At 33.1% G+C, this 115,343-nt stretch carries 122 protein-coding genes (2 of these 122 cut by a window edge); 92 read left to right on the forward strand and 30 right to left on the reverse strand.

Translation table 11 applies throughout. The annotated features are described in order from the left end of the window. Both LQ679_RS02905 and LQ679_RS02910 read left to right on the forward strand, forming a co-directional pair. Positions 1-472 carry the 3' portion of an ROK family protein gene (locus LQ679_RS02905; protein ID WP_196308353.1) on the forward strand. The gene continues 398 nt to the left of window position 1, outside the view, so the window shows 472 of its 870 coding nt (coding positions 399-870); the start codon falls outside the window, past its left edge; its stop codon occupies positions 470-472. Between the two features lie 13 nt (positions 473-485). Continuing rightward, entirely contained in the window at positions 486-1,052 is a 567-nt protein-coding gene (locus LQ679_RS02910) for a GNAT family N-acetyltransferase (RefSeq protein ID WP_239762057.1), read from the forward strand. Between the two features lie 574 nt (positions 1,053-1,626). Here LQ679_RS02910 and LQ679_RS02915 read toward each other — a convergent pair. After that, on the reverse strand, positions 1,627-1,809 hold the full coding sequence (locus LQ679_RS02915; RefSeq protein ID WP_025906889.1) for a hypothetical protein: 183 nt from the start codon (positions 1,807-1,809) through the stop codon (positions 1,627-1,629). A gap of 84 nt (positions 1,810-1,893) precedes the next feature. Further along, positions 1,894-2,496 carry a nitroreductase family protein gene (locus LQ679_RS02920; protein WP_037589109.1) on the reverse strand — a complete coding sequence of 201 codons (603 nt, stop codon included), beginning with the start codon at positions 2,494-2,496 and terminating at the stop codon, positions 1,894-1,896. 186 nt (positions 2,497-2,682) lie between these two features. Here LQ679_RS02920 and LQ679_RS02925 point away from each other — a divergent pair, with 186 nt between their 5' ends. Then, positions 2,683-3,399 (forward strand): tyrosine-protein phosphatase, encoded by a 717-nt coding sequence (locus tag LQ679_RS02925; protein ID WP_204258910.1) that lies wholly within the window; start codon positions 2,683-2,685, stop codon positions 3,397-3,399. 71 nt (positions 3,400-3,470) lie between these two features. On the opposite strand, the gene LQ679_RS02930 is transcribed toward LQ679_RS02925, so the two are convergent. Further along, entirely contained in the window at positions 3,471-4,661 is a 1,191-nt protein-coding gene (locus tag LQ679_RS02930) for an MFS transporter (protein ID WP_239762058.1), read from the reverse strand. A gap of 119 nt (positions 4,662-4,780) precedes the next feature. On the opposite strand from LQ679_RS02930, the gene LQ679_RS02935 reads away from it, so the two are divergent. Beyond that, positions 4,781-5,152, forward strand: a complete 372-nt coding sequence (locus LQ679_RS02935) for a winged helix-turn-helix transcriptional regulator (protein ID WP_025906885.1) — start codon at positions 4,781-4,783, stop codon at positions 5,150-5,152. Positions 5,153-5,205: 53 nt separating this feature from the next. Here LQ679_RS02935 and iadA read toward each other — a convergent pair whose 3' ends face one another. Next, the gene (gene iadA, locus LQ679_RS02940) at positions 5,206-6,351 is read right to left on the reverse strand and encodes a beta-aspartyl-peptidase (RefSeq protein ID WP_239762059.1); all 1,146 of its coding nucleotides are present in this window, start codon (positions 6,349-6,351) and stop codon (positions 5,206-5,208) included. Positions 6,352-6,557: 206 nt separating this feature from the next. Between iadA and LQ679_RS02945 the strand changes: the two genes are divergently transcribed. Genes LQ679_RS02945 through LQ679_RS02955 form a run of 3 tightly spaced genes read left to right on the forward strand, consistent with a single transcriptional unit; the run spans position 6,558 to position 9,160 of the window. Continuing rightward, on the forward strand, positions 6,558-8,105 hold the full coding sequence (locus LQ679_RS02945; protein ID WP_481817223.1) for a M4 family metallopeptidase: 1,548 nt from the start codon (positions 6,558-6,560) through the stop codon (positions 8,103-8,105). 52 nt (positions 8,106-8,157) lie between these two features. Beyond that, positions 8,158-8,298 carry a hypothetical protein gene (locus LQ679_RS02950; protein WP_159315477.1) on the forward strand — a complete coding sequence of 47 codons (141 nt, stop codon included), beginning with the start codon at positions 8,158-8,160 and terminating at the stop codon, positions 8,296-8,298. Positions 8,299-8,320: 22 nt separating this feature from the next. Further along, entirely contained in the window at positions 8,321-9,160 is an 840-nt protein-coding gene (locus LQ679_RS02955) for a helix-turn-helix domain-containing protein (RefSeq protein WP_037589104.1), read from the forward strand. Between the two features lie 55 nt (positions 9,161-9,215). Here LQ679_RS02955 and LQ679_RS02960 read toward each other — a convergent pair whose 3' ends face one another. Next, positions 9,216-9,851, reverse strand: coding sequence for a hypothetical protein (locus LQ679_RS02960; RefSeq protein ID WP_239762060.1), 636 nt, complete (start codon positions 9,849-9,851; stop codon positions 9,216-9,218). Between the two features lie 159 nt (positions 9,852-10,010). Here LQ679_RS02960 and LQ679_RS02965 point away from each other — a divergent pair, with 159 nt between their 5' ends. The 3 genes from LQ679_RS02965 to LQ679_RS02975 all read left to right on the forward strand — a co-directional run bounded on the left by LQ679_RS02965 (position 10,011) and on the right by LQ679_RS02975 (position 12,657). Beyond that, on the forward strand, positions 10,011-11,312 hold the full coding sequence (locus tag LQ679_RS02965) for a Na+/H+ antiporter NhaC family protein (protein ID WP_239762061.1): 1,302 nt from the start codon (positions 10,011-10,013) through the stop codon (positions 11,310-11,312). Positions 11,313-11,448: 136 nt separating this feature from the next. Then, positions 11,449-12,042 (forward strand): hypothetical protein, encoded by a 594-nt coding sequence (locus tag LQ679_RS02970; RefSeq protein ID WP_196308140.1) that lies wholly within the window; start codon positions 11,449-11,451, stop codon positions 12,040-12,042. An 18-nt stretch (positions 12,043-12,060) separates the two neighbouring features. Then, positions 12,061-12,657, forward strand: coding sequence for a hypothetical protein (locus LQ679_RS02975; protein WP_204255529.1), 597 nt, complete (start codon positions 12,061-12,063; stop codon positions 12,655-12,657). Positions 12,658-12,761: 104 nt separating this feature from the next. On the opposite strand, the gene LQ679_RS02980 is transcribed toward LQ679_RS02975, so the two are convergent. Continuing rightward, positions 12,762-13,997: an ammonium transporter gene (locus tag LQ679_RS02980; protein ID WP_078354974.1), complete on the reverse strand. Its 1,236-nt coding sequence runs from the start codon at positions 13,995-13,997 to the stop codon at positions 12,762-12,764. Positions 13,998-14,114: 117 nt separating this feature from the next. Then, positions 14,115-15,305, reverse strand: a complete 1,191-nt coding sequence (locus LQ679_RS02985; RefSeq protein ID WP_239762062.1) for a M20 family metallopeptidase — start codon at positions 15,303-15,305, stop codon at positions 14,115-14,117. Between the two features lie 164 nt (positions 15,306-15,469). Between LQ679_RS02985 and LQ679_RS02990 the strand changes: the two genes are divergently transcribed. Both LQ679_RS02990 and LQ679_RS02995 read left to right on the forward strand, forming a co-directional pair. After that, complete coding sequence (locus LQ679_RS02990) at positions 15,470-15,901, forward strand: MarR family winged helix-turn-helix transcriptional regulator (protein WP_239762063.1); 432 nt, start codon at positions 15,470-15,472, stop codon at positions 15,899-15,901. Next, positions 15,901-17,091, forward strand: a complete 1,191-nt coding sequence (locus tag LQ679_RS02995) for an MFS transporter (protein ID WP_037589097.1) — start codon at positions 15,901-15,903, stop codon at positions 17,089-17,091. Before LQ679_RS02990 ends, LQ679_RS02995 begins: the two co-directional genes overlap by 1 nt. A gap of 726 nt (positions 17,092-17,817) precedes the next feature. Here LQ679_RS02995 and LQ679_RS03000 read toward each other — a convergent pair. From LQ679_RS03000 to LQ679_RS03020, 5 genes are all read right to left on the reverse strand, one after another. Next, complete coding sequence (locus LQ679_RS03000) at positions 17,818-19,290, reverse strand: catalase (RefSeq protein WP_037589095.1); 1,473 nt, start codon at positions 19,288-19,290, stop codon at positions 17,818-17,820. A gap of 325 nt (positions 19,291-19,615) precedes the next feature. Further along, the gene (locus LQ679_RS03005; RefSeq protein WP_037589094.1) at positions 19,616-20,077 is read right to left on the reverse strand and encodes an NUDIX domain-containing protein; all 462 of its coding nucleotides are present in this window, start codon (positions 20,075-20,077) and stop codon (positions 19,616-19,618) included. Between the two features lie 24 nt (positions 20,078-20,101). Continuing rightward, positions 20,102-21,034 carry a DMT family transporter gene (locus LQ679_RS03010; protein WP_239762064.1) on the reverse strand — a complete coding sequence of 311 codons (933 nt, stop codon included), beginning with the start codon at positions 21,032-21,034 and terminating at the stop codon, positions 20,102-20,104. Further along, positions 21,031-22,329, reverse strand: a complete 1,299-nt coding sequence (locus LQ679_RS03015) for a D-serine ammonia-lyase (protein WP_239762065.1) — start codon at positions 22,327-22,329, stop codon at positions 21,031-21,033. The genes LQ679_RS03010 and LQ679_RS03015 overlap by 4 nt, the downstream gene beginning before the upstream one ends. A 406-nt stretch (positions 22,330-22,735) precedes the next feature. Further along, positions 22,736-24,181, reverse strand: coding sequence for a carbon starvation CstA family protein (locus LQ679_RS03020; protein WP_037589091.1), 1,446 nt, complete (start codon positions 24,179-24,181; stop codon positions 22,736-22,738). Between the two features lie 220 nt (positions 24,182-24,401). Here LQ679_RS03020 and fdhF point away from each other — a divergent pair, with 220 nt between their 5' ends. The 4 genes from fdhF to LQ679_RS03040 all read left to right on the forward strand — a co-directional run bounded on the left by fdhF (position 24,402) and on the right by LQ679_RS03040 (position 29,937). Then, complete coding sequence (fdhF, locus tag LQ679_RS03025) at positions 24,402-27,341, forward strand: formate dehydrogenase subunit alpha (protein WP_191836517.1); 2,940 nt, start codon at positions 24,402-24,404, stop codon at positions 27,339-27,341. Next, a complete protein-coding gene (locus LQ679_RS03030; RefSeq protein WP_037589089.1) occupies positions 27,341-27,811 on the forward strand; it encodes a helical membrane plugin domain-containing protein in 471 nt (156 codons plus the stop codon). Before fdhF ends, LQ679_RS03030 begins: the two co-directional genes overlap by 1 nt. A 123-nt stretch (positions 27,812-27,934) precedes the next feature. Continuing rightward, the gene (locus tag LQ679_RS03035) at positions 27,935-28,702 is read left to right on the forward strand and encodes an N-acetylglucosaminidase (RefSeq protein ID WP_159315495.1); all 768 of its coding nucleotides are present in this window, start codon (positions 27,935-27,937) and stop codon (positions 28,700-28,702) included. 107 nt (positions 28,703-28,809) lie between these two features. Continuing rightward, positions 28,810-29,937 carry an FAD-dependent monooxygenase gene (locus LQ679_RS03040; protein WP_204258917.1) on the forward strand — a complete coding sequence of 376 codons (1,128 nt, stop codon included), beginning with the start codon at positions 28,810-28,812 and terminating at the stop codon, positions 29,935-29,937. A gap of 366 nt (positions 29,938-30,303) precedes the next feature. Here the strand turns inward: LQ679_RS03040 and LQ679_RS03045 are convergent, their stop codons facing one another. After that, positions 30,304-31,851 (reverse strand): solute symporter family protein, encoded by a 1,548-nt coding sequence (locus LQ679_RS03045; RefSeq protein WP_239762066.1) that lies wholly within the window; start codon positions 31,849-31,851, stop codon positions 30,304-30,306. Continuing rightward, positions 31,848-32,159 (reverse strand): DUF485 domain-containing protein, encoded by a 312-nt coding sequence (locus tag LQ679_RS03050; protein ID WP_037589086.1) that lies wholly within the window; start codon positions 32,157-32,159, stop codon positions 31,848-31,850. The genes LQ679_RS03045 and LQ679_RS03050 overlap by 4 nt, the downstream gene beginning before the upstream one ends. 261 nt (positions 32,160-32,420) lie before the next feature. Between LQ679_RS03050 and LQ679_RS03055 the strand changes: the two genes are divergently transcribed. The 3 genes from LQ679_RS03055 to gmpC are packed head-to-tail and all read left to right on the forward strand — an operon-like array spanning position 32,421 to position 34,969. After that, positions 32,421-33,440 (forward strand): methionine ABC transporter ATP-binding protein, encoded by a 1,020-nt coding sequence (locus LQ679_RS03055; protein WP_196307883.1) that lies wholly within the window; start codon positions 32,421-32,423, stop codon positions 33,438-33,440. Beyond that, complete coding sequence (locus LQ679_RS03060; protein WP_025906863.1) at positions 33,440-34,099, forward strand: methionine ABC transporter permease; 660 nt, start codon at positions 33,440-33,442, stop codon at positions 34,097-34,099. The genes LQ679_RS03055 and LQ679_RS03060 overlap by 1 nt, the downstream gene beginning before the upstream one ends. Before the next feature lie 27 nt (positions 34,100-34,126). Continuing rightward, positions 34,127-34,969, forward strand: a complete 843-nt coding sequence (gmpC, locus tag LQ679_RS03065; RefSeq protein ID WP_126477737.1) for a dipeptide ABC transporter glycylmethionine-binding lipoprotein — start codon at positions 34,127-34,129, stop codon at positions 34,967-34,969. Positions 34,970-35,015: 46 nt separating this feature from the next. Here gmpC and LQ679_RS03070 read toward each other — a convergent pair whose 3' ends face one another. The 3 genes from LQ679_RS03070 to LQ679_RS03080 form a co-directional block, all read right to left on the reverse strand. After that, the gene (locus tag LQ679_RS03070; RefSeq protein WP_037589120.1) at positions 35,016-36,305 is read right to left on the reverse strand and encodes a cation:dicarboxylate symporter family transporter; all 1,290 of its coding nucleotides are present in this window, start codon (positions 36,303-36,305) and stop codon (positions 35,016-35,018) included. 232 nt (positions 36,306-36,537) lie between these two features. Then, positions 36,538-36,936 carry a DUF4870 domain-containing protein gene (locus LQ679_RS03075; protein ID WP_204255776.1) on the reverse strand — a complete coding sequence of 133 codons (399 nt, stop codon included), beginning with the start codon at positions 36,934-36,936 and terminating at the stop codon, positions 36,538-36,540. A gap of 144 nt (positions 36,937-37,080) precedes the next feature. Then, positions 37,081-37,641 (reverse strand): CHAP domain-containing protein, encoded by a 561-nt coding sequence (locus LQ679_RS03080; protein ID WP_025906859.1) that lies wholly within the window; start codon positions 37,639-37,641, stop codon positions 37,081-37,083. Positions 37,642-38,020: 379 nt separating this feature from the next. Between LQ679_RS03080 and nhaC the strand changes: the two genes are divergently transcribed. Then, the gene (gene nhaC / locus LQ679_RS03085) at positions 38,021-39,421 is read left to right on the forward strand and encodes a Na+/H+ antiporter NhaC (RefSeq protein ID WP_239762067.1); all 1,401 of its coding nucleotides are present in this window, start codon (positions 38,021-38,023) and stop codon (positions 39,419-39,421) included. A 45-nt stretch (positions 39,422-39,466) separates the two neighbouring features. Here the strand turns inward: nhaC and LQ679_RS03090 are convergent, their stop codons facing one another. Next, entirely contained in the window at positions 39,467-40,246 is a 780-nt protein-coding gene (locus LQ679_RS03090) for a CHAP domain-containing protein (protein ID WP_037589080.1), read from the reverse strand. Positions 40,247-40,734: 488 nt separating this feature from the next. On the opposite strand from LQ679_RS03090, the gene LQ679_RS03095 reads away from it, so the two are divergent. The 14 genes from LQ679_RS03095 (at position 40,735) to LQ679_RS03160 (ending at position 55,124) form a co-directional block, all read left to right on the forward strand. Next, positions 40,735-42,747: a helix-turn-helix domain-containing protein gene (locus tag LQ679_RS03095; protein WP_239740452.1), complete on the forward strand. Its 2,013-nt coding sequence runs from the start codon at positions 40,735-40,737 to the stop codon at positions 42,745-42,747. Positions 42,748-42,761: 14 nt separating this feature from the next. Then, positions 42,762-43,508 (forward strand): transcriptional regulator, SarA/Rot family, encoded by a 747-nt coding sequence (locus tag LQ679_RS03100; RefSeq protein ID WP_239762068.1) that lies wholly within the window; start codon positions 42,762-42,764, stop codon positions 43,506-43,508. Positions 43,509-43,538: 30 nt separating this feature from the next. Continuing rightward, complete coding sequence (locus tag LQ679_RS03105) at positions 43,539-44,087, forward strand: tubby C-terminal domain-like protein (RefSeq protein WP_239762069.1); 549 nt, start codon at positions 43,539-43,541, stop codon at positions 44,085-44,087. Positions 44,088-44,113: 26 nt separating this feature from the next. Next, positions 44,114-44,476 carry a hypothetical protein gene (locus LQ679_RS03110; protein WP_239740453.1) on the forward strand — a complete coding sequence of 121 codons (363 nt, stop codon included), beginning with the start codon at positions 44,114-44,116 and terminating at the stop codon, positions 44,474-44,476. A 130-nt stretch (positions 44,477-44,606) separates the two neighbouring features. Next, positions 44,607-45,659, forward strand: a complete 1,053-nt coding sequence (locus LQ679_RS03115) for an LLM class flavin-dependent oxidoreductase (protein WP_239762070.1) — start codon at positions 44,607-44,609, stop codon at positions 45,657-45,659. Next, positions 45,659-46,012: a DoxX family protein gene (locus LQ679_RS03120; protein WP_025906850.1), complete on the forward strand. Its 354-nt coding sequence runs from the start codon at positions 45,659-45,661 to the stop codon at positions 46,010-46,012. Before LQ679_RS03115 ends, LQ679_RS03120 begins: the two co-directional genes overlap by 1 nt. Positions 46,013-46,430: 418 nt before the next feature. After that, positions 46,431-46,787 (forward strand): transcriptional regulator, SarA/Rot family, encoded by a 357-nt coding sequence (locus LQ679_RS03125; RefSeq protein WP_037589073.1) that lies wholly within the window; start codon positions 46,431-46,433, stop codon positions 46,785-46,787. A 147-nt stretch (positions 46,788-46,934) separates the two neighbouring features. Continuing rightward, positions 46,935-47,543, forward strand: coding sequence for a C39 family peptidase (locus LQ679_RS03130; protein ID WP_037589072.1), 609 nt, complete (start codon positions 46,935-46,937; stop codon positions 47,541-47,543). Positions 47,544-47,821: 278 nt separating this feature from the next. Continuing rightward, entirely contained in the window at positions 47,822-49,120 is a 1,299-nt protein-coding gene (locus tag LQ679_RS03135; protein WP_239762071.1) for a DUF6583 family protein, read from the forward strand. A gap of 18 nt (positions 49,121-49,138) precedes the next feature. Next, positions 49,139-50,305, forward strand: coding sequence for an ABC transporter permease (locus LQ679_RS03140; RefSeq protein ID WP_204175177.1), 1,167 nt, complete (start codon positions 49,139-49,141; stop codon positions 50,303-50,305). Next, entirely contained in the window at positions 50,302-51,222 is a 921-nt protein-coding gene (locus LQ679_RS03145) for an ABC transporter permease (RefSeq protein WP_126477744.1), read from the forward strand. The genes LQ679_RS03140 and LQ679_RS03145 overlap by 4 nt, the downstream gene beginning before the upstream one ends. 11 nt (positions 51,223-51,233) lie before the next feature. Next, complete coding sequence (locus LQ679_RS03150) at positions 51,234-51,902, forward strand: ABC transporter ATP-binding protein (RefSeq protein ID WP_037589065.1); 669 nt, start codon at positions 51,234-51,236, stop codon at positions 51,900-51,902. Positions 51,903-52,418: 516 nt separating this feature from the next. After that, positions 52,419-53,810 carry an L-cystine transporter gene (locus LQ679_RS03155; RefSeq protein ID WP_239762072.1) on the forward strand — a complete coding sequence of 464 codons (1,392 nt, stop codon included), beginning with the start codon at positions 52,419-52,421 and terminating at the stop codon, positions 53,808-53,810. A gap of 144 nt (positions 53,811-53,954) precedes the next feature. Continuing rightward, entirely contained in the window at positions 53,955-55,124 is a 1,170-nt protein-coding gene (locus LQ679_RS03160) for an acyl-CoA dehydrogenase family protein (RefSeq protein WP_037589062.1), read from the forward strand. Between the two features lie 46 nt (positions 55,125-55,170). Here LQ679_RS03160 and LQ679_RS03165 read toward each other — a convergent pair whose 3' ends face one another. After that, complete coding sequence (locus LQ679_RS03165) at positions 55,171-56,109, reverse strand: DMT family transporter (protein WP_239762073.1); 939 nt, start codon at positions 56,107-56,109, stop codon at positions 55,171-55,173. Positions 56,110-56,263: 154 nt separating this feature from the next. Here LQ679_RS03165 and LQ679_RS03170 point away from each other — a divergent pair, with 154 nt between their 5' ends. Both LQ679_RS03170 and LQ679_RS03175 read left to right on the forward strand, forming a co-directional pair. Next, entirely contained in the window at positions 56,264-56,638 is a 375-nt protein-coding gene (locus LQ679_RS03170) for a YbaN family protein (protein WP_025906841.1), read from the forward strand. Between the two features lie 191 nt (positions 56,639-56,829). Beyond that, on the forward strand, positions 56,830-57,762 hold the full coding sequence (locus LQ679_RS03175; RefSeq protein ID WP_037589060.1) for an ABC transporter substrate-binding protein: 933 nt from the start codon (positions 56,830-56,832) through the stop codon (positions 57,760-57,762). Between the two features lie 423 nt (positions 57,763-58,185). On the opposite strand, the gene LQ679_RS03180 is transcribed toward LQ679_RS03175, so the two are convergent. Both LQ679_RS03180 and LQ679_RS03185 read right to left on the reverse strand, forming a co-directional pair. Further along, positions 58,186-59,694, reverse strand: a complete 1,509-nt coding sequence (locus tag LQ679_RS03180) for a sodium:solute symporter family protein (RefSeq protein WP_037589058.1) — start codon at positions 59,692-59,694, stop codon at positions 58,186-58,188. Positions 59,695-59,724: 30 nt separating this feature from the next. Continuing rightward, positions 59,725-60,594 carry an N-acetylneuraminate lyase gene (locus LQ679_RS03185; protein WP_025906837.1) on the reverse strand — a complete coding sequence of 290 codons (870 nt, stop codon included), beginning with the start codon at positions 60,592-60,594 and terminating at the stop codon, positions 59,725-59,727. A 150-nt stretch (positions 60,595-60,744) separates the two neighbouring features. Between LQ679_RS03185 and LQ679_RS03190 the strand changes: the two genes are divergently transcribed. The 5 genes from LQ679_RS03190 to LQ679_RS03210 all read left to right on the forward strand — a co-directional run bounded on the left by LQ679_RS03190 (position 60,745) and on the right by LQ679_RS03210 (position 64,319). Then, positions 60,745-61,428 (forward strand): FadR/GntR family transcriptional regulator, encoded by a 684-nt coding sequence (locus LQ679_RS03190; protein WP_239762074.1) that lies wholly within the window; start codon positions 60,745-60,747, stop codon positions 61,426-61,428. Continuing rightward, complete coding sequence (locus LQ679_RS03195; RefSeq protein ID WP_049320000.1) at positions 61,428-62,066, forward strand: FadR/GntR family transcriptional regulator; 639 nt, start codon at positions 61,428-61,430, stop codon at positions 62,064-62,066. The genes LQ679_RS03190 and LQ679_RS03195 overlap by 1 nt, the downstream gene beginning before the upstream one ends. Before the next feature lie 6 nt (positions 62,067-62,072). Then, on the forward strand, positions 62,073-62,930 hold the full coding sequence (locus LQ679_RS03200) for an ROK family protein (RefSeq protein WP_239762122.1): 858 nt from the start codon (positions 62,073-62,075) through the stop codon (positions 62,928-62,930). Between the two features lie 76 nt (positions 62,931-63,006). Beyond that, a complete protein-coding gene (locus tag LQ679_RS03205) occupies positions 63,007-63,558 on the forward strand; it encodes a biotin transporter BioY (protein WP_239762075.1) in 552 nt (183 codons plus the stop codon). 14 nt (positions 63,559-63,572) lie between these two features. After that, positions 63,573-64,319 carry a GNAT family N-acetyltransferase gene (locus tag LQ679_RS03210; protein ID WP_239762076.1) on the forward strand — a complete coding sequence of 249 codons (747 nt, stop codon included), beginning with the start codon at positions 63,573-63,575 and terminating at the stop codon, positions 64,317-64,319. A 45-nt stretch (positions 64,320-64,364) separates the two neighbouring features. Here the strand turns inward: LQ679_RS03210 and fdhD are convergent, their stop codons facing one another. Further along, a complete protein-coding gene (gene fdhD / locus LQ679_RS03215; RefSeq protein ID WP_239762077.1) occupies positions 64,365-65,159 on the reverse strand; it encodes a formate dehydrogenase accessory sulfurtransferase FdhD in 795 nt (264 codons plus the stop codon). Between the two features lie 134 nt (positions 65,160-65,293). Here fdhD and LQ679_RS03220 point away from each other — a divergent pair, with 134 nt between their 5' ends. The 14 genes from LQ679_RS03220 to LQ679_RS03285 all read left to right on the forward strand — a co-directional run bounded on the left by LQ679_RS03220 (position 65,294) and on the right by LQ679_RS03285 (position 81,705). Next, positions 65,294-67,654 (forward strand): FdhF/YdeP family oxidoreductase, encoded by a 2,361-nt coding sequence (locus tag LQ679_RS03220; protein WP_204168967.1) that lies wholly within the window; start codon positions 65,294-65,296, stop codon positions 67,652-67,654. A 161-nt stretch (positions 67,655-67,815) separates the two neighbouring features. Continuing rightward, the gene (gene modA, locus LQ679_RS03225) at positions 67,816-68,583 is read left to right on the forward strand and encodes a molybdate ABC transporter substrate-binding protein (protein WP_037589049.1); all 768 of its coding nucleotides are present in this window, start codon (positions 67,816-67,818) and stop codon (positions 68,581-68,583) included. 11 nt (positions 68,584-68,594) lie between these two features. Beyond that, positions 68,595-69,263 carry a molybdate ABC transporter permease subunit gene (gene modB, locus LQ679_RS03230; RefSeq protein ID WP_239762078.1) on the forward strand — a complete coding sequence of 223 codons (669 nt, stop codon included), beginning with the start codon at positions 68,595-68,597 and terminating at the stop codon, positions 69,261-69,263. Positions 69,264-69,269: 6 nt separating this feature from the next. Beyond that, positions 69,270-69,869 carry an ATP-binding cassette domain-containing protein gene (locus tag LQ679_RS03235; RefSeq protein ID WP_037589046.1) on the forward strand — a complete coding sequence of 200 codons (600 nt, stop codon included), beginning with the start codon at positions 69,270-69,272 and terminating at the stop codon, positions 69,867-69,869. Positions 69,870-70,070: 201 nt separating this feature from the next. Further along, on the forward strand, positions 70,071-73,742 hold the full coding sequence (locus LQ679_RS03240) for a nitrate reductase subunit alpha (RefSeq protein WP_239762079.1): 3,672 nt from the start codon (positions 70,071-70,073) through the stop codon (positions 73,740-73,742). Next, positions 73,732-75,288: a nitrate reductase subunit beta gene (gene narH, locus LQ679_RS03245; protein WP_239762080.1), complete on the forward strand. Its 1,557-nt coding sequence runs from the start codon at positions 73,732-73,734 to the stop codon at positions 75,286-75,288. The genes LQ679_RS03240 and narH overlap by 11 nt, the downstream gene beginning before the upstream one ends. Further along, positions 75,281-75,856 (forward strand): nitrate reductase molybdenum cofactor assembly chaperone, encoded by a 576-nt coding sequence (narJ, locus tag LQ679_RS03250; protein WP_025906824.1) that lies wholly within the window; start codon positions 75,281-75,283, stop codon positions 75,854-75,856. Before narH ends, narJ begins: the two co-directional genes overlap by 8 nt. Further along, positions 75,849-76,529, forward strand: a complete 681-nt coding sequence (gene narI / locus LQ679_RS03255) for a respiratory nitrate reductase subunit gamma (protein ID WP_025906823.1) — start codon at positions 75,849-75,851, stop codon at positions 76,527-76,529. The genes narJ and narI overlap by 8 nt, the downstream gene beginning before the upstream one ends. A 29-nt stretch (positions 76,530-76,558) precedes the next feature. Further along, positions 76,559-77,002: a nitrate respiration regulation accessory nitrate sensor NreA gene (gene nreA, locus LQ679_RS03260; RefSeq protein ID WP_025906822.1), complete on the forward strand. Its 444-nt coding sequence runs from the start codon at positions 76,559-76,561 to the stop codon at positions 77,000-77,002. Beyond that, positions 76,999-78,033: a sensor histidine kinase gene (locus LQ679_RS03265; protein ID WP_025906821.1), complete on the forward strand. Its 1,035-nt coding sequence runs from the start codon at positions 76,999-77,001 to the stop codon at positions 78,031-78,033. The genes nreA and LQ679_RS03265 overlap by 4 nt, the downstream gene beginning before the upstream one ends. A 16-nt stretch (positions 78,034-78,049) precedes the next feature. Further along, positions 78,050-78,703: a nitrate respiration regulation response regulator NreC gene (gene nreC, locus LQ679_RS03270; protein ID WP_025906820.1), complete on the forward strand. Its 654-nt coding sequence runs from the start codon at positions 78,050-78,052 to the stop codon at positions 78,701-78,703. 205 nt (positions 78,704-78,908) lie between these two features. Then, positions 78,909-80,069: a nitrate/nitrite transporter gene (locus LQ679_RS03275; RefSeq protein WP_239762081.1), complete on the forward strand. Its 1,161-nt coding sequence runs from the start codon at positions 78,909-78,911 to the stop codon at positions 80,067-80,069. Between the two features lie 122 nt (positions 80,070-80,191). Next, positions 80,192-81,193 carry a ThiF family adenylyltransferase gene (locus LQ679_RS03280; RefSeq protein ID WP_239762082.1) on the forward strand — a complete coding sequence of 334 codons (1,002 nt, stop codon included), beginning with the start codon at positions 80,192-80,194 and terminating at the stop codon, positions 81,191-81,193. A gap of 11 nt (positions 81,194-81,204) precedes the next feature. Then, a complete protein-coding gene (locus LQ679_RS03285; RefSeq protein WP_275589880.1) occupies positions 81,205-81,705 on the forward strand; it encodes a MogA/MoaB family molybdenum cofactor biosynthesis protein in 501 nt (166 codons plus the stop codon). Here the strand turns inward: LQ679_RS03285 and moaC are convergent, their stop codons facing one another. After that, the gene (gene moaC, locus LQ679_RS03290) at positions 81,706-82,185 is read right to left on the reverse strand and encodes a cyclic pyranopterin monophosphate synthase MoaC (RefSeq protein WP_239762083.1); all 480 of its coding nucleotides are present in this window, start codon (positions 82,183-82,185) and stop codon (positions 81,706-81,708) included. 67 nt (positions 82,186-82,252) lie between these two features. On the opposite strand from moaC, the gene LQ679_RS03295 reads away from it, so the two are divergent. The 6 genes from LQ679_RS03295 to moaA are packed head-to-tail and all read left to right on the forward strand — an operon-like array spanning position 82,253 to position 86,307. Continuing rightward, complete coding sequence (locus LQ679_RS03295) at positions 82,253-83,512, forward strand: molybdopterin molybdotransferase MoeA (RefSeq protein ID WP_239762084.1); 1,260 nt, start codon at positions 82,253-82,255, stop codon at positions 83,510-83,512. Further along, on the forward strand, positions 83,509-83,967 hold the full coding sequence (gene mobB, locus LQ679_RS03300; RefSeq protein WP_126477758.1) for a molybdopterin-guanine dinucleotide biosynthesis protein B: 459 nt from the start codon (positions 83,509-83,511) through the stop codon (positions 83,965-83,967). Before LQ679_RS03295 ends, mobB begins: the two co-directional genes overlap by 4 nt. A gap of 8 nt (positions 83,968-83,975) precedes the next feature. Beyond that, positions 83,976-84,425: a molybdenum cofactor biosynthesis protein MoaE gene (locus LQ679_RS03305; RefSeq protein ID WP_239762127.1), complete on the forward strand. Its 450-nt coding sequence runs from the start codon at positions 83,976-83,978 to the stop codon at positions 84,423-84,425. Next, positions 84,425-84,658 carry a molybdopterin converting factor subunit 1 gene (moaD, locus tag LQ679_RS03310; protein ID WP_239762085.1) on the forward strand — a complete coding sequence of 78 codons (234 nt, stop codon included), beginning with the start codon at positions 84,425-84,427 and terminating at the stop codon, positions 84,656-84,658. Before LQ679_RS03305 ends, moaD begins: the two co-directional genes overlap by 1 nt. A 7-nt stretch (positions 84,659-84,665) precedes the next feature. Continuing rightward, on the forward strand, positions 84,666-85,256 hold the full coding sequence (gene mobA / locus LQ679_RS03315; protein ID WP_049320020.1) for a molybdenum cofactor guanylyltransferase MobA: 591 nt from the start codon (positions 84,666-84,668) through the stop codon (positions 85,254-85,256). A gap of 28 nt (positions 85,257-85,284) precedes the next feature. Beyond that, complete coding sequence (moaA, locus tag LQ679_RS03320) at positions 85,285-86,307, forward strand: GTP 3',8-cyclase MoaA (protein ID WP_037589029.1); 1,023 nt, start codon at positions 85,285-85,287, stop codon at positions 86,305-86,307. Between the two features lie 181 nt (positions 86,308-86,488). Here the strand turns inward: moaA and LQ679_RS03325 are convergent, their stop codons facing one another. Then, positions 86,489-87,529 carry an SDR family oxidoreductase gene (locus tag LQ679_RS03325; RefSeq protein ID WP_239762086.1) on the reverse strand — a complete coding sequence of 347 codons (1,041 nt, stop codon included), beginning with the start codon at positions 87,527-87,529 and terminating at the stop codon, positions 86,489-86,491. Positions 87,530-87,678: 149 nt separating this feature from the next. On the opposite strand from LQ679_RS03325, the gene LQ679_RS03330 reads away from it, so the two are divergent. From LQ679_RS03330 to LQ679_RS03350, 5 genes are all read left to right on the forward strand, one after another. Next, a complete protein-coding gene (locus LQ679_RS03330) occupies positions 87,679-88,881 on the forward strand; it encodes a putative multidrug effflux MFS transporter TcaB (protein ID WP_049320023.1) in 1,203 nt (400 codons plus the stop codon). Between the two features lie 18 nt (positions 88,882-88,899). After that, positions 88,900-89,655, forward strand: coding sequence for a VOC family protein (locus tag LQ679_RS03335; RefSeq protein ID WP_239762087.1), 756 nt, complete (start codon positions 88,900-88,902; stop codon positions 89,653-89,655). 378 nt (positions 89,656-90,033) lie between these two features. Beyond that, complete coding sequence (locus LQ679_RS03340; protein WP_048541317.1) at positions 90,034-91,284, forward strand: lipid II:glycine glycyltransferase FemX; 1,251 nt, start codon at positions 90,034-90,036, stop codon at positions 91,282-91,284. 125 nt (positions 91,285-91,409) lie between these two features. Then, entirely contained in the window at positions 91,410-94,574 is a 3,165-nt protein-coding gene (locus tag LQ679_RS03345; RefSeq protein ID WP_341715389.1) for an efflux RND transporter permease subunit, read from the forward strand. A gap of 267 nt (positions 94,575-94,841) precedes the next feature. Further along, positions 94,842-96,002 carry an aminotransferase class I/II-fold pyridoxal phosphate-dependent enzyme gene (locus LQ679_RS03350; protein ID WP_239762088.1) on the forward strand — a complete coding sequence of 387 codons (1,161 nt, stop codon included), beginning with the start codon at positions 94,842-94,844 and terminating at the stop codon, positions 96,000-96,002. A gap of 69 nt (positions 96,003-96,071) precedes the next feature. Here the strand turns inward: LQ679_RS03350 and mspA are convergent, their stop codons facing one another. After that, a complete protein-coding gene (mspA, locus tag LQ679_RS03355) occupies positions 96,072-96,392 on the reverse strand; it encodes a membrane stabilizing protein MspA (protein ID WP_025906805.1) in 321 nt (106 codons plus the stop codon). Positions 96,393-96,407: 15 nt separating this feature from the next. Then, positions 96,408-96,575 (reverse strand): SE1832 family protein, encoded by a 168-nt coding sequence (locus LQ679_RS03360; RefSeq protein WP_159315445.1) that lies wholly within the window; start codon positions 96,573-96,575, stop codon positions 96,408-96,410. 45 nt (positions 96,576-96,620) lie between these two features. Here LQ679_RS03360 and ybaK point away from each other — a divergent pair, with 45 nt between their 5' ends. After that, complete coding sequence (gene ybaK, locus LQ679_RS03365) at positions 96,621-97,103, forward strand: Cys-tRNA(Pro) deacylase (RefSeq protein ID WP_239762089.1); 483 nt, start codon at positions 96,621-96,623, stop codon at positions 97,101-97,103. A 104-nt stretch (positions 97,104-97,207) separates the two neighbouring features. Beyond that, the gene (locus LQ679_RS03370) at positions 97,208-98,119 is read left to right on the forward strand and encodes an AEC family transporter (protein ID WP_239762090.1); all 912 of its coding nucleotides are present in this window, start codon (positions 97,208-97,210) and stop codon (positions 98,117-98,119) included. A 51-nt stretch (positions 98,120-98,170) separates the two neighbouring features. On the opposite strand, the gene LQ679_RS03375 is transcribed toward LQ679_RS03370, so the two are convergent. From LQ679_RS03375 to LQ679_RS03385, 3 genes are all read right to left on the reverse strand, one after another. Further along, on the reverse strand, positions 98,171-98,956 hold the full coding sequence (locus LQ679_RS03375; protein WP_037589022.1) for a glucose 1-dehydrogenase: 786 nt from the start codon (positions 98,954-98,956) through the stop codon (positions 98,171-98,173). A gap of 30 nt (positions 98,957-98,986) precedes the next feature. Next, positions 98,987-99,844 carry a GRP family sugar transporter gene (locus LQ679_RS03380; RefSeq protein ID WP_037589021.1) on the reverse strand — a complete coding sequence of 286 codons (858 nt, stop codon included), beginning with the start codon at positions 99,842-99,844 and terminating at the stop codon, positions 98,987-98,989. Positions 99,845-100,005: 161 nt separating this feature from the next. Then, positions 100,006-100,878: a GNAT family N-acetyltransferase gene (locus tag LQ679_RS03385; RefSeq protein ID WP_191836488.1), complete on the reverse strand. Its 873-nt coding sequence runs from the start codon at positions 100,876-100,878 to the stop codon at positions 100,006-100,008. Between the two features lie 142 nt (positions 100,879-101,020). Here LQ679_RS03385 and LQ679_RS03390 point away from each other — a divergent pair, with 142 nt between their 5' ends. Together LQ679_RS03390 and LQ679_RS03395 are read left to right on the forward strand one after the other, a co-directional pair. Beyond that, positions 101,021-103,156 (forward strand): DNA topoisomerase III, encoded by a 2,136-nt coding sequence (locus LQ679_RS03390; protein ID WP_239762091.1) that lies wholly within the window; start codon positions 101,021-101,023, stop codon positions 103,154-103,156. A 228-nt stretch (positions 103,157-103,384) separates the two neighbouring features. Further along, the gene (locus LQ679_RS03395) at positions 103,385-104,719 is read left to right on the forward strand and encodes an NCS2 family permease (RefSeq protein WP_025906798.1); all 1,335 of its coding nucleotides are present in this window, start codon (positions 103,385-103,387) and stop codon (positions 104,717-104,719) included. A 55-nt stretch (positions 104,720-104,774) separates the two neighbouring features. Here the strand turns inward: LQ679_RS03395 and LQ679_RS03400 are convergent, their stop codons facing one another. Continuing rightward, positions 104,775-105,143 (reverse strand): hypothetical protein, encoded by a 369-nt coding sequence (locus LQ679_RS03400; protein WP_025906797.1) that lies wholly within the window; start codon positions 105,141-105,143, stop codon positions 104,775-104,777. A gap of 316 nt (positions 105,144-105,459) precedes the next feature. On the opposite strand from LQ679_RS03400, the gene rpsJ reads away from it, so the two are divergent. The 22 genes from rpsJ to secY all read left to right on the forward strand — a co-directional run. Continuing rightward, positions 105,460-105,768, forward strand: a complete 309-nt coding sequence (rpsJ, locus tag LQ679_RS03405) for a 30S ribosomal protein S10 (RefSeq protein WP_016998799.1) — start codon at positions 105,460-105,462, stop codon at positions 105,766-105,768. A 31-nt stretch (positions 105,769-105,799) separates the two neighbouring features. Further along, positions 105,800-106,462 (forward strand): 50S ribosomal protein L3, encoded by a 663-nt coding sequence (gene rplC / locus LQ679_RS03410; RefSeq protein ID WP_025906796.1) that lies wholly within the window; start codon positions 105,800-105,802, stop codon positions 106,460-106,462. 29 nt (positions 106,463-106,491) lie between these two features. Next, a complete protein-coding gene (gene rplD / locus LQ679_RS03415; protein WP_025906795.1) occupies positions 106,492-107,115 on the forward strand; it encodes a 50S ribosomal protein L4 in 624 nt (207 codons plus the stop codon). Then, a complete protein-coding gene (gene rplW / locus LQ679_RS03420) occupies positions 107,115-107,393 on the forward strand; it encodes a 50S ribosomal protein L23 (RefSeq protein ID WP_025906794.1) in 279 nt (92 codons plus the stop codon). The genes rplD and rplW overlap by 1 nt, the downstream gene beginning before the upstream one ends. A gap of 31 nt (positions 107,394-107,424) precedes the next feature. Next, positions 107,425-108,258 carry a 50S ribosomal protein L2 gene (rplB, locus tag LQ679_RS03425; RefSeq protein ID WP_025906793.1) on the forward strand — a complete coding sequence of 278 codons (834 nt, stop codon included), beginning with the start codon at positions 107,425-107,427 and terminating at the stop codon, positions 108,256-108,258. 64 nt (positions 108,259-108,322) lie between these two features. Continuing rightward, positions 108,323-108,601, forward strand: a complete 279-nt coding sequence (gene rpsS, locus LQ679_RS03430; protein ID WP_025906792.1) for a 30S ribosomal protein S19 — start codon at positions 108,323-108,325, stop codon at positions 108,599-108,601. A 25-nt stretch (positions 108,602-108,626) separates the two neighbouring features. After that, entirely contained in the window at positions 108,627-108,983 is a 357-nt protein-coding gene (gene rplV, locus LQ679_RS03435) for a 50S ribosomal protein L22 (RefSeq protein WP_025906791.1), read from the forward strand. 28 nt (positions 108,984-109,011) lie between these two features. Beyond that, the gene (rpsC, locus tag LQ679_RS03440) at positions 109,012-109,665 is read left to right on the forward strand and encodes a 30S ribosomal protein S3 (RefSeq protein WP_025906790.1); all 654 of its coding nucleotides are present in this window, start codon (positions 109,012-109,014) and stop codon (positions 109,663-109,665) included. A gap of 2 nt (positions 109,666-109,667) precedes the next feature. Beyond that, entirely contained in the window at positions 109,668-110,102 is a 435-nt protein-coding gene (rplP, locus tag LQ679_RS03445) for a 50S ribosomal protein L16 (RefSeq protein WP_016998807.1), read from the forward strand. Further along, positions 110,092-110,307 (forward strand): 50S ribosomal protein L29, encoded by a 216-nt coding sequence (rpmC, locus tag LQ679_RS03450; protein ID WP_016998808.1) that lies wholly within the window; start codon positions 110,092-110,094, stop codon positions 110,305-110,307. The genes rplP and rpmC overlap by 11 nt, the downstream gene beginning before the upstream one ends. Positions 110,308-110,330: 23 nt before the next feature. Then, positions 110,331-110,594, forward strand: a complete 264-nt coding sequence (gene rpsQ / locus LQ679_RS03455; RefSeq protein ID WP_016911101.1) for a 30S ribosomal protein S17 — start codon at positions 110,331-110,333, stop codon at positions 110,592-110,594. 33 nt (positions 110,595-110,627) lie between these two features. Then, positions 110,628-110,996 carry a 50S ribosomal protein L14 gene (rplN, locus tag LQ679_RS03460; protein ID WP_016911102.1) on the forward strand — a complete coding sequence of 123 codons (369 nt, stop codon included), beginning with the start codon at positions 110,628-110,630 and terminating at the stop codon, positions 110,994-110,996. 43 nt (positions 110,997-111,039) lie between these two features. After that, positions 111,040-111,360 carry a 50S ribosomal protein L24 gene (gene rplX, locus LQ679_RS03465; RefSeq protein WP_239762092.1) on the forward strand — a complete coding sequence of 107 codons (321 nt, stop codon included), beginning with the start codon at positions 111,040-111,042 and terminating at the stop codon, positions 111,358-111,360. A 25-nt stretch (positions 111,361-111,385) separates the two neighbouring features. Further along, positions 111,386-111,925: a 50S ribosomal protein L5 gene (gene rplE, locus LQ679_RS03470; protein ID WP_025906788.1), complete on the forward strand. Its 540-nt coding sequence runs from the start codon at positions 111,386-111,388 to the stop codon at positions 111,923-111,925. 27 nt (positions 111,926-111,952) lie between these two features. Then, the gene (locus tag LQ679_RS03475) at positions 111,953-112,138 is read left to right on the forward strand and encodes a type Z 30S ribosomal protein S14 (RefSeq protein WP_016998812.1); all 186 of its coding nucleotides are present in this window, start codon (positions 111,953-111,955) and stop codon (positions 112,136-112,138) included. Between the two features lie 29 nt (positions 112,139-112,167). Next, positions 112,168-112,566 carry a 30S ribosomal protein S8 gene (gene rpsH / locus LQ679_RS03480; RefSeq protein ID WP_025906787.1) on the forward strand — a complete coding sequence of 133 codons (399 nt, stop codon included), beginning with the start codon at positions 112,168-112,170 and terminating at the stop codon, positions 112,564-112,566. 29 nt (positions 112,567-112,595) lie between these two features. Further along, positions 112,596-113,132 (forward strand): 50S ribosomal protein L6, encoded by a 537-nt coding sequence (rplF, locus tag LQ679_RS03485; RefSeq protein ID WP_025906786.1) that lies wholly within the window; start codon positions 112,596-112,598, stop codon positions 113,130-113,132. A 27-nt stretch (positions 113,133-113,159) separates the two neighbouring features. Continuing rightward, positions 113,160-113,522, forward strand: coding sequence for a 50S ribosomal protein L18 (gene rplR / locus LQ679_RS03490; RefSeq protein ID WP_037589017.1), 363 nt, complete (start codon positions 113,160-113,162; stop codon positions 113,520-113,522). 18 nt (positions 113,523-113,540) lie between these two features. Next, entirely contained in the window at positions 113,541-114,041 is a 501-nt protein-coding gene (gene rpsE, locus LQ679_RS03495; protein ID WP_037589016.1) for a 30S ribosomal protein S5, read from the forward strand. 16 nt (positions 114,042-114,057) lie between these two features. Beyond that, positions 114,058-114,237: a 50S ribosomal protein L30 gene (gene rpmD, locus LQ679_RS03500; protein ID WP_037589015.1), complete on the forward strand. Its 180-nt coding sequence runs from the start codon at positions 114,058-114,060 to the stop codon at positions 114,235-114,237. A gap of 30 nt (positions 114,238-114,267) precedes the next feature. Then, positions 114,268-114,708 (forward strand): 50S ribosomal protein L15, encoded by a 441-nt coding sequence (gene rplO, locus LQ679_RS03505; protein ID WP_025906782.1) that lies wholly within the window; start codon positions 114,268-114,270, stop codon positions 114,706-114,708. Next, positions 114,708-115,343, forward strand: partial view of a preprotein translocase subunit SecY gene (secY, locus tag LQ679_RS03510; protein ID WP_239740465.1) — the start only. 666 nt of this gene lie beyond the right edge of the window; the window shows 636 of its 1,302 coding nt (coding positions 1-636); it begins with the start codon at positions 114,708-114,710; its stop codon lies beyond the right edge, outside the window. Before rplO ends, secY begins: the two co-directional genes overlap by 1 nt.

Below are 115,343 nucleotides of genomic sequence, written 5' to 3' on the forward strand. Positions count from 1 at the left end.
TATCGGTGGCGGTGCGATCGTTAAAGGGAAAATTGTACAAGGATTAAGTCATCCTGAAATGGGACATATGTCTATTAAAATTCATAAAGATGATCAAGACTTTGAAGGTAATTGTCCGTACCACGGTAATTGCTTAGAAGGTTTAGCTTCAGGTCCAGCAATCGAAAAAAGAGCAGGTATTTCTGCAAAAGAAATTCATGAAAATGCTCAAGACTGGGATATCGTTGCTTATTATATTGCACAAGCAGCACTTAATACAGCACTTATGTTGTCTCCTGAAAAAATCATTTTTGGCGGTGGTGTGATGCATCAAACACATTTATTAAAAAAAGTGCATGAGCAATTTGAACGATTAAATAACAACTATATTGCAGTTCCACCAGTAGAAGAATATATTGTTACACCAAGTTTAAATGATGACCAAGGTATAATCGGTTGTCTAGCATTAGCGTTGAACGAATATCAATCATAAGTAGGTGTTAAGTATGGATGTATTAGTAGAATTAGCAAAAAATCAAATATTGGAAACAGAAAGACTTATTTTAAGACCTATTAATTTAAATGATGTTGAATCATTATTCGAATATGCATCTGATGTTGAAAATACAACACATGTGTTTCCAACACACTTATCTAAAGAAGAAACTAAAAGTACAATTGCAGGATATTATATGAGAGCGCCATTAGGAAAGTATGGAATCGAATTAAAATCCGAAGATAAATTAATAGGTACAATTGATTTAAGAGTTGAGCAAGAACATAAACGCGGAGAACTCGGTTATGCCCTTAACTTAAAATATACAGGTAATGGCTATATGACAGAAGCGGGATTAGCATTGCTATCACTTTCATTTGAAACATTAGGGCTTAATCAAGTAAAAGCAATGCACAGTACAATTAATCCGAAATCAGGCGAAGTGATGAAAAGACTTGGTATGAAGAAAATAGGGGTCATGCCTAAAAACAGAATCCATAAAGAAAAAGTAGTAGACGATGTCATTTATGCCATAACCGACACAGAATATGCAGAAATGGTAAAAAGTGAGAAGTAGTAGTGTGTAATGGTGTGGGTGGTGTAAGTTTGAGTATTGGGTCTTGGCTTAAGTGATGAATAAAGCCAAGAGATCGAGTAAGTCTTGGCTTAAGTACTGAATAAAGCCAAGAGATCGACCAAGTCATGGCTTAAGTGATGAGTAAAGCCAAGAAATCGTGTAAGTCATGGCTTAAGTGTTGAATAAAGCCAAGAGATCGACCAAGTCATGGCTTAAGTGATGAATAAAGCCAAGAGATCGCCCAAGTCATGGCTTAAGTACAGAGTAAAGCCAAGAGATCGTCCAAGTCATGGCTTAAGTACTGAATAAAGCCAAGAGATCGTCCAAGTCATGGCTTAAGTACAGAATAAAGCCAAGAGATCGCCCAAGTCATGGCTTAAGTACCGAGTAAAGCCAAGAGATCGCCCAAGTCATGGCTTAAGTCCCGAATAAAGCCAAGAGATCGTCTAAGTCATGGCTTAAGTACCGAATAAAGCCAAGACTTTCCCACCATCCACCCCCCAAACAAAAAACAAACTGAACTTACATAAGTTCAGTTTGCTCATATTGCTCCTAATCGGAAAGCAGCTTATGGTTAAGCTGCTTTTTTCATTTTTGTTAAAACTTTGAGTCCATATGCAAAGATACCGTATCCTACTAATGAACTTGGTAACCAAGTTTTAGTTAATGTGCTATCATTTTTTCTACTGAATAATGCATATGGCACGAACGTTGAAATTAAGTAAAGTACTAGAACCTTTTGATAACGTTTGTTCATCTTAAACACCTCACTTTGTTACTTTCATTATAATACTTTTTTATGCATGAATGAGGTGAGTTTTTTACAAATTTAGAACATTCTTTATTCGAATTTCGCAAATGCTGATGCTGGTATGCGTGAGGCTCTATCATTATTCATTTCACCTTTACCAATTGAGATAAGCATTGCTGGTACTAAGTTATCTTCAATATTAAATGCATCAATTACTGCTTGTTTGTCAAAGCCTATCATTGGGCAAGTTGCGAGACCTGCGTCTTCACTGACTAACATTAAACTCATCGCAAATAATGAAGCGCCACGTATTGCTTCGTCTCTTCTGTTTGTATCACTTTCAAAGAATTGGTGGACACTTTGTATTAATCCTGATTTTTTATCAGCTGGTATATGTTTATGGTCTATCCAATCATCTGCGATATCACCAATTGTTTCATGTGCATTTAAGTCACCTAAAATGATAAATGTCGCGCTAGATTCTTTTATTTTAATTTGTTTATTAGCTGCGTTATATAATTTTTCTTTTGCTTCATCTGTATCAACAACAATTACTTTCCATTGTTGTAAGTTCCAAGCTGAAGGTGATAATGCAGCTTGATCTAATAAATTATAAATTGTTTCTCTATCTAAATCGTATGGCTCATAAGATTTAACAGAGCGTCTTTTTTCTAATGCTTTTGCTAATTCCATGTTTTTCCCACTCCTTATATGTCGATATTTTTATGTTCATATAAAATAGTTTTAAAAACAACTTTTCTGCTTATTTGCAAAAATCAGTCATTTTAATACTGGTTACAAACAGTTATTTGTTACAATATAAGTAATAAGGGAATAAAGTTGTATGATTATAGTTGCGTAATAAAAGGAGAGGTGCACATGATAGATATTCATAATCATTTATTATATGGATTAGATGATGGTCCATTAGATGAGGAAAGTATGCTTGAACTTGCAAGAGAAGCTGAGAAAATTGGTATAACAGATATAGTTGCAACACCTCATTATATAAAACATCGGTTTAGAAATAATGCCGATATCGTTAAAAGTAGAACTGAAGAAGTACAATCTCTATTAAATGATCATCATATTGATATTAAAGTTTATCCTAGCCAAGAAATTCATATGTTTGGTGAGGAACTTGAAGGATTAGAATCCGGTGAATTGTTACCTATTACTGAAGGTTCAAGATATGTGTTAATTGAGTTTCCATTTTTCTCGATACCAGAATTTGCTGAACAAACATTTGAAAAGTTATTTAATGCTGGATACCGTCCAATATTAGCTCATCCAGAACGTATCATTCCGATTCAAGATGATCCACAAATTTTATTTAATTTAATTGATAGAGGCGCATTATGTCAAGTTACAGCAGGCTCTTTAGTGAATAAATATGGCGAAGATGCTAAAAGAGTAGCTGATTATTTATTAGAACAAGATGCTATTCATATTCTTGGAAGTGATGCTCATAATACATCCAATAGAAACTTTCATATTAAAGAAGCATATGAATTTTTAGAACGTACGAAAGGTATTGAGACTGTCACACGATTGAAAGAGAACGCACGAAAAATATTAAAAAATGAAGAAATTTGAAGTATTTAAAAAGCGAGAAACGCATGAGGTACCCGTTGATATCTCATACATTTCTCGCTTTTTTATTATTATTAAGTTGTTTGTAAAGGTTCAGCTGTTTCATGCTTGTTAACGACAAACATTAAAATACTTGCTACAAGCACCATGATAAATGCGAAATAAGGCGTGCTAGATAGTGTTAAGTGGTTTAATATAAATCCACCGATAACAGAACCAAGTGTAATACCTATGTTAAATGCAGAGATGTTTAAACTTGAAGCGAAATTGACAGTTTCTTTACTATTACGTCCAGCAAAAAGTACGACAATAAGTTGTAACCCGGGAACATTCATAAATGCGAATAGTCCCATTAATAATATACTGATAAGGCCAACTACATGAAAATGTATCGTAAATCCAACAAGTAATAACGTTAATGCTTGTAAAAGAAAAATAATCGTTAATGATTTCGTTGGCGCATGGTTCGTTAATTTTCCACCTAATGTATTACCAATCGCAACCATCACACCATACAATATTAAAATAATGACAATACTATTTGAGTCATAACCTAATATATTCGTTAAAATTTCAGTCATATAAGTGTAAACAACAAATGTACCACCATAGCCAAGCGCTGTAATTAAATAAATAGACATAAGCGGTTTGTTTTTAAAGATAGCAAGTTGTTTAATAATAGGTGCTTGCTCATATTCTGTTAAATTTTTTGGAACGAATGATATATTTGCGATTAAACTAATGAGTCCTATCAAAGCAATCGTATAGAATGACATTTCGTAACCGAAGTTTTGACCGACCCAAGTACCAAATGGGACACCTGTAATCGTTGCAACTGTTAAACCTGTAAACATCATGGCGATGGCACTTGAGCGTTTATGCGCAGGGACTAAGTCAGCTGCAATGGTTGTTGCAATAGACATGAATACACCATGTGAGAAAGCACTAAGCACTCTCATAGCGAGTAATAAACTAAATGATGTTGCAAGTCCTGCAAATACATTAGCAATAATAAACACAACCATAATGAGTATTAAAACATTCTTTCTTTTCATATTGTTTGTTAAAGGCGTTAAGATAGGTGCGCCAACTGTAACACCAATAGCATATAAAGATACAGTAAGTCCTGCTAATGGGATTGTCACATCAAAGGCATCTTTAATTAATGGGAGTAATCCTACGCTAATAAATTCAGTAGAACCAATAGCAAAAGCTGAGATAGCAAGTGATATAAGTGCGAGTTGATTCGAAAATTTGTTTTTCAATTTTTATATTCCTTCCTTTGTTATAAGATATGTGATATTTTAAAACGTAATAAGACAAATAGGAAGTACGCACTTTAAAGTCATATAGGTACTAAAAAGTGCCTTAGGGAGGAATCATGATGGAAGTTACGGAATATAATATTGGTGTAGAAGCAACAATAGATGTCATTGGCGGTAAATGGAAGCCAGTGATACTGTGTCATTTAAAGCATGGAACAATGCGAACATCTGAACTTAAAAAAGCTATTCCGCATATTACACAAAAAATGTTAACGCAACAATTAAGAGAATTAGAAAAAGATGGCATTATTAATCGAATTGTATATCAACAAGTACCACCAAAAGTTGAATACGAGATATCAGAATATGGTAGTACACTAAATGAATTACTAGAGCACTTATGTAAATGGGGAGAATTCCATATTAAAAAACGTAAAGAAGATGGGGAGCAAATAGAGCTTGATTCCGTAGAATTTATAGATGGAATTTAAATAGGAAGTGTAAATAAGCAGGGACAAATTTTTGTCCCTGCTTGTTTTGTATTTTATTCAAACATACCTTTTCTAATCATTTGATAATCTGAAAGCATATGTTGTCCTTTTGCAAATACATCTTTTATTTGTTTCTTTTTCGGATTAATTATTAATATATCTGCATCATAGTGTTCTTCGATATGACCTTTATGATGTAGTGTTAATACGTTTGCGACATTAGAAGTAAATAAAGCAATTACTTCTTCCCAGTTCGAGTCTTGTACCAATAAATTAAATAATTGGTCTGTTAGCGTGCTGCATTTTGCAACATCATAACCTACAAGTTGATTGTGTTTATCGAATTTAGGTAAACTGCCATGTCCATCTGAAGAAACCGTCAACTTCGAGATGTCTCCTCCATGTGCTCGGTAATAATTGACGTATTCTACAGTATTTGAACTTGCTGTTAAGTCAACATACACACCTTTATGACTTAATGAAATACCTTCTTCTAACAAATCTATCCCTTTATCAAAATGTGTCACATATAGTTTGTTCGGTTTAACATCAAAATGATCGATTAGGTCATGAATTTGTTTCAGTTTATGTTTGCCTGTACCTATATGAAAATGTGTTACACCAGCTTTTCCACTTAGCATTCCGCCTACTGTTGTGTCAGCCACAATTCTTGCAAGTTCTTCAATTGTTGGAATAGATGATCTGAAATCATTTATAGCAATCTCACCAGTGCCAATCACTTTATCAATTAAAAACAAATCTTCTTTGATGGAGTTTGTAATTGTAGTAACGGGCAAGTGATAATTACCTGTGTACATATATGTAGAGACACCTTCAGCTTCTAATGCTTGAGCCTTTGCATATAAACTCGTTAGTGTTCTAGAAATACCATCTGTACCTATTAAGCCAACTACGCTTGTAATACCATTTGATATTAAATTTGTTAATTGAACTTCTGGCGTTCGCGTCACATAACTCGCTTCTCCGCCACCTCCAAGCAAATGAATATGTGGGTCTATAATCCCAGGCATAACCGTATATCCTGTAGCATCGATGATCTTTAAGTTTGGATCCAGTTGCTTTATTAATTCAATATCTATATCTCCGATTTTAATAATAGATCGCCCTTGAATAAGTATCGATTGCTGACCCTTATAGTTCGGTGAATATACATCACCATTTTTAATAATTGTAAACATCAGCATCCTCCTTTAAAGCTTTCATTATATATATTTTAGTGTAAGTATGTCGTTAAATCAAAATGTAGCAAATCAAATTAATATATGTGGATATTCTATATGTAATATAAATGTAATATAAAATTACACTTTTTATAATGACTTTATACTTCATGTTATATATAATTAAATTGTACTTATTCTAAAAATATATAGGGGTGGATTAAATGTATCGATCGAAAAAAATTTTATCAGTAGGTTTTACTTCAGTTATGGCTTTGACTTTAGGATTATCAAATGTGGCTAGTGCGAAAGAAAGTAGTCCTTTAGATCAAAAGGAATTAAAATCAATTCCTAAACAAGAAATAAACACAAAAGCTGAAGCGCAAGAGATTTTGAGTCAGTTACCAAGCAATCCAAATATTAAGAAAAGTTACAAACAATTTGAAGTAGCAAATGAATTTAAAGATAACTTAGGATATACGCATTATACTTTAAAACCTAAAGTAGATAACTACGTTGTCGAAGATAAAGAAGTCAAGATACATACCAATGATAATCAAGAATTAGAGCTCGTCAATGGGGATGTCAATACAGAAAAAGTTACATATACAAATAAACAAAGTTTATCTAAAGATGAAGCGGTTAATAAAGCTTTTGAAAGTATCGGCGTAAGTCAAAATGAAGTGAAAAATATTAAAGGACAAAAAGTCGTTAACAAAGATGAACTAGTGATCAATGCTGAAAAGAAAAAATTAGTCTATAATGTTGAAATTATTTATTTAGATCCTAAACCAGCACGTTGGGAAATTAAAATTGATGCTGAGACTGGTGAAGTTGTAAGTAAGAAAAATAAAATTGAACATATTGCCGGAAGTGGTGTAGGTGTTAATGGGGATACTAAAAAGCCACTCAATTTAACAAAAATAAGCAATGGTTATGGTTTACAAGATGAAACACATTCTGGAACAATCCATACTTATGATGCAAAGAATGGTACGTCTAGCTTTTCACTTATGACAGATACGGATACAAACTTTAATAGTAAAAATCAAGCTGCAGGAGTGGATGCCCATTTTAATGCTGCTAAAACATATGATTACTATTTAAACACACACAATAGAGATAGTTATGATGGAAACGGTGCAGAAATTAATTCTATTGTTCATTTTGATAGAAATTATAATAATGCCTTTTGGAATGGCCAATACATGGTGTATGGAGATGGAGATGGTAGAACATTTACATCATTATCAGCTGCAGATGATGTTGTTGCACATGAATTAACACATGCTGTTACAGAACATAGTGCAAATCTTGTATATGAGAATCAACCAGGTGCTTTAAATGAATCAATGTCAGATGTGTTTGGTTACTTCGTTGACCCTGAAGACTGGTTAATGGGAGAAGATGCATACACACCAGGTAAACCAGGTGATGGATTAAGAAGTCTTTCTAATCCAGAACAATATAATCAACCTGCACATATGAATAATTATCAGAACTTGCCAAATACTGAACAAGGTGACTATGGTGGCGTGCATATTAATAGTGGTATACCGAATAAAGCAGCTTATTTAACAATTACTAAAATTGGAAAAGAAAAATCAGAAGACATCTATTATAGAGCTTTAACACAATACTTAAGTTCAAACTCTTCATTCTTAGATGCTAAATTTGCGTTAAAACAAGCAGCATCTGATTTATATGGTGCAAACTCAACAGAAGTACAACAAGTGGTCAATGCTTGGAATTCAGTAGGCGTAACTGGATAAAATAATTGTATTTTCACACATTGAGACTTAAAATAAAGAGGAGGACATTAACATGCAGAATCCGAAACATATGATACATCGTAAAATGCTTATGAATCAAGGTCGTGTATATTTGACGGGACAAATATGCACAGCAACACCGATACCAGATGATATGCATAGCGTGGGTTATTCAAACATGTTAATTCGATAACTGAATACGGGGAGCGTTATATATGAAATTAGGAGAACGTGTCAAACAAAGGAGAATAGATTTAAAGCTATCTCAACAGAATTTAGCGCAAGGTATTGCGACTCAAAGTCAAATTTCAAAAATAGAAAAGAATGAATTACAACCGGGATCTCAACTACTATTTAACATTTCAAGAAGATTAAATTGTAGTATGGACTATTTATACATTGGCGATGAGTTAGATACACAATTAGAACAGAAGTTAAAAGTAATAGAAAGATTGTTAGAAGAGCGTGATTATGATGCTCTAATACCTATTATAGATGGCAATTATTTATCTAATAGTTCAACAGATGAAATTGCTGCTTCGAAGTGGGTAAGATCGATTATTACTTTTTATAAGCATGATGATGTTGAACAATCTCTACAACTAATAGAAGAAGCTTATCGTTTAATGGATCATAATATGTATGAGAAATTACAAGTTTCTATCTGTAATACGCGCGCAATTTACTACTATAGACAGAATGAAAATGAAAAAGCAAAGTCATCACTAGAACAAGGTTTAGAAATTGCTAAACGCTATAATGTAGACGATAATTATCAAATCAAATTGTTATATACATTATCTAATATCTACTCGAATGAAAAAGCTTATGACAGATGTTTAGCTTATGCACAATCTGCATTAGATATTACGATTAAATCGAATAGATATATGTTATATAGCGAATTAGTTTATAATATTGTGCAATCACGATTAGAGATGGGTATTCTAAATGATACAGATAAGAAACAATTAGACATTGCACTTTTCTTAAGTGAACAATCTAAAAAACATAACATCACAATATTAATTAGAGATTTAATGAAAACTTTATAAACAAAAATACTTTCATAACCAATTCTTTTAAACGAATGGGATATGAAAGTATTTTTTATTTTTGAATGACTTGAAGTATGGTCTCTGTCGTTAATTCAGATTCAAGTTTAGAAGCTAATTGTTGAATGTCTTTAAAGTCATGTCTGTCTTTATAAGGATATGTATAATTGATCGTCTTTAATATATGTAAGACAATCGCTTCTTCTAATATGACATGTTTATTGTTCAAAATAGTCGTCGTAACCTTTTCGGGGTAGTATTCTTTAATGATTTCATATATGTATAACTTCGCAAAATAATACGCTATCACATCGTATAATAAATCATATTTATGACATAGAGATTCTATAAATAAATATAAATGTGCGTTATCTTCTAATTGAATTGAAGCATCTTCTTTATATGTCCCAACAAGAAAATAAATATCTGGCCTTAAATATGTTTGATATTGCTTTAGAAATTTCAGCCTTACTTCAAAGATAATATGAACCAATGTTGAATTTATTTTTAAAATTAAGGGAAGGTCTTGTTCTAATTTTAGAAGCGTTGGATGGATATTTTGACATTGTACATGTTCATCATAACCTGCATGCTGAAACTCTGTATGATACTTTGTAAAATATGAAAGCCTCGACTGTTCATTTAAATGAAAGTTATTAAAAAAATCATTAATTGTATTACTAATAATCATAATTGAACCCCTTAACATTTGCTTTAATCTTATGATAGTTATATTACCTGATTTTGATGATTTAATCATCAAATGGTAAAATTAAAAATTAATATTTGACGAGAAACAATATGTACTGTACCCTTTTAAAGTATTCAAGATATATAAGAGGAGAAAATAATGAATCAAATTAATCATAAAGGATCATTTATAGCTTTATTACCGTTAATCGTATTTGTAACGCTGTTTATAGGTACTGGATTAATCATGAAAGATTTTAATTACTTACCTTTAAATGTAGCGATTCTGATTGCAGCAGTCTTTGCATGTGCCATGTATCCAAAGACGCCTTTAGCTAAAAAATTAGATATATTTACAAAAGGCGCAGCTCATCCTAACATTTTATTAATGGTATTTGTCTTTTTAATGGCAGGTGCATTTAGTCAAACAGCTAAAAGTATGGGGGCTGTAAGTTCAACTGTTAATTTAGGATTATCTTTAATTCCCGGACAGTTTTTATTAGCAGGTTTATTCATAGTTGGTGCATTTATTTCAGTAGCTATGGGTACATCAATGGGAACAGTAGCAGCATTAGCACCAGTAGGCGTAGGTATCTCAGAAGCAACAGATATCTCACTTGCTTTAACAACAGCAACTGTCGTAGGCGGTGCAATGTTCGGCGATAATTTATCAATGATTTCAGATACAACCATCGCAGCAGTTAGAACACAACAAACGAAAATGAGCGATAAATTTAAGATGAATTTCTTAATTGTATTACCAGGTGCTATCTTAACAGTGCTTATTCTATGGTTTGTTACAAAAGATGCAGGTATGACAGATGCTAGCCAAGGTGGCTATAGTATCATTAAAGTCATTCCATACTTATTTGTATTAATTAGTGCATTGTGTGGAATGAACGTTTTGATGGTATTAGTACTTGGTGTCATCGTAGCAAGTTTAATAGGATTATTAGACGGCTCATTTACACTATCAGAAAACTTAAAAGCAATCTCAGACGGACTTATCGGCATGCAAGATATTTCTATGATCGCATTATTAATCGGTGGTATGATTGGTCTCATAGAATACCATGGCGGAATCAAATGGTTGCTCAATACCGTAACGAAACGCTTGAAATCTAAACGAGGTGCAGAATTTGGAATTGCCAGTTTAGTAAGCGTGACAAATTTAGCAACAGCTAACAACACAATTTCAATCATTACAGCAGGACCACTCGCAAAAGAAATAGCAGATGATTATCAAATTGATCGCAGAAAATCAGCAAGTATATTAGATATATTTGCAAGTACAGTACAAGGAATTATTCCATATGGCGCACAAGTATTAGCAGCAACAAGCGTCGCAGGAATATCAACAGTATCACTATTACCTTATTCATTTTATCCATATTTATTAGGCATATGCGGTATCGTGTCTATTATAATAGGCTATCCACGTAAGAAGAAAGAAGCGGAGTAATAGCCATTAAACCCTATCCATCAACGCGATGGATAGGGTTTTTATATATTTGCTTGAAAATAGAAAATGGATTATATAATATAAAAATAATATATAAAGAGAGATGTGAAAACTATGTAAGTTAGGTGAGCAATTCATGTGGAATAGTATAAAAAAGTACAAAGTCTGGATATTATTTGCGTTTTATCTAAACCTGTTTAGGTTGACGTTAGTTGTATTAATACTCTCATTATATCTATATTTAAACTTCTCAAAGTATTCCGTTTATTATGCTAAACATATACCTCATGACAAAGGAAGAGACCCAGAAGTTGAAATGTTAATCAAAAATATAGCTAGAGCAGAAACTCCAAAGATAGAGGGTGTAACTTATTCTCCGACGTGTATATATGGAATCGGTAATTGTTTAAAATATTCAGTAGATGGAATTAATAGTGAAGATACAAAAAATCCTGATCATCATCGTTCTGTAATTATGGGAGATTCCAAAAATGAAATTGAATATATAGAAAATTATGATATATATTTATTTAATGATAAATATAAATTAATTTCATTTATTGAAAAAAGAGGACTAGAAAAGCCTGTTTCAAATATTAATGAAATTGAAGTAAAAAAACAAATACGTTCAATTGTTCAACCTGTAATAAATGTTCAACCTAAGCCAAAGGTTAATTTACAATGGGTATTTAATTGGTGGTATAAAGACTATTTTAGGAATGAATATTAATGTTGGAAGTGAATATTTATGATAATATTTAAATTTATTAGACGTGCGATTTATAAAACGTTTGAGGTAACGGTTTTGTATCTTATACCTCTAATTGTAATATTACTAATTTCTAGACACCTTTTAATTAGCCATATGGAACACTATTCTGTATATTATTCTAAACATATTGATCATAGCCCTAATATAGATCCAGAAGTTATTATGGTTATGAAAAATTTAAATTCTATTGAAAAACCCAAAGATGATTCATTTGTATACCAATATAAAGATTCCTATTTAAATGATTACAGATATTATACTGTAAAAAAATTAAATAAAAAGAATCATTATGGAGAATTAGAGTCTTATATTGAATTTAATACTAAAAATGATAAATTTGAATATATAGACTTTGTAGATCATGCTAGAACTCAATATAGTTTTAATAATTCTTATAAAATAGAATATGTGTTGGAGAAGGATTTTAGTGATGTTAGTTTAAGAAAAGTGAATGAGAAGCGGGTTAAACAGGAGATGAGGGATATTCTTCAGCCTATTATAGATGTTCAACCTAAGCCAAAGGTTAATTTACAATGGGTATTTAATTGGATGTATGGTGATTATTTTAAATAATGTGGTTTGAGATGATATAAATATTATAAACAAAAACAAGCATATCACGTTATGACTGAATGGTTCAGTTAAGTGATATGCTTGTTTTTTATAGCTATATATTTTTATGCTTTTTCTTGTTTGAGTTCGTATCCATATGCGGTTTCGCCATGGAAGACGGTATCTAAGCCTTCTAGTTCCGCCTTTTCGTCTGTTCTTAATGTTGTAAAGATACTGATGATTTTAGCGATGATGTATGTCATGATGCCACTAAATGCGATTGTTACGACGACGGCAACGATTTGTACGACAACTGGCATGATGCCACCACCAAAGAATACACCGTCTGCTATTGTTGAGTTGACGCTAGAATTTTGGAAAAGACCTGTTCCTATTGCACCAACGACGCCTCCAAATCCGTGTAAACCGAATGCATCTAATGCATCGTCATAGTTAAGTAATACTTTAAGGTGCGTGATAACATAGTAACAAACGAATCCACCTAATATTCCTAGAATCATCGCACTTCCGTAACCGACAAAACCTGCTGCTGGTGTAATCGTTACAAGTCCTGCTAACATTCCTGATAATGTTCCGATTAACGTAACTTTTTTCTTTTGAATATATTCAAAGATAGACCAACCGGCAATACCTGCACATGATGCTAATATTGTATTAACAAATGCGAGCATGGCAACTGAATCGAAAGTGAGTGCTGATCCTGTATTAAAGCCAAACCAACCGAACCATACGAGAATACCACCGATTAAAGTAATGACTAAATTATGTGGTGGTTTTTTATTGCTAGGTTTTCTAGAACCGAGTAGTAGGGCAAGTACGAGTCCAGAAACACCAGATGAAATATGGACTACTGTACCACCAGCAAAATCTATTGCACCAAGTTTGTGAATCCAGCCGCCACCCCAAACCCAATGTGCTACTGGGCTATAAACTAGAATGACCCATAAACTCATAAAGATTAAAAATGGTCCGAATTTCATTCTTTCAGCTACTGAACCAGTAAGAATTGAAACGGCAATGGTACAAAATGTTAATTGGAAAAGCATAAATAATGCGAATGGAATGGTTTCACTAAAATTACCATTAGGTGTGAATCCAACACCGTTTAATAATGCGTGTGAGAAATCACCTATCCATAAATTGTTACCGCCAAAACTAATAGAAAATCCTATTAATACCCATGTGAATGTTACAACAACAATTGCTGAAATACTGTGCATGGAAGTATTTAAAACATTTTTAGATTGAACTAATCCTCCGTAAAATAATGCTAATCCAGGTGTCATTAACCAAACTAACAACGTACAACCGAATAATAAAAGTGTATCTGTCTGACTCATCTTCCCTCAACTCCTTATTTTTTTAAAAGTATAAAATATAAAATAAGAAAAAAGAAATATGAGTCAGGTAAATTTACACTTGGTGTGATAATACTTAACATCTGTTAAATAAATGGATTATTGAACACCTAAATAATCGAACGTAACAGCAGCGACTGATTTAGCTGCAATAAGTAAAGAACCTTCATCAATATCAAATTTAGGATGATGATGAGGGAATGTTTCTTTATCTTTAGGACTTGCGCCTACATAGAAGAAGGTACAAGGTAATTCTTTTGCATAGTAAGCGAAATCTTCTGATGGTGGTTGTGGTTCACAACGTTCAACACTTTTAACTTCAGGAATATTAGCCGCTTCAATTGCTTTCGCAACTTGTTTCGTTAATTCAGGATCATTATATAGAACCGGATAATCTCTCGTGTATTCGAGTTCACATTGAACACCATACATAGATTCTAAACCTTTAGAAAGTCGTTTAACTTCTGATTCAATTAGTTGTAGAGTTTCTTCGTTCATACCTCGAACGTCACCTTCAAGCGTAACTTCATTTTTTATGATATTAAACTGTCCTTTACCATCAAATGAACCGATAGAAATAACGCCCATATCAAATGGATTCAATCTTCTTGAAACGATTGTTTGTACAGACATAACAAAGCTACTTGCTGCAACAATTGGGTCATTTGCTAAATGTGGTGAAGAACCATGACCACCACGCCCTGTTATTTTTAATTTAAAGATATTTCGACCTGATTGAACATTGCCTTCTCTATAATAAACGTGATCACTTTCAAGTGCGCTCATAACATGGACGCCGATAACATTATCAACGCCATCAAGAATGCCATCTTTAATTAAGTATTGTGAACCACCAGGTGGCTTTTCTTCTGCAGGTTGGTGAATGATGACAATCTTACCTTTAAGTTGATCTTTCACTTCAATTAAAGTTTCAGCAAGCACCATCATATATGCAGTATGCGCGTCATGACCACAAGCATGCATGACACCTTCATTTTTAGAACTGAAAGGTAGGCCAGTATCTTCTTTTATAGGTAAAGCATCGAAATCAGCGCGTAACGCTAACGTCTTACCTGGTTTACCAGAATCAATGGTTACTTTAATACCGTAAATGCCTTCTCCTCCGATATGCGTTTGTAATGTGACATCCTTATCTTTATAAAAGTCAGCAATATACTGGGCTGTCTCTTTTTCTTCAAAAGATAACTCAGGATACTCATGTAAGTATCTTCTGATTTCAATCATTTTGTTTTCTTTCTTAGATAATCTTTCATAGAAATCATTTAACATATCATGTTCCTCCTTATATTTGTTTAATTTTATTATAATAGAAATTTTTGAAAAATTGTTGTTAGAAGCGTAAATGGGTGTTGACATAACATGACAATGGGCGTAGAATGATTGAGTATTAGTTAGCAAAGCTAACTATATTTTTATGAGAAAAGGTGAAAACAATGAAGAACTTTTTATATTCCTACACAAATTTGTATCGACCATATATTCATCATATTAATGAAATATTGGCACCTTTTGATTTATATACTGCGCAATACAAAGTGTTACATGATATCGCATATAATCAACCAACCACACTTGTTCAAGTTTCTAAGCGTTCTTTTATTGAGAAACCTACAGCTCGTAAAATTATAAAAAAATTAATCGAACGGGAATTGATTCAAGCAGTTAATAGTAAAGAAGATAAAAGAGAAAAATTCCTTACATTAACTGAGCAAGGTCAAAATCAATTCGATGAAATTCATCATAGAATTGGTGTATTTCAAGAAAAATGTCTGCAAGCAGTTGGTGTCGATGAAGCAGAACTTAATAAGGCACAAGAGATTTTAGAGAATTTGAGAAGTTATTTAATAGAGGAGGAAACAGAGTAATGGACGACCAAATTAAGAAACCGATTTGGACAAAAGATTTTATATTTAATTTTGTTATTAGCTTTTTTATATTTTTATCAATGTACTTACTATTAGTAACAGTAGGTGGTTATAGTAAAGAAACATTTGGTGTTTCAGACAGTATGGCTGGTCTAGCATCAGGATTATTCATAGTTGGATCATTAGTTGGTAGATTTTTAACAGGTAAATATATCAATATAGTAGGTAGTAAGAAAGTGTTAGTCATCGGTGGGATTCTACTAGTTATCACAAACGGTTTATATCTCGTGACTGCATCATCATTCGCATTGTTATTAATCGTACGTATTCTAAATGGTATTGCAAGTGGGGTAGCAAGTACAGCTACAGGAACAATTGCAGCATTTATCACACCAGCGCAACGTCGTAGTGAAGGTATCAGTATGTATAGTTTAAGTATGGTACTCGGTACAGCAATCGGACCATTTATAGGCTTATTACTATATCAACACATTCCAATGTCTGGACTATTTACAATTTGTACGATACTTATTGTTGTAGCATTTGTTATGTCACTATTCATGAAAGTTGAAACACCTGTTATGGCGAGTGTCAAAACAGAAGAGAAAAAAGGATTTAAAATTACTGATTTCTTCTCAGTACATGCCTTACCAATTGCAATCGTAGTTGTGATTGTTAGTATTGCATACTCATCAGTATTGTCATTTATTCAATTCTTCGCACAAGAAAATCATTTAGTAGATGCAGCAAGTTTCTTCTTTGTTGTATATGCAGTAGCAGTCTTAATTACAAGACCATTTACAGGAAGAATTATGGACCAACGCGGTGAGAATATCGTTACAATACCAGCATTTATATGTTTAATTCTTGGTTTATTCCTAATTAGTATTGCAAGCAATGGTGCGGTCTTATTAATCGCAGGTGCATTTATAGGATTAGGATTTGGTAACTTACAATCTATATTCCAAGCATTAGTCGTTAAAGTATCACCAGTAGAAGCGATGGGATTAGCAACATCAACATATTTCATCGGCTTAGACTTCGGATTAGGATTCGGACCATATGTATTAGGTAACTTCACACATTCAATCGGATATTCAGGATTATATTTAGCTATGTCTATCGTAGCCTTATTAGGATTAGTCGCATTCTATTTCTTACACATGATTAAAGCTAAAAAAGTAAGTTAATTATAATTAGTTGATGATATGAAAGGACAGAATTCTGAGAAATGTCCGTAAGAGGTGCTGTTAGGGACAGAATTCTGAGAAATGTCCGTAAGAGAGGGTGTTAGGGACAGAATTCTGAGAAATGTCCGTAAGAGAGGGTGTTAGGGACAGAATTCCGAGAAATGTCTCTAAGAGGTGCTGTTAGGGACAGAATTCTTAGAAATGTCCGTAAGAAGTGTCGTTAGGGACAGAATTCCGAGAAATGTCCGTAAGAGGTGCTGTTAGGGACAGAATTCCGAGAAATGTCCGTAAGAGGTGCTGTTAAGGACATAATTCTGAGAAATGTCCGTAAGAGGCGTCGTTAGGGACAGAATTCTGAGAAATGTCCGTAAGAGGTGCTGTTAAGGACAGAATTCCGAGAAGTGTCCGTAAGAAGTGTCGTTAGGGACAGAATTCCGAGAAATGTCCCTGACTGAGTACATTCTAATTACCAGAATTCGAAATAATGGAAGTTAGCGAATTCTAATTACCACAATTCAGAATAATGGAAGTTAGCGGGTTCTAACTACCACAATTCAGAATAATGGAAGTTACAGCGTTCTAACTACCAGAATTCGAAATAATGGAAGTTAGTGATACTCAATTACTAAACTTCATAATAATGTAGTCTGAGACACTGAGATGTCTCAGACACTATATAAAAAAATAGCGTATAGGACAGTCATTGTCCTATACGCTATTTATATATTATCCTTCTAAATCAACTGAGTTGATATCAATGCCTAATGCGTCTGCTACACCTTTACCGTAGTCTGGATCTGCTTTGTAACAGTTACGGATGTGACGGTGTTTTACTTCGTCAGTAGTGCCTTGCATTTCGTTTGCTGTATTTTGGAAAATACGTTGTTGTTGTTCTGGTGATTGTAGACGGAATAATTTACCTGGTTGTTCATAGTAATTATCGTCATCTTCACGGAAGTCGTGTTCGTATAATTCACCTTCAAGTTCTAAACCTGGTTTTTTGTATTCTGGTTGTGATTGATGTGCTTCATAACTATTTGGATAGTAGTTAATGCCGCCACCTTGGTTACCATCTACTCTCATTTGTCCATCTCTTGAGAATGGGCAAACATTTGTTGCAGCTTTTGGTGAGTTTACTGGGATTTGCCAGTGGTTAACACCTAAGCGGTAACGTTGTGCATCTCCGTATGAGAATAAACGACCTTGTAACATTTTATCTGGAGAGAAGTCTATACCAGGGATGATGTTTGTTGGTGCAAATGCAGCTTGTTCAACATCTTGGAAATAGTTCTCTGGGTTACGGTTTAATTCGAATTCACCAACTGGAATTAATGGGTATTCGTCTTTGAACCAAACTTTAGTTAAGTCGAATGGGTTATCTTTATGATTTCTAGCTTGTTCTTCAGTCATAACTTGAATGTACATTTTCCATTTAGGGAAATTGCCTTCTTCAATCGCGTTGAATAAGTCTCTTTGACTTGATTCGCGGTCTTTAGCAATTACTTGTTCAGCTTCTTCTGCTGTGTAATTTTCGATACCTTGTTGTGTTCTGAAGTGGAATTTAACCCATACACGTTCACCTGCATCGTTGTACATTGAGTAAGTGTGTGAACCGAAACCGTGCATGTTACGGAATCCTTTTGGAATACCTCTGTCTGTCATTAAAATTGTAACTTGGTGTAAAGCTTCAGGTAATAATGTCCAGAAGTCCCAGTTTGATTGTGGGTTATGCATGTTTGTTTTAGGGTCACGTTTAACAACATGGTTTAAACTTGCAAATAATTTAGGATCGCGGAAGAAGAATACAGGTGTGTTGTTACCAACTAAGTCCCAGTTACCTTCTTCAGTATAGAATTTAAGTGCGAAACCACGGATGTCACGTTCAGCATCTGCAGCACCACGTTCACCAGCAACTGTAGAGAAACGTGCAAACATTTCAGTTTGTTTACCAATTTCAGAGAATATTTTAGCATTTGTATATTGTGTTATATCATGTGTAACAGTAAAAGTACCGAACGCACCAGAACCTTTAGCATGCATACGACGCTCTGGAATCACTTCTCTGTCGAAATGTGCCATTTGTTCTAAGAAATAAATATCTTGCATAGCAAGTGGTCCGCGTTTACCAGCAGTTAATGAATTTTCACGATCTGATACTGGCGCACCAAAAAGTCCTGTAAGTTTTGATTTATTACTCATATCATAATCCTCCTCAAGAATTCTTAATTATAATAATTCTAATTTCATATTAATTATAATTTAAAGTAAGCAAAGTGACAAGTAAAAGAATAAATAATACAGAAAGAATTACGGTGCTACTTTGTTATATATTTAGATATAATAACCTAAAAGTGTAAAAACTAAACATTATATAGGGCTTTTTGACTAAATTTTACGGTTTGTACACAAATTGTTAATAGAATATATTTTGTTTAAAATGAGAATTGGACAGATTAATTGATTATAAGAACTATAAATAATAAAAAAAGAACGCGTTTTTTCGCGTTCTTAATAGAAATAAATATTATTTAGGTAAATCCCTGTCTATAAATAGTGGCTCGACATCTACTCTTTTCAAAATGATTTCTTTAGCTTTTTGAGGTAGTAGTTTAATTTCTGGAATTTCTGAGACTCTTAATGATACATATTTAACTTTTTGATCGAATGGAATGGTCAGGTCTTCTATAGATTCATTAATTGTAGCATGGTAAATAAATAATATTTCGTGATAAGACGTACTTTCATATTCAAAGAAATTTTGAACTGTTGTTAAAAAGTAAATATCATCACATTCAATATTGAGTTCTTCTTTGATTTCACGTTTAATAGCTGAGTCTGAGCTTTCGAAATATTTAACTCTGCCACCAATTAATGCATAATAATCATGTTTTTTATCATAGTGAAAACAATAACCATGCTTATCTTTGATGATTGCGCCAACTCTAATGTTCAACATACCATCGCCTGATTTAAGAGAAAGATCCATCACAATGACCTCCTTAGTATTAAATTAAAATAATTTAAGAATGACAATGCCGACAAAGACTAATATCGCACCAATTAATCGTCTCGTTGTAATTTTAAATTTTGGTGTATTAAATAAACCGAAGTGATCAATTAAAAGTCCCATTAACATTTGTCCAAATATAACGACCATTAATGTCAGTGCTGCACCGAGTTCAGGCATAAGTAATATGTTCGTCGTAACAAATACAACACCTAATGCACCACCAATAAAGTAAATCGGTTTAATCGTACCTTGTTCAGGTTGATGGAAGCTAAATCGAATTCTACGAACAAGAATAAGTGAAAGAATGAATAAAGCGATTGTCCCAACAGCGAATGATATAAGTGCTGAAAAATAAAATGAATCTACTTCATATCTAAGTGCACTATTAATAGCTGTTTGAATAGGGGGAAGACAACCCGTCATAATACCGAGTATCATCCAATAGTTTGTATGATTAGATTGCGTTGTAATAACACGTGATGATTTCTTTTTATAATTCATTAATAATATACCCAGTAACATCAGAATTACGCCAGAAATTCTGCTGATATTGATTGTATGAATATCAGCATCAAATAATCCGAATTGGTCGATGATCAGTCCCATTATAATTTGACCAGAAACTGTCATCACGACTGTTAATGCAGCGCCAATTCTTGGAAGTAATAATAAATTACCTGTTAAAAAGACGACGCCTAATAGACCACCTGTAAACCAAACGTATGAAAAGTCTTGATTCATTATAAATGAAGGTGTTAATTTTTGTGGATTCATAATAGTATTCACAATGATTAACACAATCGTTCCAATTAAGAATGAATAAAATGATGCGAGTATAGGTGATTTTGTGTAACTACCAAGTTTCGTATTAATAGATGTTTGTAGTGGTACACATAACCCTGCTAAAATGCCTAGAATAATTAATAAAATCAATCTTCATAACCCCTTTTTTCTATATCTACAGCTTCTTGATAATAAATCTTTTGTTCATTTTCTGGCACCATGTTACCGCCTGTTGACCAAACGAGGTGCGTGGCATTTTCAGAATCGTAATTTAAGTCATGAACATATTTCAAACCTTGGAAACCTGAAGTAGCAGAAGGTTCTATAAAGATATTTTCATGATCTTTTAATGTTTTTAAATAAAGATAAAGTTGATGGTCATTTACTGTACAGGCACCAAACAATAGTGAAGTCATAATGTTTCCGACTAATTTCGATGGACGACTAACTGCTAAACCATCTGCAATTGTTTTTCCAGATAAACCTATATCTTGAACGGAAATTTGATCATGTAGCTGTGAAATCATGCCTAAAGTCATACAAGGTGCTTCAGTAGGTTCGATAAAGATAGGATGTACATGATCGCCATAAATGAGTTTTAATCCAAATGCGACACCACCAGGACCACCGCCAACGCCACATGGTAAATAGACGTATAACGGATGTGCTTTATCTACATGAATATTTAAGTCTTTCAATTGATGCTTAAGTCTTAGTGCGCTAACGGCATATCCTAAAAATAAATCTTTAGATGCTTCATCATCAACAAAGTGACAATAAGGATCATCTGCTGCAGCTTTACGACCTTCTTTTACAGCATAACCGTAATCTTGAACATGTTCTACGACTTCGACTCCTTTAGAACGGAGAAGGTCTTTTTTCCATGCCTTAGCATCTTGAGACATATGAACCGTTACTTTGAATCCTAATTTGGCACTCATAATACCGATGCTTAATCCTAAATTACCAGTAGAACCAACAGCAATTCTGTATTTAGAGAAAATAGATTGATATTGTTCAGTAGCAAGTAGACGGTAATCACTATTAATCGTAAAATCAGTTTCTTTCATTGCTGTTTCTTCAGCAAACTTTAGCACTTCATAAATGCCACCACGTGCTTTAATAGAACCAGAAATAGGTAAAGCATGGTCACCTTTAAGTAATAAGCGTCCCTTTAAATGACTGAATCGTGCATTTTTAAAATGATCTAATGAAAAAATTTGAGATTCAATTTTTCCATTGTTTTGTTTCGTTTCAGGAAAGACTTCTTCAATATAGGGTGCAAAACGAGCTAATCGTTGTTCAGCATCTAATACATCATCCATTGAAAATGGTAAATCAGTAGTCGCTAAATAGTCAGGATTTTTCCAAAATACTTCTTCTCCATTTTTAATATTAGAAATAATAGGATACTTATCTTCTAATGATTTTATGTCTATAGACATGAATAATCTCTCCTTTTTAAAATATGATGTAATACAATAGTACAACTGTTTGGATATTATAGATAGATTGTGAGAATAAAAAATATATGATTATTTGTAATCTTTAACAATAATAGAAGGTTTAGAAAGTATAGAAGTAATGAGTATTTCGAGATTGATATGTATGTAGTGGTCTGTTAATTACAAAAGTGGTCGGAAGTGTAACTAAGGGGTCTATAATAACAAAAGTCGGTGGAATTGTAACTAAGGAGGTCTATAGTAACAAAAGTCGGTCGAATTGTAACTACAGACGTCTATAATTACAAAAGTCGTGAGAACTGTAACTAAGAACCTCGCTATCATCACACACAACATACTCATAAAAAAGACTTCCGACGTATTATCGGAAGTCTGCATATTCTACATTTTAAGATGTATATAAATCTCTTGTAGGTGTTGGGATTCTGCTTGGGTCTGCATGTTTAATAATTGCACGTACATATAATGAAGCGACAATTAGAAATACGATTGAACCGCCAATTACAGATGTTTGATATGGTAATGATAATCCTTCGGGTGCATATAATACATATACACTAATTGCAGCAGTCATGAATAATGCTGGTATTCCGGCTACTAGATGTTTCTTGCCATATCTTAATAAGTAACTTACACTTACCCACAACATAACGGTTGCAACGATTTGATTTGAGAACCCTACATATCTCCATAAGAATGAATAATCAATTGTTGATAGTAAGAAAGCTGGTAACCCTACCGCAAAGCTTGCTGCGATCATTAATACTTTTGGCTTAATTTTTACTTTATCTCTCATGAAATCTTCTATAATCATTCTTGAACTTCTAAGTGCAGTATCACCTGTTGTAATAGGTAGAATGATGACACCAAGTAGTGCAAGGATACTACCGAATGGTCCTAATAGTTCCATTGAGATTTGGTCAACGACACCAGCTGGACCGATTGATTGTAATTTTGCTGCTAATCCTTCAGTACCACCGAAGAATGTCATACCAGCTGCTGCCCAAATTAATGCAATAATACCTTCTGAAATCATTGCGCCATAAAAGACTTTTCTACCTTCTGATTCATTTTTAACTGTTCTTGAAATGATTGGACTTTGCGTACAATGGAAACCTGAAATTGCACCACAAGATATTGTCACCATAAGTAATGGCCAAACAGGTAGTTCTTTAGGATGCATATTATGAATTGTAATTTCAGGAATATGTTTACCACTAAATATTAAAGCAACGGCTACACTAACGGCCATAACGATTAAGATAACACCGAATATTGGATAAATACGTCCAATAATTTTATTGATAGGAAGTATAGCTGCTAGTATAAAGTATGTAAAAATGATAACTAATGCTACGAAGAACGATATAGGTGTCTTGCTTGATAATAATTGAGCTGGCCCAGCAACAAATGCAGCTGCAACGAGCACCATCAAGACGACAGACACAACGTCTGTGAACACTCTAATAACCTTACCTAAATAATGTTGTACAAGCATAGGGAACTGTGCACCGCCATGTCTCAAACTTAACATGCCTGAGAAATAGTCATGTACACCGCCAGCAACGATACATCCTACAACAATCCAGATAAATGCTACTGGTCCATATAAAGCACCAGCTACTGCACCAAAAATCGGCCCCAATCCAGCTATGTTGAGCAGCTGAATCATCCATCCTTTCCAAGCAGGCATAGGTACAAAATCCATATTATCTTGTTTACTATACGCAGGTGTTTGTTTATCCGGATGTATCTCGAATACGCGTTCAACATATTTACCGTAAAAGATATACCCCAAAATTAAAATAATAATACTAGAAATAAATGTAACCATTGTAAAACCTTCTTTCAAACTAAGAATATTCATAGATTAGCAAATATTTAACAGTGTATCAATAATATTTTTGAAATTTCTGAAAATTTATCAATATAGTAAGCATAACAATTATTTGCAATTGTAAAATTACAAAATTATAATCAAAAGTAAGCCGTTTCATTTAATAATGAATTTGTTTGGCTTTTTTGGGCATAATTTCATAGAGGGGGTAATCATTATGCAAGAACATCAGGTTATAACAATTGATGGTAAAGATTTTCTTGTAGAAGAGGGCATGAGGCTATTAGATTTTATTAAAGCTGAAAAGTTATCCTTTGTTCCGTCTATATGCTACAACGAATCTTTAGGACCAATTGAAACGTGTGACTCATGTGTCGTCGAAGTTAATGGGCAACTTCAACGTGCATGTAGTACGATGATTGAGAATGGCATGGTTGTAAATACACAACTTGAATCCGTGAAATCAGCTCAGAAACAAGCATTGGACAGAGTGCTTGAACACCATGAATTATATTGTACAGTTTGTGATTATAATAATGGCAATTGCGAAATTCATAATACAATGGGTGAATTTGGTTTGGAACATCAATCTAATCCATTTCAATCTAAAGGTTATGAAAAAGATTTTGGGGCATTTTATAGATATGATCCTGATCAATGTATTCTATGCGGTAGATGTGTAGAAGTATGTCAAGATGTACAAGTGAACGAAACATTGACAATTGATTGGGAAAGAAAACAACCTAGAGTAATTTGGGACAATGATCGCGCGATTGATGAATCAAGTTGTGTGAACTGTGGACAATGTGTAACAGTATGTCCTTGTAATGCTTTGATGGAAAATAACATGCTAGGTAATGCAGGCTATATGACTGATCAAGAACCTGGCTTATTACGTTCGATGATTGAACTCACTAAAAAAGCTGAAACTGGATATGGACCACTGTTTGCGATTTCTGATTCAGAAGCGGCGATGCGAGAAGATGTCATTAAAAAGACGAAAACAGTATGTACATACTGTGGTGTAGGTTGTTCATTTGATGTTTGGACAAAAGACAGAGAAATATTAAGAGTGTTACCACATGAAGATTCTCCAGCCAATCATATTTCTACGTGTGTTAAAGGGAAATTCGCATGGGACTATGTGAATTCTGAAGATAGATTAACGAAACCTTTAGTTAGAAAAGAAGGTTATTTCCAAGAAGTTGAATGGGATGAAGCTTTAAGAGTGATCAGTACTAGATTTTCTCAAATTAAAAATCAATATGGTAAAGATGCATTAGCGTTTATTTCATCTTCTAAATGTACAAATGAAGAATCATATTTAATGCAGAAATTAGCGAGACAAGTTATTGGGACGCATAATGTCGATAATTGTTCTAGGTATTGTCAATCACCAGCTACTCAAGGATTGTTTAGAACAGTAGGTTACGGTGGCGATTCAGGTTCAATTGAAGATTTAGAAAAAGCTAAAATGGTCATTACTATTGGTACAAACACAGCTGAAGCACATCCAGTTATTGCGAGTAGAATTAAACGTGCACATAAATTATTGGGACAAAAATTATATGTATTTGATATTAGAAAACATGAGATGGCTGAACGTGCAGATAAATTTTATCAACCAAATCCTGGTACTGATTTAGTTTGGCTATCAGCTGTAACAAAATATATTATCGACCAAAATTGGCACGATGAAGCTTTTATCAATAAATGGGTTAATGATTTTGATAGTTATTATGAGAGTCTTAATACATTTACGTTAGAGTATGCAGAAAGTCTAACGGGCATTAGTCAAACAGAACTTAAACATATTGCTAAACAAGTTGCAGAAACTGAATCTCTATCCATCTGTTGGGCAATGGGTGTAACGCAACATCGTATCGGTAGTGATACAAGTACAGCTATTTCTAACTTATTATTAGTAACAGGGAATTATATGAGACCTGGCACAGGTGCTTATCCACTAAGAGGTCACAACAATGTTCAAGGATGTAGTGATATGGGCAGTATGCCTAACACATTCCCAGGATATCAAGATGTCTCTGATGATGAAGTGAGACATAAATTTGAACAAGCTTGGCAAGTTTCGCTCGATTCAGAAAGAGGGTTGGACAACCATCAAATGATAGATAGTATACATGAAGGTACATTACACTCACTTTATATTAAAGGTGAAGATACAGGTGTTGTAGACGCTAATATCAATTATGTCAGATCAGCATTTGAGAAAATTGATTTCTTAGTCGTTCAAGATTTATTTTTATCAAAAACAGCCGAATTTGCTGATGTTGTATTACCAGCATCTCCTTCATTAGAAAAAGATGGTACATTTACAAATACTGAAAGACGCGTTCAAAGAATCAATAAAGCATTAGACACGCTTGGAGATTCTAAACCAGACTGGGAAATCATTCAATTAATTGCACAGTCACTTGGCGCAGATTGGGATTATCAACATCCTAGTGAAATATGGTATGAAGCACAATCACTCATGCCTTTAGTTAAAGGAATTACGTATGATCGTCTAGAAGGATTTGATAGTTTACAATGGCCAATGAATGATGATGGCACTGATACACCATTATTATATACAGAAAGATTTAATTTCCCTGATGGCAAAGCTAGACTTTATCCATTGTCATTTAATGTTGAATCTAAAAAGACTAAAGAAATGTCATTACACGTTAACAATGGTCGAGTGTTAGAACATTTCCATGAAGGTAATATGACTTATCAAGTACCAGGTTTAAAATATAAATTGCCTAGAAACTTCTGTGAAATTTCTAAAGAACTCGCTGAAGAACACGGTATCGAAAATGGTGCGAGAGTTAAAGTAACTTCTAAAGTAGGTACAGTTGAAGTGAATGTGCAAGTTACAGATAGAGTAGCAGGTAATAATATTTATATTCCATTAAATGATCAGAATGAAGGTGCACCTAACTTTGTAACAGATAGTGATGTTGATAAAGATACAAATACACCAGCATATAAAGATAATTATGCGAAGTTAGAAGTTGTCACTAAAAAAGGCAAATCACCTATACCTAAACATAATTCGCGTTTTGGTAATAGACAGCCACAGATTAGTGTGAGAGTACAAGACAAGTGGGCTAAATCAAGTTATACATTCCCTAGTAAAGGTGGCGATTTATAATGGGTGAAAGAGTTAAAGTGATTAAGAAAATTCATAAAAGTAGAGAATATATAATTGAAGAAAATATGAATGACATTAAATCACGATTATCAGATCGAAAAATTGCCATTGAAAAAGGAATTGATATACTCGATGCACTGGAAGAAGCGGAAGCGCTGGATGCTTTTCATGCAGCCATTGTGCAACGTAAAATCATTACGAAAAATATTGTCAATGAACTGAATAAAGAACAATATGAAGGTATTTTAGGAAATCTGGGACAAGTTCTATTTCTATTAGGAGAGCTAGATATAGAAGAAACATCGACTTTCGTGAGAAGAATTAATAACGGTATGAAAGTAGCGAATAGGGCTAATCCTTATAAGAAGACTTCTGTAACAGATTTATTAGGTGCACTTAAAGATCCAGAAATTAATCAAAGTGTAACGCTATTATTGAACTTTTTAAAAGGTATGAGTAGAGAAGAGTGAGACAGATTTCTGTCTCGCTCTTATTTTTTGAAAACATTTCGTTGAAATTTAAGAAAATATAAGATAAGTTAAAACAGTAACAATGCTTATACAAATAGAAGAGGTGTGAATATTATTAACTTTTTGAGAGAAAGGTTTTCTTTAATTTTAGGGCTCACAATTATTATTATATTTATTGTTTTATTATTTATTTTTGAGTCTCCTTTTTTTAAAAATCATCAAACACATACTTATGAAGAAGCGCTTGAAATTCAAACGCAAAGTGATGCACCAGCCGTTACACAAAAGGACAATAAATTCGTGTATGCTGATAAAAAAGAAATCGATAAATTTATGGATATCGACAAAAGTCAGACAGACTTTCAATTCATAGATATATCTAAAAAAGTAGATGTATCAGAAAAACAAGTTAAAGAAATTTTAAAAGATAAAGGCATATTAAAAGGTAAAGAAAAAGCTTTTATAAAAGCTCAAGAAAAATATGATGTCAATGTCATATACTTGATGAGCCATGCATTTATCGAAACTGGCAATGGTAATTCTGAATTGGCTAGTGGTGTCAAAATGTCCAATGGTAAAACATTTTATAATTTCTATGGAATTGGGGCATTTGACCAAGATGCTGTAGAAACGGGTAGTAGTTATGCACGTAAGAAAGGTTGGACTTCTCCAGAAAAAGCTATAAATGGAGGCGCTGAATTTATTAAAAAGGATTATCTTAACAATGGGCAAGACACATTATATAAAATGAGATGGAACCCTTATAATCCTGGACAACACTTATATGCAACAGATGTGAATTGGGCAACTAGTATCGGTAAAATTATGGAAGGCTATTATGATGACCATAATTTGAAAAAATCAAAAGTCCATAAAGACTATTACAAATAATATATATACCCCTAGTTCAATATGAACTGGGGGTAAAGATATGTAAGGATTCATGTTAAAATAAAGTTTATAATCAAATTTTTATTTCAAAGAAAGTAGTGAACAAAATGAAAATTGCTGTAATTGGGGCAGGCATCGGTGGGTTAACGACTGCTGGATTACTAACTCAAACGGGACATGAAGTTTATGTTTATGAACAACGTGGAAATTTAGACCAAGATGGTGCTGGTCTAGGCATTGGAAGTAATGTCCTTAAAGCATTGAAACAATATAAAATGGCATATGCAATTGAGCAAGAAGGCCAGCCATTAAGAAAAATAGAAATTAGATCTGATTTAGATGAATTTTTAAATTCATTAATGATGAATCAAGATGAACATAAAAATATTACGATTCATAGAAAAGTGTTACATGAAATTTTAAAAACACATGTACCAACAGATAATATTTATTTAAATCACGAAGTTAAAACATTTAAGCAAACAGCTGACGATGTGAGACTTTATTTTACAAATGGTTTAGAAGAACAATTTGACTTAGTAATTGCAGCAGATGGTATACATTCAAAAGTAAGAACACAACTGTATCCAAAATCATCACCTAAGTACGCTGGATACACTTGTTTCAGAGGTGTTGTAAACGAGAAGTTAAATATCGAACAAGATGTTACTTTAGAATATTGGGGACATAAAGGAAGATTTGGCATTGTACCTTTAAAAGACAACGAATTATACTGGTTCTGTACAATGAATGCTAAAGAAAATGATTTGCAATTTAAGTCATTTGAGAAACCCCATCTTCAAGCATACTTCAATCAATTCCCAGATGAAGTAAGAACCGTATTAGATGCACAAGAAGAAACAGGCATATTACATCATGATATGTATGACTTAGTTCCATTGAAATCTTTCGTTTCAAATAGAGTAGTTCTATTAGGTGACGCAGCACATGCAACAACACCGAACATGGGACAAGGTGCAGGCCAAGCAATAGAAGATGCCGTAACATTAGTTAATTTAATTAACGATCGAGATATAGAATCAGCATTAAAGCGCTATGATAAATTAAGAACGAAACATACTAAAAAAGTCATCTTAAAATCAAGAAAAATCGGTAAAGCAGCACAATCATCAAGTACTTTAAAAATTAAAATAAGAAATAAAATGCTCAAACAAAAATCTTCAAAATCACTTAGCAAAAAAGTGAAGTTCTTACAAAAAGCAAAATTAAAATAAGAAAAAACCGCTTAGACACGATGGATGTCTAAGCGGTTTTTGACATTAAATAGGTTAGTTGGTTGATCTAATTACCAGAATTCCGAGAAATGGTAGTTAGGAGCGTCTAATTAGGGACATTATTCGGAATTGTGTCCCTAACACAGCCCATTAGGAACATTATTCGGAATTGTGTCCCTAACACCGCCTCTTAGGGACATTATTCGGAATTGTGTCTCTAACAGCACTCCTTAGGGACATTATTTGGAATTATGTCTCTAACAGCACTCCTTAGGGACATTTCTCGGAATTATGTCTCTAACAGCACTCCTTAGGGACATTTCTCGGAATTGTGTCTCTAAATAATTCCACAACGCTATCTGATTTTTAATGTGTAATATCTGAAGTTGATATACCGGTTGCTGATTTAACTTGGACTTCTTGGAATTTATCATGTGATTCTGATTTACCTAGGAATGTTCCTAAAAATGCTCCAATAAAGCCTGCTGGTACTGATATGATTGCAGGGTTTGATAATGGGAATATTGGCGACGTTGTTATAAATGCTGTTCCTGCTGGATTCATGACATTTGGACTTAGAATAACGAGTATAAGTGACATGATTAAGCCGACAGCGATTCCTGTGATGGCACCGTGTGTGTTAAATCTCTTCCAAAATATCGTAAATACAATGACAGGTAAGTTAGCACTTGCTGCGACACAAAATGCTAATGATACTAAGAATGCCACGTTTAAATTTTGAGCAAATAAAGCTAATATAATGGATACAACTGAAACGGTTAATGAAGCTAATTTTGCTGCTTTCATCTGTTCACGTTCGCTTATTTTACCTTTTTTAATAACTTGCCCGTAAATATCATGTGCGAATGCAGACGCGCCTGTTAATACTAAACCTGCTACTACTGCTAAAATCGTCGCAAATGCAACGGCAGAAACAAATGACATTAAGAAATCTCCACCTAATTTTGCTGCTAATAATGGAGCTGCCATATTACCTGCAGGGTTAGCTGCAATAATTTCTTCACGTGTTAATATTGCTGCTGCACCAAATCCAAGGAAGATTGTTAAAATGTAGAAGATACCGATAATCCATGTTGCCCACATAACAGAAGATCTTGCTGTTTTAGCATCTTTAACTGTAAAGAATCGCATCAATATATGTGGTAAACCAGCTGTACCAAAGAGTAACGCAATAATTAATGAGATGTTATCTAACGGTGGTTTACCTTGTGAACCTGGATTAATAAATTCACCTTTGAAATCTGATGACTTAATGTTATGCATTTCACCAAACATCGTAGAAAGATTGAAGTCAAAATGTAATAACACTAAAAATGAAATAATTACAGTACCAATCATAAGTAATACCGCTTTAACCATTTGTACCCAACTTGTTGCTGTCATACCACCAAATAATACGTAAATAGTCATCATAATACCAACTAGAATAACAGCGAGTGTATAAGGTATACCAAATAGTAATTGAATAAGTGCACCTGCTCCAACGAGTTGTGCAAGCATGTAGAAAATAACTATTGTAATAGAAGAAACTGCAGCCATAGCTCTTACTTTTTTTAATTCAAATCGTGCTGCAATCATATCTGCTAAAGTATATTTACCAAGGTTTCTTAATGGCTCAGCTACGATGTATAACACAATAAGATAAGCTGTTAAATAACCAATACTATAGAAGAAACCATCAAACCCCCATAATGCGATGGCACCTGCTATACCTAAAAATGATGCGGCTGATAAATAATCACCTGCAATTGCCAAACCATTTTGCCAACCTGTTAAGCCGCCACCAGCAGTGTAGAAGTCATTTGCTGATTGCGTTCTTTTAGATGCAAAATATGTAATAAATAATGTGATCCCGACAAATATTAAAAACATAACGACAACGATGACATTCATAAGTTTTGCTCCTCTCTATATGCTTTTAATAGTTCCTCAGCATCTTTATCAAAAGATTTTGCTTTTCGCATGTACAAAGTGACAAGTGTCCAAACCATAATGAATAATAATAAAGCGTAAATCCATGCCCATGAAATATTCCAAAATGCAATATTATTCAAGATGTTTGTATAACCAGTCAACACTGGAAATAGGAGTGTTGCCAAAATAAAGAATATAGAGATAGGAAATATAAAACTATTTCTTTTTTTCAGAAGTTCTTTAAACTTTGGATCTGCTGCTAAACGCTTGAAATCATGCTCTGCCATACTCATAACCCCCTTATTTATAGATGTAAAAATACATCTTAATTTTCATTTTATTTGTTGTTCACAAAGTTGTCAATAATTTATTGATAGCGCTTACATTAATAAAAATTCATTAAGAAAATGTTAATCAATCATTAAAGAGAAAAAATACAATCCAAATAAATGAATATTTAGAAAAATTTGATTATAAGTATTGACGATAAATGGAAACACCCATATAATTCTTATCATATTAATAAGAATTCGGAAGGGATAAATAAGATGATTGAATTTAAAAATGTAAATAAAATTTTCCAGCAAAAGAATTCTGAAATCCAAGCTTTAAAAGATGTCAGTTTTAAAGTCGAAGAACAAGATATTTTTGGCGTAATTGGATATAGTGGTGCAGGAAAAAGTACGTTAATAAGACTTGTTAATGCTTTGGAAGAGAAAACAACGGGAGAGGTCATTGTTAATGGCCATGACATCAATCAATATTCAAAGAAAGAATTACAAAGCGTTAAGAAGAATATCGGCATGATATTTCAACATTTCAATTTATTAAATTCTAAGACAGTATTTAATAATGTTGCGATGCCACTTATTTTGCAAGGTACAAGTAAAGAAAAAATTAAAGCCAAAGTAGATGAACTATTAAAGTTTGTTGGACTACAGGATAAAGGGAAGCAATATCCTAATGAACTATCTGGAGGACAAAAACAAAGAGTGGCTATTGCAAGAGCACTCGTGACAGATCCTAAAATATTATTATGTGACGAAGCAACTAGTGCACTTGACCCGGCAACGACAGATTCTATATTGAAATTATTAAAAAATGTCAATGAAGAATTTGGAGTCACAATTCTACTGATTACACATGAAATGAGTGTGATACAAAAGATTTGTAACAAAGTCGCAGTCATGGAAAATGGAAGAGTTATCGAAATTGGACCTGTATTAGATGTCTTTAGTCACCCTAAAACAGCTACAGCTAAGAATTTTGTATCTACCGTTATTACAACAGATATATCAGATAATTTAAGAAAGTTAATACCAACTGATCATCATGCAACAGACATTAAATTATACATAGATGGAGAGAAAGTGACACAATCCATCATTAATGATTTAATTACAAAATATCAAGTTCAAATTAATGTCTTGTTTGCTTCAATGTCAGATATTCAAGGCACACCAGTAGGGTACTTAACGTTACGTCTGAAGGGTGACGATAGCGCAATTAGAAGAAGTTTTGCCCATTTAGATTCATTAAATATAGAATTTGAGGAGGTTGGTGCATAATGTTCGGATCATCATTAGATTCTTCACTATTGTTAGATTCTATATATCAAACTTTATATATGGTAACTGTGTCACTTGTATTAGGTGCATTAATCGGTATTCCATTAGGCATTTTGTTAGTGATTACTAGAAAAAACGGTATATGGGAAAATGTCATCATTTATTATTTACTTAATCCAATTATTAATATATTTAGATCTTTACCTTTCATTATATTATTAATTGCGATTGTACCTTTTACGAAATTAATTGTAGGTACTTCAATAGGTACATCTGCAGCAATTGTACCACTGACTGTTTATGTTGCACCTTACATAGCAAGATTAGTTGAAAACTCATTATTAGAAGTTAATTCTGGTGTTATTGAAGCTGCACATTCAATGGGTGCTTCACCCATTCAAATTATTAGATATTTCTTATTACCAGAAGCACTAGGGTCATTAATCTTAGCATTAACGACTTCAATTATTGGTTTAATTGGTGCTACTGCAATGGCCGGTGCAGTTGGTGGTGGCGGAATAGGTGACTTAGCACTTGCATACGGCTATCAAAGATTTGATACAATCGTCATCGTTATCACCGTTATTATACTTGTTATTATGGTACAAGTTATTCAATCTCTAGGTAATGTCTTATCTAGATTAGTACGCAGAAGTTAAATATTTTAATATAAAGGAGCAATTCAAATGAAGAAAGTCTTAACATTATTAGTAGCATTAGTATTATTACTCGCAGCATGTGGAGATAAGAAAGACGACAAGAAAGTAACAATTGGTATCGCATCAAATGACACAGCAGTTTGGGACAAAGTAAAAGAATTAGCTAAGAAAGATGATATTGAAGTTGAAATCAAACAGTTTTCAGACTACAATGTTCCAAATAAAGCTTTATCAGACGGAGATATTGATTTAAATGCCTTCCAACATTTCGCATTTTTAGATCAATTTAAGAAAGCAAATAAAGGTACAGAAATTACACCAATAAGAACGACAGTGTTTGCACCTTTAGGTATATACTCGAAAGAATTGAAAGATGTTAAAGATTTAAAAAATGGTGCTAAAGTCGTAATTCCAAATGATGTTTCAAACCAAGCAAGAGCGTTAAAATTATTAGAAAAAGCAGGTTACATTAAATTAGATAAGAACTTCGGTTTAAGTGGTGGACCTAAAGACATTGTTGAGAATAAAAAGAATTTAAACATTAAAGCTGTAGATGCACAACAAACAGCGAGAGCATTAGATGAAGTGGATATTGCTGTTATCAATAATGGTGTAGCTTCAAAAGCTGGATTAGATCCTAAAAACGACCCTATCTTCTTAGAAGATCCAGATGCTAATGCAGCTAAACCTTATATCAACTTTATCGCAGCAAATACAAAAGACAAAGATAATAAAACATATAAGAAAATTGCGGAATTATATCATTCAGAAGAAGCTAAAGATGCTTTAAAAGAAGATACTAAAGACGGAGAAATTGTTGTTGATTTAAAACAAGATGAAATTAAAGAAATTGTGGATTCACTTAAATAATTTAAAATAAAAAGATTCGGCTCCCCTTAGCCGAATCTTTTTTATTTTATGCTTTTTTTAATGTTTTTAAATATTCTTGACCTTTTTCGTGATCATATTTGTTTTCCCATTTAGAGATTACAATTGTTGATAACGCGTTACCTACAACATTGACACATGTTCTAGTCATATCTAATAGTCTGTCTATACCGATAATTAATGCAAGTCCTTCTGGATTTAATCCCATAGACCCTAATGTTGTAATAAGAACAACTATAGAAGTACCAGGTACAGCTGCCATACCTTTAGATGTAATCATTAATGTAAACATTAATATTAACTGTTCAACAAGCGTTAAATGAACACCATACATCTGAGCAACAAATAATGCTGCGATTGATTGGTATAAAGCTGATCCATCAAGGTTAAATGTATATCCTGTTGGTACTACAAATGAAACAATATCTTTTGGTGCACCGAACTTTTCCATTTTTTCCATGACTGATGGTAGAACCGTTTCTGAACTTGAAGTTGAGAACGCTAACAATAAGTCGTCTTTTAATATGCGAATAATAGAGAATACGCTGATACCACAAATTTTTGCGACAATCCCTAATACAACAATAATAAAGAATACCATTGCACCTACAACAACAGCTAATAACTTAACTAATGGAATTAAAGCAGATAATCCAAATGTCATAATCGTTACACAGATAAAAGCAAATACACCATATGGCGCTAATCGTAATATTCTATGTATCATCCAGAATACAGCTTCTAATGTTCCGCTTAATACATCTTTAACTGGTTGACCTTTTTCACCAACAGCAGCGATTGCTAATCCGAAGAATACTGCAAAGAATATAATAGGTAGTAATTCTCCAGCTGTTAAAGCTTCAAATATATTTGTAGGTATGATGCTAACTATAGTATCTATCATATGGTTACCATAAGTAGACTTTTCTGCAGCATCAGCAGTTTGTTCATATTTAGAAATATCACCTTTAGGTAATTTGTTTGCGTCTATACCTAATCCAGGTTTGAATAAGTTTCCGAATATAATGCCCAACCCAATTGCAATTGTCGTGATAATTTCAAAGTATAAAATCGTTTTCCAACCATATCTACCAACTGTATGCATATCACCAACGTTTGAAATTGATAATGCTAATGAACAGAATACAATTGGAATAACAATCATTTTAATAAGATTTAAAAAGATATCTCCAATAGGTCGAATGAATTTAATTAAATGGTCTTGTCCGTGTAAAAAGTATCCTACCACAACACCTAATACTAAAGCGATTAATATTTGTGTCGGTAAGCTTATATATCTTCTTCTCGGTTTTTTAATTTTTTGATCCAAAAAAACTCCTCCTTTAAAGCACTGTAGTGATAAAGTACAAAAAAAATTATGCCTTTCCATAAAAATGGAACTGCACAAATAACGTTTAAAAAGGGGATTCATAAAATACGTCACTCTTAAGATTATAAGAGTATACGTCATTCTATCACGAATTTTAATTTTAGTATTTAATCAGTTTTACTATAAAAAAGGAAAATAACACTTTCAAAAATTGAAAGTGTTATTTGATCATACGAATTGATAATGGTGGTAAATAAGTTTCTCCATTGTATGCTTTGATAGCACCAATAACCGTAAAGACAAAAGCTAAAATAGCTAATATTGGTATTAAAATAAAACCTACTAATATTAAACATAATAGGGAAGCAACAAGCCCCCAAATCGTATATGAAATAAAGAAGTTTAAATAATCTTTACCAATTCTATCAACGAATGGAGAGTTCTCTCTTTTAATTAACCAAATGATAAGTGGCGCAAAGAATGAAGCAAAGAAACTTGTTAAGTATATAAGCATACCGAATAATCTATCATCATCAGTTGTATCAACGTGTTGTGATACTTCTTCATATGTTGAATGTGTTGAAGTTTGTTGAAATGGATTTTGTTCGTTTTCACTCATGTATAATCCCTCCTAACTTAATTCAAGTATACATTTTTTTACCGTTGCCGCCAAACAATAATATAAATTAATTATTTTATAAACAAAAAAGGAGATCTAGACAATAATATGTCCAGTCTCCATATACATGATATTCAATTAATCTTAGTGAATGTAGTTGTAAGAACCAGCTTCTGAAGCTGAGATAGTACGAGTTGATACGACACCTTCACCTTGGTAGTTCATTTCAGAAACTTCAACGCTACCGTCAGAGTTTACATTTTCAACGTATGCTACGTGTCCGTAAGCACCAGCTGTTGATTGTAAGATTGAACCTTTTTTAGGTGTGTTATTTACTGTGTAACCATCTGCTGCTGCGTTTGCTGCCCATTGGTTAGCATTTCCCCAAGTTGAGCTAATTGGTTCTCCAGCTGCTTGTCTTTTATCAAATACATAATAAGTACATTGTCCAGCAGTGTATAAGTTAGCTGATGAACTTGTAGTTTGAGTTGCAGTTTGTGTTACTGATGAAGTAAATGATTGACTCATGTTTGAAGTGTTGTAATTTTGGCTATAGTTATTAGTATAGTTAAAGTTTTGAGTTTGAGTTTGGTTTTGGACTGGAGCTTGAGCGTTATCGAAAGTATCTGCTGAAGCTTCACCATTTCCAATTATTGTTGTTGCTAATCCCGTAGATAATACTGCGAATGCTGTTAATTTTTTCATTATAAATAATCCTCCGTAAATTTCGTATATGTTTTAAATTTAAATTTTAGTTTTGTTTGTGTCGTTTTCCGACGACAAATAATACTTTAACAGATGTTTTTATGTTTGTGTGTGTTTTCATACACTTGTTACTTAATCATAATCAGATACAATATTTTAGTAATATTTATGACCAATTATGACAAACAGTAATATAGAAAATATACCGATAATATAAGGTTTTACGGTGAATTTTTAGAAAATTAATGTCATTTGCTTGTAATATTTATGTTAAGGATTAAAACATTGAAAAAGAGTAGTTAGCAAATTATTTGCGACTACTTTTTTCATATATTAAATAATATGGTTAGTTTTCTAAGTATATTGAAGGGGGCATTATATGAAGAGATTACCAACTTTATTTGAAGCAATTTCTACGATTTTATTTATGGGGCTAGTCGTATTGATTGGTTTTGGGATTTTACATTATCCAATTCAGCCTTTATTAATTATTGCAGCGGTTTATGCGAGCTTTATAGCCATTAGAGTAGGCTTAACTTGGGAAGACTTACAAGATGGTATTACAAAGAGGCTAGCAACTGCAATGCCAGCTATATACATAATATTTGCAGTCGGTATTTTAATAGGTACGTGGATGTATTCAGGCACTGTACCTGCTTTAATTTATTATGGTTTAGAAACGATCAATTCGACATACTTTTTAGTAACTGCATTTGTCATAACAGCCGTTACATCTGTCGCTACAGGTACTGCATGGGGATCAGTAGGTACAGCTGGTATAGCATTAATGGCGATTGCTAATGAAATGAATATTCCGATAGGTATGGTTGCAGGTGTTGTAATAGCAGGTGGTGTGTTTGGAGATAAAATGTCACCACTTTCTGATACGACCAATTTAGCTGCATTAGTAACGAAAGTAAATATCTTTAGGCATATCCAACATATGATGTGGACGACAATACCTGCATCAATTATTGGGCTTATTATATGGTTTATAGCAGGCTTACAATTTGATGCTAAAAATGTAGAAAGCAAAAGAATAAATGAATTGCTGAGTAATATTGATACAGCTTTTAATTTAAACTTTTGGGTATGGGTACCAGTTATTGTTATAGTCTTAGGTATTAGTATAGGAAAACCTACTGTACCGATGATGTTATTATCTAGTTTAGTCGCAATGTTTGTAGGTGTGTTTAATAATGGATTTGAAATAGTAGATGCATTTAATGTAACGATGCAAGGTTTCAATATCAATATGACAGGCTTAGCTGAAAGTGATGCATCAAGTTCAATGGTAGAACTGTTACAACGAGGTGGCATTATGAGTATGACTGAAATTGTTGTAACGATTTTCTGCGGTTATGCATTTGCGGGTATTGTAGAAGCATCTGGCAGTTTAAAAGTTATTTTAACGACAATATCTAGTAAAGTCTCTAAAGATTCACATTTGATATTAGTTACGATAGCGGGAAGCTTAATACTGGTATTTGCAGCTGGTGTTGCATCTGTCGTAATTATTATGATAGGTGTATTGTTAATGGACATGTATAATGAACGTAATTTAGATCGTGTAAACTTATCAAGAACGCTAGAAGATTGTGGGACGATGGTATTGCCATTTATCCCATGGGGAACATCAGGTATATATTATCGTGATTTATTGGGTGTTTCGTTAGGAGATTTCTTCTGGTGGGCTGTACCATGTTATTTATGTGTGTTCTTTGCAGCATTTTATGGTATAACAGGTATCGGTATCAAAAAAGTAAAAACAAATGCATAAAAAAAGAGCAATCATTGCGATTGCTCTTTTTTATTTATATTCATCTTAGTGAATGTAGTTGTAAGAACCAGCTGCTGAAGCTGAGATTGTACGAGTTGAAACAACACCTACACCTTGGTAGTTCATTTCAGAAACTTGGATAGAACCGTCAGAGTTTACTTTATCTACGTAAGCAACGTGACCGTATCCACCAGCTGTAGTTTGTAATACTGAACCTGCAGATGGTTTGTTATTTACTGTGTAACCAGATTGTGCTGCTGCGTTAGCCCAGTTATTAGCATTTCCCCAAGTGCTACCTAAGTCAGGACGTTTGCTGAATGCATAGTAAGTACATTGTCCTGCAGTGTATAAGTTAGCTCCTCCACCAGTTGATGGGCGAGAAGTTGATGTAGTTGTAGTGCTTACATTTGAACTTGAGTTTGATGTAGTTGCTGTATGGTTGCTAGTTGATGGTGCTTGTGTAGTTGTTACACGAACATTGTTTTGGTTTGAAGATGTGTTATGAGAATCTCCTAAACCACCACCATTTGGTGCAGCATTGAATGCTGGTTGTGAATAATTTGTATTTGAAGCTGCTTCGTTATTTGAAGAAGCAGTGTTAGTTGCTACTTGTTGTTGAGCTTGGTAACCGTAATGAGATGATGGATTCCAGTTACCTTCCCAAGTGTAGTGGTAGTTACCTTGTTGGTCAATTGTGTAATTGTAAGAATAAGAATATGGATCGTTTGGATTATATCCTTGTGTATTTTCTGCTGCATCTGCGTCATGTGCCATAAATGTTGCGATTCCTGCTGTTGCGATTGCTGCTGTTGCGATTTTCTTCATAATAAATAAATCCTCCTAGATAATTTAAAAATAATTTTTTCGTATATGTTTTATGTTTTTTTTCTAATAAGTTTTTTCTTCGCTGTTAATCAACAAAACCTACTTTATCAGAAATAGTTTAGTTTGTGTTGAATGTTAAAGCTTTGTAATTTAATTTAAATATCTAAAGATTTCATGTAATAATTCCGAACATTTTACACTGAATAAAGAACGTTATAATACCAACGTTTTTAAGCACTTTTAGTTACTAAACAGGATTCTTTGTTACACGTTTGTAATATTTAAGACATAATAAAATAATTGACTTTGGATAATAATACGAAAAATTATATCCAATAAATAAAAGAATATTGCTTCTGAAGGATTAAAATAAGTACAAAATTTCATAATAAAAAGTCAAGAATAAAGTATTTTTAGTAATATTTGTTGAATTATAATTATCGTGAATAGTAAATAAAGATGTTTCATAAGGAATTGAGGTGTTTGACATGTTATATGATAGTAATTTTAAAATTTACCAACCTTTAAATATTAAATCTGATTTTAATATGGGGTTATTACTTCTATTTGTAATAGAAGGAAGTAGTAAAATCTATATCAATGGAAAAATAAGAGTTTATCGAAAAAATGAAATTATCATCATTAATGATTTAGAACATTATCGTATTTATTCTAAAGAGGATACTGTTATAGCAAGTTTATATTTATCAAGATGTGAACTAGATTACTTTTTTCAATTTGATAAAAAGTATTATATTGATGTAGATAAACTTGATTACAAAGCGCTTAGGTTTTATATGAACAAGGTGCTGGTCAATTACTTTAAATATAAAAATAATAAAGATAGAAATGTGATTAATGCAATTAAGCAATTGATGATGACATTGAGGTTATATAGGATTGTAGATGAAGATCATGATTACTTTTTAAATAATGATATACATAAAGCAATCAATTATATGTATGAAAATTATAAAGAAAAATTATATATAGGTGAAGTTGCGACGAATTGTATTTTATCAGTGAGATGGTTTTCAGAAAATCTAGAAGAAATAACGGATATGAGATTTATAGGACTTAGAAAAAGTATACGTTTATCTTATGCCGTATTTGACTTGATCTATTCAAAGAAATCTATTACACAAATTGCGGGGGATAATGGATTTACTTACGAATCGAACTTTATAGAAAGTTTTAGAGAAAAGTATCACATAACGCCAGCGAAATATCGAAAGCAACTGACCAATGATCAGTACTATCCATTTAGTAATGAACGAACAATTCTTCTTAAAAATTATGAAAATATATCTCATCGTATAAAGGAGTTATCTACCAATGTTGTAGATTATGTTAGTTCAGATATTCATATAGATACACAATCAACATCAAAGATTCCAACTTCAAATTTATTAATATATATCAGTAACATTGAAACATTAACTAATAATTTTCAGCAATCAAAGTTATTAACGATGAGAAGAGAAATTGGGCAATTTGGATTATTGTTTTCGCATCACTTACTTAATGGACTTTTAAACGAATCGAATTTTGAAAGTAATAGATTGATGCATCAAATGTTTTCATTCTCAATGGAACACCAATTTGAGATTTCATTTGAAATAAATTTATCTAGAACTGAAAATTTAGAAGTGTTTACAGATAAATTTAAGCGACTATTAAATTATTTAATTGATTGTACGTACTATTATGGACAGAGGCAGTTTCATTTCTATTTAAATATGACATATTACCAATATAATCATGTTTATAAAATGATAAATGAAACATTGAAAGATTCAAAAGTAACGTTAATTTTGAATGATTACGATAAATACTTAGCTAATCAAATGACACATATAATAGATGGAAATAACCAAATTGCATGCAAAGTTTACAATGAATTAGTCTCCGACAGAGAAATAACTACTATATTAAAGAATAATTCTTCGTTAAATATCTTATATCAACCGACAACCCCTAATCGAATCGAATCACTTATTGAAACATTTAAATGGTGTTTAGAGTATAAGCAAAGAATTTCAATTATTATAGATGATACTTGGATTGATAGTATGATACCTTCACAGAGCAGTCACCTTATGATCAAAGAATTACAATTAAATAAAGAAAGTCAGTATCAGTTATTTGAATTAATCTTAACTTTAAAAAGATTAAGAGGAAATATCGTGTTTTTTAATGACAATATTGTAATTACGCATTATTTAAATGAATATCAGCTATTAATTTTTCCAAATAATAAACTGTTTAATAAGCTGCATCAAAAACTAAATATTACTGGATTGAACATTGAGGATATTGAGTATAGAATTCACGATATTTGTATTAAACGTAATAAGCCAATTAATCAGCATTTTAATGAAGAAACTGGTAATAAGATAAATACAATAAATTTTGAGAAAGAGTTAAGAAAATTAGTAATAGATTATGATTCTTCAGCTGATGTCATTAAGCATATCTATATAAAACAAAAAATAAAATAAGGTGGTATTGAGCTATGACTGAATATAAGAACGAATTATTGAAATTAAATTATTTAAATTTTCAAGTGAAGAAAATACTAAAGAAAAATTACGCATTAAATATTTATCATTTAAAAATTTTGCAGTTTATTAACGATAATCAAAATAGAAGAAAATATACAGCTCTAGATTTTAAAGAAGTACTTCGTATTAATCAAACGATGTTAACTCATGTCATATCCTATTTACATGATTTGAACTATTATAAAAAAGAACGATTAAAGCAAGATGAGAGAAAAATCATTATAATAGTAGAAACTCGTCACAAATCGAAAATATCTCAATTAATTAATCAAGTAGAAATGGATCTTCAGCATAATTTAAATGAGATTTATCCAGACTTAAATATGGATTGTTTCGTTGATTATGTGATAGAGGTTAATCGTGTGATGAATGATATACATCTCAGTATCAATCATGAATATAGAATGAACATCGATCAATTTATGATTTTATTATTTATAGAGATGTCTAAAAATGGATGTAGAACATTAAAAGATATTAAAGATCAGTTTGGATGGGATTTAGTAAAAATCAATAAATCTATAAAGGCACTTGTAAAGTTAAACTATCTTGATAAAGAAAGATCAAATACAGATGAACGAATTGTATTAGTTTCAATTAAGAAGGATAAAGAAAAGTTGATTAAATTAATGATAGAAAATGTACTAAAATCACAAAATATTAAAGATGGTGAACAAAATTTAGCTATGGTAGAATGAGCATAATAACAACTCATTCAGGAGGTTAATATGTCACATTTTCATTTCAAAGAAAACTTTTTCGGTGCATCAACAAAACCAATCGAAGTCTATGATGAACACAATAATCCTGTATTTATACTAAGCTTATATTATACGTCCACTAGACAAGAAACATTTGCGTTGTTAGGAAGAAAGAAACATAATTTTATGATTGAATTTGAAGGCGGCACTTTTAAAGTGTTACAAGAAAGATCGATAGAAGGAAAGTTAAAGACACCTTTTAAAACTGTTTGGGAAGTATTTAAGAACGACACTAAAATAGGTACATTCGAAACAAAAATTGGATTTAAACCTAGAATAATATTTAATGGTGAAAAAAACGATACTTTATTGTTTGAATCAGGGTTTATATCTAGATCTGTAAAAGTAACAGATGAAGCAAATAATTTAGTCATGGAGACTAAGTCTGAAAGATTTAAAATTGCATCCAATCATAATATTGAAATTGTTAATTCAAAATATCATCCTGCAATGTTAATCATGCTATTCCAAGTATTTTTTGAGTATCAGGAATATCAAAGAAGTAAATCTAATTAATTGATAAATGAAGGGGATCGTTTACGTTGTTTAAATTTTTTAAGAGAGAACAACTGAATCAAGATATTACGCATGAAATATCTGAAATAGATGGCATGACTATTGTTGATGCGTATTATATACAAGATGATCAAGTTGAATTATATAAACAAGACCGTGAAAGATATAGTGATGCATTAATTTATATTTTGAGTCAATATTTTTCAGACGTTGATAGAATGTTTGAAGGTAGTGAAGATGGAGAAGCAATTGTTGCATTTCAAAATGGAGAACCTAAAAAATGTATTTATTTAAATCCAGAAACAATCGATCAGTTAAGGATTTATGAACAAGAGATGCCTTTAAAACAGTCTATTATCAAGTTATGCAATTTAGAAAATAATCTTTAAACAAAAAAAGTAGCACATAAACTTCTGCAGAAGTTTATGTGCTACTTTTTTATTTTGATTAATAATATTGACAAATGACAATTTAGTACTATAATTATATCTAGTATAATAATTATATCGAGGTGAGAACATGAAATTTGAATTAGGATTATCATCATTTGCTGAAATCTCTCTAATTAATGGTGTGGACAAACCTTTCCCTGCACATGAAAGAATAAATCAAATTGTTGAAGAAATTAAGCTAGCTGATCAAGTAGGATTAGATGTTTATGGATTAGGGGAACATCATAGAGAAGATTATGCAGTATCAGATCCAGTTACAGTGTTAGCAGCTGCAGCTAGTCAAACTAAAAACATTAGATTGTCATCAGCAGTAACAGTATTATCATCTGACGATCCTGTTAGGGTCTATCAAAGATTCGCTACATTAGATGCGATTAGTAATGGTAGAGCAGAAATTATGGCAGGTAGAGGTTCATTTATTGAGTCATTTCCACTATTCGGATATGACTTAAAAGATTACGATTTACTTTATAAAGAAAAATTAGATTTATTAATGCAAATTAATGAAAATGAAACCGTGACTTGGCAAGGACAAACAAGAGCTGCAATTGATCATTTAAAAGTATTTCCAAGAGCAGTTCAAGATAAATTACCTATTTGGTTAGCAACTGGAGGTAATCCAGAATCTTCTATGAGAGCAGGAAAATTGGGATTACCTATCACTTATGCTATTATAGGAGGGGCGCCAAGTCGTTTTAAACGTAATGTGGCAATGTACAAAGCTGTTGCTGAATCAAATGGTTTTGATACATCTAAATTACCTGTAGCGACACACTCATGGGGTTACATTGCTGAAACTGATGAACAAGCTATGGAAGAATATTATCCATCAAGTGCATATGTTATAAATCAATTAGGCCGAGAACGTGGATGGCCACCGTATTCAATGGAAAAATTCGAACAAGAAATTGTTCATGGTGCATTGTTTGTTGGAAGTCCTGAAACAGTTGCATCTAAAATTATTAAACTGCATGAAGATTTAGGTATTAATCGATTTATGTTACATTTACCAGTAGGCTCTATGCCACATGAAAAAGTATTAAAATCTATTCAACTATTAGGTGAGCAAGTTAAACCGATTGTAGATGAATATATGAAAAATAAGGAGGAAATTAAGTAATGTTAAGATATTTATTAAATGTATATGTAGGTAAACAAATTTTTGATTCAAGTCAACCAAAAGTGAAAGATGACGACGGTATGGCTCAACAATTCGAAGAAGGATTCGGCCTTTCAAGAAATGCTATGAAATTAGCTGGTGGACTTGAATTAGTAGGTTCTATCTTCTTATTCTTAAGTGCTTGCAACAAATCTTTATCAAGATTAGGTTCAGTACTTGTAGGTTCGGTTATGACAGTTGCAGCATATAAACACTATGAAGCTGGACATGGCTTTAAAGGTGCTAAACATGCTTTAACACTTTTAGGTTTATCTGCATTAAGTTTCGTTGATACATTAGGTAAGAAAAAATAATATACAATCTTTAAATCTGGTACATTAAGATGTACCAGATTTTTTGTTTTAAACAAAATTAGGAAAATGCAAAAGAAAATCTGCCATCATCATTATTATATATTATTCAATTTATGGTAGGAATTCTTTATATTTAAAAAGTAATATTTTTTTAAAATGTCATAAATAAAAACTATATACACAGGTAATTTTTTTGTAAAATGTACGCTGTAAGGCTTGATATATAAGGGTTTTTCGTAAAGTTGGAAATGTTGAAAAGTGATTGTTTGAAAATTTATTGAATGTTTTTAAAAGTCATTATAAAATAATAAATATTATTAAATCATTGTGTTGAAAGGGAAAAATGCTATAGATACTAAAGATTGCACAATATACCAATTCAACTATTTATTAGATTATTTTAAGGAGTTGATTTGCAATGGAATCAGTATCAGTACCAATCAGAAACATCGTTGAATTAGTTGTTACAACTAGGAAATCAAAAGATTATATCGCAAATATCAAAAGTCAATTTGCACTCTCGTTCGAAGAAATATATATTTTAGTTTATATATATAAAGGAGAAAAAGATTGTTACAACGTTAAAGATATCATTAAACAATCTAAATTTAAGCCATATTATATTTCAAAAGCCGTGCAAAACTTAAAAGAAAAAGGACTTATTTCTAAAAAGAGAAATGATCAAGATGAGAGAACAGTTGCGTTACAAGTATCAAAAGTTCAACATAAAAAGATAAAAAAATTATTAATGGAAATTGAAGCTGAAATACTATAATAATATCGAGAAGCGGGATAAAGAAATCTTTTTAGTAAAAGATGCTCTGTCCCGCTTTTTTATACTATGTAGTTAAATGTTAAATGATATATTATATGTATAAACAAACGAATTTATTTAAGAAGATATCGTAAAAGGAGAACCTCTATGGGCGAATTATTAAATGTTAAACCGAAAAGTCAATTATTTCCTATACCAATGGTTATGGGGTGTGAAGGTACGGCAAGTTCGATGCTGCTTAATTTCTATAATAAAGATATTAATGCAACGACTATTATGAGTAAGTGGCCAACACATTCAGATAACCCAGAAAAGGGATATGTAGGCAATCATTTTCTAATCAAATTTGGCCATCACCAAACTATTTTTCCAAATGTACTTGCAGAATTTCTAAATAGATATGATTCAGAAATTATTGATGGTACGGGTACTGAACTTGAAGATCTAGAGAAGATAATTGATAAAGGTCATCCGGTTGTAATATATCATACGACATTAGGAGCTAAACCGATTCGCAAAATTTTTAAAATCGGTGATAAAGGTAAATCCTATGTTACAAATATCCATGTAACTTTATTAATTGGATATGATGATGAGTATTACTATTATATAGATCCTTTATGGAAGCAAATACTGGGATATGCATATATACCAGCATTATGGCCATCCAAATATCAAATTATCAAAATGAAAAAAAATAAAATGAAGATGAGTTATAATACGCCAGGAAAAATGTGTATTTACAAAAAAATATAATTATTTTTAAAATATTATGTCATAATGTTGTAACATTTGTTATGATATGGTTATAAATTTTAAAAAGAGGTGTTTAAATGTCTACTAAATTAAAGTTACTAATTATAGGAATTGTAGTAGCCTTTCTTGCAATAGTAGGAATTGGTGGCGCAGCAACATAATATTTTCTAACAAATACGCCAAAGAATACATATTTATTAAGTGAACAAGAATCAGCAAAATCTTGGAAAGAATACTTTAACGACAGATTTGAAAACGAAACTGAATTCCAAGATAAAATGAAAGATGAATCTTATGAAACATCATTCAAATTTGGAGCAGAAGTATCAGATTCATTAGTTTCTCAATTAGGCATACCAAAGTCAGTTATCGACTCAACGAATATTGTCTTTAATGTTGGGCATGATCCTAAAGCGAAAAACTCTAAATTAGGTATTGAACCTACAATTGCAGACAACAAGATTGGTAACTTCCAATGGAGCGCAGACAAAAATAATCAATATTTAGAAACACCATTATTTAAAGACATATATAAAGTAAAAAATAATGAAATTAAAAAAGGAATCGAAAAAGCTACTGGTGAATCATTAGATTCAACAGACGGACAAGAAATTACAAATGATTCTTTAAATTTAAATACGATCTTATCTAGCTCTCAAATCTCTCAAGATCAAATCGACAAAATCTCAAAAAGATATAGTGACTTATTTGTTGATCAATTAGATGACGATAACTTTGAAAAAGATAAAGAAAAAGTTAAGATTTTTGATGATGAAAAAGAATTGAAAAAAGTAACAATGAACTTAAGTGAAAAAGATACTAAGAAAATCGTTGTAGCAATTCTTGAAGAAGCTAAAAAAGATGAAGATATTAAAAACATCGTAGAAAAACAAGGTAATGTAAAAGAGTATGATAAAGAAATTAAAGATTTATTGAAGAAAGCTAAAGACGAAGATGTAAAAAATTATCCTAAAGTGAAATCTATCATCTACGTAGACGGTAAAGAAATCTTGAAACGTGACTTAACAATTACAAATAAAGATAATGAAAAAGTTAGAATTCAAGGTACAAATGTTATCGATGATGGCGTACAAGTAGATTATAAAGTATCAGCACCAGGTGAAGACGGTGAACTTACACTTAAAGGTAAATCAACTGGTAAAGATGAAATTAGCGATAAATATGATTTAGAAATCAAAGAAAATTCATACTCAACAACAACATTAAAATTAGATAATAAATCTAAAGTTGATGGAGATAAACGTACAGATAAAGGTAAAGTGACGATTGCACCATCTAGCGGTCAAAGCTTAGACTTAAATTACGACCATAATTTAACAACAGACACTAAAAACAATCAACAAAAACAAAAATTAAATGTTGATTTCGATGTGAATGGTGAAAATATTAAATTAATTATGGATGGTAAAACTGAACTGAAAAAAGACATTAAATTCAAGAAAGATGGCGCGATTGACTTTAATACATTATCAGACTCAGAAGTTGATGATTTAACAAAAGAAATAGAAGATAAGCTACAAGATTTAGGAGAAGATCTTGCGAAAGATATTCAATAATTAGAGAGGAGTGGTTATATGTCGACAATAAAATTGTTCAACATATACCACTCTTTTTTAATTAAAAAGTGGTATTTGATTGCATATATTTTATTATTATTTTTAGCTGTGTTGGCCGTTATGATTGGGGTTAACCAAGTAAATGAAAAAGATCAGGCGTTTACAATTGGAATCGTAGATAAAGACCAATCTAAAGAAACAAAGTTAATTTTAAATGCGATAGGTGATGGGCAATCACTCGGAAATGATTTGTCTATAAAGCATTATAATGAAGAGAAAGCTCGACAACTATTATCAAAAAAGAAAATTGATGGCTACTTTGTCTTTAAAGATGGCATGACGAAAGCATTTTATAAAAATGGTGAATTACCAATAGTTGTGAATACATATGATAAACAATCAGTTGAAAGTATTATTATTTTGCAGTTAACAGATTCGGTATATAGCAGGTTAATGTTGTCGATGGGTGGGGCGATGTCATATACATCTCTTTATCCTAGTGCATCCGAAAATGAATTGTTAACGATGATGACAGATATGTTATTTACTGGGTTAAATAGAAGCGGCTCCTTTGACGATGAGCCTATCAAAGTATTTGATACGTTCAGTTATTATACAATTTCAACTTATTTTGTATCTATCTTTTTCTTTTTCTTTTCAATTTTTAGCATTTTAAAAATGAATCAAAAAGATGCATTAAAAGAACGATTAAGTATGTATCATTTTTCTTATGAAAAGTTAACAATTGTAAGAGGTGTGTTTAGTCTTTTCTATACAACACTTTGGAGCATACTTGGTTTATGGGTCATCATACATTTTCTTAAACCAGAATTTGAAATGTATAATATTGGGCAACTTATCTTAGATATTGCTTATTATTTAGTCATGATATTTTTAGTATTTCTCTTTATAGATATTGCGTTTAGAAATATATTGAATTATTTGTTTAAAGTTTTATTAACGCTAGTAATCTTATTGTTATCTGGCGCTGTGATTCCAATCATTTATTTGAAAAGTTTGAGTGCAGGATTGATTGAAGCATTACCATTTTCCATTGTGTTTAATCAGCTAGTAGAAATGCTTTTAAATAATTACATCATTGACACACATCCAATGTATTATTGGCATTTAGGTATTATGCTCGTATTAGTAATCTCTGCTTTGTATTGGAGGTATCGCCGATGAAATCAATCTTTCATTTAGTTGTTAAAAAGCAATGGAAACAATATGTAACTTTAGTGGCGTTACTGTTAATAACAATATTGATCATTGTAGGTGTTCAAGCATCTAGTAATCAATTATTTAAAATGCCAATAGCAGTTCAAGATTTGGATGAATCTCAATCTTCAAAAGAGCTAGTGCACACTTTAGAGCAAACAAAATATTTAGAAGTTATACGTTTGCCAAAGAATGAGGCATATATTGAAGATGTCATTCAAAAAAAGCAAGCAATCGTAAGCTTACAAATACCTGATGATTTTAGTGAACGGTTAAAGGAAAATCGTTTGCGTGATAGCATTCCGTTATATTACAAAGATGATTTCATTGGAGAAATTGCATTAGAAGTGACGAGTAAAGCTTTATACAAACAGCAAATACCCGTCATTATTGAGGATCATTTGAAGAAATCTAAACAAGATGTATCGATGCAAGAAATTAAAAAAGCATATATTAAACATACACCTCACTCTAAAATGGAACACCATGCAGTTCAAAAGCATTCAGATGTTTCGATTGGTGCAGCAGTATATGTTGCATTACTCTTAATCGTAAGTTGTAGTCAAATTGTATTGCATCAACGACTGAAACAAAATGCTGCACTAGAGCGATTAATGATGTTTAATGGCACAAAATTAAAATTATTTACGTATTATATATTGAGTCATGTCATATTATTATTCGCGATTGTAGTCATCACGAGTTTACTACTATCATGGTCATTAAGCATTGTATTTTATTTAGTCTTATTGATGACATTGTTTATATATGAAAGTGTCTTAAGTATATTCTTATTTAAAATAAATACGCTTAGTCATAAATTTTTTATGTCTATCATATGGTCTATCGCAATAAGTTGTCTATATTTGTATTTTCAAGTTTAGGAGGTGTATACATGATTACAATAGAGCATTTATCAAAGAAGTATAAAGATAAAGAAATTTTCCATGACTTTAATACAACATTTAAGGATAAAACACTTACTGTATTATTAGGGGAAAATGGTGCGGGTAAGTCGACATTGCTAAGAATGATTACAGCATTAGAAAATCCAGATAGTGGAGATATCCGTTATTTTGGGAAAAAGTTAAGCAATAAAAAAATCAAAGAAATCATAGGTTATATACCTCAAGATATTGCACTATTTGAACATATGACAGTTAACGAAAATATAGAATTTTTTAAAGCATTAAATAAACAACCTATATCTTCAGAGCTTATAGAAGATTACTGTAATCAGTTAAATTTATATGAAAGAAAAGCAAAAATTTCTTCGCTTTCTGGAGGAACAAAACGTAAAGTTAATTTATTAATCGGACTGCTCGGAAATCCAAGTATATTAATTTTAGATGAACCAACAGTAGGTATTGATTTGAAATCCAGATTTGATATTCATAAATTATTAAATCATTTAAAAACAACAAGACTCATTATATTAACAACTCACCATTTAGATGAAGTCGAAAGCTTAGCAGATGAAATTAAGTTAATCGGTAAAGATCCATTCTATAGAAATATATTAACCGATAAATCTTGGACATTTGAAGACAGTCTTGTATTGTGAATAAGGCGGTCGTTAGTAACAAAAGTCGGTGGAATTGTAACTAAGAGCCGCCATAGTAACAAAAGTCGTCGGAATTGTAACTAAGGACGCCTATAGTAACAAAAGTCGGTGGAATTGTAACTAAGAGCACCTATAGTAACAAAAGTCGGTGGAATTGTAACTAAGGAGGCCGTTAGTAACAAAAGTCGGTGGAATTGTAACTAAGGACGCCTATAGTAACAAAAGTCAGTGGAATTGTAACTAAGGAGGTCGTTAGTAACAAAAGTCGGTGGAATTGTAACTAAGGACGCCTATAGTAACAAAAGTCGGTGGAATTGTAACTAAAGCGACCGTAAGTAATTAAAAAAATCATCATAATTTAAAACATACTAAGGTTATTCAAACAATGATCTTAGTATGTTTTTTTGATTATATTTATCTGAAATTTTAGAAAAAGAAAAACGTATTGCAAAACATATTTTTAAAGTGTATTCTTATTTAATGTATCGGAATTAAATGTTTTTGGGAGGTCCTTTAATGGAAACACTTTGGGTAGTTATTAATATTATTGTTTTCTTATTATTTATTGGGTTATTAGTTCATTTAAATAAGAAACATGTAAAGTTCTCTAAACGTGTTCTTATAGGTTTAGGAATAGGGATTGTGTTTGGTTTAGCTTTACATCTTATTTACGGTGTAGATTCTAAAGTAACAGAGTCGACAGCTTCATGGTTTGATATTGTAGGTACTGGTTATGTAAAACTATTACAAATGATCGTTATGCCACTTATCTTTATATCAATTGTTTCAGCTTTTACTAAAATAACAATTGGTCAAAACTTTGCTAAAGCTGGCGCTTGGATATTTACATTCTTATTAGGAACAGTTGCTGTTGCAGCTTTAGTTGGTATTATTTATGCGATGCTATTCAATTTAGATGCATCACAAATAGATTTAGGTAGTGTGGAAAATAGTCGTGGTCAAGAAATAGAACAAACTTCTAAAGATATGACGGCTAATAATTTACCATCACAAATTCTTGAATTGTTACCTGCAAATCCATTTTTAGATTTCACAGGTGCTAGAGGAACTTCAACAATAGCGATTGTTATATTTGCAGGATTTGTTGGATTTAGTTTCTTACGTGTGATGAGAAAAGAACCTGAAAAAGGTAGCTTAATCAAAAGAGGTATAGATGCGATTTATGCCTTAGTTATGGGAATTGTTACTTTTGTATTAAGATTAACACCTTACGGAATTTTAGCGATTATGACTAAAACGGTGATGACAAGTAACTTTGAAGCAGTATGGACATTAGGTAAGTTTGTTGTCGCATCGTATGCAGCATTAATTACAATGTTCATCATCCATTTAATCTTAGTATCTGTTGTTGGTTTAAACCCAGCTACTTATGTTAAAAAAGCTAGTGAAACGTTATTATTCGCGTTTACGTCTAGATCAAGTGCAGGAACGTTACCATTAAATGTTCAAACACAAACAACTAGACTAGGTGTTCCAGAAGGTATTGCTAACTTTGCAGGTTCATTCGGTTTATCAATCGGACAAAATGGCTGTGCGGGTATATATCCAGCGATGTTAGCTATGATGATTGCGCCAAGTGCAGGTATTGACATTGATTTACCGTTTATCTTATCTGTAATCGGTGTTGTAGTCATCAGTTCATTTGGTGTAGCAGGTGTAGGTGGCGGTGCAACATTTGCCGCTATACTCGTACTTTCAACATTGAATTTACCTATTGCTTTAGCAGGGGTATTAATTTCAGTTGAGCCATTAATCGATATGGGTAGAACAGCATTGAATGTTAATGATTCAATGTTAGCTGGTACAGCTACTGCTAAAATTACAGGACAATTGGATGAAGAAAAATACAATGACCAAGACTTCAATGAACTTGGAGAATCATATTAATCATTAATTTTATACAGGCACATACTGATACCGATCGTGAATTTCAGTATTGCCTGTTTTTTATAAAAACTTATAGGTATGCTCGGATATATATTGAAAGCAAATAAATACAATGATAAAGTGATATTAAGGAGTGTGGACACGATGAGTAGAGATTTATTTATTAAGAATGAATTCCAACAAAAATGGGTTAATAAAATAGAAAATCATAAAGCGTCATTACAAAAACACGCTGAAAAAAATGATTTAAATTCAGAATTTCCATATGAAAATATTAATTGGTTAATTGATGAAGGCTATACAAAAATTGTACTTCCAAAATCATATGGTGGCGAAGGTGCGACACCAGAAGATATCATTTTATTCCAAGAAACATTAGGTAGAATTGATGGTGCGACGGCATTAGCCATTGGTTGGCATATGGGTGTAGTTGGTCAAATTTATCAAGAAAAATTATGGACGCAAGATTTATTAGATGAATTTGCTGAAGAAGTATTAAATGGTGCGATTGTTAATAGAGCTGTAAGTGAAGCGGAAACAGGCAGTCCAACTCGAGGCGCACGTCCAAGTACACATGCTGATCGTGACGGAGACCATTACATTATAAATGGTGTTAAGACATTTACAACAATGAGTCAAAGGTTAACGCATTTTCTTGTTGGTGCATATGTACCAGAAAAAGAAGCACTCGGATTCTTTTTAATACCAAGAGAATCTGAAGGATTATCAATAGCAGAGAATTGGAATATGGTAGGTATGCGTGCTACTGAAAGTCATGATTTAGTGTTAGATGATGTTAAAGTTCATGAGAAATACTTAGTAGAAGTTGCGAATGGTCCAAGAGGCAATAATATCAACCCATGGAATCTACATATTCCAGCAGTATACTTAGGTATTGGGCAAGCAGCACGAGATTATGCTGTTGATTTTGCGAATGAATATAGTCCTGGAAGTATCGATGGCGTAATTGCTGATATTCCAGCTGTTCAACAAAATATTGGTCAGATGGAATTAGAATTAACGACTGCAAGACATTATATATATAGTGTAATCAATAAATATTTAAATCCTTCTATTACAGATGCAGTTATAGATGTTGAATTAGGTGCAGCTAAACATGTTGTTGTTAATCACTCTATTAAAATCATCGATATCGCGATGAGAATTGTAGGTGCGAAAAGCTTACAAATGGAAAGGCCATTGCAACGCTATTATAGAGATATAAGAGCTGGCTTACACAATCCGCCGATGGATGATGTAACCATTACAAAATTAGCTAAAAAAGCTAGAGAAGAAAGAAGTAAACTTAAATAAAAGGATTGGGTTGGGACATAACATCATGTCTCAACCCAATTTTTTATTATAATTGATCTGTTTGTATGACTTTTTTACGTTTTTTACGTCTTGGTTTCATGCCTACTGACATATATAGTACGACAACCAAGATGACAATCATGCCAATAAGTTGCCACAATCCAAATGGTACTTTTAACCATAGAACTGAAGATATAACTGCTGTTACGGGTTCAAGCACACCAAATAATGCAGTTGTTTGTGGGCTAATATACTTCACGCTTTCTAAATACATCCAAAAAGCAAACATCGTTCCGAAAGTGATCACAAAGATGAAATAAATCACACCTTGAACATCTAATAAATGCCAAGGAAATGAGAAGTCTAAGTTGAAAATTGAAAGTGCAATACCGCCAATAAACATTGACCAACCGATAACAACAAGAGATGGCCAATTTAAAAATAATTTAACAGCATATACAGTATAAAAAGCAGCTGCACAAGCTGTTATTAATCCCCAGACGATTGCATTTGGAGGGACTGATAATGTGGCATAATCACCATTTGTTAATAATAAGCTCGTTCCAAATAGTGAACACACAATAATGATGATATCTGTTATTCTAAATTTGCTTTTTCTAGTGATCAGTAAATATAGTAATATGACGACTGGTGCTAAAAATTGTAACAAAGTAGCGATTGCAACATTACCTTTATCAATGGTCGCCATAAATGTGTATTGCACACCTAACATGCCGAATAAAGCATATATAATCAATTGAAATAATGAATGTTTGACTCTAAATATATTTGTTAAAGGATGTTTCTGAATTAATTTTGCAATGAGCAAAAGGAAAAATCCACTTAATATCAATCTTTCAGCTACAAATAATGAAACAGGTAAATGATATTCTGTAAATAACTTTTCAGTAACTGTTCCACCTAATCCCCAAAAAGTAGCGCCAAGCATCACTAATAAAGTACCTTTTAGTTGTTTGTTTTGCACTTATAAGCCCCTCGATTCTAAAAGATGTTAATTAATTAATTAATTAATTTTAGCATTTGATAAATTATTAAACAATAAGTTGAAATGTTTTACTTGCAATTTTATAATATGCGTTCTTATAATGAACATAATGAGTTAAAAGTGAGGTTTCCGCATGAAATTTGTATTAATATCAGTTGGTATACTTGCTACTATATTAGGATTTGCTGGCGCTGTATTGCCGTTATTACCTACAACACCTTTTATATTATTAGCAGTATTTTGTTTTGCTAAAAGTTCAGATAAATTCCATAGTTGGTTAGTAAGCACAAAAGTTTATAAAGAATATGTAGAAGATTTTCAAAAATATAGAGGGTACACTTTAAAGAAAAAATTTGAACTGCTTATAAGTGTATATATCGTAGTAGGCTTTTCAATTTGGATGGTTGATCATTTTTATATTCGCATAGGTCTTTGCATCATGTTATTCTTCCAAACTGTTGTATTATTCACTTTTGTTAAAACTTTACCAAGTAAAAATAAATCATAATATTAAAATATCGATAAAATGACGTAACGTCTTTTATCGGTATTTTTTTGTTGTATTTGCATACATCATTATTATTGTAAAATAGAATAAAAAAGTTATATAAATTTAAAAATTCTATTGCTATATAGATTGAAGGGTTATATAATAGACAAAGATGAAAATGAGAGTCATTATCAATTGGGAGGATAATTATGAAGAAACTTTTAGTGTTTATTATGGCTTTAGCATTAGTTGTTGCTGCTTGTGGCAATAAATCTGATGAGAAAGAGAGCAGCAGTAAAACAAAATCAAGTAAAGAGACAGTAAGTTATAAATTAGACGACGGTAAAAAAATAGATATCCCGAAAAACCCTAAACGTATTGTTGTATTAGCACCATCATACGTTGGTGGCTTATTACACTTAGGTGTTAAACCTGTGGGTGTACCAGCTTCTACAGATCAAACACCAATACTTAAAGATAGAATTAAAGGTATTGAAAAAGTTAGTGAAGACAATGTTGAACAAGTAGCTAAATTAAAACCAGACTTAATCATTACATATAACGCAGATAAAAACTTAAAGAAATATAATAAAATCGCTCCAACAATTCCTTACGACTATGCAAAACACAATTACTTAGACATGCAAGTAGAATTAGGTAAATTAGTTGGTAAAGAAGATAAAGCTAAACAATGGGTAGAAAAATGGAAGAAAGAAACTTCTAAAGACGGGAAAGAAATTAGAGATAAAATCGGCGAAGATACTACAGTATCAGTTATTGAAGCATTCCAAAAAGACATCTATACTTACGGTGAAAACTGGGGTAGAGGAACAGAAGTATTATACCAAGCATTCGGTTTAGCAATGCCAGAAAGCATTGAAAAAGATGTTAAAAAAGACGGTTGGAAAAAAATCTCTCAAGAAGAAATTGAAAAATATTCAGGAGATTACTTATTCTTACCAGTAACAAAAGGACAAGCAAAACCAGAATTCACTAAAACTGAATCATGGAAATCAATTCCAGCAGTTAAAAATGATAAAGTCATCGAAATTGATGCACAAACATTCTGGTATAACGATCCATATTCATTAGAAATGCAACGTAAATACTTAAAAGATGAAATTCTTAAAAAAGCTGAATAATCAATAGCAAATGCTATAACACCGATTCTCATTATCAGAATATAAAAAGCAGGGACGTCAGTCTCTGCTTTTTTATTGTTCAGGACATAACGCACGAAGACTGAGAGATATCGTGCGCAAGAGTACAAAATCAAGGTGTAACGCACGAAGACTGAGAGATATCGTGCGCAAGAGTACAAAATCAAGGTGTAACGCACGAAGCCTGAAAGATATTGTGCGGTAAGGTACAAAATCAAGGTGCAACGCACGAAGACTGAAAGATATCGTGCACTAAGGTACAAAATTAGGGTGTAACGCACGAAGACTGAAAGATATCGTGCGCAAAGGTACAAAATTAGGGTATAACGCACGAAGACTCTCAAACATTATACAACAAAAATAAAAAGCAGGGACCCCCGATGTCCCTGCTTTTAATATAGTTCATTATTTTGTTTCTTTCACGTATTGATCGTTAATTGTATGAATGGTTAAGCCTACGATATTCTTGTTGTGTTTTGCGAATGGTAAGCTTGCTAAGTAACCTACAATAAATGCGATAAAGAAACCGATAACGGATACTGTAAATGGTGTGATATCTGTTTTTCCTACAAAGTAAGAAACGATTGCTGCGACGATTAGTCCGATGATAACACCATAAGTATTGGCTTTCTTAGTGAATATACCTACTGCAAACACGCCGGCAATTGGTACACCGAATAGTCCTGTTACAAGTAAGAATAAATCCCAAGTTTCGTTTGTTTTTTGATTAATTAAGTATAATGATGCTAATGTACCAAAGACACCTGCAAGAATAATGATGATTCTTGCTAATAATACATCATTTTTAGCGTTATTTGTTTTAGAAAATCTTTGTTTTAAATCGACAACTACACAGGCTGAAATTGAGTTCAAGCTTGAAGAAATTGTTGATTGTGCTGCAGCAAATATAGCAGCGATTAATAATCCGCCAACAAATGGTGGAATTTGTGTCAGAATGAAATAAGGTACGATAGCTGATGTATTAAATCCTTCTGGTAAAGATGTAACATTATTATAGAAGGAATACAACACAGTTCCCATTCCGTAGAAGATAGGGATTGTAATAAATGCTAATAACCCGTTAGTCCATAACGATTTGTTTGTTGATGATATTGAACCAGTTGTTTGATAACGTTGAACGATATCTTGGCTGGCAGTGTATTGGTGTAAGTTATTAAAGATAGAACCAATAAATATAATTGGAATTGCAGCGGCAGCAGTCCCGAATTTCCAGTTATCCACTGAAACAAACTTCTTATCTTGTACAGCTTCATTTAAGACTGTACCGAAGTTTCCATCAATTTGGAAAGCACCTAAGAAGATAACGGCAACAGCACCACCTAATAAGATAATACCTTGAATAACGTCGCTCCAAATAACCCCTTCTATACCGCCCATAAACGTATAGATAACACATAATAATCCAACTAACGCTGCGATTAAATATGGGTTAATATCTGAAACGGAAGTGATTGCTAATGTTGGTAAATAAATAACAATCGCAACACGACCAATATGGAATAATGTAAATGCTAAAGATCCAATAACACGCATTGTGATACCAAATCTTTCTTCCAAATATTCATAAGCTGTTGTTACATCAAGCTTTCTGAAGAATGGAATATAGAAATAAATTAGTAATGGAATGATCGCGATAATGGCGATATTTCCAGCTGCATAAGACCAGTCTGTATTAAATGCTCTTTCTGGTGTTCCCATATAAGTAATCGCACTTAAAGTTGTCGCATAAATTGAGAATCCAACTGCCCATGCAGGGACTCTACCTTTTGCTTTGAAGAATGCGTCTGTATCTTGACCAGCTCTTTTTGTAAAATATACACCTACTAATAACGTTGCAATTAAATATAAAATTAATGCAATCCAGTTTCCTGTACCAAATCCTACTTCATTCATAATATGACATCCCCTTTGTACATCAAATAATTATAAATTGTATTTAGAAACAAGTTCTTTAACTTTTTGGAGTGATGCTTCATCTAATGGCGCGAGTGGTCGTTTAGTTGTACCTGCCTCAATGCCATTTTCATTTAGTACAGCTTTCAAAGTAGGGTAAATACCTAAAGCTAATACTTGCTCAATAATATCGTTTGTTTCATGTTGAATTTCATATGCTTGTTCAATTTTGCCTTCTTTAGCTAAATTAAAGATTTGTCTAGCACGTTGTCCATTGATGTTATAAGTTGAACCAATCGCACCATCTACACCTGACACAGCAGCTTGAATAAGCATTTCATCAAAGCCAGAAAGTATTAATTTGTCTGGGAATGCTTTTCTAATTCTTTCTAATAAGTAGAAGTCAGCTGCAGTATATTTAATACCGATGATTTTTTCATTTTCGAAAAGTTCTTCAAATTGTTGTATAGATAAGTTAACGCCAGTTAATGCTGGAATTGAATAAATAATCATTTCATTACCAGTAGCTTCAATGATGGCATTGTAGTAATACTTGATCTCTTCAAATTTGAATGGGTAATAAAATGGTGTTACAGCTGATAATGCATCATAACCTAATTCTGTAGCAAATTTACCTAATTCGATCGATTCGTTTAAATCTAATGCACCAACTTGTGCGATTAATTTAGCGTCTGATCCTACTTCGTCTTTAACAATTTCAAAGACTTTCTTCTTCTGTTCAGTATTCATTAAGAAATTTTCACCAGAACTACCATTTACATATAAACCATCTACTTGTTGTTTATCGATATTTTGGCGAATGATTTGTCTTAAACCTGATTCTAAAATATTGCCTTCCTCATCAAATGGCACGAGTAATGCAGAATATAATCCTTTCATTTAAAAAAACTCCTTTATATTTATTAATTGATAATATTGTCAGACCAATTTATAATCATATTGTAAGCGAATACATATTCTTCTGTCAATCGTTTTATTATTTGATACATCACTTATGATAAAATAAATAATTAAGAGGAGGTAGGTAAAATGATGAAACGAACATCACTCGTTGATGTGGCTGTTGAAAAATTAAAAGAATATATAGCAGAACATCAATTTGATAATGGAGATAAACTACCTTCAGAGAAAATGCTTATCGAACAATTAGGGGTGAGTCGCACAGTTGTGAGAGAAGCGATTAGTCGCTTGCAGCAAAGTGGTCTCATTCAAGTTAAATCAGGAAGTGGCATGTTTATAACAGAGAAGAATAAACATTTATCAATGCTTTTTGAGTCACATATGAAAGTGCATGGTTTTAAAATTAAAGAATTACTTGAAGTGCGGAAAATATTAGAACTAGGTGCGATACGTCTTTTAATAGAAAATAAAATCGTGATCGATGCGAATAAACTAAGAGATTTGAATGATATTTATTATGAGTCTTTCAACAAATCTCAAAAATTCGCGCATTATGATTCAGCATTTCATGAAACGATTATTATCTTTACTGAAAATCAAACATTAATCACGATGAGTAAAGTTATTAAAGAGTATTTCGATAAGAACCAGTTTAATCAAATCGTTGATAAAGAAGATATAGAAAAATCTTACAAAGAACATGCTGATTTAATAGAAGCAATTGAGAAACAAAATTTAACTTTAGCACATGACATTATTAATAAACATCTGTCTAGAGTCGTTGAGTGGATAGAAGAATTGGAGCAAAAATGATGGGTAAATTAGATAAGATTGAAGTCCAAAGTTTGAAGTCGCAAGTATTACAAGAAATTAAACAATATATTTTGGATAAAGGCATGACAGAAGGGGATCGCTTACCGACAGAACGTGCATTTACTGAAATGTATGGCGTGAGTCGTTCAGTTGTAAGAGAAGCTTTGAGTTATCTTGAACATACAGGTGTGATCGAGACGGTTCAAGGAAGAGGAACGGTAATCAAAGCACCAGATATCTCTAGTTTAGTTGAAGGATTTCTATTTAGTTTTCAAGTCGCAAATGGTTCGAAAAATGATTTACTGTCATTGAGAATTATTTTTGAATGTGCAGCTATTGAAGAAATCGTTAAATTGGATAAGGATATCAGTGATTTAAAAGCAATTGTAAATGAAGATGTTATCAATCATTATGAGAATGATAAGGCATTTCATCAAACGTTACTAAGCGCTACAGGAAATGTATTATTTGAACAATTAAGCTCTGTTATTCAGTCTTACTTCTATCATATTGAAGAAGAAGGGAAAGAAATTAATTATATTCAAACGAATGAAATGCATAAGAAAATTATCGAAGCAATTGCCAATAAAGATGTTCAATTAGCTAAAGAACTTATGACGACACATTTGTCTATTTAGGAGGATATTATGAAAATTGCAATTGATATAGGTGGCACATTTATTAAAGCTGGCGTGATTGATGACCACCACACAATACATAGTTATCAAAAAATTGAAACACCACATAATAAAGATGGGGGTATTGTTGAAGCGGTTAAGGGAATCGTTGAATCATATACAAAAGAATTTAACTTAAATAAACCAGAAGTCGGTATTTCTACTGCAGGTGTCGTTGATTCACATAAAGGTGAAATTACATATGCTGGACCTACGATACCATACTATAATGGTACAAATTTTAAACAATCATTAGCACATATAGCTGGTAATGTAGCGGTTAATAATGATGTATCATGCGCGTTACTTGGTGAATTGTTAACATTTGATAGAGCAGTTCAATCGATATTTTTAATGACAATTGGTACGGGTATAGGTGGCGCATATTATGAAAATCAATTACTAAAAGGTAAAAAGTATAGAGCATGTGAAATAGGCTATTTACTTTATGACAAAGAAACGAATACAACATATGAAGATAGAGGCTCTACGACAGCTTTAAAAAAATTAATCAGTGCCAATTACAATGAAGAAATACAAGTCGAGAAATTATTTGATTTGGCGTATCAAAATGATGAAAAAGCTCAAGACATCCTTAATCAATGGGCTAAGCACGTAGCAGAAGGTATTGCGCAAGTTCAAATTATGTTTGATCCAGAAATAATACTGATTGGCGGAGGTATTTCTAAACAAGAAGAAAGACTACTTTCATTGATTGAACCATTTATCGATGATTATTTACCAACTGATTATGGTCATGCCAAAATTGAAGTCACTTCAAAAGGAAATGATTCAGCTTTATATGGTGCAATTTCTAGTTTATAAAATAATTGTTAACCTGTAATTTACATTGGTTAACAATGTGGTATAATATCGTTATCTTATATTAGGAGTGAAGAATTTGAAAACTAAAGATATCGTTATTATAGCAATGTTTACTGCTTTTATTTCAGTATTAGCATTTATACCACCAATTCCATTACCGTTTATGCCGGTACCAATCGTTCTACAAAATATTGGTATTATATTAGCGGGATGTTTATTAGGATATAAAAGAGGTACATTAAGTGTTATTATCTTCTTGTTACTTGTTGCAACAGGACTGCCATTATTATCAGGTGGTAGAGGCGGACTAGGTGTATTCTTTGGTCCATCTGCTGGTTACTTATTCGGCTACCCAGTTGTTGCATTTTTAATTGGATTCTTTATAGATAGAAAGTGGAAAGAGCTCTCGTTTACATATGCGTTAACAATTAATATTGTCATTGGGGTTCTATTCCTTAATTTAATTGGCGGATTTGTGATGGGTGAGTTTATGAATATTTCAATCGCTAAAAGATACATATTAGCAGCAACGTTCTTACCAGGTGATATTGTTAAAGCAATATTAGCAACTATGTTATTATTTAGCTTGAAGAACGTACCCGAAATAAAACGTTTAAGAAATACTTAATGAGGTGAATAACGATGGTTTCATTTAAAGATATAGAAACAGATGGAAAGGTTTTGACTGAAACAAATAGATATATACATTATCAAACATTGGATAAACGTATTCAGTATGATTCTAACAAAATTGTATATAAAGAAATGCCAGACATAGATACGTTTAAAGCAGATGAAGCAATGTTGAAAGAAATCCATGAAAAAAATAATCAGCCTTTTCTTAAATTTGTCTTTCCTGAAAATGAAACAATCGATATTGAATTAAGAGAATATTTAAAATTTCAAGGTTATGAAACAGGTTGGTTAGAATTATATATCAATGCTGAGAAGAACTTTGAACGTGATGCCAATCAAGACATTGAAGTTGTTCTAACGAATGAGGATAACATTGTTGATTTCTTGAACGTATCATATGAACAAGATGAAGCATATGGCAAAGATTATGCAGAGCTTAAAGTTGAATTAAATAAAAAACAATTACATAGTGATAATCCGATTCAAGTATTATCTTATTATAAAGGTAAGCCCGCAGGTATGTTGCTTATATGGATGAATGAGAAGTATGTAGAATTAGATAGCTTTGGTGTTCGAGAAATATATAGAAGGTTAGGTATAGGAACGAAAATGCAAGCCTTCGTAGCAGAAATCGCTAAAGATAAACCGATAATTCTTGTAGCTGATGGTGAAGATACAGCTAAAGATATGTATAAAAGACAAGGTTATATTTATAGTGGATTTCAATTTGAAACATTAAAAGAATACAAATAAAAACAGGTTGAGGCAGCAATGATGTCTCAACCTGTTTACTTATTGTTAGGATTGGTTTTGTATTCTATTAGCGTGGCTATATACATTAAAGCTGCCATCTCTTATAAATCCAACGGCTGTTATATTTAAATCATGTGCTAATCCAATTGCTAAGTTAGTTGGTGCTGATTTAGACAAGATGATGCCGACACCAATTTTAGATGCTTTGATTAATATTTCCGAGGAAATTCTTCCGCTAAAGATGAGTACTTTATTTCTGATTGGAATGTCATGTTCTATACAATAGCCATATAATTTATCTAATGCGTTATGTCTACCAATATCGGATCGATGTAAATAGAAGCCATCTCCTTCACTTATGGCCGCATTATGCAAACCACCTGTTTCTTTGAAAATCTTACTTTCTTCATGTAGTTTATCCATCATAGTTATGATTTGTTGAGGCGTAATGTTTATTTTAGACTGTGACACTTTAGCTGTTACAGCATCGTTATTAAAATAGAACGCTCTACTTTTACCACAACACGACGAAATCATGCGTTGTGTATTCTTTTTGAAATTGACATCAATCTCTTTCGTGAGTTCTACATGTGCAAAACCTTTAGAATCGTCTATTGAAATAGATTTAATTTCAGATTTCTTCTTTATAACTCCTTCAGAAGCAATAAATCCGAGCACGAGTTCTTCTAAATCTTTAGGTGAACAAACGATTGTTGCAAACTCTTCTCCGTTTATAATAATCGTAATAGGAAATTCTGTTACGTAGCTATCCGTTGTCTCAATAAATTGACCGTTTTGGTATTTTAATATTGGCAGATTGTAAGTCATATTTTGCTTCATAATAATTCCCCATTTAAATAATTGTTTAATAGGTTTATTTTACTTTGTAACCTACTAATAATAAAGTGAAAGCACTTTCAAAATATATTGTGATTTCATATAATAAATGTAAGTGAAATCATGGAGGGGTAAAAATGGGTAAGACTAAACATCAAGGTCCTATGAAGAAAGATTTAAAGCCAGCACCAGAATTTTGGGTAAGTCCAATACCTTTTGGACTAGGTAAAGTAAAGCCTAAACATATAAGAGATACAATGAAAATAGTTTGGGATAATAAAGATAATTTAAATTACGCTAAAAATATTATCACTAAAGGTGTCTGTGATGGTTGTGCATTAGGTGTATCTGGATTAAGCGATCAAACTTTAACCGGTCCTCACATGTGTACAACACGATTTAATGTTTTAAGACTTAATACAATGCCAGAAATTAAACCAGAAATTTTACATCAAGATATAGATGAATTGAGAAAATATAATAGCACAGAATTAAGGCAATTAGGTCGTATTCCTTATCCAATGATGAGACGAAAAGGTGATCGTAAGTTTATACGTATTTCATGGGAAGAAGCGATGCAAACAATAGCTCAAAAAATGAAATCATTAAATCCGAGAAATTATGCTTTTTATTTAACTTCAAGAGGGATTACGAATGAATCATATTATGTTGCTAGTAAGGTCGCGAGATATTTAGGTGCTAACAATATCGATAATGCTTCTAGAATATGTCATTCACCTAGTAAAACAGCGATGAAACGTTCAGTAGGTGTTGGAGCTTCAACCGCGAATTACCAAGACTGGATAGGTACAGATGTGTTACTGTTTTGGGGAAGTGTAGCTTCTAATGCTTCGCCTGTTTCAACTAAATATATGCTTGAAGCGAAGAAGAAAGGAACAAAAATCATCGTTATCAATCCATATAAAGAACCAGCAATGGATAAATATTGGATTCCATCTGTGGCAGAATCAGCATTATTTGGTACAAATGTTGCTGACGAATTCTACCAAGTTAATATCGGTGGTGACATTGCATTTATGCACGGTATTATGAAACACTGGTTTGAAATGGAAGAACAAGCATACGGTTCTGCAATTAATCATAAGTTTGTTGAGGAACATGTTACAAACTATGAAGAACTTAAAGAAACAGTCGAGAAACAGTCATGGGAAGAGATTGAACAATCAAGTGGTATTTCTAAAGATCAAATTTACAAATTAGCCCTTGAACTTGCCAATGCCCAAAATGCTGTATTTGCCTGGGCACTAGGATTAACGATGCATGAGTTTGCGACGGATAATATATCTCAAGTATGTAATTTAGCATTATTAAGAGGTTTCTTAGGTAGAAAGCATAGTGGTCTAATGCCGTTTAGAGGTCATTCTAGTGTGCAAGGTACTGGAGAAATGGGCTGCGATCCATTTGTATTACCAGGCGGTGCTTTTGATGGAGAAAATAAAAAGCGTATTGAGAAGTTATGGGGATTTGATATTGCGGATTGGCAAGGTGATACGGTCGGTGTAACGTTAGAAAATATTATGTTACCTGATGATCATGAACGTAAAATTAAATGTTATTACATGTCCGGTGGGAATTTCCTAGAAACAATGCCTGACCCAACATTTATACAAAAAGCTTTAGAAAACCTAGAACTTAGAGTACATCAAGATATTATTTTAAATACATCTACTTTAGTTGATGCGAAAGAAACGGTTATTGTTTTACCTGCGAAGACACGATATGAGCAAGATGGTGGTGGCACGTCTACTTCGACAGAACGCATGGTTTACTATTCACCAGTAATTGAAGGGAATCAAAATAGAATAAAAGAAGCAAGATCAGAGTGGCAAATATATATTGATTTAGCTAAACGTGTTAAACCTGAACAAGCACATTTAATTGATTTTAAAGATGGTCAGTCTATTAGAGAAGAGATTGCTAAAGCAAATCCAGATTATGATGGTATCCAACATTTAAGAAATCAAGGAGATGTCTTCCAGTGGGGTGGCGCTTGGTTATGTGAAGATGGTATTTGTCCAACTGAAGATGGTAAAGGTCATTTAATCAGTGTAGACATTCCAGACTTAAACAGACAACCTGATGACTTTATGTTGACGACAAGAAGAGGTAAACAATTTAACTCAATGGTTTATGGAGATTATGAATCCTTTAACCATGGTGGAAGATATGATGTATTAATGAACAAAGAAGATGCCGATAGATTAAGCATTGCTGAAGGTGAAGGTGTTGTTCTTCATAATGGTTTCGGCGTATTCCAAGGTGTCGCTAAATATGTCGATATCTTAAAAGGAAACATTGAAGTCTATTTCCCAGAAGGCAACTATTTATTACCTAGAGGTAGATATGAAAAATACGCTAAGATTCCAGATTACAACATTACAGTCAAAGTAGAAAAAGCGGACAGATTTAACGCTAAAAAAGATAGAGACTATTATGAAAAACCGATTAAAGATTTAGAAGAAATACCGATGCAATAACAGGTAGGGAGTATCCTCAAATAAATAAGGATATTCCCTATAATTACAAATTTCACTATACTTTAAGAATAATTTGTGAAAAAATATACTTGAGCCTTACAATAGTATAAATAAAGGTGTAAATTAAGTTTGTACATATCTAAAAAGGAAGGAAAGAAATCATGAAAAGATTTTTAACATTAGTCTTTGCTTTGTTACTTGTATTAGCTGGTTGTAGCACAGAATCTAACCAAGATAAAGCTAAAAAAGAAACTGAAAGCAAGACGTTAACAGTATCAGCCGCAGCAAGTTTGACAGATGTTTCTAAAGCTCTAGAAAAAGAATTTAAGAAGAAGCATCCGAATACGAATATTAAATTCAATTACGGTGGTTCAGGTAGTTTACGTAAACAAGTAGAAGCTGGTGCAGATGTAGATGTATTAATGTCTGCTAACACTTCTGATGTTGATAAATTACAAGATAGTAAAAAAGTTAAAGAAGTTTATGATTACGCTAAAAATAAATTAATTATCATTAAATACGAAAACTCTAGCATCAAAAATATTAAAGATGTTAGTGCGCCAAACAAAGTCGCAATTGGTGAAGAAAAAAGTGTACCAGCAGGTCGTTACGCTGTAGAATATTTGAAAAAAGAAGATCTATATAACGGCATGACAAGTACATTTGTTTTCGCAAAAGATGTTAAACAAGTATTAAACTATGTTCAAAAAGAAAATGCAGAAGCAGGATTTGTATACGCAACAGATATGTATAAAGGTAAAGATAAAAAAGTCGATAACGTCGTTAAATTAGCGGATGCACCTTTAGATCATCCAATTACTTATAGAGCTGGTCTTGTTACTGACAAGAAAGAAGCTAAAGAATGGTTTGAATTCTTAAAATCAAAAGAAGCTAAAGAAATTCTTAAAGAATATCACTTTGAAGGATAGGAGATAATGCTATGCCAGACTTAACACCACTATGGATATCAATTAAAGTAACAATTATCAGTACTATCATTGTGTGTATCCTAGGTATTATTCTGGCAAAGCTGATGCTCAATTATAAAGGTAGATTAAAACCTGTAGTTGAAAGCATCATTATGCTTCCAATCGTATTACCACCGACAGTTATGGGTTTTATACTCCTTATTGTCTTCGGTAAGAATAAATTTTTCGGTCAATTTTTATCTGATGTATTGCATATCAATGTGATTTTTACGTGGGTAGGTGCAGTGATAGCAGCGATTATTGTAAGTTTGCCGCTTATGTATCAACATGTAATGAATGGATTTCAATCTATTAATCCAAAGATGCTTAACTCAGCAAGAACGATGGGTGCTAGTGAAGGGAAAATTTTTAGAACGATTATTTTACCGTTATCTAAACGATCCATTTTCTCTGGTGTTGTGATGAGTTTTGCTAGAGGGTTAGGAGAATTTGGAGCAACGCTTATGATTGCTGGCTATATTCCTGGTTTAACGAACACATTGCCATTAGAAATTTATTTCTTAGTGCAAGCTGGTGAGGAACACAAAGCATGGTTATGGGTTATTGTACTCATCGCATTTGCAGTGTGTGTGATTAGCTCACTTAATATATTAAATCAAAAGAATCATAAATGGGAGTAGATATGGATGATTGATATATCAATTAAAAAGTTAATTAAAGACAGAACGATATCATTAAATATCCAAGCTGACACTCCGAAAATTTATGCGATCGTTGGTCGATCAGGTATAGGTAAATCCACATTATTAAATATTATTGCAGGTCTTACTGAAGCGGAAACATGCAGAATAGAAATTAATCAAAAAGTGCTCAGTGATCAAAAGCATGTGATTAAAGTGCAAGATAGAAATATTGGCTATCTGTTTCAAGATTATCAACTTTTTCCGCATAAGACAGTTCATGAAAATATTCATTACATGATTGAGCCTAATAAAGAGACAGAGCAATTGATTAAACATTTACGTATAGAAAATTGTTTAAATCAATATCCATCTACGTTATCTGGTGGAGAGTCACAAAGAGTTGCATTATGTAGAGTATTAAGTGTCAAACCTAACTTATTACTTTTAGATGAACCATTTTCAAGTTTAGATGATGAAACAAAAGATGAAGGTATGGCGTTAGTAAAGTCCATTTTCAAGACTTGGCAAATACCGATTATACTTGTGTCTCATTCTAAAAAAGAAGTTCAAATTTTAGCAGATGAAGTTATCGAAATTAGTTAACAGTTCATTGTAAGGTGAAAAATAAATAATATGTTCGAAGCCTCAAACAAAGTTAAACACTTTGTCTGAGGCTTTTTTGCGCAAATAAAAGAATGTAGGGAATTCGTCATGTTGTATAGGTAATCCCCTAATACATAAACATTGTGAAAAAAATTACAATTGATATAGATAATTAAGGGCAAATAATAGGAGGTTCTAACTATGTCTAAGTTAGGTTTGAAATTCTTTAAGCCAACCGAAAAATTTAATGGAAATTGGTCTATATTAGAAGAAAAAAGTAGAGAATGGGAGAAAATGTACAGAGAAAGATGGAGTCACGATAAAGTTGTCAGAACGACTCATGGTGTGAACTGTACAGGTTCTTGTTCATGGAAAGTATTTGTGAAAAATGGTGTGATTACATGGGAAAATCAACAAATTGATTATCCTTCTTGTGGACCTGATATGCCTGAGTTTGAACCTAGAGGATGTCCGCGTGGTGCTTCATTTTCATGGTATGAATATAGTCCATTACGTGTGAAATTCCCTTATGTTAGAGGTAAGTTATGGAAACTTTGGAAAGCTGCATTAAGTGAATATGGAGATCCTGTTGTCGCTTGGGCATCCATTGTTGAAGATGAACAGAAAGCTGAAATTTATAAAAGTGCGCGTGGTAAAGGTGGACATGTTCGCGTCAATTGGAGAGATGTTACACAACTCATCGCAGCACAAATTATATATACTGTGAAAAAATATGGTCCAGATAGAATTGCTGGATTTACACCTATACCGGCTATGTCCATGATTAGCTATGCTTCAGGTGCGCGTTTTATATCGTTATTAGGTGGGGAAATGCTTAGTTTTTATGATTGGTATGCTGACTTACCACCCGCTTCACCACAAATTTGGGGTGAACAAACGGATGTACCTGAATCAAGTGATTGGTATAACGCCGGTTATATTATTATGTGGGGATCGAATGTACCATTAACACGTACACCAGATGCGCATTTTATGACAGAAGTTAGATACAAAGGTACTAAGGTTGTGTCTGTCGCACCAGACTATGCTGAAAATGTGAAATTTGCTGATAACTGGTTAGCACCAAATCCTGGTACTGATGCAGCTTTAGCACAAGCTATGACACACGTCATTCTTCAAGAATATTATGAAGATAAGCAAGAAGAAATGTTTATCAACTATGCGAAACAATACACGGATATGCCTTTTATCATACAACTTGATAAACATGGAGAAGGCTATAAAGCAGGTCGCTTCTTAAGATCAAGTGATTTAGGTATGGAAACAGAACATGCAGAGTGGAAGCCTGTTGTATTCGATCAAAATAGTAAACAACTTGTCATACCTAATGGAACAATGGGACAAAGATATGAAGAAGGCGTTAAATGGAATTTAAATTTAGTTGGTGAAGATGGAAAAGAAATAGATCCAGCTCTATCTTTTAAAGACCATGAATCAAAAGTGATGACAATTCAATTTCCGTATTTTGATAATGAAGGAAATGGTATTTTTGAAAGACCTATTATCGTTAAAGAAATCGAAAATAAAGACGGAGAAACAATTTATATCGCGACAATATACGACTTAATGACAAGTCAATATGGCGTAAGAAGATTAAATCATCCACTTGAAGCATCAAGTTATGAAGATGAAAATTCAATGTATTCGCCTAAATGGCAAGAAAAAGTAACAGGTGTTAAATCTTCTATTGTGACGCAAGTAGCTAGAGAATTTGCACAAAATGCAGTTGATACAAATGGTCGCTCAATGATTATTATGGGGGCAGGTATCAATCACTGGTTTAACTCTGATACGATTTATCGCTCTATATTAAACCTTGTTATATTATGCGGATGCCAAGGTGTAAATGGTGGCGGATGGGCGCATTACGTTGGTCAAGAAAAATGTCGTCCGATAGAAGGTTGGTCAACGATTGCTTTTGCGAAGGATTGGCAAGGACCACCTAGACTTCAAAATGCTACAAGTTGGTTCTACTTTGCAACGGATCAGTGGAAATATGAAGAGTCTGGTGTTGATAAATTACAGTCACCATTATCAAATGAATTGAAGCATCAACATCCAGCTGATTATAACGTATTAGCTGCTCGATTAGGATGGCTACCATCTTATCCGCAATTTGATTGTAATAGCTTACTCTTTGGTGAAGAAGCGAAAGATGCAGGGGATGACTCAAATGAAGCGATTCTTCAAAGAGCAGTTGAATCAGTAAAATCTAAAAAGACTAAATTTGCTATAGAAGATCCAGATGCAAAGAAAAATCATCCAAAAACATTGTTTGTATGGCGTTCAAATTTAATCTCTAGTTCAGCAAAAGGACAAGAGTACTTTATGAAACATTTATTAGGTACTAAATCAGGTCTATTAGCAAACCCTAATGAAACGGATAAACCAGAAGAAATTGTATGGCGAGAAGAAACAACCGGTAAATTAGATTTATTAGTTGCGCTAGATTTTAGAATGACAGCAACACCGTTGTATGCAGATGTCGTATTACCAGCAGCAACATGGTATGAAAAACATGATATATCTTCTACTGATATGCATCCATTCATACATCCGTTTAACCCTGCAGTTGACCCATTATGGGAATCAAAATCAGACTGGGATATTTATAAAACGTTAGCAAAATCTGTTTCTGATTTAGCGAAGACACATATGAAAGGCACATTTAAAGATGTTGTAACAACGCCTTTAGCACATGATTCTAAACAAGAAATTTCAACACCTTACGGAATTGTTAAAGATTGGTCTAAAGGTGAAATTGAAGCAATACCTGGTAAAACAATGCCTGGTTTCGCAGTTGTAGAAAGGGATTATACAGCTATATACGATAAATATATATCAGTTGGACCATTATTAGAAAAAGGTAAAGTCGGTGCTCATGGGGTAAGTTTCTCAGTAAAAGAGCAATACGATGAATTAAAGATTATGTTAGATACGTGGGAAGATGACACTGTTAAAAATGGTCTCCCTAGAATGGATACAGCACGTAAAGTAGCAGATGTTATATTGAATGTTTCATCAGCTTCAAATGGTAAAGTCTCACAAAAATCTTACGATGACTTAGAAGAACAAACGGGGATGACATTGAAAGATATTTCTAGTGAACGTGCATCAGAAAAAATAACGTTCCAAAATATAACAGCACAACCGAGAGAAGTTATACCGACAGCAGTATTCCCAGGATCAAACAAATTAGGTAGAAGATATTCACCATTTACGACAAATATCGAACGTCTTGTACCGTTTAGAACGTTAACAGGTAGACAAAGTTATTATATTGATCATGAAGTATTCTTACAGTTTGGTGAGAATTTACCTATCTATAAACCAACATTACCGCCAATGGTATTTGGTACGAAAGATAAAAACATAAAAGGCGGCGTGGATACATTAGTATTAAGATATTTAACGCCACATGGTAAGTGGAATATTCATTCAACATACCAAGATAATTTGCATATGTTGACGCTATTTAGAGGTGGTCCAACTGTTTGGATTGCGAAAGAAGACGCAATGGCGAATGACATTAAAGATAATGATTGGTTAGAAGTATATAACAGAAATGGTGTCGTTACAGCAAGAGCGGTTGTATCGCATAGAATGCCTAGAGGTACGATGTTTATGTATCATGCACAAGATAAACATATTGAGACACCTGGATCAGAAATTACAGATACTCGTGGTGGTTCGCATAATGCACCTACACGTATTCACTTGAAACCTACGCAATTAGTAGGCGGTTATGCACAAATAAGTTATGGCTTTAATTACTATGGGCCAATTGGAAACCAAAGAGATGTATATGTTGCGATCAGAAAAATGAAGGAGGTAGATTGGCTTGAAGATTAAAGCGCAAGTAGCTATGGTTATGAATTTAGATAAATGTATAGGATGCCATACATGTAGTGTCACATGTAAAAGTACATGGACAAATAGACCAGGCGCTGAATATATATGGTTTAATAATGTTGAAACAAAACCTGGTATCGGTTATCCGAAACGTTGGGAAGACCAAGAAACTTATAAAGGTGGTTGGGTACTCAACAAAAAAGGAAAATTAGAATTAAAGTCAGGTAGTAAACTATCTAAAATTGCACTGGGTAAAATTTTCTATAATCCTGATATGCCAGAAATGAAAGATTATTATGAACCGTGGACATATAATTATAAACATTTAACAACAGCTAAAGAAGGAAACCATTCTCCAGTAGCAAAAGCTGAATCTGTTATTTCAGGTAGAAAATTAGATATCAAATGGGGACCAAACTGGGAAGATGATTTAGCGGGTGCTCATGTTACAGGACCTACTGATCCAAACATTCAAAAAATCGAAGAGGAAATTAAATTTAACTTTGACCAAACTTTTATGATGTATTTACCAAGACTGTGTGAACATTGCTTAAACCCAAGTTGTGTTGCGTCATGTCCATCTGGTGCAATGTATAAAAGAGATGAAGATGGTATTGTACTTGTCGACCAAGATGCATGTCGTGGTTGGAGATACTGTATGACTGGTTGTCCTTATAAGAAAGTATATTTCAACTGGAAAACGAACAAAGCAGAAAAATGTACATTCTGTTTCCCTAGAGTTGAAGCTGGTTTACCAACAGTATGTTCTGAAACATGTACAGGTCGTATGAGATATTTAGGTGTATTACTTTATGATGCTGACAGAGTTCAAGAAGCAGCTTCTGCAGAAAACGAAAAAGACTTATATCAAAAACAACTCGATTTATTTTTAGATCCATTTGATGAAGACATTATTCAACAAGCTGAAAAAGATGGTATTTCACATGATTGGATTGAAGCGGCACAAAATTCACCCGTATATAAACTGGCAATAGAATATAAATTAGCATTTCCTTTACACCCTGAATATCGAACATTGCCAATGGTATGGTATTGTCCACCATTAAGTCCGATTATGAATTACTTTGAAGGTAAAGATTCTATTAGAAATCCAGATATGATTTTCCCAGCAATTGAAGAAATGAGATTACCTGTTCAATATTTAGCTAATATGCTAACAGCAGGTGATACGAAGACGGTTAAAGAAGCATTGCAAAAAATGGCGATGATGCGTAGTTATATGAGAGCTAAATCAAGTGGTAAAGAATTTGATATTTCAAGACTTGAGCGCGTAGGACTTACGGAAAGACAAACGAAATCGATGTATAGATTACTCGCGATTGCTAAACATGAAGATCGTTTTGTTGTACCGACATCTCATAAAGAAGGTTACATGGATACTTACAGAGCACAAGGTAGCCAAGGTTATGGTGGCGAAATGTTTGGCTCAAATTGTGATGGTTGTGGTGTTCAAGGATTATCAGAGCAAAAATCCGGACAAGAAATATACAATGAGAACTTCTATGGAGGGATTTTCCGTGATTAATTTAGATGCATTATATGAACTTAAAGAAAGCTTTGGTTTCTTTAGTAACCAGTTAACTTATCCAGAAAAGTTAGACTTTCATCCTAAAGCATTTGATAAAGCTTTCGATACCAATCATCCGGCTTATCGTGACATTAAGCAATATTGGGAAAATATGCATGATATATCTTTAGATGATATTCAAGAAGTGTATACAAGAACGTTTGATTTTGAAAAAAAGACGACGTTATATATGACATACAACAAGCTAACAGAACAAAAAGAACGAGGACAAATGCTTGCAAGATTAAAAGTACTTTATGAAATGTTCGGGCTAGAAATGCCTCAAAATGAACTGTCAGATTTTTTACCGCTTATGCTTGAATTCTTATATGCTGCAGAGTGGAGAGGTGACAGTCGTGCACAAGAAAGCTTAACGCTTGTTGTGATGGTCATTGAAGATGGGACATATGGATTGCTTCAAGCTTTAGGTAAACAAAACAGTCCGTATTTTCATCTGATTAAAGCAATTAGAGAAACGTTAAAATCATGTGTAGTAGAGCAAGAGAAGGTGATCAACGGTGATTAATCAATTTATATGGGTTATCTATCCTTATTTATGTATCGCTATTTTTATTATCGGTCATTTATTCAGATTTAAGTATGATCAATTTTCATGGACAGCAAAGTCTAGTGAGTTTATTGAGAAGAAACAATTGATGTGGGGAAGTATTTTATTTCATTTAGGTATTATTCCAGTTATATTTGGACATATAGTTGGTTTAGGCATACCTGCAGAATGGTTAAGTAGTGTCGGCGTTAATGATCATTTATATCATATCGGTGCAGTTTATATTGGAAGTATTTTCGGTATTGTGACATTAATCGGTATGGTTCTGTTAACAGCTAGAAGAATTACGAAACAAAATGTAAGAAGGCTAAGTTCAGCTTCGGACATTATAGTAAATATATTATTGTTAGTGATCGTATTGATGGGTTGTATTTCAACATTATGGACGAACGCGACAACACCAGACTTTGATTATAGACAAACAATTTCTGTTTGGTTTAGAGGATTATTAATCTTTAAACCAGATGTTGCTTTAATGAATGACGTACCTTTAACATTTAAGACGCATATTATTTTAGGATTTTTAATCACAAGTTTATGGCCATTTACGAGATTGGTACATGTTTGGAGTGTGCCACTTAATTACTTTAGTAGAAGTTACATTATTTACAGAAAACATAAAACGAATTAAACTATAAATAAAAAGTCGAGGTGTTTAAAATGTCTAATGATTTTAATTTTCAGGAACAGTTGGATCTTATTCGTAGTACTTATGGTGTTGATTTTGTCGGATTAGCTATGACTTCTGAAGACGCTGCTCACTTTCATATAAAGTGGCAATATGTATCTGGAAATTTAAATCATAGATATCAAAACATCGTTTTAAGAAGCGGTAGAGGGATAGCAGGAATTGTTATTAAAAGTGGGAAACCTATTGAAATTCGTGACTTGAAAGAAAGCCCTTATCATGATCAACTCTTTAACTATCCAATTGTTCAAAGTGAACAATTAACATCATTACTTGCGATTCCATTATGGAAAAAGTATCGAGTTTATGGCGTGCTCTTACTTGGACAACGTGATGAAAAACAATTTCCTGAAATAGATATGAATGATTTTAATCGCTTTGGACCATTTTATGGAAAGGATATGATGAATGCATGAGTTCAGAAGATGCTTCAATATTAATGGATATATTAAAACAATACTATGAAAAAACGAGCGAAATGATTGTGTTTTTAAATAGTAAAGGACAGGTAATTAATATGAATGAAGCTGCCCGAAGAGTAATCTCTGAAGACAATCAATCATCATTGACACATGCCATTTGTAGTAGATGTGAAGGTTATTCAAATGAATATGCCTTACAATCATGTAGAGACTGCTTTTTAGAGTCTTCAAAAATTGGCAACACTAGTTTTCAAGTGTTTATGCAGACAAATAGTGGGACTGTTGAACCTTTTACAGCAACTTATCAAACGATTAGTCAAGAAGACGATGTTAAAGTGTATACGTTACAAAATGTATCGCCACAAATTGAAAGACAACAGAAATTACATCAACAAACAATGATTCAAAAAACAATATCCGCACAAGAAAACGAGCGTAAAAGAATTTCTAGAGAGTTACACGATGGTGTTGTTCAAGAATTGCTTAATGTGAGTGTTGAACTTAGATTATTGAAATATCAGAATGATATTGACGAATTGAAGCAGCAGTCTCAACATATTGAAACGTTAATGTCTCGATTAATCGATGATATTAGAAACTTATCTTTAGAACTAAGACCTTCATCATTAGATGACCTTGGATTAGACGCAGCATTTAAGTCATATTTTAAACAGCTTGAGAAAAATTTCGGTTTCCATGTTCACTATCATTATGATTCGTCTATTAAACGTTTTAATACGGAGATTGAAACGGTCGTATATAGAATTGTACAAGAAGCGGTGTTTAATGCATTGAAGTATGCTAATGTGGATAGTGTTGATGTTCATATGTCTTGTGATGGCAATGAAATAGAAGTTGAAATTGCTGACCAAGGGAATGGATTTGTATTAGGTAGTCAGCCAAAAGGTTCAGGACTTGGTATATATGGTATGAAAGAACGTGCTGAAATTGTTGGCGGTAAAATCAATATCGAAAGTAAACTTAAAAAAGGTACAAATATTAAATTGAATGTACCAATAGCATAAATGGTGGGTGGTATATATGAAAATCGTAATAGCAGATGATCATGCAGTGGTGAGAACAGGCTTTTCAATGATTTTGAATTATCAAGAAGACATGGAAGTTGTTGCGACAGCTGCAGATGGTATAGAAGCATATCAAATGGTTGCAAAACATTCACCAGATGTATTGATCATGGATTTAAGTATGCCACCTGGTGAATCAGGATTAATCGCAACTGGTAAAATAGCAGAAGACTTTAAGCAAACTAAAATATTAATATTAACGATGTTTGATGATGAAGAATATTTATTTCATGTATTAAGAAGTGGTGCTAAAGGATATATTTTAAAAAATGCACCAGATGAAGAGTTAATACATGCTGTAAGAACGATATATAGAGGCGATATGTATATTGATTCTAAAGTTACAAGTTCACTCGTAAATGAACTCTTTAATCATCAAGATAACAATGAGCAAAGTACTTCTGATCCATTTAAAATATTGTCTCAAAGAGAACTAGAAATCTTACCTTTAATCGCAAAGGGCTATGGTAATAAAGAAATTGCGGAGAAATTATTTGTTTCTGTCAAAACGATTGAAGCACATAAAGCGCGAATTATGGATAAACTCGGTTTAAAATCGCGTCCAGAATTAGTTGAATATGCTATGAAGAAAAAATTATTAGACTTCTAAAACAAAATTGACCTGATAAATTGTGGTTCAAAAGCCTTAGTTTATCAGGTCTTTTTATGTTTTTTATCGGATTAATTTTTATAAATGAATATAGGGATTTTCCATGTTTCAATAAGGGGATATCCTTATGTGCACTTTTTCACAAATAACCTACAATAATATTGGAAAGATTATACATAAAGATTAATTTCGAAGGGTGAAAAACATGAGAAATAACTTAGGAAAAGTTCAACTACCGCTCCAAACCTTTAGTTTAATGGCAGGATTCATGGTTTGGAGTATACTTGCACCTTTAATGCCTTATATTACACAAGATATAAGTGTAGAAGAAGGTCAGAAAGCCATTATTTTAGCAATACCCGTTATTTTAGGATCGATTTTAAGAATACCAATTGGCTACTATACGAACTTATTAGGTTCTAGACTTGTATTTTTAGTGAGTTTTATTATTTTATTATTTCCAGTATTTTATTTAAGCCAAGCTCATTCAACTACAGGATTGATGGTTGCAGGATTCTTTATAGGTCTCGGTGGTGCAATCTTTTCAGTAGGTGTTACTTCTATTCCTAAATATTTTCCAAAAGAAAAGCATGGTTTTGCGAATGGTATTTATGGAATGGGGAATTTAGGGACAGCTGTATCATCATTTTTAGCGCCTCCAATAGCAGGCATTATCGGATGGCAACATACTGTACAACTTTATTTAATCGTATTACTTATCTTCGCAGTATTAATGTTTATCTTTGGAGATAAAGAAGAACCTAAAGTAAAAATTCCAATGATTTCACAAACGAAACAAGTCATCAATAACTATAAACTTTACTATTTTAGTTTCTGGTATTTTATTACGTTTGGTGCATTTGTTGCATTTGGTTTGTTCCTGCCAAACTTTTTAGTGAGTCATTTTGAAATTGATAAAGTAGATGCTGGTATTAGAACAGGTATCTTTATTGCAATCGCAACATTACTTAGACCAATTGGTGGTATGTTAGGAGATAAATTTAATGCTTTAAACGTATTGAAAGTATTCTTTATCGGTTTAATAGCAGGTGCAATCGTCCTTTCAATATCACATCATCTCATTTTGTTTACAATTGGATGTTTGACGGTAAGTGTTTGTGCAGGTATTGGTAATGGACTTGTATTTAAACTTGTGCCGACATACTTCACAAAAGAAGCAGGTGTTGTAAACGGAATCGTATCTATGATGGGTGGACTCGGCGGATTCTTCCCACCATTAATGATAACGTTAGTAACGAGTTTGACTGGTTCAAATCATTTAGCATTCTTTATGCTTGCTATATTTGGTGTGCTTGCACTCATTACAATGATGCATATGACTAAAATAGAAAGAAAGCATGTTTAGTTGTTTGTCTTAAAAAATTAAAAAGGCTGAGGCAATGTTTTGCCTCAGCCTTACAATTAATTGAGGATAAAAGCGTTTAACTCTATAATAGAGTTAAAGAGATTCGTGAAAGGTTGATATAAATGAACGAACGTTATTCTCGTCAAATTTTATTCGATAAAATTGGAGAACAAGGTCAAGAAAGAATTGAACAAGCGAGTGTCACTATTGTAGGCATGGGTGCACTTGGTACACATGTTGCTGAACAGTTGACTAGGTCGGGTATAAAGAGACTCAATATTATTGATCGAGATTATGTTGAATCGTCAAACTTACAAAGACAAACATTATTTATAGAGAATGATATTAAAGAAATGCTACCTAAAGTTGTAGCAGCAGAAAGACATTTAAAGAAAATTCGTGAAGACATTACAATAAAATCTTATATTGCGCAATGTGATGCAAAATTATTACATGAAGTTGCGCGTTACTCAAACATTATTATTGATGCGACAGATAATTTTAATACGAGACAAATTATTAATGATTTTGCGTACAAGATGAATATTCCGTGGATATATGGCGCATGCTTAGAATCTACTTATGTTCAAGCGACTTTTGTGCCTAGTGAAACACCTTGCTTCAACTGTGTATTGCCACAATTGCCAGTGATTAATAGAACTTGTGACACAGTAGGGGTGATAAACCCTGCAGTTACAATGGCAGCAAGTTTACAAGTTGCAGATGCACTTAAAATATTGGCTGGTTATTCATTTACACCTAAAATTACGTACGGTGACGTTTGGTTCGGTGAACATCAATCATTTGGATTTGCACAAATGAAACGAGACGATTGTGAGACTTGTGGAGCAGAACCAACTTATTTAAAATTATCAAATTCAGATAAACAACTGACTGAATTATGTGGTCGTCATACTGTTCAATATATAAACGAGAAGCTTAATCGACCAGCTATTGAAAAGTTTGTTGCTCAAAATGGATTATTGCATCGTTCTAATGCGTATATGATTCAGTATTTATACGATGACCATCGTGTCGTAGCATTTAATAATGGTAGGTTATTAATTCATGATTTGGATTCTGTAGAAGAAGGCAGACAGTTTGTTGAGAATATGTTTGGATAGGAGTTAAATCGATGAGTGTAGTTAATAGAATAGATCGTCTTATAAATGTGGCAGTTTTAACCGTAAGTGATACGAGAACGAAAGAAACAGATAAAGGTGGACAACTTGTTCAACAATATTTGAAAGATCTCAATGTTGAAAATAAAGAAGGGCATTATCAAATTGTTAAAGATGATGTCACTGAAATTCAAACGCAAGTGAATGAGTGGCTTAATAATGATGTTGACGCCATTATTACAACTGGCGGTACAGGTATTAGTCAAAGAGATGTGACGATCGAGGCGATTAAGCCTTTACTAGATAAAGAAATAGAAGGATTCGGTGAGATATTTAGATATTTAAGTTATACAGAAGATGTAGGTACGAGAGCGATACTTTCTAGAGCAATTGCAGGTACAGTCGGGCATCAAGTTATTATTTCAATACCGGGTTCTACAGGTGCAGTTAAATTAGCAATGGAAAAGCTCATAACTAAAGAATTGAATCATTTAGTACATGAGCTTAATAAATAACTATTGGCGTTTGAAGTCGCCATTTTTGCCACCAGTCTTATAAGATAAATATGTTTCACCAATAACCATGCCTTTATCAACGGCTTTACACATATCATATATTGTTAAAGCTGTAACACTTGCAGCAGTTAAAGCTTCCATTTCTACACCTGTTTGACCTTTCGTCTTAACGGTTGCTGAAATATTTATTGTGTATGGTTCATCTTTATCCCATTCATAAGAGATATCGATGCCTGTTAATTGAAGTGGGTGACACATAGGTATCAATTGGTTTGTATTTTTAGCAGCCATAATGCCAGCAATTTGTGCTGTACCAAGTACATCGCCTTTTTTATTTGTTGCATTTTTTATTTGATCATAGATTGTTTGATTTACTTTAATACTTGAGTTTGCAATTGCGATACGTGTGCTTGTTTCTTTATCTGAGACATCGACCATTTTTGCATGGCCTTGCTCATTAAAATGTGTAAATTCAGACAAAATCATCATCCTTTCTAAAGATATTATAACATGTAAGTTTAAATAAATTGATAGGGAGTGTAGACAATTGACAGTTGAAATGAGAACACCTATACCAGTGAAAGAAGCAATTGAACGTGTTATTAAAGTAGTAAAGCAGTTAGAGACAGAAACAGTATCAATAAATGAAAGTTTAAACTATATACTTGCTGAAGATATTAAAGCAACTTACGATATTCCTCGATTTGATAAATCACCTTATGATGGATTTGCAATTAAAAGTGCTGATTCTAAAGGGGCATCAGGAGACAATAGAATATCATTTAAAGTTGTAGATCATATCGGTGCTGGAACAGCTTCAAATGTGACTTTAAATAGTGGAGAAGCGGTACGTATTATGACTGGTGCACCTATACCTGAAGGTGCAGATGCAGTTGTAATGTTTGAACAAACAGTGGAAACAGAAACAGGATTTACTATTCGTAAACCATTTACGGAAGGCGAAAATGTCGCGTTTCAAGGAGAAGAATGTAAAGAAAATGAATACGTCTTACATAAAGGTCAACGTATTAACAGTGGTGTTATTGCAGTGTTGGCAACATTTGGTTACCAAACTGTTAAAGTATCTAAAAAGCCTACCGTTGCCGTTATCGCAACAGGTAGCGAGTTAGTAGGACCAAATGAACCATTAGAACCAGGCAAAATTAGAAATTCAAATGGACCTATGATTGAATCGTTATGCAAAGAAGTTGATATCGAAGCTACTACATATAAGATTCAAGAAGATAATCTACAAGGTTGTATTGATATTGTTGAAAAAGCAATGTCTGAGCATGATATCGTGATTACAACTGGTGGCGTATCAGTAGGAGACTTCGACTATTTACCGAAAGTGTATGATGCAATTGGTGCAACAGTGCTCTTTAATAAAGTGCAAATGAGACCGGGTAGCGTAACAACGGTTGCTTACAAAGGTGAGAAGATGTTGTTTGGTTTATCAGGCAATCCATCAGCTTGTTACTCAGGATTTCATTTATTTACTAAGCCAACCATTCAAAAAATGATGTCTGCAGATGCTATATACCCGGTCATTATAGATGCGAAGTTGAATGAAGACTTTAAAAAAGCCAACCCATTTACGAGATTTATAAGAGGTAAATTATCATTCACTTCACAAGGTGTTTATGCTGAGCCTTCAGGATTTAATAAATCAAATGCGGTTGTCGCAATTGCTAAAAGTAATGGTATGATTATTTTACCTGGTGGAACAAGAGGCTACCAAAAAGATGATGATGTGAAAGTTCTATTAACGGATCATCAGTCATATGAAAGTAAATTAACACTATGAAGATATTACAAATAGTTGGTTATAAAAATAGTGGTAAAACAACATTAATAAATGAATTAATTAAAGAATGTCGCAGTCAGCAATTAACAGTATCTACAATTAAACATCATGGGCATGGTGCAGACGAAATTTCTTTAAATCATAAAGAAGTAGACAGTTTAACGTTTATTAATAGCGGTGCTAAAGAAAGTATCGTGTTGGGTAAACAATTAATAGAGAGAGTAACGTATGAAGAGAAGTCGTTGCAGCAAATAATAGATGAAGATTTGTCTGTTGAGCCTGATGTGCTATTAATTGAAGGATTTAAGCATGATCATTTTCCAAAAGTACTTTTGACGAAGCAATCTGAAGATTTAGCACAAACATTACAAAATATTGTATATCAGTTTGATGCGTTTAATCTTGAAGAAAAGAAAGACTTTATAGTTTGGTTTGAAAATTGGTTGAAAAAGTAGGTGTAGAAGTGAAACAATTTGAAATCGTCAATGATCCAATAAATCCTGAACAATACAGAAACTGGACACTTAATGAAAAACAAGGTGCAGTTGTTGTCTTTACAGGCCATGTGAGAGAATGGACAAAAGGCATTAAGACAGAGTACTTAGCTTATGAGGCATACATCCCAATGGCAGAGAAGAAATTAGCTCAAATAGGTGATGAAATTAAAGAAAAATGGCCAGGTACAATAGTTGCAATTGCACATAGAATTGGTGAATTACAAATATTAGATATAGCTGTTGTTATCAGTGTATCTTCACCGCATAGGCAAGATGCTTATAAGGCAAATGAATATGCGATTGAAAGGATTAAAGAAATCGTACCAATCTGGAAAAAAGAAATATGGGAAGATGGAGAAGAATGGCAAGGCAGTCAAAAACAATACCATTCTTCTATTCAAATGGAGGGTGAATAATGAAAGTATTTTATTTTGCTCATTTAAAAGAAATAATAAACATAAATGAAGAGCAAATAACTCTTAACCAAGACTACTCTGTGTTAAACTTTAAGCAATATTTAGTTGAGAAGCATCCAGAGTTAAATGATGAAACTTTTCAAGTTGCTGTAAATGAGGAATTTGTGCAAGAATCAAGTGTTATAACAGACCAAGATGTTGTTGCATTGATTCCACCAGTTAGTGGAGGGTAAAGAGAAAATGATAGCAATAGTTCTAGCTGGCGGTAAGTCCAGTAGATTCGGTTCACCAAAAGCGTTAGCGACAATTAATGGAGAAGTTTTTTATGAAAAAATCATTCAAACTTTAAATCAAACGAATTTATTTGAAAAAGTTGTGATTAGTACGAGTGAAGAATTGAAAGATTCATTCAATCACCATAATGTTGTCGTAGATTTATCAAAGTACAAAAATAATGGTCCTTTAGGTGGGATATATAGCGTGATGCAAAAACATGATTCGGAATGTTATTTTGTGATTGCTTGCGATACACCTAAAATTACCGAAAAAGCGATTAGTCATCTGTATCAATTTTTTATTTCGCGTGTAATGGAAGAACAGCTAGATATTGCTGGATACGAAGCAAATGGTAAAAAAATGCCGACGTTAGCATTTTATAGTCATCGTGTCGAAGCGGACATTAAAGAAGCGTTAGACCATGAAGCTTTTAGAATGAAAGATATATATGAAAAGAAACCTTCACAATGGTTAGATGTATCAAATGTGAAAGATTCAACTAATTGGTACCAAAATATAAATTACATTGAAGATTTAGAAAAAGCTGAGTCTTAACGATTGTATAGGTAGAGGGGGCGTTACGATGCATCAACCTATCAAAGATAAATTAGGAAGACCAATTAGAGATTTGAGAATATCGGTTACCGACCGATGTAATTTTCGTTGTGATTACTGTATGCCTAAAGAAATTTTTGGGGATGATTACGTCTTCTTACCTAAAGAAGAATTATTGAGTTTTGAAGAAATTACGAGATTATCTAAGCTATACAGCTCACTTGGTGTAAAGAAAATTAGAATTACAGGCGGAGAGCCGCTTCTAAGACGAAATCTATATGAGCTTGTAGAAGCTTTGAACAAAATAGAAGGTATAGAAGACATCGGACTAACAACAAATGGTATGTTGTTAAAAAAACATGGATTGAATTTATACAATGCAGGACTACGAAGAGTGAATGTAAGTATAGACGCAATGGATGATGAATTATTTAAATCGATTAATAATCGTCAAATATCCGCTTCTCAAATACTCGATCAAATAGATTATGCAGTGAGAATTGGTTTAAAAGTTAAAGTGAATGTCGTGATCCAAAAAGGGGTGAACGACCAAGAAATACTGCCACTTGTTGAGCATTTTAAAGAGAAAAACATTATCGTAAGATTTATAGAATTTATGGATGTAGGTAATGATAACGGGTGGAATTTTGATAAAGTCGTCACTAAGAAAGAAATGTTAAATATCATTTCTTCAGCCTATGATGTAGAACCAGTGGACGCCAATTATTTTGGAGAAGTTGCAACATACTATCGCCATAAAGATAACGGCGCACAATTTGGTTTGATCACGAGTGTGTCAGCATCATTTTGTTCATCATGTACACGAGCAAGAATTTCATCTGACGGTAAATTTTATGGCTGTTTATTCGCTGAAAAAAATGGTTATGATATAAAATCAGAGCTAAGAAGCGGCAAGACAGACGAAGAATTATTAAGCACATTAAAGTATTTATGGAATATAAGAGATGACAGATACTCAGATGAACGAACAGCAGCTACAGTAGCAAGACGAAAGAAAAATAAAATTAATATGAACTATATAGGTGGTTAGATTAGAAGTTAGGGACAGAATTCCGAGAAATGTCCGTAAGAGGTGCTGTTAGGGACAGAATTCTGAGAAGTGTCCGTAAATGAGCGCCCATCTAATTACCACAATTCAGAATAATGGTAGTTAGCACATTCATAAATATCTAAAAACAAGCTAGGACAGTCCCAATGTCCTAGCTTGTTTATTATTTCATAAAATATTTTCCGATAATCATATCTAACGTTTCTTTTGAAAGTACGAGTGTTTGTTCGTTTGCTTTTTTGAGCATTTCTGCAGTATTCTCATCATTAAATTTGATAGATTTAGAGAAGTAAGGTGCAAATACATCGATAAAACTATTTAACACTCTTTCTTCGTCTGTTATTGTGTTTATCTCACTCATTGGTGCAACTTCTAATTGATGGAAATCTAGGTGTTTCTTAATTGTTTCAAATATAAAGTCATTTGATGGTGGGTTCTGATTGGTTGCATGATAAATCTTATGATTTTCTGCATAATCACATGCTACTGTGAGTACTTGTACAACATAATCAACGGGTACGAAATTCGACGTATGACTTGCATCTCCAAATAGTCTATATATTGCATGATCTTTCTTTTTTTCTACACGTCTTTTGAAGACTTTTAATGCTTTCATAAAGCCATACAGCGTAAAGTTTGAATCAGCTTCTCCTGTTATGGAATCGCCTATTATAATTGCTGGACGTATGATTGATGTTGCCATTGTTTTTCTTTGCATCACGATATGTTCAGCTTTAATTTTAGTCGCTTCATAAGGATTATTTGTAGGTGAATCGATTGAATGTAGTACTTCATTACCGAGTTCTTGTTCACCAACCGTATAGGCTGTTGAAACATATAATAAATGCTTTGTTTGTATTTGTTCTGCTAAGTCCAAAGCATGTTGTGTACCGATATAATTGATTTGATAAAGATCATCTGCAAGTTCGAAATTAAATTTGACGAGTGCAGCTAAATGATAAAATTTATCTATTTGAGGTATCGTTTCAATATCACTTTCAGACACGCCACATAATGTTTCTGTAATGTCTCCGTTAATAAAGTGAATTCTTGAATGATACGATGGATTTAATTTATTGAGCAATTGGTCTTTCTTCTGCTCACTCCTGTATAATACATAAAATTGCTTTTGTGCATCTTTTGCAAGTGATTGTATTAACTCTGCACCTACAAATCCTGTAGCACCTGTTAAAAAAATGTTCATGTTTCCACTCCGATTCTAAGTTTCTGACTATATTTTGAACGATGACTATCTGAAAGTAAAGTATTTTAATAAGTGTTCACATATAACATTGCTATTTGAAAATTGTTAAGCAATAATATTAGGTAATAGATATAAAAGGAGCGTATTTCATGAACGAACAAAAGATGGCTAAGCCTTCATTATTTTTAATCGTCATTCTCGGTTTATTAACCGCATTTGGACCATTTTCAATAGATATGTATTTACCAGCATTACCAGAAATTAGTCGTGATTTTGATACTACAACGTCAAATACACAATTGACGCTCACACTCTTTATGGTTGGTTTAGCAGTTGGACAAGTATTTGTCGGGCCACTATCTGACTTTATAGGACGTAAACGACCACTCATGGTTGCATTGATTGTATATACAGTAGCTTCAATATTATGCGTATTTGCACCTAATATATACGTCATGATGGCATTACGATTTGTACAAGGTTTTACTGGTGGGGCAGGGGCAGTTATTTCCCGGGCAATTTCCAGTGATTTATATAAAGGTAAAGCTTTAACGAAATTCTTGGCGATATTAATGCTTGTTAATGGTGTAGCACCTATTTTAGCACCTGTATTGGGTGGTATTATATTATCATTTTCAACTTGGAAAGTTGTCTTTATTTTATTAACGATATTCGGCTTTATTATGTTTAGTTTATCTTCAGTAAAATTGACAGAATCATTACCTGTAGAAGAACGTTCATCAGGTAGAATCAGTGAAGTGCTAACAGACTTTAAAAATTTACTCAAAAGTCCAAAATTTTTAATGCCTTTATTTATACAAGGATGTACATACGCGTTGTTATTTAGTTACATATCCGCTTCATCATTCATAACGCAATCTGTCTATCATATTTCACCGTTAGCTTTTAGTTGTATGTTTGCTTTTAATGGTCTTGGATTAATATTATCAGGTCAAATTATTAATAAATTAGTCGACTATTATGATGAACATGTACTTATGCGTTTATTCGGAATGATTCAAATTATAGGTGTGATTATCGTTTCAATCACATTGATGAACGGTTTATCCATTTGGATATTAATGATTGGATTCTTTATACTCGTTAGTCCAGTATCTGCAATTGGTACAACTGGTTTTTCTATTGCAATGGCTAACAATAAAGGCGGCGCAGGAAGTGCTGCGAGTTTATTAGGATTATCTCAATTTCTATTCGGTGGTATCGTTTCACCGTTAGTGGGTATAAAAGGAGAACATGAAGTATATCCATATGTCCTGACAATTATTATCGTTTCAATATTGCTGATTATTTTATTCTTTGTTAATAGTAAAGTGTTTAAAAGAGCAGCTTAAAAGTAGGAGGGTATGTACATGAATTTAAAGTTTGATCATATTATTCATTACGTAGACGGTATAGAATCAATTGAATTTCCACATCAGTATATACAAGCCATCCAAGGCGGTAAACATACGCAATTAGGAACTTACAATCAATTAAGTTATATAGATTTACATTATATAGAGTGGATTGACGTCTTTGATGCAGATTTAGCACGTTCATATGCTCAAACAGAAGAAGGCAGATTAAGCTTTGCGAATACGTTTAAAGATACGCATGTACAAGAAGGATTTAAAAGGATCTGCCTTAGAACACAAAATATCGATAACGTGAAGGCTCATCTAGAGCAATTTGATTTAGATATTGTAGGCCCAATTGAAATGTCGAGAACGAAACCAGACGGCACAACGATACAATGGCAATTACTATATTTAGATGATAAGCAAGATTTAAATTTACCATTCATCATTCAGTGGGGAGAAAGTGATGAAGAACGAGTAGCATCTTTAAAAGCTCATTTTCATGATGACTTAACAATTGATGAAGTGACGATTCAAGTGAACAATCTTCAAGAATCGAGTCAAAATTGGCAATCATGGTATGGTTTGAAAGAGCTTGAGAAAAGCGAAGAATATGTTAAGTTAAGCTTTAAAGAAGATGATGTTGTCATTAAACTTACAGAGGATGTAGAGGAGAAATACACGACATTATCACTCTCATCAACAAATATAAAAAAAGACACGCGCATTTTATTTAAAGGCGCGTGTTACGAATTCAAAGCTAATTAGCATAAACACTGAGATAGACGCTTTGAACAATAATGCCTAAATGCACGAGTGCAATTAAGGCACTTATAATGGCTATAAATAATATAGATTTGCGAGCGTTCTCAAGAATAAAGACAATGCTTAATAGCAAGGTGAAGGCAACAGTTATGATACGATAGCTTAAATAATTAATTGTGCTATCAAAATTTAGACTGACCGCAATCAGTATGACATTTATGATAATAAAAAGCGTTAGAACAAGTTGTCTCATATATTTCAATCCTAACTGTATGTTTTATATGACAAGTATAACAAATATTGGTCTTTTGCGTGAAATTATAGTACGTTTCATTGTATAATTAAAAGACGAATTGATAAAAAGGAGATTTATAAATGACGATAAAGAAAATGAATATCACTCATGAGCAACATGATGAATTTGTAAAGCAACATCCAAATGGTGATATGTTGCAACTTACAAAGTGGGCAGAATCCAAAAAGCTTACAGGTTGGTATTCTCGTCGTATAGCAGTGGGCGATGGTGAAAAGATAACAGGTGTAGCACAACTTTTATTTAAGAAAGTGCCAAAGCTACCTTATACATTATGTTACATATCTAGAGGTTTTGTTGTTGATTATAAAGACGAAACATCTGTTAAAGTACTTTTTGAATTATCTAAAGAAATCGCACGTAATGAGAAAAGTTATGCCATTAAAATTGACCCAGATATAGAAGTGGATCAATCTGAAGGTGTTCTTGAATATTTAACTTCATTAGGATTTGAACATAAAGGTTTTGAAGATGGATTAAGTAAGAAATATATCCAACCTAGAATGACGATGATCACAAAAATCGATCAACCTGAAGAAGACTTAATGCAAAGCTTTGATAAACGAAACCGCTCACGTGTTAGAAACTCTTTAAAAAGAGGTACTGAATTAGTTATTGGTAACCGTGATGACTTAAAAATCTTTGCGAAAATCATGGAAGAAACAGGCGAGAGAGACAATTTCTTAACAAGAGATGTTTCATACTTTGAGAATATTTATGATCATTTACATCCAGATGGCGACTGTGAATTATTCTTAGTTAAAGTTGTGCCAGATACAGTCTTAAAAGACTTATTTAAAGAACGTGATGCACTACTTGAAGAAAAAGAAAAATTAGCAAATAGAAGACAAACTAAGAAAGTCGTTAATCAGTTAAATGATGCTGATGAAAAATTAGGTAACTTTGAAAAACGAATTCAAGAAATGGAAGAGTTAAAAAGTAAAAAACCAGATGGCGTGTATTTATCTGGTGGTATCTTAATCTTCTCAGGTAAGAAATCGTATTATTTATATGGTGCGTCATCAAATGAATATCGTGAATTTTTACCAAATCACCGCATGATTATTGAAATGATGCGTTTTGCTAAAGAAAAAGGCGCTACTAAGTTCGACTTCGGTGGTACGGATAATAACCCAGACCAAGACCATGAACATTATGGATTATGGGCTTTCAAGAGAGTTTGGGGCACTTATTTAAGTGAGAAAATCGGTGAATTTGATTATGTATTAAATAAACCACTTTATACTGCAATCGAGAAAGTGAAGCCAGCAGTAGTCACTTACAAAAGAAAAATCGAAAAGAAAATCAAAAGAAACTAGACATAAGATTAAGGCACTAAAACTTTAAATTATTAAAATTTTAGTGCTTTCTTTATGTATAAGGTATGTTTTAGCGTTAAATTATTATACAATTATTTACAAATCATAAATTAGGGGGAAATTGAGTGGTTCAAAAAATGATCAAGTTCTCGCTGAATAATAAATTTGCTATTTTGCTTATGACGATTATTATTTTGCTTGGCGGCATATATTCAGCGTTTAAAATGAAACTAGAGTTATTACCGGATATTACAACACCTGTTATAACAATTACGACACCATATCCAGGTGCAACACCTGAAAGTGTTCTAGAAAATGTAACAGAACCAGTTGAAAAAGAAGTTCAAAATCTAGAAGGCGTACAAAATGTCACAAGTCAGTCTTTAGAAAATGCTTCAGCAATTACATTAGAATATACATATCAAACAGACATGGATGAAGCTGAGACTGAATTAAGAAAGAAATTAGAAGCGTTAGATTTACCTGATGGTGTTCAAGATCCGGATATGAGTAGAATGTCTATGTACTCATTTCCAGTTGTGAGTTATTCAATTTCTGATAAAGATGATGATCTTGAAAAAGTCACAAAACAAATGCAATCAGACTTAATACCTAAACTTGAAAAAGTAGACGGCGTACAAAATGTATCATTGTCAGGTCAAACATTAGAAGAAGTCAATTTAGAATTTGACCAAAATGAATTAACGAAACGTGGTATGAGTGAAGATGAAGTACTTCAATATATCGACGGTGCTACGAAAGAATCACCTTTAGGTTTATATACATTTGGTGATGATTTGAAATCAATCGTTGTAGATGGAAGGTTTACTTCAATTAAAGCGCTAAAAGACTTAGAAATACCTATGACAGGTGGCGCTTCAAGTGGTGGAGGGCAAAGTGCAGCAAGTCAATCACAACAAGGCCAGCAAGCTCAACAAGGTCAAGAGGGTTCTGAATCAAGTGATAGTAGCGCATCTCAAAGTATCCCATCTGTAAAATTATCTGATATCGCAGATGTTAAACAAGAGAAGAAACGAGATTCAATTTCTAAGACGAATGGTAAAGATGCTTTAGCGCTTCAAGTAACGAAATCTACAGATGCCAATTTAGTAGATGTCGTTGATAATGTAGACAAAGAACTTGAAGCTTATAAGAAAGATCATAAGAACATAGAATCTGTACAATTGATGGAAACAGCATCAACAATTAAAGACTCAGTATCGACGATGGTTGAGAAAGCTTTAATCGGTTCTATCGTTGCAGTTATTATCATTATGTTCTTCTTAAGAGATATTAAATCAACTATTATCGCGATGGTTTCTATTCCAATGTCATTATTAATGGCACTCATTGGTCTAAAAGCGATGGATGTTTCATTAAATATCTTAACTTTAGGGGCATTAACAGTTGCAATTGGACGTGTTATTGATGACTCCATTGTTGTTATAGAGAATATTTATCGACGCATGTCGGATAAAGGTGAAGAACTGAAAGGTAGTAAACTGATTACAAGTGCGACGAAAGAAATGTTTATTCCAATCATGTCTTCAACAATCGTTACAATTGTCGTATTCTTACCGTTAGCTTTTGTAACTGGACAAATTGGAGAAATGTTTAGACCATTTGCTTTAGCAGTAGCATTTAGTTTACTAGCTTCACTACTCATAGCATTAACAATAGTGCCAGTACTTTCACACATTTTCTTTAGAAATGGGATTAAGAAAGCTAAGAAAGAAAGAGGACATTGGTTAGCGGATAAATACAAAGGTATTTTAAAATGGAATTTAAATCATAAATGGCTCGTTATTGTATTAAGTATTGTGCTTGTTATCGCAAGTATTGCACTTGTATTTACACCTTATATCGGTAAATCGTTTATCGATACAGGTGAAGATAAAATGTTAGCACTAACTTATAAACCTTCACCAGGTGAAAAAGAAGATCAAGTTGTTAAAAACGGTGAACAAGCTGAGAAATATTTATCAAAAGATAAAAACGTAGAATTTGTTCAGTATAGTGTAGGCGGAGAAAATCCATTTAATCCATCTGCCAAAAATGACATGGCTTTAATGGTTAAATACGATAAAGATACACCTAACTGGGATAATGTCGGTAAAGAAGTTATGGATCATATCGGTAAATTCAACCATAAAGGTGAATGGAAACAACAAGATTTCTCTACTGGCGGTACAGCGAACGAAGTATCTGTAAAAGTATCAGGTCCATCAACTGAAGCAATAGAAGGTACAGTTAAAGACGTAGAGAAAGAAATGAAGAAAGTTAAAGGTGTAGAAAACGTAAGTTCGAACCTTTCTAAATCTTATGAGCAATACGATGTGAAAGTCGATCAAAATAAAGCGAGCAAATTAGGACTTTCAGCTGGTCAAATTGCTATGACGCTTAATCAAACTACACAAGAAAAAGTTGTTACTAAATTAAATGATGATGGTAAATCTATCGATGTTAAACTGACTAAGAAAGAAGAAACTGATTGGTCAGAGAAGAAATTAGAAGATACTAAGATTACATCTCCATTAGGTAAAGATGTGAAACTAAGTGATATTGCGACATTGAAGAAAACAACTTCACCAGATACAATCACAAGAGAAAATGACAAAATTTCTGTTTCTGTAGATGCTAAAATCACTGCAGACGATGTTGCTAAAGTAACAACAGATGTTAATCAAAAAGTTTCTAAAATTGATACACCAACAGATGTTGAATTAAATGTTGGCGGCACAAACGATGACATCAACGAAGCAATAGAACAATTATTGCTTGCGATGGGTGCAGCCATTCTAATCGTATATTTAGTAATCGTATTAACATTCAAAGGTGGATTAGCACCATTTGCAATATTATTCTCATTACCAGTATCTATTATTGGTGTAATCGCAGGACTGTTAATTACACAAGAAACTATATCCGTACCAAGTATGATTGGTATGTTAATGTTGATTGGTATTGTTGTAACGAATGCAATTGTATTAATAGATAGAGTGATTAATATGGAAGAAGCGGGCATGTCTACAAGAGAAGCATTAATAGAAGCAGCAGGCACGCGTTTAAGACCTATCTTAATGACAGCTATTGCGACAATCGGGGCATTAGTACCACTATTATTTGGTGGCGGAAGTTCTGTCCTTATTTCAAAAGCATTAGCAATTACAGTAATAGGTGGATTAATTTCTTCAACATTATTAACACTATTAGTTGTGCCAATTTCATATGAAATCATTATGAAATTTAAGCGAGCAATATTTAAAAGACCAAAAGAACGTATAGAATAGATGATTAACCCCTCCATGTTTGTGAGACATGGAGGGGTTTTTGTATATAGTAAATATATTGGTGCCGTTAGTAACAAAAGTCGGGAGAAGTGTAACTAAGGGCGGCCTATCCTAATAAAAGCAACCTGAGTAACCATTCCATATACCTATTATGATTTATTTCATAGTCATTTAATAAGAAAATACTTGTTCGTGTTTCATACTTTGATAGAATATATTCATATACAAAAAATAGTCTGAAGAATTTTATTTCGAGGAGTCGTTATTGTGCCAATATCAAAACTATTATCAGAAATACCAGACAGTTACTTTGGAAAGACAATGGGACGTAAGGTTGAACATGGTCCGTTACCGTTAATTAATATGGCGGTTGGTGTCCCAGATGGTGAAACGCCAAAAGTTATCGTAGATGAATTTATTAAAGCTGTACAAAAGCCAGAAAATCAGAAATATGGTGCTTTTCATGGTAAAGACACGTTTAAACAAGCGATTGTAGATTTTTATAAGAGACAATATGATGTGGATTTAGATAAAGAAGAGGAAGTATGTATTTTATATGGTACAAAAAATGGTTTGGTCGGTTTACCGATTTGTGTCGTAGAGCCTAATGACCATGTGTTATTACCGAATCCTGGCTATACAGATTATTTAGCAGGTGTTCTACTCGCTCGTGCTAAACCATATTCTTTAGAATTAACACCTGAACATCAATACTTACCACAGTGGGATGAAATAGAACCTGAAATCTTAGATAAGACAAAATTAATTTATTTAACTTATCCAAATAATCCAACAGGTTCTGTTGCAAATACAGAGTTTTTTGATGAAACGATTGCTAAATTTAAAGATACACAAACAAATATTATACATGACTTTGCATATAGTGCTTTCGGATTTGATCAGAATAATCCAAGTATTCTCCAATCGGAAGGTGCTAAAGAAACAGCTGTAGAGATATTTTCTTTATCGAAGGGGTATAATATGTCTGGTTACAGAGTAGGCTTTGCAGTCGGTAACAAAGAAATGATTGCTGCTTTAAAGAAATACCAAACCCACACATATGCTGGTATGTTTGGTGCATTACAAGATGCGAGTACTGTCGCTTTAAATGAATGTGATGATTTTCTTATTAAACAAAATGAAATATTTAAGACGAGAAGAGATCAATTTGAAGCGTCATTAAGAGAAGTAGGTATACCATTTGAGCCAATGAAAGGTGGTATATTCCTGTGGTTACAAACACCTCCAGATTATGATGGAGAAGCATTTGTAGAATACTTATTACAAGAGGTTTCTATTTTAGTTGCTCCAGGTATACCATTTGGCGATAATGGTCAAAATTATGTCAGAATCTCATTAGCGTTAAGTGATGACGAACTATTGGAAGGTGCTAAGAGGTTACAAGGTCTAGCTCACTTATACAAATAAAAAGAGCTGAGAAATAAATATTCTCAGCTTTTTTACATAAATGAGATTTTGTCGATATGCTTTAGGGTATTAAAACACTATAAATAATAAAATCACAAATATGATCAATATAAAGATCGACATATAATTGAGTAGTTGAATCGCTTTTTGGTCTTTAATACGATATTTAAATGCTGTGATTTCAACATTGATAACGAGACAAACCAATACAGCTAATATCCACCAAGTTTGCATTGCAAAACTAAATACAATACTGCCTAAAAAAACAATAAGCATAAGCCCCATTATAAATCTTAAAGCTTGCGTAAGCATCGTATGTAGTTGGTATATACTTAAGTAACTAATAATAAGATAAATAATGGTAAATAATAAAAGTATGAGAATTAACATAGTCATTTCCTTTCGTTAATCTTGATCAAGTTGAGTGCGAACTTTACTGATTTCTTCTTCGATTTTGACAAGTTGTTTTTCAAGTAAGTCGGTTGCTTGACCAGTAGATTCTCTCTTTTCTAGGTCATTTTGTATACGTATGTAATCATATTTAAGTTCAGAAAGTTGTTGGTTTAAATCCATTTTAAACACTCCTTTTTATAAAATAGCTATGAAGTAGGTGATAAATTGAAAAAAGTTAAAACCAATGCGATGCGCATCTTAGATCAATATAATATATTTTATCATACTCATGAATTTAAAATAGGAAAAGATCATTTAGATGGTCATGAAGTTGCGCAATTAATTCAGAAACCAGAACATCAAGTGTATAAGACGCTTGTATTAACAAATGGGAATCGCGAATATTTCATCTTTGTTATTCCAGTCGTTGAACATCTTGATATGAAAAAAGCTAGTAAAGCTGTTGGTCAGAAAAAATTAGAGCTCTTACCACTTGATCAACTCACCAAAGTTACAGGGTATGTAAGGGGCGGTTGTTCTCCAATAGGTATGAAAAAAACATATCAAACCGTAATTGATATCAATGCAGAATCATTATCAACGTTTATCGTAAGTGCAGGTAAACGTGGTTATCAGATTGAACTTGATCCAGCAGATTTAGCCAAAGTCATTGATGTAAGATTTGATGATGTTATTAAATATAACTAAACTAATTTTAGTATAATTTATTAATATTTCAAACAAAAAGTGTGCATAGAAGTTAAACTGTTGTTAATATAGATAAATGTGAGTTTAATGAGAGAAGTGATAAAGTGACAGAAAAATTTATAATGATTATTTTATTAATTACTTTAGGATACGTTCTAAAGAAGCTTAAATTCTTTAAAGCTTCTGATGGTAATGTACTTGCAACACTTGTACTAAATGTTACTTTGCCTTCATTAGTGATTGTAAATTTAAATGGATCTGATTTAGATTTATCTTTAGGATGGCTTCCTATATTAATGCTATTGTACGGCATTATAGCAAAGCTACTAATCATATGGTTATTCAAGAAAAAATATAATAATCAAATAAGAGGTACTGTGGGCATGATGGCCGCTTCAGTTAATATTGGACTGTTTGCATATCCATTAGTCGCACAAATTTGGCCTAAAAATGGTTTATTATACTTTGGTATGTTAGACATTGGTACAGCTATCATTATGTTCGGTGTAACATATTTTGTTGGTAGTTACTTCAATGATGGTGGCGATCAATTTGACTTTAAACGAATGGGTTTAAATTTATTAAAGACCGTACCACTTATGACATATATGATTATGTTTATCTTAAATATAATGAGCATTAAAGTACCTGACAAAGCGATAGATTTCTTTGAAATTATTGCAAATGCGAATATGCCATTATCCATGATCTTATTAGGTTTATTCTTGAATTTTAAAATCGAAAAAGCATACTTACCGATTGTTGTTAAATACTTAGCATTTCATTATGGCTTTGGTTTATTAATGGGATTAATTGTTCATTTCTTCTTACCTGTTGATGACCCAATGATCAAAACGACGTTACTTATTGGTTGGTTATTACCTATAGGTGTTTCAGTACTGTCTTATGCCATTACATTTAAATATAAGACTTTACCTATAGTGGGTATGGCTACTAATTTAAGTATTGTCATATCAATCGTCATTTTATATGTATATCAATTTTTCTTTGTTTAATAAAACAAAAAAAGCGTTTGGATTTCGCATCCAAACGCTTTTTGTAATCTATTAACCTTTACCGCCCATGAAAGCAGGGTAGTTTGTCATTCCGCCATCAACATATATTGTTGTACCGTGAATGTAACTTGCTTGTTCTGAAGCTAGGAATGCATTAATATTTGCAACTTGATCCGCTTCACCAATTTCATGTAGTGGAATCATTTCTAATGTTTCTTCGCGTGTTGCTGGGTCAGAGAATTTTTCGCGAGTATGTTCTGTAACAATAGCCCCTGGAGAAACATTATTAATTCTTATACCATTTTTACCGTATTCCATAGATAAAGTTTCCATCATCAATTTTAAGCCGCCTTTACTTGCTGCGTAATTGACGTAGTTTGGCCAAGGAATAACATCGTGCACACTTGCAGTATTGATGATTTGACCTTTAATATCATGCTCTAAATAGTAATTAATGACTTCTCTACTACCAATAAAAGCACCTGTTAAGTTGATATCGATAACTTTAGACCATTCTTCTAAACTCATTTCATGAGATGGAATTGGTTTTTCGAAACCAGCATTATTGATTAACACATCTATACGACCAAATGTTTCATGTGTTTGTTGAATCAAGTTCTTGATATCTGCTTCTACTGAAACGTCTGCTTTAATAGCAACCGCGTCAGCACCAGAATCTTTAATAGATTGAACGATTTTTTCAGCTTCTTCAACGTGATCTAAATATCCAATAACAACTTTTGATCCTTCTTTACCAAATCGTTCAGCAGTTGCTTTACCAATACCACTGTTACCACCAGTGACAATCACAACTTTATCTTTTAAATCTTCATACATATTAAACACTCCTATTTTTATATATTGAGTTTACCCTTTAGCTGCACCAATAATGAATGCTGCAATAATGATTAACACGATACCTATCCAAATAAATGTCATTTGGCGTTTTGTTTTTTGTTCGCCTAATAGGTAAATACCACCTAGAGTAGAAACGATTACTAACATTTGTGAAAATGAAAAGCTCGTTCCGACACCAACTTTTGGTTGTGAAATGAATAGGAACATATTACCTAATGCCCATACAATCCCTGGCAATAAGTTGAGTGTCGTATGTTTAACAGTAGGTTTATGTTTGAATGATAAAATGATCCCCCCAATTACCATACCTATAGATTGTGGAAATAATGCATCCCAACCTTCAACACCGAATACTTGGCCGATTACAACGTATACGACATAACCGACAGTAGAGATGAGTAATATTGGAATAGCTTTACCAAGCTTTTTAGTATTTCCGCTATTTCCAGAACCTTTTTTCTGAACAGATGTAAATATCACACCGATAATCAGTAACACTAAACCTGATAGGCCAAGTGCAACTTGCGTACCTGTTGACCATTCTCCTAAAAATGCAGCACTGAATAATGTTGTTCCAAGTAATTGTAAGCCTGTAGATATAGGCATCGTTATTGAAACGCCAATTAAGTCTACACTTCTAAGTTGAAATCCTTGTCCAAGTGCCCAGAAAGCACCAGAAATCATACCGATAATAATTGTAGTGAATGTAAAGTGCACATCACCAAAGAAGAATAGACATAAACCGATGATGAAAGCCCCGATTGTTGTACCTAAAATTTGGTTATAAGGACCTCCACCAACTTTAACATTGATTAATACGACGCTTCCCCAGAACAATGCTGGTAATAGCGCTATAAGGTATTCCATACACAAGACTCGCTTTCTCTATTTATTTGTATTATTTAAACTACCCAAGTATTATACGCCCGAAACTTTTTTATTGTAAAACATATAGCTCACAATGTAATTTTACTATTAAAAAAGACCCATGAGCGCTTATTAAGCATTCATGAGCCTTAGTTTAAATATTATACATCGTATGGTCTCACATATTTAAAATGATGTGTTTCATTGACGATGTGGAAACCGACTTTTTCATATAATAATTGTATTTGTTCATGCTTTTTACTATCTACATAAATACGAACTGTTTCGACATCTTGATGATTAAATGCTTCTGTCGTCGCGAAATGAATCATTTGAAACGCGATGCCTTGTTTTCTGTAATCATGGTGAGAAGCTAAATTAGGAATTGTGGCTAATTTCTCAGGTATATCTATGGATAGATAGATGTATCCTTTAACAAGACCTTCAGCTATATATAAATAAAGCGCATGATTGTCATCTAGTGAATCTATAATATCATCAGCACTTATATCACTATGTTTGAAACTATTGGAATGTAATTTGTTAAAGGCATAGTAATAAGGTTTGCTGTATGGCGTCATTTGGTGTTGCTTATCAATTGGTAAAGGTGGTTGTTGAATTTCTAAAGTATATTGCGTTTCTACATATCCCGCATGTAGTCTTTTCAGTTTACTATTATTTAAAATGTGATCTTTATGTAGCGAAATGTGGCAATATTTAATGTTTGGATGATTATTTAAAAGTGTTTCCCATATTTCTTTTAAGGCGTTTAACGTTTCTTCATTTGTATTATTAACGATTGGTCCCCATACATTTGCAGTCTCATCATCTACACGCTCAAATCCTAATATCCCGGTAATTGTGTCATTGTCTTCTATATAGTAGAAGGTGGTTTCATCAAATTTATGGCTTAAGTCATTCTTAATCTCTTCTATTGACTGAGGTATATGTGTCACGTAGTTTGTTTCTTGCCTGTTTTTTTCGTGTAAATAAGAAGCTATCGGATCGATTTCTTTAAGAGGCAGTATTTGCATGATAGTCACTCCTTTAATATTCAACGATTATTTTATTCCATTATACGATTAATCGAAAATTTATAAAAGTTTTTCATGCCTTTAGAACACTTTTTATTCATGTTATAATAATACGAATGTAAAAAAGAATGGGTGAAAAGAAATGAAAGCATTAGTTCTTGCAGAAAAACCTTCAGTAGGTCGTGACATCGCTAAAGCATTAGGTATTCATGATCAGAAGAAAGGTTACTTTGAAAATAAAAATTATATCGTTACTTGGGCATTAGGACATCTTGTAACGAATGCTACGCCTGAAGAATACGATAAGAAATTTAAAGAATGGAATTTAAATGTCTTACCAATAATTCCTGATTATATGAAACATGTTGTAATTAAGAAAACAAGAAGCCAATTTAATACAGTTCAACATTTGATGAAACGAGACGATGTAAATTCAATTATTATTGCGACAGATGCTGGTAGGGAAGGTGAACTTGTTGCAAGGTTAATTATTGAAAAAGCAAAAGTTAAAAAGCAAATTAAGCGACTATGGATCAGTTCAGTTACTGAAAAAGCAATTAAAGCAGGCTTTCAAAATTTAAAACCTGGTGAAGCATACAACAATTTATATCAAGCAGCATTATGTAGAAGTGAAGCGGATTGGATTGTCGGTATAAATGCGACTAGAGCTTTAACAACGAAATATGACGCACAATTATCATGTGGTCGTGTTCAAACACCAACTTTAAATCTTGTACAAATGAGACAACAAGAAATTCAATCATTTAAACCTGAAAAGTATTATCAGATGAATATTGAAGTAGAAGGTTATAAATTTAAATGGTTGAGTAAGAGCGGAGATAAAACATTTGATGCTGATTTAATAGAACAAGTTAAACAACAAGTTCAAAATAAAAAGGGTATTATCCAAAATATCTCGAAGAAGAAAAAAACAAAGTATCCTCAAAAGCTATACGATCTTACAAGTTTGCAACAAACAGCTTATCAACGTTATAAAATGAGTGCGAAAGAAACGTTGAATACAATGCAAGCATTGTACGAACAACATAAAGTATTGACTTATCCAAGAACAGATTCTAACTATTTAACAGATGATATGGTTTCTTCTCTGAAAGAACGAGTATCATCATTAAGTGCTACACCACTTAAATCACATGCTGTACCATTGCTTAAAAAACCAATTAGAGCGGGTAAACATTTTGTTGATAATAAGAAAGTTTCAGACCACCATGCGATTGTACCAACAGAAGTGAGACCTAACTTTGATCAGTTATCTCCTAGAGAACAGAAAATTTATATGCTAGTGGCTGAAAGATTTTTAGAAGTATTATTACCACCATATCAATATGAAGAAACAACTGTGACATTAACATGTGAAGGGGAAACTTTTAAACTGACACAAGAAGTAGCAGTTGAATTAGGCTTTAAAGAACTATATGAAGAAAAGACGCATGTGAAAGCTTTGCCTTTTGAAGAACAGCAGCATGTGAACATACAAAAAGTGACTGTCGTTAGTAAAGATACAGAACCGCCTGCGTACTTCAATGAAGGAACTTTACTTAAAGCGATGGAATCACCACATCATTTCTTTAAACTTAAAGATAAGAAAATGGCTCAAACTTTAAATGAAACAGGTGGTATCGGAACAGTTGCAACTAGAGCGGATATCATTGAGAAGTTATATAGTTCTAATGTAATAGAAGCGGTGCAAGGTAAAATTAAGATTACGCCTAAAGGAAAACAATTATTAAACTTAGCACCTGAACAATTAACTTCACCAGAATTAACGGCAGATTGGGAAATGAAGTTAACTCAAATCGAAAAAGGAAATTATTCTAAAAATAAATTTATGAATGAAATGAGAAACTTCACGAGAGAAATCATTGCGGATATTAAAGAAAGTGATGATAAATTCAAGCATGATAATATCACAACTACTGAATGTCCGACTTGTGGTAAATTTATGCTTAAAGTTAAAACGAAAAATGGTCAAATGCTCGTCTGTCAAGATCCAACATGTAAGACTAAGAAGAATCAACAAAGAAAAACGAATGCCAGATGTCCAAACTGTAAGAAGAAACTTACACTGTATGGAACAGGTAAAAAAGCAACTTATAGATGTGTGTGTGGTCATACAGAAACACAAGAGCATATGGACGAAAGACTTAAAAATAGAAAATCAGGCAAAATAGGCAAAAAAGAAATGAAGAAATATATGCAAACTGAAGAAGTAGAAAACAATCCATTTAAAGACGCTTTAAAAGGATTGAAGTTCTAATTTAATATGTATAGAGACTGGGACATCATGTGATGTCTCAGTTTTTTTATTCTTTTAGCAGCAATAGAGTTGGCTAGAAGCGTACTGTCACGGATTATAAAGCGTAAAAACCGAACTATAACACGAACATAAATAAATTTAATTATATAAATGTTCGTAAAAAGTATTGATTTTTGATGTTCCCAGTAATACAATGTACAGTGTTGAAATTAATAAAGGAGTCTTATGATGAAACGTTACTTTAAGTTTGATGAATTGGGAACAAATTACAAAAGAGAAATTCTTGGTGGTTTAACAACATTCTTATCTATGGCATACATATTAGCAGTTAACCCATCAATGTTAAGTTTGGCAAGTGTTGAAAATGTACCTGATTCAATGAGAATGGACCAAGGTTCTGTGTTTGTTGCTACAGCGTTAGCAGCATTAGTTGGTTGTTTATTTATGGGTATCATAGCGAAATACCCGATAGCTTTAGCACCAGGTATGGGATTAAATGCATTTTTCGCGTTTACAGTTGTGCTTACAATGGGTATTCCATGGCAAACTGGTTTAACGGGCGTACTATTCTCAGGTGTTATATTTGCGATATTAACGATGAGTGGTTTACGAGAGGTTATTATCAATGCAATACCATTTGAATTAAAGATGGCTGTATCTGCCGGTATAGGATTGTTTATTACCTTTGTAGGTTTACAAGGAGCAGGTATTGTTAAAAAAGAAGATTCAACTTTAGTTACTCTTGGAACAATGCATAACCCAGAAGTACTATTAGCAGTATTTGGTATTATCATTACTATTATATTAATGGCTAAAAAATTACCAGGAGCAATTTTCATCGGAATGGTCTTAACAGCTATTGCGGGATTAATTACAGGCTTAATTGCAATGCCAGATAGTATAGTAGGGAAGGTACCAAGTGTATCACCAACATTTGGTGCAGCATTCGAAGCGTTTGGTGATTTATCTACTATATTTAATGTACAATTCTTAATTGTCGTTTTAACTTTCTTATTTATAGATTTCTTTGATACTGCAGGAACGTTAGTTGCGGTTGCAAACCAAGCTGGTTTAATGAAAGATAATAAATTACCTAGAGCAGGTAAAGCATTATTCTCTGATTCATTAGCAACAATTGTAGGTGCAATATTTGGTACTTCAACTACAACAAGTTATATAGAATCTAGTGCAGGTGTTGCAGTTGGTGCACGTACAGGATTCGCAAGTGTTGTAACAGGTATTTGTTTCTTGGCAGCATTATTATTCTCACCATTAATGGCAGTTGTTACAAGTGCGGTTACAGCACCAGCACTAGTTATAGTAGGTGTATTGATGGTTAGTAACTTAGGTAAAATTGATTGGCAAAAATTTGAGATAGCAGTACCAGCTTTCTTAACAATGATTATGATGCCTTTAACATATTCAATTGCAACAGGTATCGCGTGTGGATTTATATTCTACCCAATTACAATGATCGTAGCAAAAAGACATAAAGAAATTCACCCAATTATGTACGGTTTATTCTTCGTCTTTGTCGCTTACTTTGTATTTGTACATGCATAATAAAAAAAGCCACGAGATTTCATTTAATGAAGTCTCGTGGCTTTCTATTTATATATTAACTTTTATAAGTAGTCTTGTAATATTTAGATGGGATATATACTGGGGCAATTATAATCGTAAATAAGAAGATGATCATTAAAACGACCATTACGATATGTAATAACCAGCCAATAATAGGAATGATTGCAACAAAGCTAGCGATTAGTCCGATTAATGGAATAACAAATATTACTTTAACAGAATTCTGGTTATCTATTAATAGGATAAGTGTCGTAATAAAGTATAACGTTCCATTAAGTACCAAAGCATTATAACCAGTTGAAAGAACGATTCCTCCACCTAGAAAAGGAATGGCTAATAATAACTCAGATACAACTAATATAATAGAAAGAACTAGCAACACTGATTTAATTCCTCTTTTCATGATTTCACCACCTAGTTAAAATTGCTTGTTATATTATAACATTTTGATTACAAATTATCTATTTAAATTTTACCTATTGAAAAAGAACGCATAATCCGTTATAATACTTGGGTATGTGTTAGATGAAATTAGAAAAAATATATGGTTATCTATTGATTAATAGAAATAAATCATGTATCATATCTAATGTTGGACTTTAAGAAGCGATGAAGCGAGAGGTTACTGACACACCCGGCCGCTTTGCCATGGCGGTGTGTGAGAGAGTTTTCGTGGAGAAGTCTATCACTATAAAGTAGACGAACAAGGAGGGAAAATTATGGCAAAACAAAAAATTCGTATCCGTTTAAAAGCGTATGATCACCGCATGATCGATCAATCAGCAGAGAAAATTGTTGAAACAGCTAAACGTTCAGGAGCTCAAGTGTCTGGTCCGATTCCATTACCAACTGAGAAATCAGTTTATACTGTAATCCGTGCCGTTCATAAGTACAAAGACTCACGTGAACAATTCGAACAACGTACGCATAAACGTTTAATCGACATTCTTAACCCTACACCAAAAACAGTTGATGCTCTTATGGGCTTAAACTTACCATCAGGTGTAGACATCGAAATCAAATTATAATTCATTAAAATAACAGGAGGTGCGACTTTCGATGACCAAAGGAATCTTAGGAAGAAAAATTGGAATGACTCAAGTATTCGCAGAAAACGGTGAATTAATACCAGTTACTGTAGTAGAAGCTAGTCAAAACGTAGTATTACAAACTAAAACTGAAGAAGTAGACGGCTACAACGCTGTTCAAATCGGTTTTGAAGACAAACAAGCATATAAAAAAGATCGTAAATCTAACAAATATGCTACTAAAGCTGCTGAAGGCCATGCTAAAAAAGCAGGTACAGCACCTAAGCGCTTCACTCGTGAATTCAGAAACATTGATGTTTCAGCATACGAGGTAGGTCAAGAAGTCACTGTAGATACTTTCCAAGCAGGAGACATTATTGATGCAACAGGCGTTTCAAAAGGTAAAGGTTTCCAAGGCTCTATTAAACGCCACGGTTTCTCTCGTGGACCAATGAGTCACGGTTCTCGTTACCACAGAGGCTCTGGTTCAATGGGTATGGCTTCAGATGCTTCTAAAGTATTTAAAGGTAAAGAATTACCAGGCCGTATGGGCGGAAACACAGTTACTATGCAAAACTTAGAAGTAGTTAAAGTTGATGCAGAAAATAACGTAATTTTAGTTAAAGGTAACGTGCCAGGTCCTAAAAAAGGTTTAGTAAAACTTACAACTTCAATTAAAAAAGGTAATAAATAATTATTTAGGTGAAAGGAGGAAACAACATTATGGCTAATATTGATGTATTAAAAGTAGATGGATCAAAATCAGGTTCTATCGAATTAAATGATAGTGTATTTGGTATCGAACCAAACCAACACGTATTATTCGAAGCAGTCAACTTACAACGTGCTTCATTACGCCAAGGTACTCACGCAGTTAAAAATCGTTCAGCAGTTCGTGGTGGTGGACGTAAACCTTGGAAACAAAAAGGTACAGGTCGTGCTCGTCAAGGTACAATCCGTGCGCCACAATGGCGTGGTGGTGGTATCGTATTCGGTCCTACACCAAGAAGTTATTCTTACAAAATGCCTAAGAAAATGCGTCGTTTAGCATTACGTTCTGCATTATCTTCAAAAGTAAGTGGTAACGAATTAACAGTTTTAGAAGCATTCAACTTTGATGCACCTAAAACAAAAGAATTCAAAAATGTAATGAGCAACTTAGAACTTTCTAAGAAAGTTTTATTCATCGTTGATACTGTAGACAGCAACGTTGAATTATCAGCTCGTAACATTCCAGGTGTTAAAGTTATCGACGCTCAAAGCTTAAACGTATTAGATATCTTAGATTCTAGTAAAGTCGTAATAACTAAAGCAGCAGTGGATAAAGTAGAGGAGGTGCTCGCATAATGGAAGCAAGAGATGTTATTAAGCGCCCCGTAATCACAGAAAAATCTTCATCAGATATGGCTTTAGATAAATACACATTTGATGTAGATACACGTGCAAACAAAACACAAGTAAAAATCGCAATCGAAGAAATTTTCGACGTGAAAGTTGATACAGTAAATATCATGAACGTTAAAGCAAAAGCTAAACGTGTTGGTCGTTACAATGGTTTCACTAACAAACGTCGTAAAGCAATCGTAACTCTAAAAGAAGGTTCTTCAATAGACCTATTTAACTAAAAACAATTACCATTAAGGAGGTAAAACGACAATGGCTCTTAAAAAGTATAAGCCAATTACAAATGGTCGTCGTAATATGACATCTTCAGATTTCGCTGAAATTACATCAACGACTCCTGAAAAGTCTTTATTACAACCGCTTCCGAGAAAAGCGGGACGTAACAACCAAGGTAAATTGACAGTTCGTCACAGAGGTGGCGGTCATAAACGTCAATACCGTGTAATTGATTTCAAACGTAACAAAGATGGAATTCCTGCTAAAGTAGCAACTATCGAGTATGATCCAAACCGTTCAGCTAATATCGCATTATTAGTATACGCAGATGGTGAAAAAAGATATATCATTGCTCCTAAAGGATTAAAAGTAGGACAAGAAGTATTCAATGGTCCAGATGCAGATATCAAAGTAGGTAATGCATTAGCATTAACTGATATCCCAGTTGGTACTACAATTCACAATATCGAATTAAAACCAGGTAAAGGTGGACAATTAGTCCGTTCAGCTGGTACAAGTGCTCAAGTACTTGGTAAAGAAGGTAAATACGTACTAGTTCGTCTTAAATCAGGTGAAGTTCGTATGATCTTATCTACTTGTCGTGCAACAATCGGTCAAGTTGGTAACGAACAACACGAATTAATCACAATTGGTAAAGCTGGTCGTTCTAGATGGATGGGTAAACGTCCTACAGTTCGTGGTTCTGTAATGAACCCTAACGATCACCCTCACGGTGGTGGTGAAGGTCGTACACCAATCGGTCTTAAATCACCAATGTCTCCATGGGGCAAACCAACACTTGGTAAGAAAACTCGTAAACAAAACCAACGTTCATCTAAATTTATCGTTCGTGGTCGTAAGAAAAAATAATAATACCTTATTTACGTGTGCGGCTTAGATGCCGCGCGCATTAAATAAGAAGGGAGGCGCCATAATGGCTCGTAGTCTTAAAAAAGGACCTTTCGTTGATGATCATTTAATGAAAAAAGTTGAAGCTCAAAACGAAGGTGAAAAAAAATCAGTTATTAAAACATGGTCTCGTCGTTCAACAGTATTTCCTAACTTCATCGGACATACAATAGCAGTATATGATGGTCGTAAACATGTGCCAGTTTTCATTACTGAAGATATGGTTGGACATAAATTAGGAGAGTTTGCACCTACACGTACTTATAAAGGTCATGCTGCAGACGACAAAAAGACTAAACGCTAATTTCTAAAAAGAGGAGGAAGTCACAATGGAAGCAAAAGCGGTTGCTAGAACAATAAGAATCGCACCTCGTAAAGTGAGATTAGTTTTAGATCTTATTAGAGGTAAAGAAGTGGCAGAAGCAATTGCCATCTTAAAATTAACAAACAAAGCAACATCACCTGTTGTTGAAAAATTATTAATGTCAGCATTAGCAAATGCAGAACATAATTATGATTTAAATCCTGACACATTAGTAGTAAAAGAAGCTTACGCTAATGAAGGACCTACATTGAAACGTTTCCGTCCACGTGCACAAGGTCGTGCAAGTGCGATTAACAAACGTACTAGCCATATTACAATCGTAGTTGGCGAAAAAGAAGCTAAAGAAGTTAAAGAAGCATAATTAACTAAATCATTAAGGAGGGAATATAGTGGGTCAAAAAATTAATCCAATCGGACTTCGTGTCGGTGTAATTCGTGACTGGGAAGCAAAGTGGTATGCAGGCAAAGACTTCGCAACACTTTTACATGAAGACTTAAAAGTTCGTAAATATATCGCAGAAGCATTAAAAGAAGCTTCAGTTTCAAGTGTTGAAATTGAACGTGCAGCAAACCGTATCAATATCGCTATCCACACTGGTAAACCAGGTATGGTTATTGGTAAAGGCGGTTCAGAAATTGAAAAATTACGTAACAAATTAAACGCATTGACTAACAAAAAAGTACACATCAACGTTATCGAAATCAAAAAAGTTGATTTAGATGCAACATTGGTAGCAAATAACATTGCTCGTCAATTAGAAAACCGTGTATCTTTCCGTCGTGCTCAAAAACAAGCTATCCAACGTGCTATGAAATTGGGAGCTAAAGGTATCAAAACTCAAGTATCTGGTCGTTTAGGTGGCGCAGATATCGCTCGTGCAGAACAATATTCAGAAGGAACTGTTCCACTTCATACATTACGTGCAGACATTGATTTCGCACATGAAGAAGCCGACACTACTTACGGTAAATTAGGTGTTAAAGTATGGATCTACCGTGGAGAAGTTCTTCCTACAAAGAAGTCTAGTGAAGGAGGAAAATAATAATGTTATTACCAAAGCGTGTTAAATTCCGTCGTCAACATCGTCCAAAAACAACTGGTCGTTCAAAAGGCGGAAATGAAGTAACATTTGGTGAGTACGGTTTACAAGCTCAAACAGCAGCTTGGATTACTTCTCGTCAAATCGAATCAGCTCGTATCGCAATGACACGTTACATGAAACGTGGCGGAAAAGTATGGATCAAAATATTCCCACATACACCATATACTAAAAAACCTTTAGAAGTACGTATGGGTTCAGGTAAAGGTGCAGTTGAAGGATGGGTAGCAGTAGTTAAACCAGGACGTATCTTGTTCGAAGTTGCAGGTGTTCAAGAAGAAGTTGCACGTGAAGCATTACGTCTTGCAGCACACAAACTTCCAGTTAAATCTAAGTTTGTAAAACGTGAAGAATTGGGTGGTGACACAAATGAAAGCTAAGGATATCAGAAATTTAACCACTACTGAAATTGAAAAAGAAATCAAAGAAGCTAAAGAGCAATTATTCAACTTACGCTTTCAGTTAGCAACTGGTCAACTTGAAGAGACTGCTAACATTCGAAAAGTTAAAAAGACGATTGCACGTCTAAAAACAATCGTTCGCGAAAGAGAAATCGAAGAAGAGAAAGCAGCAGATAATAAATAATCAAGTAGAGGAGGTTCATTACTGTGAGTGAAAGAAATGACCGCAAAGTTTACGTTGGTAAAGTAGTTTCAGATAAAATGGATAAAACTATTACAGTAGTTGTTGAAACATACAAAACTCATAAATTATATGGTAAACGCGTAAAATATTCAAAAAAATATAAAACGCATGATGAAAACAATTCAGCAAAAATGGGCGATATCGTTAAGATTGCAGAAACACGTCCTTTATCATCAACTAAACGTTTCCGTCTAGTTGAAATCGTTGAAGAATCAGTAATTATTTAATAGAAGTATAAAGATAAGGGAGGTCAAACAAAGATGATCCAACAAGAAACACGTTTAAAAGTAGCAGACAACTCTGGTGCTCGTGAAGTATTAACAATTAAAGTTTTAGGCGGATCTGGTCGTAAGACAGCTAACATTGGTGATGTAATCGTCGTTACTGTTAAAAATGCTACACCAGGTGGCGTTGTTAAAAAAGGTGAAGTTGTTAAAGCTGTTGTTGTACGTACTAAATCAGGTGTACGTCGTGAAGATGGCTCTTACATCAAATTTGACGAAAATGCATGTGTAATCATCCGTGATGACAAAGGTCCACGTGGTACACGTATATTCGGTCCTGTAGCGCGTGAATTACGTGAAGGTAACTTCATGAAGATCGTTTCTCTAGCGCCAGAGGTACTTTAATCTATAATGATAAAAAACAAAATTCCTAAGGAGGTGCCTACACATGCACATACGTAAAGGTGACAACGTAATCGTTATCTCAGGTAAAGATAAAGGTAAAACTGGTAAAGTTTTAGAAGCATTACCTAAGAAAGAACGCGTAGTTGTAGAAGGTGTTAATATCATTAAAAAACACCAAAAACCAACTCAGTTCAATCCAGAAGGTGGTATCTTAGAAACAGAAGGTACTATCCACGTATCAAACGTTCAATTACTTGATCCTAAGACAAATGAACCAACTCGCGTTGGATACAAAGTAGTAGATGGTAAAAAAGTTCGTATCGCTAAAAAATCTGGCGAAGAAATCAAATCATCAAACGAATAATTATTAAGTGAAAGGAGGATCCACTTTGACACGTTTAAAAGAAAAGTTTAATAATGAAATTTCTGCTGAGTTAGTTAAGAAATTTAACTATAGTTCAGTTATGGAAGTACCAAAAATCGAAAAAATAGTTGTAAACATGGGTATCGGTGATGCAGTTCAAAACTCTAAAGTTTTAGACTCTGCAGTTGAAGAACTTCAAGCAATCACTGGTCAAAAACCATTAGTAACTAAAGCTAAAAAATCTATTGCGACTTTCCGTCTTCGTGAAGGTATGCCAATCGGTGCAAAAGTTACATTACGTGGAGAAAGAATGTATGAATTCTTTGATAAATTAATCTCAGTTTCATTACCACGTGTACGTGACTTCCGTGGTATCTCTAAAAAAGCATTCGACGGTCGTGGAAATTACACTTTAGGTGTTAAGGAACAATTAATTTTCCCTGAAATCGACTATGATAAAGTAAGTAAAGTACGAGGAATGGATATCGTTATCGTTACAACTGCTAACACTGACGAGGAAGCTCGTGAATTGTTAACACAATTCGGTATGCCATTTCAAAAGTAATCTCTAATTATAAAGGAGGCTAATTAAGTGGCTAAAAAATCAATGATCGCTAAACAACAACGTAAACAAAAATTCGGAGTTCGTGAATACACTCGTTGTGAACGTTGTGGACGTCCACACTCAGTATATCGTAAATTCAAACTTTGCCGTATTTGTTTCCGTGAACTAGCATACAAAGGCCAAATCCCTGGCGTACGTAAAGCTAGCTGGTAAACTCAAAAGAATGAAAGGAGGAAACACAAATGACAATGTCAGATCCAATTGCAGATATGTTAACTCGCGTGCGTAACGCAAACATGGTACGTCACGAAAAATTAGAGTTACCTGCATCAAACATTAAAAAAGAAATCGCAGAAATCCTTAAAAAAGAAGGATTCGTAAAAAGCGTAGAATATATCGAAGATGATAAGCAAGGTGTTATCCGTATGTTCCTTAAATATGGTCAAAACAACGAGCGCGTTATCACAGGATTAAAACGTATTTCTAAACCAGGTTTACGTGTATATGCTAAAGCTGACGAACTTCCAAAAGTTCTTAACGGTTTAGGTATTGCACTTGTTTCTACATCTGAAGGTGTTTTAACTGATAAAGATGCTAGACAACGTGGAATCGGTGGAGAAGTATTAGCTTATATCTGGTAATTATAAAATTATAAGGAGGTGCCCACATAATGAGCCGTGTTGGTAAGAAAATTATTGAGATCCCTTCAGACGTTACAGTTACTATCGAAGGTAACACAGTAACAGTTAAAGGATCTAAAGGTGAACTAACTAGTACTTTTAATGAAGAAATGACATATAAACAAGAGGACAACAGCTTAGAAGTTGTACGTCCATCTGACTCTAAAGAACATAAAACAATCCATGGTACAACTCGTGCGTTAATCGCTAACATGATTGAAGGTGTATCTAAAGGTTTCGAGAAAAACTTAGAACTTATTGGTGTTGGTTACCGTGCCCAAATGCAAGGTAAAAATATCATCTTAAACGTTGGTTATTCTCACCCTGTAGAAATCGTTGCTGAAGATGGAATTACATTATCAGTAGAGAAAAACACTAAAGTTAAAGTAGAAGGTATTTCTAAAGAACGTGTTGGTGCAATTGCATCTTATATCCGTTCAATCCGTCCACCAGAACCTTATAAAGGTAAAGGTATTCGTTACGAAGGCGAATATGTTCGTCGTAAAGAAGGTAAAACTGGTAAGTAATCATTAAGATAAGAAAGGAGCACTAACATGATCGCTAAAATCGACAAAAATAAAGTTCGTTTGAAAAGACATGCTCGTGTACGTGCTAAATTAGCTGGTACAAGCGAAAAGCCACGTTTAAACGTATATCGTTCAAACAAACATATTTATGCTCAAGTAATTGATGACTTAAACGGTGTAACAATCGCTCAAGCATCAACTGTAGATAAAGAATTTAATTTAGAGCAATCAGGTAATGTAGAAGCAGCTGCTAAAGTAGGCGAAATCGTTGCAAAACGTGCCGCTGAAAAAGGCGTTGACGCTGTAGTATTTGATCGTGGAGGATATTTATACCACGGACGTATCAAAGCATTAGCTGATGCAGCTCGTGAAAACGGACTTCAATTTTAATTTAAAGGAGGGACACTCATGCGTCGTAAAGAACAAGAAGTTAAAGAATTTGAAGAGCGCGTAGTTACGATTAACCGTGTAGCTAAAGTAGTTAAAGGTGGTCGTCGTTTCCGTTTTACAGCTTTAGTAGTTGTTGGAGATAAAAATGGTCGCGTAGGTTTCGGTACTGGTAAAGCTCAAGAGGTACCTGAAGCTATTAAAAAAGCAGTAGAAGATGCTAAGAAAGAATTAGTAACAGTTCCACGTGTTGAAGGAACAACTCCTCACCAAGTTATTGGACGTTTTGGTGCAGGTCGTGTTTTAATTAAACCAGCAGCACCTGGTACAGGTGTTATTGCAGGTGGACCAGTTCGTGCCGTATTAGAACTAGCTGGTATCACTGATATCTTAAGTAAATCATTAGGTTCTAACACACCAATCAACATGGTTCGTGCTACAATTGAAGGACTTAAAGAACTTAAAAATGCCGAAGAAGTAGCTAGTCTACGCGGTAAATCAGTAGAAGAATTATTAAATTAAGGAGGGAACAAACACTATGGCTAAATTAGAAATTACCCTCACTCGTAGCGTTATTGGTCGTCCTGAAACTCAACGTAAGACAGTTCAAGCGCTAGGACTTAAAAAAACAAACTCAACTGTAGTAGTTGAAGATAATCCTGCGATTCGTGGGCAAATCAACAAAGTAAGTCACTTAGTAAAAGTTACTGAAAAATAAATTCATCTAAAGTATTAAGGAGGTGCCAAAATGAAATTACATGAGTTGAAACCAGTTAAAGGTGCTCGTAAAGAACGTAACCGTGTAGGTCGTGGTATGGCTACAGGTAACGGTAAAACAAGTGGTCGTGGTACTAAAGGTCAAAAAGCACGTTCAGGTGGCGGTGTTCGTTTAGGTTTCGAAGGTGGTCAATTACCATTATTCCGTCGTTTACCAAAACGTGGATTCACTAACATCAACCGTAAAGAATATGCAATTGTTAATCTTGATCAATTAAATCGTTTCGAAGAAGGAACTGAAGTTACACCAGCGTTATTAGTAGAATCAGGTGTTGTTAAATCTGAAAAATCTGGCGTTAAAGTTTTAGGAAACGGTTCATTAGAAAAGAAATTAACAATAAAAGCTCATAAATTCTCAGCTTCAGCTATTGAAGCAATCGAAGGTAAGGGCGGAACGCATGAGGTGATCTAATGTTTGAAACGATCATTAGTTTTTTGAAGACTAAAGATATTCGTAACAAGATATTATTCACACTAGCAATGCTCGTTATATTTAAAGTTGGAACTTACATTCCAGCCCCTGGTGTTAATCCAGATGCTTTTAATCAAAATAAAGGTTCGCAAGGTATTACCGATTTGTTTAACACATTCGGTGGAGGTGCCTTGCAGAACTTCTCAATTTTAGCGATGGGTATTATGCCTTACATTACTGCTTCAATCGTAATGCAATTATTACAAATGGATGTTGTACCTAAGTTTACAGAATGGTCTAAACAAGGTGAAGTTGGTCGTAAAAAGATTAATCAATTTACACGTTACTTCACAATTGTATTAGCCTTTGTTCAAGGCTTAGGTATGTCGTATTCATTTAATAATATGCTTGGTGGTAATTTAATTCAAAATACTTCAGTGTTAAATTATGTGTTAATAGCACTTGTTTTAACTGCAGGAACAGCTTTCTTAATGTGGTTAGGTGAACAGATAACACAATTTGGTGTAGGTAATGGTATTTCTATTATTATCTTCGCTGGTATTTTATCTTCAATGCCAAACTCATTAATTCAGTTCTACCAACAAAGTTTTGTTGGTGCAGATGATACAACTATG

Source organism: Mammaliicoccus sp. I-M35 (assembly GCF_022386455.1).
Lineage (GTDB): Bacteria > Bacillota > Bacilli > Staphylococcales > Staphylococcaceae > Mammaliicoccus > Mammaliicoccus sciuri_A.

Bases quoted from the DNA above. Each gene is read 5' to 3' on its own strand.
- LQ679_RS02910 (WP_239762057.1), top strand. From the start codon at position 486: ATGGATGTATTAGTAGAATTAGCAAAAAATCAAATATTGGAAACAGAA.
- LQ679_RS02915 (WP_025906889.1), bottom strand. From the start codon at position 1,809: ATGAACAAACGTTATCAAAAGGTTCTAGTACTTTACTTAATTTCAACG.
- LQ679_RS02920 (WP_037589109.1), bottom strand. From the start codon at position 2,496: ATGGAATTAGCAAAAGCATTAGAAAAAAGACGCTCTGTTAAATCTTAT.
- LQ679_RS02925 (WP_204258910.1), top strand. From the start codon at position 2,683: ATGATAGATATTCATAATCATTTATTATATGGATTAGATGATGGTCCA.
- LQ679_RS02935 (WP_025906885.1), top strand. From the start codon at position 4,781: ATGGAAGTTACGGAATATAATATTGGTGTAGAAGCAACAATAGATGTC.
- iadA (WP_239762059.1), bottom strand. From the start codon at position 6,351: ATGTTTACAATTATTAAAAATGGTGATGTATATTCACCGAACTATAAG.
- LQ679_RS02945 (WP_481817223.1), top strand. From the start codon at position 6,558: ATGTATCGATCGAAAAAAATTTTATCAGTAGGTTTTACTTCAGTTATG.
- LQ679_RS02950 (WP_159315477.1), top strand. From the start codon at position 8,158: ATGCAGAATCCGAAACATATGATACATCGTAAAATGCTTATGAATCAA.
- LQ679_RS02955 (WP_037589104.1), top strand. From the start codon at position 8,321: ATGAAATTAGGAGAACGTGTCAAACAAAGGAGAATAGATTTAAAGCTA.
- LQ679_RS02960 (WP_239762060.1), bottom strand. From the start codon at position 9,851: ATGATTATTAGTAATACAATTAATGATTTTTTTAATAACTTTCATTTA.
- LQ679_RS02965 (WP_239762061.1), top strand. From the start codon at position 10,011: ATGAATCAAATTAATCATAAAGGATCATTTATAGCTTTATTACCGTTA.
- LQ679_RS02970 (WP_196308140.1), top strand. From the start codon at position 11,449: ATGTGGAATAGTATAAAAAAGTACAAAGTCTGGATATTATTTGCGTTT.
- LQ679_RS02975 (WP_204255529.1), top strand. From the start codon at position 12,061: ATGATAATATTTAAATTTATTAGACGTGCGATTTATAAAACGTTTGAG.
- LQ679_RS02980 (WP_078354974.1), bottom strand. From the start codon at position 13,997: ATGAGTCAGACAGATACACTTTTATTATTCGGTTGTACGTTGTTAGTT.
- LQ679_RS02985 (WP_239762062.1), bottom strand. From the start codon at position 15,305: ATGTTAAATGATTTCTATGAAAGATTATCTAAGAAAGAAAACAAAATG.
- LQ679_RS02990 (WP_239762063.1), top strand. From the start codon at position 15,470: ATGAAGAACTTTTTATATTCCTACACAAATTTGTATCGACCATATATT.
- LQ679_RS02995 (WP_037589097.1), top strand. From the start codon at position 15,901: ATGGACGACCAAATTAAGAAACCGATTTGGACAAAAGATTTTATATTT.
- LQ679_RS03000 (WP_037589095.1), bottom strand. From the start codon at position 19,290: ATGAGTAATAAATCAAAACTTACAGGACTTTTTGGTGCGCCAGTATCA.
- LQ679_RS03005 (WP_037589094.1), bottom strand. From the start codon at position 20,077: ATGGATCTTTCTCTTAAATCAGGCGATGGTATGTTGAACATTAGAGTT.
- LQ679_RS03015 (WP_239762065.1), bottom strand. From the start codon at position 22,329: ATGTCTATAGACATAAAATCATTAGAAGATAAGTATCCTATTATTTCT.
- LQ679_RS03020 (WP_037589091.1), bottom strand. From the start codon at position 24,181: ATGGTTACATTTATTTCTAGTATTATTATTTTAATTTTGGGGTATATC.
- fdhF (WP_191836517.1), top strand. From the start codon at position 24,402: ATGCAAGAACATCAGGTTATAACAATTGATGGTAAAGATTTTCTTGTA.
- LQ679_RS03030 (WP_037589089.1), top strand. From the start codon at position 27,341: ATGGGTGAAAGAGTTAAAGTGATTAAGAAAATTCATAAAAGTAGAGAA.
- LQ679_RS03040 (WP_204258917.1), top strand. From the start codon at position 28,810: ATGAAAATTGCTGTAATTGGGGCAGGCATCGGTGGGTTAACGACTGCT.
- LQ679_RS03045 (WP_239762066.1), bottom strand. From the start codon at position 31,851: ATGAATGTCATCGTTGTCGTTATGTTTTTAATATTTGTCGGGATCACA.
- LQ679_RS03050 (WP_037589086.1), bottom strand. From the start codon at position 32,159: ATGGCAGAGCATGATTTCAAGCGTTTAGCAGCAGATCCAAAGTTTAAA.
- LQ679_RS03055 (WP_196307883.1), top strand. From the start codon at position 32,421: ATGATTGAATTTAAAAATGTAAATAAAATTTTCCAGCAAAAGAATTCT.
- LQ679_RS03060 (WP_025906863.1), top strand. From the start codon at position 33,440: ATGTTCGGATCATCATTAGATTCTTCACTATTGTTAGATTCTATATAT.
- gmpC (WP_126477737.1), top strand. From the start codon at position 34,127: ATGAAGAAAGTCTTAACATTATTAGTAGCATTAGTATTATTACTCGCA.
- LQ679_RS03075 (WP_204255776.1), bottom strand. From the start codon at position 36,936: ATGAGTGAAAACGAACAAAATCCATTTCAACAAACTTCAACACATTCA.
- LQ679_RS03080 (WP_025906859.1), bottom strand. From the start codon at position 37,641: ATGAAAAAATTAACAGCATTCGCAGTATTATCTACGGGATTAGCAACA.
- nhaC (WP_239762067.1), top strand. From the start codon at position 38,021: ATGAAGAGATTACCAACTTTATTTGAAGCAATTTCTACGATTTTATTT.
- LQ679_RS03090 (WP_037589080.1), bottom strand. From the start codon at position 40,246: ATGAAGAAAATCGCAACAGCAGCAATCGCAACAGCAGGAATCGCAACA.
- LQ679_RS03095 (WP_239740452.1), top strand. From the start codon at position 40,735: ATGTTATATGATAGTAATTTTAAAATTTACCAACCTTTAAATATTAAA.
- LQ679_RS03100 (WP_239762068.1), top strand. From the start codon at position 42,762: ATGACTGAATATAAGAACGAATTATTGAAATTAAATTATTTAAATTTT.
- LQ679_RS03105 (WP_239762069.1), top strand. From the start codon at position 43,539: ATGTCACATTTTCATTTCAAAGAAAACTTTTTCGGTGCATCAACAAAA.
- LQ679_RS03115 (WP_239762070.1), top strand. From the start codon at position 44,607: ATGAAATTTGAATTAGGATTATCATCATTTGCTGAAATCTCTCTAATT.
- LQ679_RS03120 (WP_025906850.1), top strand. From the start codon at position 45,659: ATGTTAAGATATTTATTAAATGTATATGTAGGTAAACAAATTTTTGAT.
- LQ679_RS03125 (WP_037589073.1), top strand. From the start codon at position 46,431: ATGGAATCAGTATCAGTACCAATCAGAAACATCGTTGAATTAGTTGTT.
- LQ679_RS03130 (WP_037589072.1), top strand. From the start codon at position 46,935: ATGGGCGAATTATTAAATGTTAAACCGAAAAGTCAATTATTTCCTATA.
- LQ679_RS03135 (WP_239762071.1), top strand. From the start codon at position 47,822: ATGAAAGATGAATCTTATGAAACATCATTCAAATTTGGAGCAGAAGTA.
- LQ679_RS03140 (WP_204175177.1), top strand. From the start codon at position 49,139: ATGTCGACAATAAAATTGTTCAACATATACCACTCTTTTTTAATTAAA.
- LQ679_RS03145 (WP_126477744.1), top strand. From the start codon at position 50,302: ATGAAATCAATCTTTCATTTAGTTGTTAAAAAGCAATGGAAACAATAT.
- LQ679_RS03150 (WP_037589065.1), top strand. From the start codon at position 51,234: ATGATTACAATAGAGCATTTATCAAAGAAGTATAAAGATAAAGAAATT.
- LQ679_RS03155 (WP_239762072.1), top strand. From the start codon at position 52,419: ATGGAAACACTTTGGGTAGTTATTAATATTATTGTTTTCTTATTATTT.
- LQ679_RS03160 (WP_037589062.1), top strand. From the start codon at position 53,955: ATGAGTAGAGATTTATTTATTAAGAATGAATTCCAACAAAAATGGGTT.
- LQ679_RS03170 (WP_025906841.1), top strand. From the start codon at position 56,264: ATGAAATTTGTATTAATATCAGTTGGTATACTTGCTACTATATTAGGA.
- LQ679_RS03175 (WP_037589060.1), top strand. From the start codon at position 56,830: ATGAAGAAACTTTTAGTGTTTATTATGGCTTTAGCATTAGTTGTTGCT.
- LQ679_RS03180 (WP_037589058.1), bottom strand. From the start codon at position 59,694: ATGAATGAAGTAGGATTTGGTACAGGAAACTGGATTGCATTAATTTTA.
- LQ679_RS03185 (WP_025906837.1), bottom strand. From the start codon at position 60,594: ATGAAAGGATTATATTCTGCATTACTCGTGCCATTTGATGAGGAAGGC.
- LQ679_RS03190 (WP_239762074.1), top strand. From the start codon at position 60,745: ATGATGAAACGAACATCACTCGTTGATGTGGCTGTTGAAAAATTAAAA.
- LQ679_RS03195 (WP_049320000.1), top strand. From the start codon at position 61,428: ATGGGTAAATTAGATAAGATTGAAGTCCAAAGTTTGAAGTCGCAAGTA.
- LQ679_RS03210 (WP_239762076.1), top strand. From the start codon at position 63,573: ATGGTTTCATTTAAAGATATAGAAACAGATGGAAAGGTTTTGACTGAA.
- fdhD (WP_239762077.1), bottom strand. From the start codon at position 65,159: ATGAAGCAAAATATGACTTACAATCTGCCAATATTAAAATACCAAAAC.
- LQ679_RS03220 (WP_204168967.1), top strand. From the start codon at position 65,294: ATGGGTAAGACTAAACATCAAGGTCCTATGAAGAAAGATTTAAAGCCA.
- modA (WP_037589049.1), top strand. From the start codon at position 67,816: ATGAAAAGATTTTTAACATTAGTCTTTGCTTTGTTACTTGTATTAGCT.
- modB (WP_239762078.1), top strand. From the start codon at position 68,595: ATGCCAGACTTAACACCACTATGGATATCAATTAAAGTAACAATTATC.
- LQ679_RS03235 (WP_037589046.1), top strand. From the start codon at position 69,270: ATGATTGATATATCAATTAAAAAGTTAATTAAAGACAGAACGATATCA.
- LQ679_RS03240 (WP_239762079.1), top strand. From the start codon at position 70,071: ATGTCTAAGTTAGGTTTGAAATTCTTTAAGCCAACCGAAAAATTTAAT.
- nreA (WP_025906822.1), top strand. From the start codon at position 76,559: ATGTCTAATGATTTTAATTTTCAGGAACAGTTGGATCTTATTCGTAGT.
- LQ679_RS03265 (WP_025906821.1), top strand. From the start codon at position 76,999: ATGAGTTCAGAAGATGCTTCAATATTAATGGATATATTAAAACAATAC.
- nreC (WP_025906820.1), top strand. From the start codon at position 78,050: ATGAAAATCGTAATAGCAGATGATCATGCAGTGGTGAGAACAGGCTTT.
- LQ679_RS03275 (WP_239762081.1), top strand. From the start codon at position 78,909: ATGAGAAATAACTTAGGAAAAGTTCAACTACCGCTCCAAACCTTTAGT.
- LQ679_RS03280 (WP_239762082.1), top strand. From the start codon at position 80,192: ATGAACGAACGTTATTCTCGTCAAATTTTATTCGATAAAATTGGAGAA.
- LQ679_RS03285 (WP_275589880.1), top strand. From the start codon at position 81,205: ATGAGTGTAGTTAATAGAATAGATCGTCTTATAAATGTGGCAGTTTTA.
- mobB (WP_126477758.1), top strand. From the start codon at position 83,509: ATGAAGATATTACAAATAGTTGGTTATAAAAATAGTGGTAAAACAACA.
- moaD (WP_239762085.1), top strand. From the start codon at position 84,425: ATGAAAGTATTTTATTTTGCTCATTTAAAAGAAATAATAAACATAAAT.
- mobA (WP_049320020.1), top strand. From the start codon at position 84,666: ATGATAGCAATAGTTCTAGCTGGCGGTAAGTCCAGTAGATTCGGTTCA.
- moaA (WP_037589029.1), top strand. From the start codon at position 85,285: ATGCATCAACCTATCAAAGATAAATTAGGAAGACCAATTAGAGATTTG.
- LQ679_RS03325 (WP_239762086.1), bottom strand. From the start codon at position 87,529: ATGAACATTTTTTTAACAGGTGCTACAGGATTTGTAGGTGCAGAGTTA.
- LQ679_RS03330 (WP_049320023.1), top strand. From the start codon at position 87,679: ATGAACGAACAAAAGATGGCTAAGCCTTCATTATTTTTAATCGTCATT.
- LQ679_RS03335 (WP_239762087.1), top strand. From the start codon at position 88,900: ATGAATTTAAAGTTTGATCATATTATTCATTACGTAGACGGTATAGAA.
- mspA (WP_025906805.1), bottom strand. From the start codon at position 96,392: ATGTTAATTCTCATACTTTTATTATTTACCATTATTTATCTTATTATT.
- LQ679_RS03360 (WP_159315445.1), bottom strand. From the start codon at position 96,575: ATGGATTTAAACCAACAACTTTCTGAACTTAAATATGATTACATACGT.
- LQ679_RS03375 (WP_037589022.1), bottom strand. From the start codon at position 98,956: ATGTATGAAGATTTAAAAGATAAAGTTGTGATTGTCACTGGTGGTAAC.
- LQ679_RS03380 (WP_037589021.1), bottom strand. From the start codon at position 99,844: ATGGAATACCTTATAGCGCTATTACCAGCATTGTTCTGGGGAAGCGTC.
- LQ679_RS03385 (WP_191836488.1), bottom strand. From the start codon at position 100,878: ATGCAAATACTGCCTCTTAAAGAAATCGATCCGATAGCTTCTTATTTA.
- LQ679_RS03390 (WP_239762091.1), top strand. From the start codon at position 101,021: ATGAAAGCATTAGTTCTTGCAGAAAAACCTTCAGTAGGTCGTGACATC.
- LQ679_RS03395 (WP_025906798.1), top strand. From the start codon at position 103,385: ATGAAACGTTACTTTAAGTTTGATGAATTGGGAACAAATTACAAAAGA.
- LQ679_RS03400 (WP_025906797.1), bottom strand. From the start codon at position 105,143: ATGAAAAGAGGAATTAAATCAGTGTTGCTAGTTCTTTCTATTATATTA.
- rpsJ (WP_016998799.1), top strand. From the start codon at position 105,460: ATGGCAAAACAAAAAATTCGTATCCGTTTAAAAGCGTATGATCACCGC.
- rplC (WP_025906796.1), top strand. From the start codon at position 105,800: ATGACCAAAGGAATCTTAGGAAGAAAAATTGGAATGACTCAAGTATTC.
- rplD (WP_025906795.1), top strand. From the start codon at position 106,492: ATGGCTAATATTGATGTATTAAAAGTAGATGGATCAAAATCAGGTTCT.
- rplW (WP_025906794.1), top strand. From the start codon at position 107,115: ATGGAAGCAAGAGATGTTATTAAGCGCCCCGTAATCACAGAAAAATCT.
- rplB (WP_025906793.1), top strand. From the start codon at position 107,425: ATGGCTCTTAAAAAGTATAAGCCAATTACAAATGGTCGTCGTAATATG.
- rpsS (WP_025906792.1), top strand. From the start codon at position 108,323: ATGGCTCGTAGTCTTAAAAAAGGACCTTTCGTTGATGATCATTTAATG.
- rplV (WP_025906791.1), top strand. From the start codon at position 108,627: ATGGAAGCAAAAGCGGTTGCTAGAACAATAAGAATCGCACCTCGTAAA.
- rplP (WP_016998807.1), top strand. From the start codon at position 109,668: ATGTTATTACCAAAGCGTGTTAAATTCCGTCGTCAACATCGTCCAAAA.
- rpmC (WP_016998808.1), top strand. From the start codon at position 110,092: ATGAAAGCTAAGGATATCAGAAATTTAACCACTACTGAAATTGAAAAA.
- rplN (WP_016911102.1), top strand. From the start codon at position 110,628: ATGATCCAACAAGAAACACGTTTAAAAGTAGCAGACAACTCTGGTGCT.
- rplX (WP_239762092.1), top strand. From the start codon at position 111,040: ATGCACATACGTAAAGGTGACAACGTAATCGTTATCTCAGGTAAAGAT.
- rpsH (WP_025906787.1), top strand. From the start codon at position 112,168: ATGACAATGTCAGATCCAATTGCAGATATGTTAACTCGCGTGCGTAAC.
- rplF (WP_025906786.1), top strand. From the start codon at position 112,596: ATGAGCCGTGTTGGTAAGAAAATTATTGAGATCCCTTCAGACGTTACA.
- rplR (WP_037589017.1), top strand. From the start codon at position 113,160: ATGATCGCTAAAATCGACAAAAATAAAGTTCGTTTGAAAAGACATGCT.
- rpsE (WP_037589016.1), top strand. From the start codon at position 113,541: ATGCGTCGTAAAGAACAAGAAGTTAAAGAATTTGAAGAGCGCGTAGTT.
- rpmD (WP_037589015.1), top strand. From the start codon at position 114,058: ATGGCTAAATTAGAAATTACCCTCACTCGTAGCGTTATTGGTCGTCCT.
- rplO (WP_025906782.1), top strand. From the start codon at position 114,268: ATGAAATTACATGAGTTGAAACCAGTTAAAGGTGCTCGTAAAGAACGT.